The sequence below is a fragment of the Aliivibrio sp. A6 genome (assembly GCF_028765505.1).
Lineage (GTDB): Bacteria > Pseudomonadota > Gammaproteobacteria > Enterobacterales > Vibrionaceae > Aliivibrio > Aliivibrio finisterrensis_A.
In genome coordinates this window covers 1-107,109 of the sequence record NZ_JARACR010000014.1, presented here as the reverse complement: position 1 = coordinate 107,109, position 107,109 = coordinate 1, and the positions used below count along the sequence as shown (strand labels likewise).

Here is a 107,109-nt window from a genome sequence, read left to right as displayed (position 1 = left end):
AGTTTTTAATAATCTAGAGTATATAAATAATCTGACTTGGGTATAATGCGTCCGTAGAAACCAATCACAATAATTAATTGGAGAACTCCATGACAACTCATTCACCAGTCGTTACTGTTGATGGTCCAAGTGGAGCAGGTAAAGGCACATTGTGTATGTTACTTGCAGAAAAGCTAGGTTATAACTTATTAGATTCCGGTGCAATTTATCGTGTGTTAGCACTAGCTGCGATTCATCACGGAGTAGATTTAAACTCAGAAGATGGCCTTGTTCCTTTAGCCGCTAATTTAGACGTGCAATTTAAAGCGGAAGGCGAACTTGTTAAAGTCATTCTTGAAGGTGAGGATGTTTCGGCTGAACTTCGTAAAGAAGAAACAGGAATGGCGGCTTCAAAAGTTGCAGCGTTGCCACAAGTACGTGAAGCATTATTACGTCGCCAACGTGCATTTTCTGCTCAGCCTGGCCTAATTGCTGATGGCCGTGATATGGGCACAGTGGTGTTCCCAAGCGCTGAAGTGAAGATATTTTTAGATGCAAGTGCAGAAGAACGTGCGAATCGCCGTATGAAGCAGTTGCAACAGAAGGGGTTAGATGTTAAATTTGACCGTCTTTTAAGCGAAATCCAAGAACGTGATGATCGAGACCGCAATAGAGCTGTCGCGCCATTACGTCCTGCAGAAGACGCTTTAGTATTAGATTCAACTTCAATGAATATTGACGAAGTTGTCGCGCAAGCCATTACTTTTATTGAATCTAAGCTATAATGAAAACTTAGTTAGTTGCAAGGATGATAACTAACCTTACTATCAACCCCATGCGGTAGGATACCCATGGACGTTTAATATTGAAGATCAAATTAATGACTGAATCTTTTGCTCAACTCTTTGAAGAGTTTCTGAATGAAACTGAATTCCAACAAGGCAGCATCGTTAAAGGTACTGTAGTAGCTATCGAGAACGGTTTCGTTCTTGTTGACGCTGGCCTTAAGTCTGAAGCAGCTATCCCAGCTGAACAATTCAAGAACGCTGCTGGCGAACTTGAAGTTGAAGTTGGTTCTGAAGTAGACGTTGCTCTTGACGCTGTTGAAGACGGTTTCGGCGAAACTCAACTTTCTCGTGAGAAAGCGAAGCGTCACGAAGCTTGGATCCAACTTGAAAAAGCATACGAAGATGCTGAAACAGTTATGGGTGTTATCAACGGTAAAGTTAAAGGCGGCTTCACAGTTGAACTTAACGGTATCCGTGCATTCCTACCTGGTTCTCTTGTTGATGTACGTCCAGTACGTGACACTCTGCACCTTGAAGGCAAAGAGCTAGAGTTCAAAGTAATCAAACTTGACCAAAAGCGTAACAACGTTGTTGTTTCACGTCGTGCTGTTATCGAATCTGAAAACAGTGTTGAGCGTGACGAGTTACTTGCTTCTCTACAAGAAGGCATGGAAGTTAAAGGTATCGTTAAGAACCTTACTGACTACGGTGCATTCGTTGATCTAGGTGGCGTTGACGGTCTACTACACATCACAGATATGGCTTGGAAGCGTGTTAAGCACCCATCTGAGATCGTAAATGTTGGTGACGAGATCAATGTTAAAGTTCTTAAGTTCGATCGTGAGCGCACTCGTGTTTCTCTAGGTCTTAAGCAACTTGGCGAAGATCCATGGGTAGCTATCGCTAAGCGTTACCCAGAAGGTCACAAACTTTCTGGTCGTGTTACTAACCTAACTGACTACGGCTGCTTCGTTGAAATCGAAGAAGGCGTTGAAGGTCTAGTACACGTTTCTGAAATGGATTGGACTAACAAGAACATCCACCCTTCTAAAGTTGTTAATGTAGGCGACGAAGTTGAGGTTATGGTTCTTGAGATTGACGAAGAACGTCGTCGTATCTCTCTAGGTCTTAAGCAATGTAAAGCTAACCCATGGCAGACATTCGCTGAAGCGCAAGCTAAAGGCGACCACGTTACTGGTAAGATCAAATCTATCACTGACTTTGGTATCTTCATCGGTCTTGACGGCGGCATCGACGGTCTAGTTCACCTATCTGACATTTCTTGGAATGCTACAGGTGAAGACGCGGTACGTGAGTACAAGAAAGGCGACGAAATCTCTGCTGTTGTTCTAGCAGTAGATGCAGAGCGTGAGCGTATTTCTCTAGGTGTTAAACAAATGGAAGAAGACCCATTTAACAACTACCTAGCAGACAACAAGAAAGGTACTCTAGTAAACGGTACTGTTTCAGCTGTTGACGCTAAAGGCGCTACAATCACTCTTGCAGACAGCGTAGAAGGTTACATCCGTACTTCTGAGCTATCTCGCGACCGTGTTGAAGATGCATCTCTAATCTTAAGCGTTGGCGATAGCGTTGAAGCGAAGTTCACTGGTGTAGACCGTAAGAACCGCGTAGTTAACCTATCTATCAAAGCTAAAGATGAAGCTGACGAGCAAGAAGCAATGGCTTCACTGAACACTAAGTCTGAAGACGGTGGTTTCGGTAACGCAATGGCTGACGCTTTCAAAGCAGCTAAAGGCGAATAAGTAAATTTAAAGGGAGCGTAATGCTCCCTTTTCTTTCGATAACGTAGGAGAGGTCATTTATGACAAAATCTGAACTGATTGAACAACTGTGTAGTAAAAAGCCTCAACTTTCTGCTAAGCAGGTTGAAGATACAGTCAAGGAAATCCTTGAACAGATGGCAACAACGCTAGAGGGCGGTGATCGTATAGAGATTCGTGGTTTTGGTAGTTTTTCTCTACACTATCGAGAGCCTCGTTTAGGTCGTAATCCAAAAACTGGTGATAAAGTAGAATTGGACGGTAAGTTCGTTCCTCATTTTAAACCAGGTAAAGAACTGCGTGAACGTGTGAATTTCAGCTAATGTAAATTGGCATATAAAAACGGCATACTTTTAGTATGCCGTTTTTTTATGTTCATTTTCAGTGCGTTTAGGTGTATCTTTAGAGCCGTAAAATAAGATATTGTTAGATGTTCATTAACTGGAGGGAATACCAGTGAAAATTGTTGTAGCTATTTTATTATTATCTTTATTTCTGATCTCATTAGCGGTCGGTGCACAAAACCAGATTATTGTTAATTTTAACTATTTGTTGGCACAGGGTGATTTTCAATTATCAACCTTGCTAGGAATATTCTTTGCGACTGGTTTTGGTTTAGGCTGGCTGATTTGTGGCAGTATGTATTTAAAAGTGAGTATGACGCAGCGTCGTTTACGTAAGCGTCTCGATAAACAAACTGCAGAGTTGAATAAACTGCGTTTAGATTCAACCAAAGGGTAGTGACTAAATGTTAGAACTGCTATTCCTATTATTACCTATTGCAGCCGGTTATGGTTGGTATATGGGTAATAGGAGTGCGACACAACAACGTCAAAGAGATACAAATCACCTGTCACGTCAATACGTGGCGGGTCTGAATCTATTGCTGTCTGATCAGTCAGATAAAGCAGTAGATCACTTTATCGAGCTCCTTCAGGTCGATAGCGATACGATAGATACCCATCTTGCATTAGGTAACCTTTTCAGAAGCCGTGGTGAAGTGGACCGCGCCATCAAAATTCATCAAAACCTCATCGCTCGTCCAAACTTAACGTTAGATCAACGAAATATAGCACTTCAACAACTTGCAAAAGATTATATGGTTGCTGGTATTTTGGATCGTGCCGAAAAAATATTTGAGCAGTTAGTGGACGAGCCTGATCATAAAGAAGCCGCTTTACTTCAGTTAGTTGCTATTCATCAACAAACAAGAGAATGGGAACAAGCCATTACCTTTGCTAATAGTTTAGTGAAAATGGGTAAGAAAAAGCTAAAACCCGACATTGCTCATTATTATTGTGAATTAGCAATGCAAGAGCTTGCTGATAGTAACTTAAATAAAGCAAAACAGAATTTGAAAAAAGCCTTATCTATTGATAATAACTGCGTTCGAGCATCATTAATGATGGCGAAATTATTAATAGAAGAAGAAAACTATAAAGCGGCTGCAGCGCAATTAGAATCCGTTTTAGATCAAGATATTGATTTTATCAGTGAGGCATTGCCATTACTTGCAGAGTGTTATGAACACTTAGATAGAGAAGGTTCATTGCTTAACTTTTTAAAAGAAGCGATAGCAAAAGGCGCAGGGGCAAGTGCAGAGCTAATGCTGTCTAATTTAATAGCAAAGCATGAAGGTACAGCATTAGCTCAAGGTTATATGACTAAGCAACTGCTAAAAAATCCGACAATGAAAGGCTTCTACCGTCTTATGGGCTATCATGTTGATGAAGCTGAAGATGGTAGAGCAAAAGCCAGTTTATCGAGTTTACAAAACCTAGTTGGTGAGCAATTAAAAATGAAACCGAATTATCGTTGTTGTAAATGCGGTTTCTCTGCCCATCGATTATTTTGGCAATGTCCATCCTGTAAAGGGTGGGGAGCAATTAAGCCTATAAAGGGTTTAGATGGTGAATAATGAAGAGGCGCTCTTAGTGCCTCTTTTTTTAAGTAAAACAAAATGAGCAATTCCAAAGGAGAGAAAATGAAAGACCAAAAGGTGATCGTTGCATTGGATTATGATAATCAAGCAGATGCATTAGCGTTTGTTGATAAAATTGATCCTAGCTCTTGCCGCTTGAAAGTGGGTAAAGAGATGTTTACTTTATTTGGCCCTGAGTTTGTAAAGGAACTTCATAAACGTGGTTTTTCTGTTTTTCTAGATTTAAAGTTTCATGATATCCCTAATACTTGTTCAAAAGCAGTGCGTGCAGCAGCTGAAATGGGTGTGTGGATGGTGAATGTTCATGCTAGTGGCGGTGAACGTATGATGACGGCATCACGTGAAATTTTAGAACCATATGGAAAAGATCGTCCATTGCTTATTGGTGTAACAGTACTAACAAGTATGGAGCAACAAGATTTAGCGGGTATTGGTTTAGATATCACACCACAAGAACAAGTAAAACGTTTAGCGGCATTAACTAAAAATAGTGGTTTAGATGGCGTTGTATGTTCTGCACAAGAAGCTTCAATGTTGAAAGCTGACCTAGGTAAAGACTTTCAGTTAGTGACTCCTGGCATTCGTCCAGCAGGTGCTGATATCGGTGACCAAAAACGCATTATGACACCGGTTGATGCAATTACCTCTGGTTCTGATTATTTAGTGATTGGTCGCCCAATTACACAGGCAGAGAATCCATCACAAGTATTAAGTGAGATTAACCTGTCTCTAGCGTCAGTTTTATAAGTGTGTAATCGCTTATAAATAGATAAAAAAATAGAGACCATTTGGTCTCTATTTTTGTTTGTAAGTTGTACCAATCACAGTAAGTAAGTTATTTACTACGATTGGTATTATCTTTTAGAAAAAGAATTACATTACACGCATACCAGGTTGAGCACCTTCGTGTGGTTCAAGAATCCAAAGATCTTTACCACCAGGGCCTGCAGCTAGGATCATGCCTTCAGACATACCAAACTTCATCTTACGAGGTTTAAGGTTAGCAACCATCACGGTTAACTTGCCTTCCAGCTCTTCAGGTTTGTATGCTGATTTGATTCCAGAGAACACTTGACGAGTCTCACCGCCAATGTCCAGTTGGAATTTAAGTAGCTTGTTTGCTTTTGGCACTTCTTCACAAGAGATAATACGTGCAATGCGCATATCAACTGCTTCAAACGCATCAAACTCAATCTCATCTGCGATTGGGTCTTTGTCTAGTTCAGTTTGACTTGCTTTTTCTTTTTCCGCTTCAGCTTTCTCTTTTGCGGCCATTTCTACAGCAGCATCTTCTTTTGACTCTTCAACCATAGCTTCAACTTTCTTAGGGTCGATTCGAGCAAATAGCGCTTTAAACGTAGTGATTTCGTGAGACGTTAATGGTTGTGTAACGCCTTCCCACGTTAACGTTTCGTTTAAGAAAGCTTCAGTACGTGCAGCAAGCTCTGGCATTACAGGTTTTAGGTAAGCCATTAGGACACGGAACAAGTTAATACCTACAGAAGAAACTTCTTGTAGCTCTTGCTCTTTGCCTTCTTCTTTTGCTAATACCCAAGGTGCTTTTTCATCAATGTACTGATTTGCTTTGTCTGCAAGCGCGGTAATCTCACGAATAGCACGGCTAAATTCACGAGTTTCGTATAGCTCAGCAATACGATCAGCTGCTGCAATAAATTCATTGTAAAGCTCAGGCTCTGCAAAGTTATCTGCTAGTTTGCCATCAAAGCGTTTAGTAATGAAGCCAGCGTTACGAGAAGCTAGGTTAACAATCTTATTTACTACATCAGAGTTTACACGTTGAGTGAAGTCTTCAAGGTTTAAATCAAGATCATCAATACGGCTATTTAGTTTAGCGGCATAGTAGTAACGTAGACACTCAGGATCTAAGTGATTTAAGTAAGTACCCGCTTTAATGAAAGTGCCTTTAGATTTAGACATTTTCGCGCCATTCACCGTAACATAACCATGGACAAATACATTGTTTGGCTTACGGAAACCTGCGCCATCAAGCATTGCAGGCCAGAATAGGCTGTGGAAATATACGATGTCTTTACCGATGAAGTGGTAAAGCTCAGTCGTGCTGTCTTTTTTCCAGTATTCATCAAAGTTTAGATCGTCACGTTTGTTACAAAGGTTTTTGAAAGAACCCATGTAGCCAATAGGAGCGTCTAACCAAACGTAGAAGAATTTATTTGTTTCACCAGGAATTTCAAAGCCAAAGTAAGGTGCATCACGAGAGATGTCCCACTGTTGTAAACCTGATTCAAACCATTCTTGCATCTTATTTGCTGTTTCTGATTGTAAAGAACCAGAGCGAGTCCATTCTTTCAGCATGCTTTCAAACTGAGGTAAGTCAAAGAAGAAATGCTCAGAATCTTTCATCACTGGAGTTGCACCAGACACTGCAGACTTAGGATTAATCAGATCAGTAGGGCTATATGTTTCGCCACAGTTATCACAGTTATCACCGTATTGTTCTTCTGCTTTACATTTCGGGCAAGTGCCTTTTACGAAGCGGTCAGGTAAGAACATTTCTTTTTCAGGATCGAATAACTGAGAAATAGTGCGGCTAGTAATAAAGCCGTTTTTCTTTAGCTCTAAATAGATATGAGAGGCTAACTCACGGTTTTCATCACTGTGTGTGCTGTGATAGTTATCAAAGCTAATGTCGAAGCCTGCGAAATCTTTCTGATGCTCTTCGCTTACTGCTGCAATCATTTCTTCAGGAGTGATACCCATCTGTTGAGCTTTAAGCATGATTGGTGTGCCGTGAGCGTCATCTGCACAAATAAAGTTAACGTCGTTGCCGCGTAAACGTTGGTAACGAACCCAGATATCCGCTTGGATATGCTCAAGCATATGACCTAGGTGGATTGAACCGTTTGCATACGGTAGAGCACATGTAACCAGAATTTTTCTCGGATCTGTAGCCATATCTTCTCTTTCGCTTAATGTGATGGGTGAAAATTTTAAGAGATAAATAGTACCTGAAGCGAGCTAGAAAGCATAGAGGATCAAAGACTCAATTAGTGCTAGGATGAGTAAAAATAATCAAGGAATAGGTAAGATGGCATTTACAACGATGGCTGAGATTAAAAATTGGTTAAATGAATTTACGCATTCGCAACTTTGTGAGGGATGGGCTGATATACCAAACTTGGTATCACTGACAGCTAATGGCACTGTTACTGTAACCCTCCCTTTTGTCTCTATCTCCTTAAAGCAAGAGTTATTGGCTTGGGCTGAGCAACAAAAACAGAGTTTACAACTGGATTCACTCTCTTTTGATGTGGTGACTAAACCAGCAACCTTAAAAACAGATAAACCTGCAGTTAAAGGGGTGAAAAATATCATTGCTGTTAGTTCCGGCAAAGGTGGGGTTGGTAAATCAACAACTGCGGTGAATTTGGCATTAGCGTTACATCATTTAGGCGCTCGAGTTGGCATATTAGATGCGGATATTTATGGGCCATCTGTTCCTTTAATGTTAGGCGTAGAAGATAAAAAACCAAACATTGTAGACAATAACCGCATGATGCCAGTAGAGGCTCATGGTATTTACAGTAATTCAATTGGTTATTTAGTAGATAAAGCAGAAGCGGCGGTGTGGCGTGGTCCAATGGCGTCAAAGGCATTATCTCAATTACTTAATGAAACATGGTGGCCAGAGCTGGATTATCTTGTTATTGATATGCCACCAGGAACAGGAGATATTCAACTAACGCTATCTCAGCAGATACCAACGACTGGAGCAGTAATAGTTACTACACCACAGGATCTTGCATTAACTGATGCGATTAAAGGAGTGAACATGTTTACGAAAGTAGATGTTCCTGTTATTGGCATCGTTGAGAATATGAGTGTGCATATTTGCTCACAATGCGGTTATGAAGAAGCCATTTTTGGAACCGGTGGTGCAGAGTTAATGGCGAAGAAGTATTCAATTCCATTACTTGGTAAGTTGCCATTGCATATAGATATTCGCAGTGAGACTGATTCAGGCACGCCAAGTGTTGCCGAAAACCTAGCGAGTGCCCATAGTCAGCTCTATATTCAGCTCGCAGAACAAGTATCTAGTCGATTATATTGGCAAGGAGAGGTTATTGCTGACCAAATAATGTTCAAGTCTTTATAGTGTCGGTGTTTAGCGTAATTATCGGTGGAAAGTATCGTTCGTAATCCCTATAATTAGGCGGTTTTATTTTAATAACCGCATCTCGCACACTTTTAGGTATCTTTTATGTCAGAGAACAGTAATCAAAACTGTATTATCGTAGGTATTGCAGGAGCATCAGCTTCAGGTAAGAGTCTGATCGCTTCTACTATTTATAACGAACTACGAGCAAAAGTTGGCGATCATCAAATTGGTGTAATAACTGAAGACAGTTACTACAAGGACCAAAGCCACCTGACCATGGAAGAAAGAGTCAAAACAAATTACGATCACCCAAGTGCTCTTGATCACGAATTACTTTGTGAACATCTTGAACAGCTTATGCGTGGTGAAGCGGTTGATATTCCAACCTATAGCTATACTGAGCACACACGTACTTCTGAAGTTGATGTGATGACTCCTAAAAAAGTGATCATTCTTGAAGGTATTCTGCTTTTAACTGATCCTCGTTTACGTAATTTAATGCACGCAAGTGTGTTCATGGATACGCCTTTAGATATTTGTTTATTACGTCGTGCTAGACGTGATGTAGAAGAGCGTGGTCGCACAATGGAATCTGTATTTGAGCAATATCAGAAAACAGTACGTCCAATGTTCATGCAGTTTATTGATCCATCTAAACAGCATGCTGATATCATTGTTCCACGTGGCGGTAAAAACCGTATTGCGATCGATGTATTGAAAGCGCATATTTCGCGATTACTTAAAGCGTAATATTATGATTTTGAAAAAGGCCAGCATAATTGTTGGCCTTTTTTTTTGCTTCGTTTCTGTCACTTTGAAATATTTAGGTATATAACTATGGATAAGCTTATGTTTTTTATGTCTTACTGATGGCATAATTAACACTCATGTAACCCTTTAAATACAATAGATGGATTTTGGTCGTGAAAAAAATAGCCTTATTGATTAGCATACCGTTCATCGCAGTTATTATTACATTTTTAGTGCTAGTACTGCTTGTGAATCCAAATGATTTTAAACCACTGATAAAAGAGCAGGTAGAAGCGCAGACTGGTCGCCAGTTAACCATTAATGGTGATATTGAATGGCGTTTCTTCCCATCAATTGGTTTTTCTATTGGTGAAGTTGCTTTAAGTAATCCAAAGGGGTTTTCAACTCCTGATCTTGTGAAATTTAATAATGCGGTATTAGACCTTAATGTTCGTCCATTATTTCAACATGAAATTAATATTGGTTTAGTTACTTTGGATGGCGCTTCTTTTACGCTACATACACTAAAAAATGGTACGACGAACTTAGACAATATTGGTCCAACTAAAGAACAGATTGAGACGATTGAAACAACATCAGAAGAGCCAGTAGCAAAAATAACGGATAATACTCAACCAAGTACTCAACTTAATGATTGGAAAGTAACATTAGAAGGCATTGCACTAACGAATGCAGAAGTACTTATTCAGGATGATAAAGCGGGCACTAAAATGTATTTTAGTGATATGAATTTATCACTGTCTCAATTTAGTCCTGGTCAATGGGCTCATTTAGAGTTTGATTTAAAAGGGGATTTAGGCCAACAGAACGTAGCTTTAAAAGGTGAGACTGATTTAAATATTGCAGTGACATTAGATGATGCATCATTAAAGCAGACAGAGTTTAATGTCTCTTATTCAGATGCATCAAATAAATTTAATGATATCTCTTTTACCATTGATCAGTTTTCTTTTGATACATGGGCCAATATCAGCCTAAAGGCGATAGGTAAGGCGAATGCGCTTAATGTTAACTCTATCTCTACCTTTGCTCTATATGTACCAAAAGCATTAGATGTTATTCAAGTTAAAGACTTTTCAAGCACTAACAACATAAAAGGTAAAGGAATACCAAACGAAGATGTTACGGCCATTATTGGTTTTAACAGTACATTTGATTTAAATAAATCGTATTTAAAGATTGAAAAACTGGCACTGTCAGCAGTAGATACTGATTTTAATGGCAAGATGAGCGTTCAGTTAAATGATATACCTAAGGTACGCTTTGAGTTACGTAGTCCGAATATTGATGTTGATGCTTTATTAGCGACCTTGCCTCAAAGTGAAGTAACAGCAACGGAAAAAACAGCAAGTAATAATAAAGAGCTACCAGCGAGTAAGGCAACAGAAGTGGAGCCTGATTTAAGTGCATTAAAAACGCTTGATGTCGCAGGAACTATTATTATAGATAAGTTCAAAGCAAGTAATGCCAAGATGCAAAATGTAACCTCTGTATTTTCAGTTAATCGTGGGGTGTTAAAACTGACGAAATTCCACTCTGATCTATACGATGGTGCTATTGATATGACTGCGACCTTGGATGCTCGTAAAACCACGCCTACGTATAGTATTAAGCAATCAATCAAAGGGGTACAAGTTGCTCCTTTATTGACAGATGTTATGGGTGAAAGCCTGATTGAAGGCAATGGTAATATGGCGCTGAATGTTTCAGGTAAGAGCTTAAAACCAAGTGCTTTAAAAGAAAACCTTAAAGGTAAAGCCTCTATTAATTTTGCCGATGGTGCGGTTAACGGCGTTAATATCCCATTATTGATCCGTACAACTTATGCAAAAATTAAAGGTGAAAAAGTTAAAGGCAGCGAAGAAGCTGAGAAAACAGACTTCAGTGCATTAACTGCCGACTTTTATTTATCAAAAGGAAATGCGACAACCAAAAATATTAAAATGGTATCGCCATTACTTCGTATTCATGGCGAAGGTTCTGCTCATTATGTAAATGAAACGGCAAACATGCTAATTAAAACATCAATCGTTGGCTCATTAAAAGGCCAGGGTGGTAAAGGTATTGATGATCTTAAAGATGTTACGATCCCAATTCGAATTACAGGTCCATGGGCTAAGCCAAAGTATAAGCTTGAATTTGATGATGTGATGCAGCAAAAAGCAAAGAAAGAAATTGATCGCGGTATCGAAAAACTTGAAGAAAAATATGGCGATAAGATTAAAGATGAAAAAGTAAAAGACGCAGCAAATAAATTGCTGAAAGGACTTTTCAATTAATTTACTGTGATAATAACAGTTTAAAAAGTGGCCTGTTATCGTTATTGATACAGGCCATTTTTATTTGTTATGTAAGATAGATAATTTACCAATCTACGCCTTTCAGTGCTTTAATGCCTGAATCGAAAGCGTGTTTTACATTTCGAACTTCAGATACCGTATCAGCCATTTCGATCAACTCACGGTGCGCAGCTCGACCAGTAATAACTACCGATTGCATTTTGGGACGGTTTTGCAATGCTGTTTTTAACTCATCAAGTCCGATATAACCATAAGTGACCATATAAGTCATTTCATCAAGCAAAACAAGATCGACAGATTCATCGGATAAGCTTTTTTTGCATTCTTGCCATACACGTTGTGCTGCTTCGGTATCCGCTGCTTTATCTTGAGTATTCCAAGTAAATCCTGTTTTCATAACATAGAAAGGGACACCATGACCTTCTAGTAAATTTCTTTCCCCACAGTCCCATGTCCCTTTAATAAATTGAGCTACAACACAATTCAAGCCATGTCCAACCGCTCTTGCTACTGTGCCAAAGCCAGAAGTAGTTTTTCCTTTCCCATTACCGGTAACAACAATTAACAAGCCTTTTTCTGTCTGCGCATCTTCAACACGCTTGTCGACATTTTCTTTGATCTTTGACTGGCGTTGCTTATAGCGTTCATCTTTTTTATCTTGTTCTATCATGATTTCTATTCCATTAAAAATAGGGGGGAGTTCATTTATTGAAGTTATACCATTCTGGATAAGTAGTTGTTCAGATAATTGCGTAGGAAAAATCGATTAGAGCAAGGCATAAATTACAGTAACTAGTGGATCTAATTACAAAATTTATAACGCAGATATAATCGATTTTAACAAGCAAGAATGATCAAATACTTATGTAGATTGGTATTATTTGAGATATAAAAAATCCCGATAGGAGAACCATATCGGGATTTATATTATCTATCAATGATAAAAGTGAATGTCTCTTTACTGACTAACCACTTTATAGATTGGATCTTCTTGTACATTTATTTCAACCAAGCTACCCGCTTTGTTTAGAAGGGCATGGCAATCTTGGCTTAGGTGACGAAGATGTACTTTTTTGCCTGCTTTAGAGTAACGCTCAGCAATAGTATCAACGGCTTCGATAGCTGAATGGTCAACAACACGTGAGGCCGCAAAATCAATAACGATGTCTTGAGGATCATTTTCTACATCGAATAACTCTAAGAAATTAGCTGCAGAGCCAAAGAAGATTGGGCCATTAATTTCATATACTTTAGAGCCTTCATCATTCACAGAGTTTGTTGAGTAAATATGTTTTGCGTGTTGCCATGCAAACATAAGTGCCGATGCAATAACACCTACACCAACAGCCACAGCAAGGTCAGTTAGAACCGTTACAACAGTTACCAATACAATGACAAAGAAATCTTGTTTTGGTACACGACGAGCCAATTTAAACGTTGCCCATTCAAACGTACCAATAACAACCATGAACATTACACCAACTAATGCCGCTAGAGGGATCATCTCAATTAAGCCAGAAGCAAATAAGATAAAGCCAAGCAACGCAAGTGCCGCAGTAATGCCTGATAAACGACCACGACCGCCAGAGTTAACATTGATCATTGATTGACCAATCATCGCACAACCGCCCATTGCTCCAAATACAGAACAAGTAACGTTTGCTACGCCTTGACCAACACATTCACGGTTAGATTGACCACGAGTACCTGTCATCTCATCAATAACCGTTAAAGTTAGTAATGATTCAATTAAACCGATAGCTGCTAAAATAAGCGCGTAAGGAAAGATGATGTACAGTGTTTCTAAAGATAATGGGACATTAGGCACAGAGAAAGTAGGAAGAGAGCCTGCTAATGTTGCAGCTTCATCGCCACTCATTGTACGTAGGAAGTCTACAACAGTACGAGTATCTAAATCTAAACCTTGAACTAACCCTGTTACAACAATAATAGCCACTAAGGAAGAAGGCACAGCTGTTGTTAATTTAGGTAAGAAGTGAATGATAGCCATAGTCACAGCAACTAAGGCAAGCATTAGCATCATTTGGTCGCCTTGTAACCAATCTAAATTACCTAGTGCGTCAGGGGCTTTAAATTGACCAAGTTGAGCAAGGAAAATAACAATAGCTAAGCCGTTTACAAATCCGATCATTACAGGATGTGGAACGATACGAATGAACTTACCTAGTTTAAATAAACCTGCGGTAATTTGCAGAATACCAGCGAGTAAGATGGCTGCAAAAAGGTACTGTACGCCGTGAACTGCAACTAAGCTAACCATTACAACAGCCATCGCGCCAGTTGCGCCTGAAATCATTCCAGGGCGACCACCAATAACTGATGTAATTAAGCCGACAATGAAAGCAGCATATAGGCCAACCATAGGGTCAACACCAGCAACAAAGGCGAAAGCAACAGCTTCAGGGACTAGAGCTAACGCAACGGTTAACCCTGATAGAACATCATTCTTCACTGAATGATTAGAAAACTTTGGAAATTCAAACATTATTTTTAGATATCTTCTTGGTTGTTTTTCAAGCATAGTATGCGGCGAATCGTACAGAAAAGCGTGATGAACTTCAATGTATATTCGGAATTAGATATAAAAAAAGCAAGTTACATCGAAATGTAACTTGCTTAATTTTATTGGTTATTTATTTTAAAGGCGTTTGCCTAAAAAATTATAAACCCGCTGTTTTCGCCATTGCTGCACTTGCTTGAGAAGTGGCTGTTTGACTACCAGCTTGTTTTGGCTCAAAGCGCTCAGTTCTAAATGCAGCAGCCGTAACAGTGATCTCTTTAATCTCTGTTGGACCTGTTGCTTTAGTCATTCCAGAAGAAGCGTGACCTTTGTATTGAGGTTTTTCAGCAACAACAGTCGTCGTTGGTGCTGATGTCTCTACTCCTGCAACTTCAGCAGGAGTTACAGGAGCTTCTGTTACTTCAACCTTCTGCTCCGCTACTGGTGCTTCTGCAATTGCTGGTACATCATTAATTACTGGAGCCTCAGCTTGAGTTGTTGCTACAGGCGCTTCAGAAATAACATGTTCAACTACCGGTGTTTCTACTATTGCTTCTGCTTTATTAGCAGGAACATAAGGCAGTAACACTTTGCCCATAGCCATTTCAGGGAATGCAACACCACCGATTTGAGCTTTTACTGTAGTGGTTTGACTTGCTTGGTCTTGTGCATTTTGAGTTTCATTATCAATGAACTTCTCTTGTTGGCGTTTTGCTTGTTTCATCTCTAAGATGCGAGCATAGTCAGGGTAAGCTTTACCCATCGCCATTTCAGGAGACGCAACACCAGCAAATAGACGAGCAGGATTCACAGGACGACGATCACGACGACGACGACGTTGACCACTTGCACGTAAGTGGCGAGGTGAACGACGGTTACGACGTTGGCCTTCTTTACGTTCTGTATTCTTCTCAGTATTTGCTTCTGCAGGCGTAGTTACTTGTGCTTGGGTTTCTGTTGTTGTTGCTACTTCAACAGGAACTTCTACTTCCGCTTCTACTGCTTTACCTGTACGTACTTTCTTTTGCAACTGACGGCGTTGACGGCGTTGTTTAACTTGAACCGTTTTTTCGCGTTTTTCAGCTGGTTTATCAGAAGGTTGCGCAGGTACTTGTTGTGCTTCTGCTGCTAATTGAAGCCCTTGCTCTGCAATTTCTTTACGAGCTTTAGGTTGTTTCGTTGGTTTGCTTTCAGCCGCTACTTTAACTGGCTTAGTTACATTATCTTCAACTTTTTTACCACGACGATTATCAGTGCGATTTTCGTTGTTGTTGCGGTTATCATTACCGTTACGACGATTGTTGCGGTTATTACGACCATTTTCGTTACGACGACGATCATTATTACGGTTTTGATTACGACGCTGAGTTGGTTTTTCTTCTTCTACTTTTTTCTCAGTTTCAGCAGGTGCTGCTTCTGGTGCAGAGAAGAAGTTTGCAATCGCAGTGAAGAAACGACTAATAATACCCGGTTTTTCTTCAGCAGTTGCTTTTACTTCTGGTGCTTTTGTTTCTTGTACTTTCGCAATTGGAGCTGCTTGAGCTGGAGCACTGAAGCCTTGAAGAACAGGTTCTTCGCGTTTTCTAGGAGCAATATTAACCGCAGGGGCTTCTTTTGCTTCTGCTTCACGTAACGCTTCTAGTTTCTTAGGTAGAAGGTATGAAAGCATTTCTTGTTCTTCACCATCACGGATACGAATCACTTCAAAGTGAGGCGTTTCCATATCAGAGTTCGGAACAATGATTACACGAACATTGTGGAATTTTTCAATGTGCTGAACTGAACGACGTTTTTCATTGAGCAGGTAAGAAGCAATAGAGACAGGAACAACTGCAAGAACTTGAGTTGTATTGTCTTTTAGAGACTCTTCCTCAATTAAACGTAAAACAGACAGTGCTAGTGATTCATTATCACGAACAACACCAGTACCCGTACAACGAGGGCAAATATGGTGACTTGCTTCAGCTAAAGACGGGCTTAAGCGTTGGCGAGACATTTCTAGAAGACCGAAACGAGAAATACGACCGATTTGAACACGAGCACGATCCATTCGAACCGCTTCACGCATACGGTTTTCTACTTCACGTTGGTGACGAACTGGCGTCATATCAATGAAGTCGATAACCACAAGGCCACCTAGATCACGTAGACGTAATTGACGTGCAATTTCATCAGCTGCTTCTAAGTTTGTATTTAATGCTGTTTCTTCGATATCACCGCCTTTCGTTGCGCGAGCAGAGTTGATATCAATTGATGTCAGTGCTTCTGTTGGGTCAATAACAATAGAACCACCAGATGGTAAGCGCACTTCACGTTCAAAAGCAGATTCAATCTGGCTTTCGATTTGATAGTGGCTAAATAGTGGGATTTCGCCTTCATACAGCTTAACGCGAGATAAGAAATCTGGGCGAATAAGTTGAATGTGTTGACGAGCACGGTCAAAGATTTTTGGGCTATCAATCAAGATTTCGCCAATATCACGACGTAAGTAATCGCGGATTGCACGAACAATAACGTTACTTTCTTGGTGAATTAGGAAAGGTGCTTGATTTGATTCTGATGCGTGCTTAACCGCTTCCCAATGATTTAGGAGTACGTTTAAGTCCCACTCAAGTTCTTCTGCAGATTTACCAACACCAGCAGTACGAACAATTAGACCCATACCTTGAGGTAGTTCTAATGTGCTTAATGCTGCTTTCAGTTGAGTACGTTCTTCACCTTCGATACGACGAGAAATACCGCCAGCTCGAGGGTTATTTGGCATAAGAACAAGGTAGCTACCAGCAAGAGAAATGAAAGTTGTTAAAGCCGCGCCTTTGTTGCCACGCTCTTCTTTTTCAACTTGAACAATTACTTCTTGGCCTTCTTTCAAAACGTCCTTGATATTTGGACGGCCTTGATAAGTGTAACCTTGAGGGAAATATTCTTTTGCAATTTCCTTAAGGGGAAGGAAACCGTGGCGATCAGCACCGTAATCAACAAAAGCTGCTTCCAAGCTTGGTTCGATACGTGTGATTTTGCCTTTATAAATATTTGCTTTCTTAGATTCGTGACCAGGGCTTTCGATATCTAGATCAAAAAGGCGTTGGCCATCAACTAATGCGACGCGCAACTCTTCCTTTTGGGTTGCGTTAATCAACATTCTTTTCATTAGGGAATACTCATTACAAATTGTCGAGCTTGTTTGTCCACTTCCATTTCAAATGGTGCCAGATCCCAAGGCTGATTACATGTGCAGCCTCACGGCTGGAACTCAGGGATGCTCTAGGGCACAATCCACATCAACACTATCGATAAAATAGTGCTGATCCGCAATTATTCGCGGTCGTTAAAACATAAAAAATGGTTTAGGCATAACAAGCAAAAAAACTCAAAGCAGTATAGATGTCTTACGCCAATTGCCGCATCACCGCATTCGAGCAGTATATTTTTAGTTCTTTTGGTGCTTTTATGCTCACCAAGGTGAAGAAATAGCCATCTGGGCTAATTTCAGGGGCTAACTATAACAGTCAGATTAAACCGCAGCAATCTTCATTATTTGAAAGTGAGCTAAAAAAGGTTCATCAATTAGAATTAAGACAGTAGAATGTAGAAATGACTGATGATAAACCTAAAGTGCAATTCGTCGATATTGATGACGATTTTGCAGGGCAACGAATCGATAATTTTCTTCTTGCCCGCTTAAAAAATGTCCCTAAAAGCATGATTTATCGAATTGTGCGTAAAGGTGAAGTTCGCGTAAATAAAAAACGCATTAAACCAGAGTATAAATTACAAGAGGGCGATATGGTTCGTATTCCTCCTGTAAAAGTACCAGAATCTACAGCGCCTGATTTACCAAGTGTTAAATTAGCTAAAGTGTCTGAGCTTGAAAGTTGTATTATTTATGAAGATGATCACCTTCTAATATTGAATAAACCTTCAGGCACAGCGGTTCATGGTGGTAGTGGTCTTAAATTCGGTGCAATTGAAGCATTAAGAGCTTTACGCCCTGATGCGCGTTTTTTAGAGCTTGTTCACCGAATTGATAGAGATACTTCTGGCATTCTACTTGTTGCTAAAAAGCGTTCAGCATTACGACGACTACAAGAGCAGTTCCGCAATAAGACAGTACAAAAATACTATTTTGCATTAGTGATGGGACAGTGGAAAAGCACATGTAAGGTCGTGAATGCACCTTTGCTAAAAAATGAAGTGAACAGTATTGTTCGAGTTAATCCGAATGGTAAGCCTTCTGAGACGCGCTTTAAAATTTTAGAAAAATTTGAACAAGCGACCTTAATCCAAGCAAGCCCAATTACTGGTCGAACGCATCAAATCCGTGTGCACGCCCAATATACTGGCCATCCTATTGGTTGGGATGATCGTTATGGTGACAGACGATTTGATGCTTATTCTGGACAGTTTGGTTTGGATCGATTGTTCTTGCATGCGGCAAATATCAAATTTACTCACCCAAGTACGGAAGAGTTAATGGATATTAGCGCACCAATGGAAAACAAATTAGAACGAGTACTAAAAGGCTTACGAGCTAAAAAATAGTTACGCACTAATGCAATGGTAGCGATAAGTGTTATAGGCACTTATCGCATTTTGTACTTGTTATATAAAAACTAAAGCACTGAAAATCCTTGACGATCTAGCATATCAATCAATGTGATCAAAGGAAGACCAATTAATGTATTGGGATCTTTTCCTTCCAATTTATTGAATAACGCAATTCCTAGTCCTTCACACTTAAAGCTTCCTGCACAATGAAGTGGCATCTCTTTATCTACGTAGCTTTCTATTTGTTGTGTATCTAATGATCGAAAGTGTACGTGAAACTCTTCACAAAGGGTTTCAGCAACCATTGTGGTGGTGTTTAATAAAGATAACCCTGTATAGAAGGTAATGATTTGGCCGCTGGCTTTTTGAAGTTGGGAAATGGCTTTTTCGCGAGTCAGTGGTTTTCCAATAATATCGCCATTAATAACGCACACTTGATCGGATCCAATGATCAAATGGTGTGGATCTTCTATTCCACAAGAGCGTGCTTTTTGTTCCGCTAATCGAGTGACTAGTTCTTTAGGTGATTCATTATTAAGCGGAGTTTCGTCACAAACGGGTGAAATTGCATCAAAAGGACACTGGATCTTCTCTAAGATCGAACGTCGAAAAGGCGATGTTGAGGCTAGAATGAGTTTTGATTGCATAAGTAGGTTCTTCTTCTTAAATTTTTCGTTTATTATTAGTGATACCAATTCCAGTAATTATCTGCTCATTATTACTGGTTAAATCACTTAATAGCTGCGTTAAAAAATAGGCTTGTAGAATAACTACTTATCATATTTTTTGTCTTACTCTTAAGTGATTTTCCTACGTAATAAATAGATCACTTAATTAATTACATTGGTATAACTCTGCTGAAATAGCAACTGGGAAGAAAAAAAGCATAATTTTTGCCATTTTTCTTTGACTCGAAGGCTTTAGAAAGATAAGATGCGCGCCCTATGCAAAAGGTAAAATTACCACGAACAGTTGATGCATTCCAAACCGCTCAACGAAGATTAGACTACGATGGAATCATCCAATCTAATATTTTAAAGCGTTTGGCTGAATCTACTGTAGATGTGAAAAGTGATGCTGAAGTCACTATGTCATTTAAAGTTGACGAACAACGACTAGCCGTTATCTCTGGTAAAGCTAACGTCACTGTGTTGTTGGAATGTCAACGCTGTAATGAAAATTTTGAACATCACCTAAATGTATCATTTAAGTGTACGCCTTTTTTAAGCGAAGAAAAGGCAGCTCTAATTCCTGAGGAATATGAGCTTGTAGATTTAAATGAAATGGGTGAAGTTGATCTCGTTGAGTTGGTAACTGATGAGTTCATTCTAGCGTTGCCGCAAGTCGCTATGCATGACATAAAAGACTGTCAGGTCAAATCTAACAATTTGGTATTTGGTGAAATTCCTGAAGAGGAAGAGAAACCGAATCCGTTTGATGTTTTAAAATCTTTAAAACAACAGTAATTGAGGAGTAGGGTCCATGGCCGTACAAAAGAGCAAGAAATCACGTTCAATGCGTGGCATGCGTCGTTCACACGATGCACTAACTACAAGTGCATTATCTGTAGACGCAACTAGTGGCGAAACTCACCTTCGTCACAACGTTACAGCTGACGGTTACTACCGTGGCCGCAAGGTAATCAACAAGTAAGGTTGACGCTTTGCAGCAGCTAACCATTGCAATTGATGCGATGGGTGGGGACTTCGGTCCCCAAGTTACAGTGCCTGCCGCCGTGCAGGCATTGTCACAATTCCCAGAGCTAAAAATCACTATTGTTGGAGATCGTCATGCGATTTCTACACAATTAGCACATCTAAATTATACCCCCAGCTCTAGATTTTCAATTGTCCATAGCGATAGTGTTATTGGCAATAATACACCACCTTCAAAAGCGCTTCGACACAGTCGTGGTAGCTCAATGAGAGTCGCCCTTGATTTAGTTTCCAGTAAAGATGCCCAAGCGTGTATTAGCGCAGGTAATACTGGGGCACTAATGGGATTATCTCGTTTTACTCTAAAACTTCTTCCTGGTGTAGAACGCCCAGCATTGATCAGTCCATTACCAACGAAAAATAATCAACGTACTTGGATGTTAGATCTTGGCGCTAATGTGTCATGTGATGCTGAAACCCTGTTTCAATTTGCCGTAATGGGTTCTGAATTAGCAGAACAATCCTTAGGGCGTAAAGCGAAAGTCGCATTATTGAATATTGGTGAAGAAGAAATAAAAGGTAATGATCAAATAAAACGTTGTGCTGAGATGCTGCATCAATGCCAAGATATTCAATTTATTGGTTATATCGAAGGTGATAAGCTTTATCAAGGCATTGCAGATGTAGTAGTCTGTGACGGGTTTGTCGGCAATGTTTGTCTGAAAACCAGTGAAGGCGTTGCACATTTATTTTTAGATCAACTAAAATCACACCTAGTTACATCAAAATTCAAACAAATTTTAGCGAAATGGCTCTTTGGTGATGTCATTTCTAGCTTAAAAGAGCTGAACCCCGACCAGTATAACGGCGCAAGTCTGATAGGATTGCGCGGCATTGTTGTGAAAAGTCATGGAAGTGCAGATATTTCTGCCTTTAACAATGCCATCAAGGAAGCGGTTCATGAGGTCAAGCGACAAATACCTAACCGTATTAGTGATCGCTTGGAGGCAGTTTTACTCGAGAGGCATTATTAGTCTTCATGTATAGCAAAATTTTAGGTACTGGTAGCTATTTACCAGCACAAATTCGCACAAACGCGGATTTAGAAAAAATGGTCGATACTAGTGATGAGTGGATCTTAGCTCGAACTGGTATTAGTGAGCGTCGCATTGCCGGTGAAAATGAATCTGTAGCGACTATGGGTCATATTGCGTCTGTAAATGCAATTGAAATGGCCGGTATAGATAAGAACGATATTGATCTTATTATCTTAGCGACAAGCACACCAACATATTCATTCCCCTCTGCGGCTTGTGAAGTTCAAGGGTTATTAGAAATTCAGGGCTGTCCAGCATTTGATTTATCGGCAGCTTGTTCAGGGTTTGTTTATGCATTGAGTGTTGCTGATCAACATATCAAAACGGGTATGGCAAAAAACGTACTTGTTATTGGCTCTGATGCAGTATCTCATACCTGTGATCCTGAAGACCGCTCTACGGTTATCTTATTTGGTGATGGTGCTGGTGCGGTTGTTATTGGCCAAAGTGAAGAACCTGGAATTATTTCAACTCACTTGCACGCTGATGGCAAGTTCGGTGAATTACTTTCTTTACCTGTCCCTTCTCGACAAAATGAAGAAGCAGACAAATGGCTACATATGGCTGGTAATGAAGTCTTTAAAGTTGCCGTTACACAGCTTTCTAATTTGGTGAAAGAAACACTTCAAGAAAACCAAATGGATAAGTCTGAGCTTGATTGGTTAGTTCCACATCAAGCCAATTTACGAATTATTAAAGCAACAGCGAAGAAGCTATCAATGTCGATGGATCAGGTTGTTGTTACTCTCGATCGTCACGGTAATACTTCGGCTGCAACAGTGCCAACGGCATTGGATGAAGCGGTACGTGATGGCAGAATTCAACGTGGCCAAACGTTATTGCTTGAAGCATTCGGTGGTGGTTTCACTTGGGGTTCTGCACTCGTTAAGTTTTAAGTGAAGAGCTAGACATCTGTTTGATGATCTAGCTTCTTTTATGTGCTTATTTAAAGGAAATAATATTCATGAGCAATTTTGCTATCGTTTTTCCAGGTCAAGGCTCTCAAGCTGTTGGCATGCTTGCTGAACTAGGTGAGCAACACGAAGTGGTAACTAAAACTTTTGCTGAAGCATCAGAAGCATTAGGTTATGACTTATGGTCACTTGTTCAAAATGGTCCAGCAGAAGATCTAAATCAGACTTTTCGTACTCAGCCTGCATTATTAGCGACCTCTGTTGCTTTATGGCGTGTATGGCAAGAACAAGGGTTAGCACAACCTTCTGTTTTAGCAGGTCATAGCCTTGGTGAATATTCAGCACTTGTATGTGCCGGCGTTATTAACTTTAAAGATGCAATAAAATTAGTTGAGCTTCGTGGTCAACTGATGCAAGAAGCAGTACCTGCTGGTGTTGGTGCAATGTATGCGATTATTGGTTTAGATAATGAATCAATTGCAAAAGCATGTGATGAAGCAGCACAAGGGGAAGTGGTTTCACCAGTTAACTTTAACTCTCCTGGTCAAGTTGTTATCGCTGGTAACAAAGATGCAGTAGAGCGTGCTGGCGTATTATGTAAAGAAGCGGGCGCAAAACGTGCACTACCTTTACCTGTATCAGTACCTTCTCACTGTGCACTAATGAAACCAGCGGCTGATAAACTAGCGGTAGCGCTAGAAAGCATTGAATTTTCAGCACCAGTACTGCCTGTTATCAACAATGTTGATGTTGCTGCCGAATCAGATCCTGCAAAAATTAAAGACGCACTTGTTCGTCAACTATACTGCCCTGTACGTTGGACAGAAGTAGTAGAAACAATGGCTGAGCAAGGCGTAGAAACCTTATATGAAGTTGGTCCAGGTAAAGTTCTTACTGGTTTAACTAAACGAATCGTTAAATCACTTAGCGCTGCAGCGGTAAATGATGCCGCTTCTCTTGAAGCTGCTAAGTAATTAAAGGGAATAGTAAATGATGAATTTAGAAGGCAAAATTGCCTTAGTTACTGGCGCTAGCCGCGGTATTGGTCGCGCTATTGCTGAGCAATTAGTCTCTCGCGGTGCAACGGTTATTGGTACTGCAACTTCTGAAAATGGCGCAGTTGCTATCAGTGAATATCTAGGTGAGAACGGTAAAGGTCTTGCTTTGAATGTAACAGATGCAGAATCTGTAACTGAAGTACTAAAAACCATCAATGATGAGTTTGGTGCGATTGATATCTTAGTGAATAATGCGGGTATTACTCGTGATAACCTACTTATGCGCATGAAAGATGACGAGTGGATGGATATTATTGATACCAACCTAACGTCTATTTTCCGTTTATCTAAAGCCGTACTTCGTGGCATGATGAAAAAACGTAATGGTCGCATTATCAACGTAGGTTCTGTTGTTGGTACTATGGGTAACGCAGGTCAAACTAACTATGCTGCTGCAAAAGCAGGCGTAATTGGCTTTACTAAATCGATGGCTCGTGAAGTCGCTTCACGTGGCGTAACGGTGAATACTGTCGCTCCAGGTTTTATCGAAACAGACATGACAAAAGCCTTGAATGATGACCAACGAGCTGCAACACTATCATCAGTACCTGCTGGTCGTTTAGGTGATCCTAAAGAAATCGCAGCTGCAGTTGTATTTTTAGCATCTCCAGAAGCGGCTTATATCACAGGTGAGACATTGCATGTGAATGGCGGCATGTACATGGTTTAATCACTAAAATTGATTTAAGGGTGACTTAGGTCAATTTTGGGTCAAAATTGCACTAAAAATCACGAATTTCGTGGTTTGACCAGCAATCTTAGCCTTGCAACTTTCTTATTAATGAATAGAATACAGCAAGTATCGCAAATCAGCGAAGTCTGTAATTAGGAAAATTAAAATGAGCAATCTTGAAGAACGCGTAAAGAAAATCATCATTGAGCAACTGGGTGTGGATGAAGCTGAAGTTAAAAACGAAGCATCATTTGTTGATGACCTAGGTGCAGATTCACTAGATACAGTTGAACTAGTTATGGCTCTAGAAGAAGAGTTTGACACTGAGATTCCAGATGAAGAAGCTGAGAAAATCACTACTGTTCAAGCTGCTATCGACTACGTAACTAGCGCACAGTAAGAAATACCCTCCAGGCGGTCATCTTGACCGCCTGAGTTTTTAATACGCTACAATCCCTATCTAAATTTCAAATAATTCCGGAGAAATATATCGTGTCCAAACGTCGTGTAGTTGTTACAGGCATGGGTATGCTAACACCGGTGGGTAACACTGTTGAAGCATCTTGGAAAGCGCTGTTAGCAGGCCAAAGTGGTATCGTTAATATCGAGCACTTTGACACCACTGAGTTTACTACTCGTTTTGCAGGTCTAGTTCAAGACTTTAATGCTGAAGAGTACATGTCTAAGAAAGACGCTCGTAAGATGGATTTATTTATCCAGTACGGCGTGGCTGCTGGCATTCAGGCATTAGATGACTCGGGTTTTAAAGTTACTGAAGAAAATGCTCACCGTATTGGTGCTGCAATTGGTTCAGGCATTGGTGGTCTTGGCTTAATTGAAGCTGGTTACAAAGCATTTAGTGAAAAAGGTCCTCGTAAGATCAGTCCGTTTTTCGTGCCTTCAACCATCGTTAATATGATCGCAGGTCATATGTCGATCATGCGCGGTCTACGTGGTCCAAATATCGCAATTTCAACTGCTTGTACTACAGGTCTTCATAATATTGGTCATGCGGCTCGTATGATCGCTTATGGTGATGCTGATGCAATGCTAGCGGGTGGTGCGGAAAAAGCATCTACTGAGCTAGGTATGGGCGGTTTTGGTGCTGCAAAAGCACTATCAACAAATAATGAAAACCCTCAAGGCGCATCTCGTCCTTGGGACAAAAACCGCGATGGTTTTGTTCTAGGTGATGGCGCTGGCATGATGGTTCTTGAAGAATACGAACACGCAAAAGCTCGTGGTGCGAAAATCTACTGTGAATTAGTTGGTTTTGGCATGAGTGGTGATGCTTACCATATGACTTCACCAACGCCTGATGGTTCTGGTGGTGCACTAGCAATGGAAGCAGCGATGCGTGACGCAGGCGTAACGGGTGAGCAAATCGGTTATGTAAATGCACACGGCACATCGACACCTGCAGGTGATGTTGCGGAAGTTAAGGGCATTAAGCGTGCTCTTGGTGAAGCGGGTACTAAACAAGTATTAGTATCGTCAACAAAATCAATGACAGGTCACTTACTAGGTGCAGCTGGTTCTGTTGAAGCAATCATTACAGCGATGTCTTTGGTTGATCAAATCGTTCCACCAACGATCAACCTTGACGATCCAGAAGAAGGTTTAGATATTGACCTTGTTCCGCATACGGCTCGTAAAGTTACTGATATGGAATATGCTATCTGTAACTCATTTGGCTTTGGTGGTACAAACGGTTCACTGATCTTCAAGAAAATGTAATAACTTGTTTGTGAGACTTAATTAGTTTCTAAGAGTCAGTTACACTTTAAAGGCGGTTTGATATTATATCAAACCGCCTTTTTATTTATCAGTGGTTAGGAGCTGTCATGTTTTGGGTTAATGGAATGGAATCTGAATCACTTCCCATAAGTGACCGAGCAACTCAGTATGGTGATGGTTTTTTTACCACCATGAAGGTATTAAATAAGAAAGTTTGTTTGTGGGAGCTGCATCTAAACCGACTTAAAACCTCCGCAATACGCTTAAATATTACAGAGCCTGATTGGAATGCACTTGATAAACAAATCACTGAGCTTGCAACGAAAGTAATTAGTGGTGGCATTAAAGTGTTAATTACTAGAGGAAGCGGGGGGCGAGGCTATTCCCCTCAAGATTGCGATGATACTCAAGTTATTATATCCACTTTTTCTCTTCCTATTTATTACAAAGAATGGAAGCAGAAAGGGATAGATTTAGGTGTATCAGATATTCAGTTGGGACTAAATCCATTATTAGCTGGAATGAAGCACCTAAACCGCCTAGAGCAGGTACTAATAAAGCAATCAATATCTAAAACAGATTATCTCGATGCTATTGTTCTCGATATTAGTAACAATATCGTTGAGACATCTATAGGTAATCTTTTTTGGGTTAAGAATGATAAACTATTCACTCCAGATTTATCATTAGCAGGTGTTGAAGGTGTGATGAAAGCGCATATTAAGAAGATTGCGAGCATTCATCATATCGGGATTGAATCAGTACATTGTGATTTTGATACATTAGCTGTTGCTGATGAAGTGTTTATCACTAACTCTTTATTTGAAATTGTACCTATTAATAAAATCAAAGACATTCATTTTACCAAGCATACATTAACTTATTGGTTTCAGGAGAAACTGTACTCGTGTTGAAAAAACTTATTATCATTATTTTATTTTTGGCGGTCGCTGCACTTGGTGCTGGCTTTTGGGCTTATCAGCAGGCAATTAATTTTACCCAACAACCTGTAATGCTAGAGAAAGCTCAACTTGTTGAAGTTAAATCAGGAACAAGTTACCGAAAACTCATTCGTCAGTTTGAAGAAAAGCAATGGATATCAGACACTCAATGGGCTCGATTTACCCATAAATTAACCCCTCAGTTAACTAATATAAAAGCCGGTACGTACTGGGTTGAACCAAATCAAACGCTAGCAGAAGTACTGACTCAATTAAAAACGGGTAAAGAGCATCAATTCTCAATTACTTTTGTTGAAGGTAGTCGTTTTTCTGAGTGGCAACAACAACTAGAACAAGCGCCTTACCTAGAACATGAACTTGAAGGTATGTCAGAAGAAGACATTGCGAGTAAATTAGGCATTGAACGGTCTAAATTAGAAGGTCTTTTCTTAGCAGAAACGTACCATTATACGGCAGGCATGAGTGACTTTGATATTTTAGAGCGTTCTCATAATGCGCTAGTGACATTATTAGATGCTGAGTGGAAAACAAAATCAGCCAATTTACCTTTAAAATCATCTTATGAAGCGTTGATCTTAGCCTCTATCATTGAAAAGGAAACCGCTATCGATTCTGAAAGAGAGCGAGTTTCATCTGTGTTTGTTAATCGCCTAAGGCGTGGAATGCGTTTACAAACTGATCCAACGGTTATCTATGGTATGGGTGATAAATACGACGGTAATATTCGCAAGAAAGATCTCCGAACACCAACGGCATACAATACTTATACCATTAATGGCTTACCCCCAACACCGATTGCAATGGCGGGTCCTGCATCGATAAAAGCAGCATTACATCCAGAAACAAGTCGTTATCTTTATTTTGTTGCTGATGGTACAGGTGGTCATAAATTCACTAAATCATTAGTAGAGCATAACAAAGCAGTTAGAGCTTACTTAAGAACGTTAAGAAATTAATCATGTCTAAATTTATTGTAATCGAAGGCCTAGAAGGCGCAGGTAAAAGTACAGCTATTAAAAATGTATTAGCCACATTAGCTAAGCATGGTATTGAAAACCCTGTAACAACAAGAGAGCCAGGCGGAACACCTCTTGCTGAAAAAATGAGAGAGCTGGTAAAGCAAGGGCACCCAGATGAACCGTTAACAGACATGGCTGAATTGCTATTGTTGTATGCTGCTCGCGCACAGTTAGTTGGAAATGTGATTAAACCTGCTCTTGCAAAAGGTGAGTGGGTCGTCGGTGATCGTCATGATTTATCGTCGCAGGCATACCAAGGCGGTGGTCGTGGGTTTGATCGTAATTTAATGAAAACGATGAGAGACACGGTTCTAGGTGACTTCAAACCAGATTTAACCATTTACATGGATATTGACCCTAAGCTTGGATTACAAAGAGCTTCTGCTCGTGGAGAGCTTGATAGAATTGAACAAATGAAATTAGATTTTTTTGAACGAAGCCGTGAACGTTACTTAGAGTTCGCAAACAGCGATGAAAGTATTATTACTATTGATGCGGGACAAGATTTAGATACGGTAACTCGCTCTATTGTGAATGCGCTAGAAGCGTGGTTAGTGACTAATGGCAACTAAACTCTACCCTTGGCAGGAAGATATTTGGCATCAATGGCAGCAGCTTATTGCAAATGATAGGCTGCCTCACGCTATCTTATGTGCAATGCCAGAAGGGACTGGGCGAGATAAATTAGTTCAGTATTTTTCTGATACTCTACTTTGTTTAACTCAAGGCACTGAACCTTGTGGTTTCTGCCATAGTTGTGATTTGATTCAATCTGGTAATCATCCTGATTTGCACTGGATTAAACCAGAAGTGGAAGGTAAATCGATTTCTGTAGAACAGATCCGTCAATGTAATTCATGGGCACTAGAGTCATCGCAATTTAACGCTAAGCGAATGATTATTATCGAACCAGCAGAAAAAATGACAGAGTCTGCTGCAAACGCATTACTAAAAACATTAGAAGCCCCACCGAAAAACTGCCAATTTGTCTTACTTGCTAGCTCTTTGCATCATTTATTACCAACAATACGCAGTCGCTGCCAAACTTGGCAACAGCCAGTGATCAGTGCTGAAGTGATTACTCAATGGTTACTCGAAACTGAAGAACTAACGGTAAATACGCAGTCAATTATTTTGAATCGATATTTACCGCTAGCGGTAAAGAGCTTTTATCAAGATAAGAAACAAGTAAGCCATCAGCAGCTTCTTTCACACTTTAGTGTTTGTGTTCAATCCTCTTTTTGTAATACAGCCGATGTGGTTAAAACCTTGCTAAAATTAGAGGATGAAGGCTTATGTTGGTTAAGTTACTTGTTGTCTGATATACAGAAACGACAGTTAGGAATTGTAACTGATTGGATTCATTGTGATGAAAAAGAGACGGTAGAGAGACTAGCAAAAAGCATCTCTTCTAACCTTATCTATAAGCAATATTTGAGTCTAAATACGCTAAGGCAACAACTCAATGATCATCCGGGCTTAAACAAAGAACTATTATTAACTCAGTGGTTATTTGAGTTTATTGGAGAATAATGTGTTAGTTGATACACACTGTCACCTAGACAAGTTAAATTATAATGATCTGCATACTAATGTGGGTGATGTACTTGAAAAAGCAAAATTACGTGGAGTAGAGCAGTTTCTAACCGTAGGTGTTACTTTAGATGCTTTTCCCAATATGATGGAAATGATCAAAGATCACCCTGAAGTTCATGCGTCTTGTGGTATTCATCCATTAGATGTGGAATCGGAATTTGATTTATCTATTTTCCGTCAATATGCGGCCAATGATCGTGTTATTGCTATTGGTGAAACGGGGTTAGATTATTTTTATCAACCTGAAAGCGCGTCTCGTCAACGCGACTTGTTTGAACAACAAGTTGAGGTGGCTGTTGAGTACAATAAACCACTAATTATTCATACAAGACAAGCTAGAGAAGATACCTTAGCAATTCTAAAAAATGGTCAAGCAAACAAATGTGGTGGTGTTATTCACTGCTTTACTGAAGACTGGGCGTTTGCTGAAGCAGCAATGGATTTAGGTTTTTATATTTCAATTTCAGGTATTGTTACATTTAACAAAGCCACTGAGTTGAAAGATGTTGTTCGTCGCTTGCCATTAAATCGTATTTTAGTTGAAACAGACTCCCCATATTTAGCCCCTGTTCCCTATCGAGGAAAAGAGAATCAGCCAGCGTATGTCAGAGAAGTTGCTGAGTATATTGGCTTACTAAAAGGGAAATCCTTTGAGGAAGTTGCTCAAATAACGACGAATAATTTTAAAAATCTTTTTTTGAACAAATAAATTAAATAAGTTCACAAAGTAACCAAAAAAGAGAATTATACTTCTCTTTTTTTTATGGATTTGATTTTTAGCAAGTTTTCGTTAATAAAATTCTAAGTAATCGGTTGCGGTAGCTATTTATTTATACTATCTATTTTTGTTGCTAAAAATAACATTTATCACCCTGCTTATTTTTATTTTTATTAATTGTAATCAGTGACTTATAGTAAAGTTGCATTTTTTTTGTTATTTTTGCTACGCCTTGCTTTTGTGATCACTGCAGGGTTTTAAAACAATAAATGAAAACATGCTAGAAACTGTTTTTACATAGGTCTATATTTAGCGACAGTTTGATTAGAGACACGATTACTTACAATTATGTTAGTTACATTAGGCGAGGGGGATATTGCCGTAACGAGCTAGTTAGTAATTGAATGTTTCAATTGTATTTATAATGATTAGGAGCAAAACATGTTTAAAAACCTTTTTGCCAACCTGCAGAAAGTTGGTAAGGCGCTTATGCTGCCTGTATCAGTACTTCCTGTAGCTGGTATTCTTTTAGGGGTTGGTGCTGCCAACTTTAGTTTCCTTCCAGAAGTGGTTTCTCACTTAATGGAACAAGCAGGTGGTTCTGTATTTGGCCAAATGGCTTTGCTATTTGCTGTGGGTACTGCACTTGGTTTTACAAACAATGATGGTGTAGCTGGTCTAGCTGCTGTTGTTGGTTACGGCATCATGGTTGCTACACTTAAAGTGATGGCGACAGTAATGGGTGTTGATGGTATCGAGACTGGTGTTCTTGGTGGTATCCTTGCTGGTGGTGTTGCTGGTTGGGCTTTTAACAAGTTCTACCGTATCCAACTTCCTGAGTACCTTGGCTTCTTCGCTGGTAAGCGTGCAGTGCCAATCGTGACAGGTTTTGTATCTATCGCTCTAGGTTTGGTTCTTTCTGTAATTTGGCCACCAATTGGCGGCGCAATTGCAGCGTTCTCTGATTGGGCTGCAAACCAAAACCCAGTAATGGCATTTGGTATCTACGGTGTAATCGAACGTTCTCTAATTCCTTTTGGTCTTCACCATATTTGGAACGTACCATTCTTCTACGAAGCCGGTTCTTGTGTGAACAGCGCTGGTGAGCAAGTAAATGGTATCATGACTTGTTTCCTAACTGCTGATGATGCATCTCGTGCTGCGGGCAATGGTTTTGGTCAATTAGCGGGTGGTTACCTATTCAAAATGTTCGGTCTTCCTGCTGCTGCAATCGCAATTGCACATTCAGCGAAACCTGAAAACCGTGCAAAAGTAATGGGTATCATGGCATCTGCTGCGTTAACTTCATTCCTTACTGGTATCACAGAACCAATTGAATTTGCATTCCTATTTGTTGCTCCTGTTCTTTATGCTATCCACGCTGTACTTGCTGGTGTTGCATACATGCTAACTAACGCATTAGGTGTTGTACACGGTCACACGTTCTCAAATGGTTTCATTGACTTTGTAGTTCAATCTCCACGTGCAGAGAATCTTCTACTTCTAGTCGGTCTTGGTCTTGTTTACGCTGTTGTTTACTACATCGTATTCCGCTTTGTAATTAAAGCAATGAACCTGAAAACGCCAGGTCGTGAAGACGAAGAAGAAGCTGGTGTAACAGTAACTGGTTCTGAGCTTGCTGGTGAGTTAGTTGCTGCATTTGGTGGTAAAGAAAACATCACAAACCTTGATGCTTGTATCACTCGTCTACGTGTATCGGTAGCAAACGTTGAAGCCGTTGACCAAGATAAACTGAAAAAACTTGGTGCAGCTGGTGTTGTTGTTGCGGGTTCAGGTGTTCAAGCTATCTTTGGTACTAAGTCTGATAACTTGAAAACAGATATGAATGAGTGGATTAGTCATAACTAATTTGCGATTCTATCGATGAATAATAAAAGGAGACTTTCGAGTCTCCTTTTTCTGTTTCTGGCTTGAAGAAAATCGAAGATAAGCAAAGGTATTATCTTTCAGGAAATGAGATGTCTTGATTTGAGTCTAGCCAAGTAGGGTATTTTTTCATAATGGAGAGAAACAGCTCTGAATCAATGAAAGTCGTAAGCCAGTGCTTTACGTGTTGATACTTACTTTGGTTAAACCATTCAATATTAACGAACGCAAATTGTCGAATAAAAGGAAGGATAGCTAAATCAGCTAAGCTGTATTCATCACTAAATAACATTCTCGAAGTAGAGAGTTGTTGCTCCAGTCTTTCTAAAAATAGCTCCCCTTGTTCACGATAATAGAGTTCTGTGTTCTCAGGGTAACGATCTGCATATTTGTATTTATCCAACCATCCTTTAAACACATGATCGTTTTCTTCTATTAATAAATACATGGACGCTGTTGTTGATAATAGTAATTCTGAATCCTCTAAAGCCCATTTCATGACATCTAAGCTCTCATCTATCACGTGTCCATCTTTTTCAATTAAGACAGGAACAGTGCCTTTAGGGGATACCTGTATCATTGCTTCAGGTTTATGTTTCAATATGATTTCACGAAGGTGAACTGATTTATTGGAAAGGGCGATACTAAGTCGTGCTCGCATCGCGTAAGGGCAACGTCGAAATGAATAGAGAATGGTCATTTTTACCTTCTAAATTAATTTAAAATGAAACGGCGAAAAAAAACAGATCCGAAGATCTGCTTTAAGTAATTGTATTGTTATAGGCTAAGTTCTAGTTACTGTTCATCGCTTTACGGATACAGAAGGCCGCGCCTCCCCACGTGATACCTAAGCCAATAACCATCATAATGATTGCACCAGTTGTCATATTAAGCCTCCTTGCTTGATTTATTAATAACGATACCAACAACCAACATTGCAGCAATTAATCCCCAACCAAGTAATAGTAAGTCTGATTGAGCGTAACCACCATATCCGTCGGTTAATGTATTAACAATATTAGTTCCTAAGATAACCACTAGAAATGCAGGACTAATAAAGCGTAAGCAGATCTCAAACCATTTACCAACGGTAAATTCAGAGATTTTATTTACGTGTGAACGTATGTCTGCAAGTTTTACCAACCAACCCATAATAAATAATTCAATTAAGCAGCTTGCTAGTAGAGCTATGTTATTAATGAAATAATCAACTAAATCAAGCAGCAATAGTCCGCCATTAGTCGCAAAGGCCATAGAAACAACCAGCCCTGTACCACAAACAACAGAAGCGGCTTTTTTACGAGACCATTTTAGTTTGTCGATAAATGCAGAGGTAACGGCTTCAATAATTGAGATATGAGAACTTAACCCTGCAACAACTAAAGCAAAGAAGAACAGAGGACCAAGAATATAAGGAGCAGGTAATAAATTGATGGCTGCTGGAATAGTAACAAATGCAAGACCAACACCAGCACTAACGACTTCAGTTAATGGTTTGCTTTGTTCATGCGCCATATTTCCTAGGATAGAGAAAATAAGAATACCAGCGATAATAGAGAAACCACAGTTAATCAATACTGTCATAAAAGCATTGTTATTTACGTCAGACTTTTCAGGTAGGTAACTTGAATAAGCCAGCATGATTGCGAAACCGACACTTAACGTAAAGAAGATTTGACCATAAGCGGCTGACCATACTTTTGGGTCTGTTATTTTACTGAAATCTGGTTGGAACAGGTAATTAAGACCATCTAATGCGCCTGGTAAGAAAATCATACGGCCGATAAGCGCAATAACCATAATAAATAGTAATGGCATCATAACCTTACTAGCACGCTCGATACCACTTTTTACACCACCAAAAATAGCAGCAAAAGTTATGCTCCATGCAATAATCATAGGAATGGCAATATGCCATTGAATACCACCCAGTTTTGTTGGTGAGTTATCGCCTAGCTTTAAATATTCACTAAAGAAGTAGGCATTTGTATCTTGGCCCCAGCTTTGAGAAAAAGACATGCTGAAATAAGAGATTGCCCAGCCAATAACGGCAACGTAATAAACTGCGATAACAGCGGCTATTAATACTTGAAACCAACCAAGCCATTCGTATTTTTGATTTATTTTTGCAAAAGTTCGCGGTGCTGAGCCTCTGAATTTATGGCCCATACCAAATTCCATGATCATAAATGGAATACCAGCAGTTAACATGGCAAATAAATAAGGAATAAAGAAAGCACCGCCACCATTTTCATACGCCATGTATGGAAAGCGCCAAATATTACCTAGACCGATAGCAGATCCTACTGCAGCAAGAATAAATCCTGCACGAGAACCCCATTGTTCACGCTTCATAAAATACTCCTTTTAAAAACTTTTCCCTGAGAAATGAAGCTAACTTAGTATCATTCTCTATTAAATTTGAAATCAATTTGCTCAAACTAGAGGTATTAGCTAAGCATTACAGGCAGATTACCCATTAATACTTGTTAAGGCAATATGATAAAAAGGTAGCTTAATGTAATCTATCTAGTCAATTATGCTGAAGTTGTAACTTTTTTTAGAGAATGGGTTTGTTTGGGGTGGGATGTTTAGAGTGTATTATTGTTAAATAAAGGTTAAGTAAATGATTGTGTTTTTGTAAATAAATTCCAATTGATGGGAAAGTAACCGCATTAATTGGAATTTATAAAATAATAGGTGGTGTGAGAAAGTTAAAAACTGAATCGTAAGCCAAGATTCCCTTGTACTTGATTCATCCAACTGCCTTCATAACGAATAACACATCTACTTTGTGTTGAATCAGAAACGCAAGCGCTGTCAAAACTACTATCAACAGAAGTGCCTAACCAACGGGCTTCTAACTGTAAGGCAAAATTGTCAGTAAAGTGATATTGCAACCCAGTAAAAGCACCGGCAGAGAAGCGTAAATTTTCATCACTCCAGTCGACATCGGTATAAGTTGCGCCAAGGCTTAATCCTAAAAATGAACTTAGTTTAGGGGTAAGGGAATAATCTAAAGCACTTTGGAAATGTAAATAATCAAACCGTGTTTTATTGCCCAGTGATTTTACCTCACTGCTTTGAGTACTATAAAATAACCCAATACGGCCTGTATCAAAATCCGTTTCTATAGCAAAAGATAAAGCGTTATCTCCATTGATTTTATAAGTATCTCCTGCACTGTTTGTCACCTCACCACCAGAAGAAAACCCAATAGAGGGTGTAAGATATACCTGAGCAAATATTTGTAAAGGCAGGATGGCTAGCAGCCCCAGTAATGACGTCCGTTTCATTTTTCCTCCTAAAATAGGTTTTAATTTTGATAATTTGTATTTAGCCACATAGCGACTAATCTTATCCCTAAGTTTGATTTATTATGCTGACATTGTGATGCTAATACCAACTTGGCAGTCAATTTTCTTTGATTCCTTGAAGATACCTCAAACTAGTGTTAATTTTTTGTTACTACACAATAACAAGGAGTCGTTATGGATAGTGATTTCAAATTTGCACTCATTACAACTATAGCCGTATTTTCTGGCTTAGCTTTTTTCGGAAGCTTGGTTTTAATGGCATAAATTAGTTTTGATGACATAAAAATAAACGCTATTAAATAAAAAGAGCAACCAATACGCAGTGGTTGCTCTTTTTTGTTTGCTGGCATGTTAATAGTGAAACATTACGCGAGTGCTTGAAGTGGTAAGTAGGTTTGCCATGCATTTGTATATAGTGATTGAGATAGAGCTCTCAATTTAGTCACTCGAGCATCTTCAAACTGAGTGAATTCTCGCTTTTCCAGAAGAGCTAAACGTTCAATGTTTTGAATTTCTTCATACAATTTATGCTCTGCACCATTTTTTACTGTCGCAATGTCTTTTAAATGCAGCTGTATTTCTGCGACCAGTTTTGTTTTTGGTAATTCGACGAGTAATTTTATGTCTCGGTAGCCTGATTTTGCTGGCTGTGCAAAACGGTTAGTGACACTCAGGACGGTTGTTTCTCTATTTATTGATTCATACGCCGTCACCAAATCAGGTATTGAATCGGCAACGATGGTCGCTCTTGCCATGTCAGTTAACTGGTTAACTTGACCATTTAACTCTTGTTCAATTTTTAATAAGGCACGTTCTGCGCTCTTCACTCCAGCAAATTGAGGCTGAGAATTAGAGATCAAAGCGGTTTCTTTACACAGATTTTCTAGCTCTCTTTGAGCTTGATGTGCTTTTGAATTTAAAATATCAAAATCATCGTAAGGCTGATGTGAGAAATAGTTCCAATTTTGAATCGAAAGTAGACCATTTAGGCTGTGAAGGACATGTTGATGATCGATCTCTGATTGGTTTGCTTCTTGATAATCAGGTTCAATAAACTCAATTAATGAGGAAGCTTGTGCTTGAGGACGTCCAAATACTAAAACCATTAGGACTGCGGCACGGGCAAACTTTTTCATTCTTTTTCCTTAGCAAGACAGAAAGAAATAGCAACTAAGTAGACTGCATCTTAGCAACACCTACTAAATAAATATGGGCACACTTAGCAGATTCAAGAGGTGAAAATTATCATTGTTTTGGTTTGAGTTAAGTATCACAGAATTACAATTCTTGGCGTTAAATTAAGGTCAATTTTTGAACTTTTTCTTCTTGAAATTGAAAGCAATTGTAACTAGGAATTTGTTAATCAAATGGGGAGATAAAATAGATATGAGTTCAAAGTGGCTTTTTACTCACAAAGTCTGTTATTTAGCGGCTAAATGTGTAAAATCGAGTCTTCTTTTTTATACCTAAATTTAGAGTACAAGTAGGTTATCTATGACAGCAACAAATGAATTATTGCAGGATTTAAAAGCTCGTGGGCTTATTGCACAGTGCACAGCAGACGAAGAATTAGCTGAGCACCTTTCTACTGACTGTCGTACTCTTTATTGTGGTTTCGATCCGACAGCAGACAGCCTACATATTGGTAGCCTAGTACCTTTGTTAGTTCTTAAGCGTTTTCAACAAGCGGGCCATAAGCCATTAGCACTTGTTGGTGGCGCAACAGGTCTAATTGGTGATCCAAGCTTTAAAGCGGCAGAGCGTCAATTGAACACGTCTGACGTTGTTGGTGATTGGGTTAATAAAATCCGTGCTCAAGTTTCTGCTTTTGTTGAGTTTACAGAAGAGAAAAATGGCGCAGAAGTGGTGAATAACCTAGATTGGATTGGTGAAATCAATGTAATCGAATTCATGCGTGATATCGGTAAGCATTTCAGCGTAAATGCAATGATTCAAAAAGAATCAGTAAAACAACGTATCGACCGTGAAGGTTCTGGTATCTCATTTACTGAGTTCAGCTACATGCTACTTCAATCGTATGACTTTGCTGCGCTAAACAAAGCAAAAGAATGTACGCTGCAAATTGGTGGTTCTGATCAGTGGGGTAACATCACTGGTGGTATCGATCTAACTCGTCGTATGAACCGCAATAAAGTATTTGGTTTAACGCTACCGCTAGTAACTAAATCAGATGGTACTAAATTTGGTAAGACTGAATCAGGTACAATTTGGTTAGACCCAAGCAAAACATCACCATACGCTTTCTACCAATTCTGGTTGGGTACTGCGGATGCTGACGTATATAACTTCCTACGTTTCTTCACTTTCCTATCTGTAGACGAAATTGCTGCAATTGAAGAAAGTGACAAGAGTGTTCAAGGTCGTCCTGCTGGTCAAGGCGTCCTTGCTAAAGAAGTAACTCGTTTGGTTCACGGTGAGGAAGGTTTAGCTTCTTCTATCCGTATTACAGAAGCGCTGTTCTCTGGTGACCTAGCATCACTAACTGAAACTGATTTAGCACAACTAGCGCAAGATGGTCTGCCAACGACTGAGCTTGACGCTTCTGAGCAAACTATCGTTGAAATTCTGACTCAATCTGAACTAGCAAAATCGAATAAGATGGCGCGTGAATTTATTGGTAATGGTGCAGTTTCAGTAAACGGTGAGAAAGTTGCTGATTCTGAAGTTGTTCTTAAGAAAGAAGACGCATTATTCGGTAAATACAGCGTAATTAAGCGTGGTAAAAAACTGTTTAATTTATACGTTTGGAAATAAGAATAAATTAGTAATGGGGTGGAGTATATAATTCTGTTTCATTACTTTATATTCAGACAATAAAAAAAGCGAACCGCATTGGTTCGCTTTTTTTATACTTGTTAATTTTTTCTATTTAATTAACGGTGTTTAGGCTTGCGTTTAGGCCCTGTACCATTTGGTTTATTACCAGTGGTTTTAGGTTTACCATTGCCACTTGGTTTATTATTTGAATAACCATTACGAACGCCATTTTTTTGTCCGCTTGATGCTGGCTTATCTGAACCTGTATTTCCACTAGGTTTTCCACCATTCCCATTGCGGTTTTGACCTTGAGAGCTAGGCTTACCGTTACGGTTATTCTTATTTTGACCACCGCGACTATTACTATTACGAGGATCACCATCAAACTGTGCTTGAGTATGCTTAGTTGCAAAACGTTTCGCGCCGTGACGTCCTGTTTGACGACGTTCAGCAGGTGTTTGTGTATCGATATCGTCTTCAGGCACTAAACAATGTGGCTTGTCACCAATAAGGTGCTTTTTACCCATCTCTGTTAGTGCTTCACGGATCATTTTCCAGTTTTTAGGATCGTGATAACGTAATAAGCCTTTATGCAGTCGACGTTGGCGTTCACCTTTAGCCACTGTTACATCTTCACGTTTTTTATATTTCACGCGTTTCAGTGGGTTTGTTTCTGAGTAATACATTGACGTTGCATTACACATTGGTGATGGATAGAAGTTCTGAACCTGATCACACTCAAGGTTGTTTTTCTTCAGCCACATCGCTAGGTTCAGCATGTCTTCATCTTCTGTACCCGGATGAGCAGAGATAAAATAAGGGATAAGATATTGCTTCTTACCGGCCTCTTGGCTGTATTTTTCAAACATAGACTTAAAGCGATCGTACGTACCCATACCTGGCTTCATCATTAAATCTAATGGGCCTTTTTCGGTATGCTCTGGTGCAATCTTCAAATAACCGCCAACGTGATGGGTCACTAACTCACGCACGTATTCTGGAGATTCAATGGCTAAGTCGTAACGAACACCAGAAGCAATTAATACTTTATTAATGCCTTTGACTTTACGTGCTTCACGGTACAAATCAATTGTATGTACGTGATCAGTATTTAACTTGTCACAGATCTTAGGGAAAACACATGAAGGGCGACGACAGGTTGCTTCTGCTTTAGGAATAGAACAACCTAAACGATACATGTTCGCGGTTGGGCCACCAAGATCTGAAATTGTGCCGGTAAATCCTGGAACTTTATCTCTAATTTCTTCTAATTCATTGATAATAGATTCTTTAGAGCGGTTTTGAATAATACGACCTTCGTGTTCAGTAATACTACAGAATGAACAACCACCAAAACAACCACGCATAATGTTGACTGATGTTTTAATCATGTCATACGCAGGGATCTTAGCTTTGCCATACATAGGGTGTGGGACACGCGCATAAGGCAAGTCAAAAACAAAATCCATCTCTTCGGTTGTCAGAGGGATTGGTGCTTGGTTTACCCATAATTCACGATCACCATGACGCTGAATTAATGCTCGGCCAGAGTATGGGTTAGTTTCTAAATGCATAATACGACTAGCGTGAGCATAAAGAATACGGTCACCGTTTAGTTTTTCATACGGTGGGATACGAATCGCTGTTGTTTTTGAATCATGGCTTGAAGCACGAACCGTAATAACTTGCGGTTGTTCTTCTTTTACTTCCGATTTGTTGGTTTCGCACTGCTCTTCTGTTGCGTATGGATTGATTGGAACAAAGACAGCTTTGCTTGGTTTTTCAATACGAGAAGAATCAATGATTTTAAAACCTTCAGGCTCTGCTGGTAAGTTTACTGCAGTACCACGAATGTCAGTCATTGTTTTTACGTCTTCGCCATTGGCAAGGCGATGAGCCACTTCAACCAATGCACGTTCAGCATTACCAAACAGAAGAATGTCACCTTTCGCATCAAACAGTACTGAGCGACGAACTTTATCAGACCAGTAATCGTAATGTGCTAAACGACGTAGGCTTGCCTCAATACCACCTAAAACAATAGGCGTATCTTTAAAGGCTTCACGACAGCGTTGAGAATATACCAGTACAGCACGGTCAGGACGCTTACCACCTTCATTATTTGGGGTATAAGCATCATCATGGCGAAGTTTTTTATCTGAGGTATAACGGTTGATCATTGAATCCATGTTACCCGCAGTAATACCAAAAAATAGATTTGGTTGACCAAGAGCCATAAATTCGTCTTTATTGTCCCATTTTGGTTGGGCAATGATACCAACGCGAAAGCCTTGTGATTCTAGCAAACGTCCGATGATCGCCATACCAAAACTTGGGTGATCCACGTACGCATCCCCAGTTACAATGATAATGTCGCAGCTATCCCAACCAAGTTGGTCCATTTCTTTACGAGAAGTAGGAAAGAAAGGGGCTGTTCCATAGCATTCTGCCCAGAATTTAGGGTATTCGTTTATTGGAGTTACGTTATGCATTAGTTCACCTCAGAATTTGGAGGCCGAATTATACCGATTTGAGGTGAGTTTAACCAGAAAAGAAAGCCCTCAATATTAGTAAGGGAGTTTCATTGGGTATTAAAGTTATAGATATAAACGACATAGGTAGGTGATAGAAATCGCCAGAAAGGATAGGGTAAAAATAATAGTCGTATCTTTGATCATGATGGTTGTGCCTGTTTTTGTCGTATGTATTGATAAGCTAAATTTAGCTTTATTTCATAAGATTTACGTGAGCATTAGGTAAATTGTTTGTAAGGAAAGTGCCTATTGGCTAAAGCATCACAGAATAAAACGAATAAAATCAAAAAAAACGCCAGTAGTATTAACCACTGGCGTTTAAGAATCGTTATCTATCTAACTTAATTATGCATACATTGGAACAAGTACCATGGTTCCTGCAATTACAGTGATTAAACCACAAATAACAGGGACAGAAGTACGTTTCACAACTTCAAATGGGCTGATTTTCGCCATACCAGATGTCGCTACAATAACGCCAGATACTGGAGAGATTGTGCGACCAAGGTTAGATGCTTGAAGCATTGGGATGATAAGGAATGCAGGGCTAAGACCCATTTTGCCAGCCAATTGTGGTGCAAGTTCTACGAATGCATAGAACGGCGCGTTACCAGAACCTGTTGCAATAGCCGCTGCTACTGTTAGACCAGTAAGAAGAAGCATCAGTGCAACACCACCAGCACCCGCAGAATCAGCAAGGTGAAGTAAGTTATCAATCGCACCAACAGACATTAGGCCTTGTGCAAATACACCTGCCGCAACTAATAGCATTACCACGCCTTTAAAGGCATCAGCCATACCCGCATAACAAGACTCTAGATCTTCTAGCGTTGCTTTGCCATCTAGCTTATTAGTGATAAAGTTAATGACTGCACCAATGAAGATTGAACCCACAACGATAGTATAAATATCTAAAGATAAACCAGGGATAGTTTTGCCATTGAAGACAAAGACACCAACGATTGGCAAGAAAGGTAAAATCGCATAGTAAGAAGGAGCGTTTACTTCCATTGCAGAAATATCTACTTTTTCCATTGGCGTATTTTCTTTCTTATCTAGGTATTTATTCCAGAAGAAAGCCGCCGCTGCCATTACAATGATTGCACAGATTGAAACAGGTAATACCGTCTCAACTGCAAATGTATGTAGAGGAAGGCCAGATTTTTCTGCTGCAACAATAACGTCACCAGAAGTAGGAGAAAGAATGATTGCCGCTGGAGAGGCACAAACGGCTACTGCTGCTGGGCGAGAAATACCCATTGCTGTCATCATTGGGAATAGTGTTGCCATTAATAGCACACCAAGACCCGTTGCTGAACTCACTGCAAGAGACATTAAACATGCCACGATATAAGCAGCAACCAGCAAAACATAAGGTGATTTAATAAATGCTAATGGTTTAGAAAACTGTTTTACAACCACATTGTTTGCGCCAATGTGAGTCATGTAAGAAGCAAAACCACAAAGTAGCATGATCTGCATACCTAGGCCGCCCCCACGATATTGCAGCATATATTTCACGTACTCTAACGCATCAGTTAGTAAGTTACCTGTCGCGGTTACTTTTGCTGGTAGAACGGTATGACCTAATAAGCCAGCAATAATAAGTAGTGCCAAACCAGCAGTGAGTAGTACGCCAGCGGCTTTATATCCTTTTACGATAAAGTAACCGACCAAAACGGTAATTACTAAACCAATCATTAACTCCAACATGGAATTTCCCTCTAATTAAAATATTAAAATACAAAAATTGTGTAACTTATCTACATATTCTTACACATTTCGTAATAGAAACTTACCTAATTTTCACCTGTAGCACATCTGCTACTTAGCACCATCATGATCTAAAACAAATAAAAAATAATTCTGTTAATAAGATGATACTTAACTGTTGTTCTTGTTGCGAGGAAAGGATAACGAGTTGAAAATTAATAAGCTGAAATTTGAGAACTTAACATAAGTTGGTTCTTTTTTGAGCACTACTAGACGAAGTGAAAATAGCGTTTATACTATCGTCATTCTACTATTTAGCATTCTAAAATCCGGCCATAATTATGTTCTTTCAAACCTTACAATATATTCTTATTCCAGCTCTTTTAGGGGCGCAAATATTATTAACGATCATTTTGCATAAAGGGGATATTTGCCCAGGTCAACGAGGTCGTATACATAAATGGTTGCCAGTGTTGATTCTAGGCTGGTGTGTTATTGCCGGTGTAGGTATGACTTACGCTTCAATTTTTGCGATTAATTTTGTTCCTGCCATCGCCATTGCTGGTTTTTACTTAAGTGTTAAAACGGGTAAAACGCGTGATAAAGGCCCCTTAATAGTTATGGCGCTTGCGAATGGTTTTGCTGCGGCAAGTTTTGTTAATTTAGCTTTGGGTTCAGGTTCATTTACGCAATTATTTTTTGCTGTTACTGGTCCATTCTTATTTGGGGCATTATTAGCGCATCTTCTATTAACTCTAGCGAGAACTCGCTTGCAGGCGTTTCATAAATTATTACCTATTAGTGGAATAGTGAGTGGGATAGTTATGTCGGTTATCTTGTTATGTCAGACATTAAGTATTCATGAGATCTTTTTGGACCGAATGGCCGTTAAGCTCGGTATTGCGTTAAGTTTGATGTTAGTAAGTATTGGTTTTTGGAGCTTTCACTTATTCAAACAGCAAGCCGTGAAGTGGCAAAATCTAGCGTTAGCAAGCGTAATTATGGCTATTTCTGGTTATTATCAATTTCAGTTGTTTTTTGTGATGTAGTCCACGCATTCATTCTTAAAACTGGTCTACTCTAAGTGTGTCTCTTAAGCAACATGGAGGGTGAAGATTGGATTTAAGTAATGCTCACGGACTAGAAAGTGGAATTCTACTCGGCATAATTAATGAAAAATTGCGATTGGAATGTCACAGTCTAGAAGAATTATCTAGTATGTATGAGCTTGATACACAAGGAGTTCAAGACAAGCTCAGTGGCTTGGGTTATCAATATGACCCATTAACGAATCAATTTAAAAATAAATAGGTTTTTTAATACACGCAATAGAAAACACACTTCGTTTAAGTCATTTTAATTCCATCTAAATGACTCTGGCTCTGCTGTTTCGCAGTAGAGAAAAATGCTTGTAAATATTTTTTATCATGTTCGCTGTCTCTAACGGCAGCGAACAATCTTCGCCATAAACCTTTCCCTAGCGGTTTACTCTCAATTAAGCCTTGTCTTGAAAACTCACTGATAGCCCAATTAGGTAATGCTGCAACCCCCAAACCTGCTGACACCATTTGTATTAACATGAGTGTGTTCTCTGCTTGTTTCCATTTTGCTGGTTCTGCATTGTTTGGCGATAGGAAATGTTTTACTACATCTAAACGCTGTTTTTGTACAGGGTAAGTCAGCATAGTTTGATCGAGTAAGTCCTCTGGTTCTATATATTCTTTATTGGCAAGCGGGTGGTTAGTTGCCATTACTAGGCGCATTTCAAAATCAAACAATGGTTCGTAATGTACCTCGCCACGGGGCTGGATATCAGAGGTAATGACGAGATCTAAATCGCCATTAACCAAAGCAGGTAACGGCTCAAACCCAAAACCCGATGAAAAATCCAATTCTACTTCTGGCCAACCCACTTGATATTCTTTAATCGCAGGCATTAACCATTGAAAGCAAGAATGGCATTCAATCGCCATGTGCAGTCGTCCGTGTAAGTCTTCTTTCAAGCTTGCAATATCGTATTCAGCTCTGGCCATTTTAGGCAAAATATCATCCGCTAGTTTTAACAGTATTTCACCTTCTGATGTGAATTTTACAGGACGAGTTTTGCGTAAAAAAACATGGTTACCAAGTCGAGCTTCAAAATCTTTCAGTTGATGAGAAAGCGCTGATTGAGTTAAATGGAGTGCATTGGCTGTTGCGGTTAATGAGCCAGTGTCACGTAATGTAGTTAAGGTTTTTAGGTGTTTTAATTCAATCATTACTGTACCTCAAGGTCCGTTTGAGTAAGTTCAACAATCTTCACAGTAAAGTGAAAAGGCCATAAAGTAAACATCTAGACGGCTAAATAAAATTAGTGCATTTAAATAAAATCTAGCTTAGTTGAAATAAATTCATAATCAAAATGAAGTATTCGACGTTGTAGATAGTTCGAAAAAAGGTCATTGTTTAGCCATCCAAACGGCTAAGGGAATTGGACAAATGACAACAAAATTAAACAATACAGTAGGAAAAACAGTCACTCATATTTTAGGTTATCCACGAGTCGGTGCTCAACGAGAATTAAAATTTGCTCAGGAAAAATATTGGCGTGGCGAGATAGAACAGAAAGAACTATTGGCCGTGGGCAGTGAGCTACGTCAGCGCCATTGGCAAGATCAATCCACATCAGGGTTAGATTTTGTTACTGCGGGTGATTTTGCTTGGTACGATCATGTATTAACCACAAGTTTACTTTTAGGTCACGTGCCTGCTCGTCACAATAACGGATTTCCTGATTTAGATACCTTATTTAAAGTGGGGCGTGGTCAATCTCAAAACAGCTGTGGTTGTGGTGAAGCAGCGTCGGATATGACTAAGTGGTTCAATACTAATTACCATTACATCGTGCCAGAATTTTCTAAAAACGATAAATTTAATGTCAGTTGGTCACAACTTTTTGATGAAATTGCTGAAGCACAAAAGCAAGGCCATAAAGTGAAGCCTGTGTTGCTAGGGCCGCTTAGCTACCTTTGGTTAGGTAAAGAAGTGAATGACGAGGAAGTAGAACAAGGGTTTGATCGTCTGTCTCTTCTGCCTCGCTTGTTGACGGCTTATCAAGCTATTTTCTCTAAATTAAATGCATTAGGTGTTGAATGGGTTCAAATTGATGAGCCAATTCTGGCACTAGAGCTACCAAAAGCATGGGCTGATTCATTCAAATTGGCTTATCAAGTGATTCAAAGTGATGTGAAATTACTCTTAACAACGTATTTTGATGGCATTGAGCATCATTTAGATAAAATCACAAAACTTGCGGTAAATGGTTTACATATTGATATTTCTGCCGATCCACACCAGTTAGATGCAATAGTGAGTGCATTGCCAAAAGAGTGGGTACTATCCGTAGGTGCGGTTAATGGGCGCAATGTATGGCGTGCAGATTTAGAACGTTTGCATGAAAAGCTTCAACCAATAAAAGAAGCCTTGGGTGATAAGTTATGGATCGCAAGTTCATGTTCATTGCTGCATAGTCCGGTTGATTTAGAACAAGAAACAGAATTATCGGAAGAGACGGTTCAATGGTTTGCGTTTGCAAAACAAAAGCTAAAAGAAGTGACATTGTTAGGTGATGCTTTAGATGGTAACCAAAATGCAATTCTAGCTTGCCATCAATACAGTCAGCCACTGCGTGAGCGTGAGAGTGCAGAACACATTAATAAGCCTGCGGTACAGCAACGCTTATCCGCTATCACTCCTGCATTAGCAGAGCGAGCAGAAGCATATGCAATCCGTGCGCAGCACCAAGCTGAAAAGTTAGGTTTGCCATTATTACCAACCACGACAATTGGATCATTTCCACAAACCTCTGATATTCGTCAACAGCGCAGTGCTTACCGTACTGGTAAGTTGAACGAGCAAGATTATGTTACTGCAATGAAAGGGCATATAGCCGATGCAGTTGAGCGTCAAGAACGTTTAGATTTGGATGTGCTCGTGCATGGTGAGGCTGAGCGTAATGACATGGTTGAATATTTTGCGGAGAATTTAAACGGCTTTCAAGCAACGCGATTTGGCTGGGTGCAAAGTTATGGATCTCGTTGTGTAAAACCAGCAATCGTGGTGGCAGATATTGAACGTGAAGCACCAATCACGGTTGATTGGACGCAATATGCTCAATCGTTAACGACTAAACAAATGAAAGGGATGCTAACCGGACCAGTAACGATTCTTGGTTGGACGTTCCCACGTGAAGACATTACTCGTAAAGAAATTGCACAGCAGTTAGCATTAGTATTGCGTGATGAAGTTTCTGATCTTCAACAAGCAGGCATTAATATTATTCAAATTGATGAACCTGCGATTCGTGAAGGGTTGCCAATTAAAAAGAGCGATCAAAAAGCGTATTTAGATTGGGCAGTAGAAGCGTTTAAGATTTCAGCAGCAAGTGCGAAATCAGAAACACAAATTCATACTCACATGTGTTACAGCGAGTTTAATGAGATTATTGAATCAGTAGCGGCGTTAGATGCGGATGTGATTACTATTGAAACCTCTCGCTCAAATATGGAACTCCTAAAAGCGTTTGAAGATTTTAACTATCCAAATGAAATTGGACCGGGTGTGTATGATATTCACTCACCAAATATTCCAAGCGAAGAGTGGATTGTTGATTTGATTGAAACCGCAGCAGCAAAAGTGCCTGTTGAGCGTTTATGGGTAAATCCAGATTGTGGCTTGAAAACACGTAACTGGAAAGAAACAGAAGCGGCGCTAGAGAATATGGTGAAAGCGGCAAAGACACTGCGTAAGAAATGGCACTCAAACGCAGCTTAATAGTAAAGTAAAGAGCGAAGCCTGTGATAGGCTTCGCTTGTGTTACTCTGATGCTACGTTATCTATTTTACTACCAGTAATTGATCGATTGACTGTGCCGTGACAGGCTTTGAAAAATAGTAACCTTGATATTTATCGCATGACTCCACTTTCAATATGTTCAATTGATCCTTATCTTCAATGCCCTCAGCGGTGACCGTGATACCTAAGTTATGCCCCAGTTGTATAATCGTACGAACAATCATGTGATCTTTTTCATTTGTGACAGAATCATCAATAAATGATTTGTCTATTTTGATAATATCAATAGGCAGTTGTTTTAAATAACGCAAAGAGGAGTAGTCAATACCAAAATCATCAATTGCAATTTTGACCCCCAACCCTCGAAGCTGATTGCATTTCGCAATGACTTGTTCGGGTTGATCCATCAGCGCCGTTTCTGTTATTTCTAATTGCAAATACTGGGCATCAAGGCCTGATGTTTCAAGAGCAAGGCGAACGGTATTGAAAATATCATCGTGAGATAACTGAACAACGGAAACGTTAACAGAAACCGAGATAGCAGAACCGTTATCACTCCATTCTTTTCCCTGTCGACACGCTTCATTGAGTATCCATTTTCCTAGATCAATAATGAGATGATTCTTTTCTGCAATTGAAATAAATTCAACGGGAGAGATAAGCCCTAAAGTAGGGTGCTCCCATCGAACAAGGGCTTCAACACCAACAATGCTATTTGTCGATACCGCAACATTAGGCTGATAAAGCAGATAAAATTGTTCTTCTTTTAGTGCAGTAAGAAGATCTTTTTCAAGTTGATAGTACCTGAGTGTTTCTTGCATTAACGTTTGATTAAACCATTGAGCGTTATTTTTGCCTCGTTGCTTGGCTTCATACATAGCAATATCGGCATTACGACACCATAATTCGGTTAATTCAGAGCAATCATCATACAGTGAAACACCAATGCTTGCGGTCAGGCTATAATGAGATTTGATGTTTTTATACGGTGTTTTCGCAAAATCCAAAACAGAGGTAATGAGTGTATTTGTGATGGGTTCAATATCCTGATGTTGTATAAGGACCGTAAACTCATCGCCACCGACACGATAAATAGAAACATCATGACCCTCTAATTCTCTTAAACGGTCGGCAAATTCAATCAGCACCAAATCCCCAACTTGATGACCTAGATTATCATTGATTTTTTTGAATCCATCTAAATCAATTTGTACTAATGCGTATTGATATTCTTCCTTAATATCCGGGTTATTTTTTATGTATTTTATTTTTTTTAAATCCGCATAAAATCGCTTCCGGTTATGCAGTTTGGTTAAAAAATCGGTCAAACTGTCTTTTTTATATTCCACCATTTTATTCTTGAGCTTTTGTTGATAAAAAGCCATTGCGGATGCAAACCCTGAAATGGCCAGCAGTTCTAGAGAATCCTCAATAAACTCTTCTAATATGACCATGTCTGAGAGTTGCAGATTGAAAGAATAAGAAAAAAGCAAGGCTCCTGCAGAGGCGACAGGCCATAATGAACCCGGAAAAAGAATAATATAAGCAAGAGGAATGGTGATAAACGGCTCCTCTACTGCATCCATGGTGATCGGTTCAATGATGTTGCCAGTAAAAATGATAAGGAAAGAAAAAATGGCAGCAAAACGAGCAATAGAATCACTTGAGTGGAAGCGAGCGATCAGCATCAGTATAGGATAGCTTAAGTATAAATAAGTACCAGTATTGTATTCGGTTAAAAGGGTGTCGGTAATCAGGTAAAGAGAGAAAAAATAAAAGACGTTTTTCAAAAAATGAAAATCGCTGAGTTTATTCAAAAGTTGAGGCATGGTTTATTTCGTTCTGTGGTTATATGTGAAAGATGGTGTATCGCTTATGATTGATTTTTTGTTCTATTTAAAGGGTGAAGCGAATCTTTTCGGGTGTGCTATGGGGATATTTGTTCGTGGTAGTGATGGTTTAGGAAGAGGGAGCGCATGGGTAAAATCTCAGTATTAAATTAAAGTCTAATAAGGACAAAAAAAGAGCATAAAAGACGGGTTGGTCTCCATCATACCACCGAGTGATTTATATTGAAAATGATGGCGCAATATTCATAGTTAATTGGGTATGTTATAGTCAACGCATCTCTATTTTATGAAAAGTGAAAGGATGACAACTTCTTTATTATACCATCGAACGTATGAGCATAAATCAAGCTCGAAATGGGTGGTGTTTGTTCATGGTGCCGGTGGCAGTTCGACCACATGGTTTAAGCAAATTTCAGCGTTTAGAAAGAATTTTAATGTGTTGCTTATTGATTTACGTGGTCATGGACGTTCGAATCATTTCTCTCAACTCAAAGAATTCATTAACAAGCAATATTCTTTTAAAGTAGTGAGTCAGGATATTTTAGATGTGCTTGACCATCTTAATATCAAATCTGCACATTTTGTTGGTATGTCACTAGGAACCATTATTATTCGAAATTTGGCAGAAATAGCCCAAGATCGAGTCAGTTCTATGGTGCTAGCTGGTGCGATAACACGTTTTAATTTTCGATCTCAATTTCTGATTAAAATGGGAGATATGACGAAAAATATCATGCCTTATATGTGGTTATATAAATTGTTTTCTTATGTTGTTATGCCACAGAAGAGTCAAAAAGAATCTCGTCACATTTTTACTCGTGAAGCCAAAAAATTATGTCAAAAAGAGTTTAAACGTTGGTTCAAATTAGCGGCCGATGTAAACCCATTGATGCGTTACTTTAAAGATAAAGAACTGGCTATACCTACACTGTATGTGATGGGGGCAAATGACTATTTGTTTATGAAGCCTGTTGAAGAGATGGTAGCAGTACATGAACACAGTCAATTATTACAGATCCCTGAATGTGGACATGTGTGTAATATAGATAAACCAAAAGAATTTAATAAACACGCAATAGAATTTATAGCAGCTCAATAAGTGCTTATAGCAATAGTCTAAAATAAAAATGGCGATCATTATGATCGCCATTTTTGTTTTTATTCGTTATAAAATTAAAGAATAACGGTTTTGTTACCATACACAAAAACGTGATCATTTAAGACTTTAGTCAGCGCTTTACTGAGCACGGATTTTTCAACATCACGCCCTGCCATTGCCATATCTTCAGCACTAAAGTTGTGATCTACAGGGATAACATCTTGCTTAATAATTGGTCCCTCATCTAAATCATTTGTTACAAAGTGTGCCGTTGCACCAATGATTTTTACGCCGCGATCGTACGCTTGTTGATAGGGTTTAGCACCAATAAATGCAGGCAAGAAGCTGTGGTGAATATTAATGATTTTTTTAGGGAATTGAGCCACAAAGTTTGGCGTTAATACACGCATATATTTTGCTAGAACCACGTATTCAGGCTCATAAGAATTAATGACCTCAAGCATTTTTTCTTCGTGCTCTTCGCGCGACAGATCTTCATGAGAGACATGGTGGAATGGGATATCAAATTTTTCGATTAATCCACCTAAAGTATCGTGGTTTCCAACAACTGCGGCAATATCAATATTCATTGCACCAGAATAGGCTTTGATAAGAATATCACCAATACAATGTGCTTCTTTTGTTACCAGAATGACCACTTTCTTTCGCGGTTCTGTCACTAACTTACGATGGCTCCCTGGTGGAAGTGCTTCATCAATATCAGTTAAAAAAGTGACATCATTAAAAATGCCTTCTAGCTCGGTTCTCATAAAGAACTGGCCTGTGACATTATCAACATATTCATTATTATGAATAATATTTAACTGATGTTTGTAACAAATGTTGGTTATTTTCGCTATTAGCCCACGAGAATCAGGGCAATCCGTTAGTAGTATTTTCTTTTCCATTTTATCTCTCGTGTTTGCAATGGTTTTATCTAAATTGGTAAGTATACCAATCTACATAAGTATTTGATCATTCTTGCTTGTTAAAATCGATTTTTCCTGCGCAATTATTTGAACAACTACTTATCCAGAATGGTATTATAAATAGTATTCTCTCTATTCTTTTACCGATAAATGAAGAGGGCGTAAAGGGGTTTTTACTAAATCAAATCAAAATACTAGCGGAAGTCGTTATCTAGAAGTCGCCGTTTTAGACCGTAACTCTCAAAACTTAGCGTTTAGTTTTTTCGAAAATCTTGGCATAATCTCAACCTTATTTTTTAAACTCACAATGAATGCAGGTTGATATGATAGCCAAGATATTTTCTTCTTCAGGCGCGTTAGGTAAAGCCATCCCAGGTTTCCAACCTCGTCAACCTCAGCTTGATATGGCTCATGCCGTTCATGATGCAATTAAAAATGGCACACAGCTTGTTGTAGAAGCGGGTACGGGTACCGGAAAAACCTTTGCCTATTTGGCTCCTGCATTAGTGAGTGGAAAAAAAACCATCATCAGTACTGGCTCTAAAAACTTACAAGAGCAACTATTTCATCGTGACCTACCTTTAATGACGTCATCCTTGGGTTTTTATGGCCAAGTCGCCTTATTAAAAGGGCGCTCAAATTATTTATGTCCTGAACGCTTGAATCAACAATTGGTAGAAAGCCACACGCCTCAAGCAGATCCTGAATTATTAACACAATTAGTAAAGGTACGTTCTTGGTCTTCTGAAACTAAAACCGGCGATTTAGGTGATTGCACTGCAATTGCAGAAGACAGCCCAATTATCCCAAGCATTACATCAACAAATGATAATTGTTTAGGGAAAGAATGCCCAAGCTTTGAAGAGTGTTTTGTAGTTAAAGCGCGTAAAAAAGCGATGGATGCGGATGTCGTGGTGGTAAACCATCATCTATTTTTAGCCGATTTAGCAATTAAAGAAACTGGATTTGGTGAGCTAATTCCAGAAGCAGATATTTTTATCTTTGATGAAGCCCATCAGCTTCCAGATATTGCCAGCCAGTACTTTGGACAGAATTTATCAAGCCGACAATTAACGGAATTAGCCAAAGATATCGAAATTGGTTATCGCACCGAAGCAAAAGACATGCGGCAACTGCAAAAAGTAGCGGAGCGTTTAGCTGGCTCAGCAATGGATTTGCGTATCATTTTAGGCGATACCAATTTTAGAGGTAACTGGCGAGAAGCGATTAAGTCTCAAGCGGTTCAGCGCGAAATTGTAAGAATCAACGATGCCTTCGAGTTAGCACATGACGTATTAAAATTGGCATTAGGTCGTAGTCAATTATTGGATGCCGCCTTTGAACGTTGCACCTTACTAAAAAATCGACTCGAGCGTGTTTGTGATACCACGATTGGTGGTTATTCATATTGGTATGAATGTACTCCTCGTCATTTTAGTTTAAATATTACCCCTCTTTCTGTTGCTGATAAATTTAAAGAGCATCTCGCCGATAAAGAGGGTGCGTGGATTTTTACGTCAGCAACGTTAGCGGTAAATGACGACTTTTCGCATTTTACTCAGCGTTTAGGATTAGAGCCGAAGAAACAATTTACCTTACCGAGTCCGTTTGATTATCAGACACAAGCGCTATTGTGCGTGCCTCGTTTTTTGCCTGAACCGAACAGTTACGGTATTGCTGAAAAACTAGTCGAGTTATTGCAGCCAGTGATTAAGCAAAATAATGGTCGTTGTTTTTTCTTATGCACTTCACATCAAATGATGCGTGACTTAGCTGAGAAATTTAGAGAAACACTGGATCTGCCAGTCTTAGTACAAGGTGAAACCACTAAGCAGCAATTACTGTCTGAGTTTATGGAACTAGGGAATGCTTTATTGGTTGCTACGGGCGCTTTTTGGGAAGGGATTGATGTTAGAGGTGATGCGCTAAGCTGTGTTATCATTGATAAACTTCCTTTTACAGCACCCGATGATCCATTGTTAAAAGCTCGAATTGAAGATTGTCAATTGAGTGGTGGTGATGCATTCTCGCAAGTACAAATTCCAGATGCTGTCATTACGTTGAAGCAGGGTGTTGGTCGTCTTATTCGAGACACAAAAGATAAAGGAGTATTGGTGATTTGTGATAACCGTTTAGTCACACGACCTTATGGTTCAACATTTTTACAGAGTTTACCACCAATACCAAGAACACGAGATTTACGCAATGTGTCTGAATTTTTGGCAAAAGCCAATCAGAGCAGTGAAAATGAATCAGAAAAACAAGAAGCTATTTTAGAAAATTGAGGCATTAATGAGCGCAAAAATTTTAGCGGTAGATACCGCCACTGAAAACTGTTCTGTCGCACTAATTGTTGATGGGAAAGTCTATTCTCGACGTGCAGTGGCACCGCGTGAGCACACGATTAAAGTATTGCCATTTGTTGATGAAGTATTAAAAGAAGCGGGTGTGCGCTTACAAGACTTAGACGCATTAGCTTTTGGTCAAGGCCCAGGTAGTTTTACTGGTGTTCGTATTGGTATTGGTATTGCTCAAGGTTTGGCGTTTGGTGCCGATTTACCTATGATAGGTATTTCAACGTTAGAAGCGATGGCTCAAGCTGGTTATAGAGAACATGGTGCAACGCAAGTCGCTGCAGCTATCGACGCTCGAATGGGTGAAGTGTACTTTGGTATGTATCAACGTAATGACGATGCAACATGGACTTATAATGTGGCAGAAACCGTCTTTAAGCCAGAAGCGTTATTAACTTATTTGCCAGAGCAGTCTGGTGAGTGGTTAACAGTAGGCACCGGATGGGATGCCTATGCAGAAGCGTTAGCAGAGTTACCATTAGAGCGTAAAGCTTCTGAGGTATTGTACCCTGATGCTGAAGACATGGCGTTTTTAGCACAGCAAAAATTTGAACAAGGATTGGCGTTACCAGCAGAAGAGTCTGCCCCTGTTTATGTTCGTGATACGGTGACATGGAAGAAATTACCGGGTCGAGAATAGTTTTTATAATTAAAGCGAGGAGTTTATACCTCGCTTAGTTGTTTCTTTAAAAGGTCATTATGGTATCGATTCAAGGCTTACCGCCCGCGCTGATACAAAAACAGCAAGCGGTTGGAAAAAAGAACCAAGTCAAGAAGGCGACGGGAAGTAAATCTTTAGTTGCACAACCATCAAAAGTGGCGACAGCGGTAACAACACAAGTAAAACAGCTGAATGCATCAGAATACGCAAACTCTCGCATTCAATACGATTTGCCTGAAGGGGGAAACCGTAAAGCAATGGAAGAGTATATGGACATCATGTTACAAAAGCGTAGAGAGGAACTTGCTCAACTCGTCGGTGTCGATCTCTATGTATAACCCGATATGTAAGGATTAATATGAAACAGACAGTGTGCTTTTTTTTAGTATTATTACTTGCTGGTTGTAGTTCATTACCTCAAGAATTGACTTCTTCTCAAGCTGTCGTTATCACTGAGTACAGTGCTTTTTCTACAGTAGCAGAAAGTAATCGAGAGAGTGACGTGCGCTTAGGTGGTGTGATTGCTCGAATTGATAATTTAACAACAACTACTCGAATTGAAGTGGTTAACCTGCCTATTTCTTCTTCTGGGAAGCCAGACATTGCTCAAGAACCAAACGGTCGATTCGTGGTTTATTTTGATGGGTTTATCGATCCGGTTACTTATGCCAAAGGACGATTAATTACTGTCTTAGGGCAATCAAATGGAATTGAAAAAGCCACTGTGGGTGATTATCTTTACTCTTTCCCTATCATTACCGGTGTTGGTATTCATTTATGGCAAGTTCAAGAATACGTTGTGACTAACGATTTCAATATGAATTATATGCCATGTACTGGTAGTCGGTGTTTACATCAGCGTAGCCGCCTTGAAACCCGTCGTGGAAAAGTGGTACAAGAAGTACAATAATCAGCATGAGCCCATTTCAAGAATCAAGTATTGAACTTCATCATGGCACCATTGCAATGATGGAAATAAAACCCAAAAATACGCACCAAACATTGCTGTTTTTGCATGGCTGGCAAGATAATGCAGCGACGTTTAAAACGACGATGGAAGCATACGCACAAGAAAACCCACATCATCATTTAATTGCTATTGATTGGTTTGGTCATGGACGCTCAAGCCATAAAGGCGGTGATAATTTTTATCACTTCTTTGATTATATCGATGATCTTCACCAAATAGTTCTTCATTTAAAATTAGAGCCTATAGTTATTATTGGTCATTCTTTAGGTGCTTTAGTCGCCAGTGCTTATAGTGCCGTGTTTCCTGAAAAAGTAGCAGCATTGGTGATGATAGAGGCACTTGGCCCTTTAAGTGAGGAAGAAGAGGCAATTTCAGATAGGATCCGACAAGGTATTTTAAGCCGTCAGCGATATAGAAATAAGCCTCAGAGAACCTTAAAAAATACTCAAACCGCCATTGAATTAAGAGCTAGCGTGAATCAACTTCCAGAACGGTTAGTTGAACCAATGGTAATGCGATCATTGAGTATCAATTCAAACTCGCTTCAATGGACAACCGATGCAAAAGTAAAATGCGATGCTCTGTATCGTATGAGTGAAGTTCACGCTTTGGCATTACTTTCAAAAATAGAGTGCCCAGTGGTTGCAGTTATTGGCGCTGAGGGCTACGGACATTTGAAGCAAAAAATGCATCGATATGCTTATATTTCACACTTTGATTGTTATCAAATTGAAGGTGGTCACCATTGCCATTTAGAAAATCCTATTCAGGTAAGTAGTTACATTAGCGCGTTAGTTAACAAAATAAACACATAACTGCTTCACATATTTAAAAAAACGCCCCGTTTATGGTCAAATATTCATCGAATATACAATTGATAATAAAATAAGTTGACTATAATTGTGGAGTAAATAGTCTACACATAAAAAGTGATAGTGATCACTGTTTGAATTATTGTGAAATAAGCAATAAATCGTATATAAAATAGGAGAAAAGCGTGGATAAAGTTTGGCTTTCACGTTACCCAGAAGACGTACCAGCAGAAATTAACCCTGACCAATATAGCTCATTGGTTGATATGTTTGAAAAATCGGTTCATAAATACGCCGATCAGCCTGCATTTATCAATATGGGTTCAGTAATGACATTTCGTAAGTTGGAAGAGCGCAGTCGTGCTTTTGCTGCTTATTTACAAAATGAACTGAAGCTTAAAAAAGGTGATCGTGTTGCGTTAATGATGCCAAACTTACTGCAATACCCAATTGCATTATTTGGTGTGTTGCGTGCGGGTATGGTAGCGGTAAATGTGAATCCACTATATACGCCACGTGAGTTAGAGCATCAGTTGAATGATTCAGGTGCGGCTGCAATCGTTATTGTTTCAAACTTTGCGAGTACGCTAGAAGAAGTTGTTGAGAACACACCAGTAAAACACGTTATTTTAACGAACTTAGGTGAGCAACTGCCGCGTGCCAAAGGTACAATTGTAAACTTCGTGGTTAAGTACGTGAAGAAAATGGTACCAAAGTACGATCTTCCTCATGCTACCTCTATGCGTAATGCATTACGTAAAGGCCGTAGAATGCAGTACATCAAGCCATTCATTGATAGTGAAGACTTAGCCTTCCTGCAATACACGGGTGGTACTACAGGCGTAGCAAAAGGCGCAATGCTTACTCATCGCAATATGATTGCAAACGTAATGCAAGCAAAAGGCGCTTATGGCCCTGTGTTGACTGAAGGGCGTGAGCTTATTGTTACTGCGCTTCCTCTTTACCATGTATTTGCGTTAACGGTTAACTGTTTACTGTTTATTGAAATGGGTGGTCGTAACCTGCTTATCACTAACCCTCGTGATATCCCAGGTTTTATTAAAGAACTACAAAAATACCCATTTACTGCAATTACTGGTGTAAATACGCTGTTTAATGCTCTAGTGAACAACGAAGATTTTCATGAGTTAGATTTCAGTAACCTTCGCCTATCTGTAGGTGGTGGTATGGCTGTGCAACGTGCTGTTGCTGAAAAATGGCAGCAACATACAGGTTGTTACCTACTAGAAGGCTACGGCTTAACTGAGTGTTCTCCATTGGTTGCAGCTTATCCGCATAACCTAACGTCATACAATGGCTCGATTGGTTTACCTGTACCGTCAACTGAAGTTCGAATGGTTGATGAAGAAGGTAATGTTGTTGCTAACGATCAAATCGGCGAGCTTCAAGTTCGTGGCCCTCAAGTGATGAAAGGCTATTGGAACCGTGCGGAAGCGACCAAAGAAATGATCACTGAAGATGGTTGGGTAAGCACGGGTGATATCGTTAAATTTGATGATGAAGGCTTCCTGCATATCGTTGACCGTAAAAAAGACATGATTTTAGTATCAGGTTTTAACGTATACCCAAATGAAATTGAAGATGTTGTTGCGCTTCATGGCAAAGTACTAGAAGTCGCAGCTGTGGGTAAACCACACCCAACATCAGGTGAAGTGGTTCGAATTTGTGTTGTTAAACGTGATCCAAGCCTAACGAAAGATGAGTTAATTGCTCATTGTCGTAAGCATCTAACGGGTTATAAAATCCCACGTATTGTTGAGTTTAGAGACGATCTTCCAAAAACAAACGTAGGTAAAATTCTGCGTCGTGAACTGCGTGATGAATATAAAGCAGAAGAAAACGCATAATTTGGTTACAATGTAAAAACACGATAATGCCAGCTTACTCGCTGGCATTATTTTTATTTGTTATGAAATTTTAGAGACAAGATAGCTTAGTTTTTATTGAGGTTAAGCTATCTTGCCTTATCGATCTTTTAAGGAAGAATAGTGAAATTTGAAATCGTCACTCAGAGTCAGCGTTTGGCTGAGATCTGTCAGCAAGCAAGTAGTAAACCATTTTTAATGTTAGATACTGAGTTTGTAAGAACACGAACGTTATATGCTCGCTTAGGTTTAATTCAAATGTTTGATGGCGAGACATTAGCACTTGTCGACCCCGTTGAAATTGATGATTTAACACCGCTTTGGGATTTATTAAAAAATGAATCGGTAACTAAAGTGCTTCATGCGTGTGGTGAAGATTTAGAAGTATTCCAGCATTACGCGGGTTGCATGCCAACGCCTATGATTGATACACAGATCATGGCGGCATTTTTAGGCTATGGACTATCAACGGGCTTTGCTAAGCTTGTTTCTGATTATTTAGGTATTGATTTAGATAAAGGTGAAGCTCGAACTGATTGGATGGCACGCCCTTTATCTGAAAAGCAACTAAACTATGCAGCAGCAGATGTACATTATTTACTGCCATTGTTTGAAAAACTTCAAGCCGAATTAGCACAAACTCAATGGGAATCGGCAGCGTATCAAGAATCTGCTCTTGCGGTTAAAAAGCGTGAAAAACAGCCTGATGCAGAAAAAGCGTTTTTAGATATTAAAAATGCGTGGCAGTTAAATCCTAAGCAGTTAGCTGTGCTAAAAATGGCAGCGAAATGGCGTCTAGAAGAAGCAAGAAAGCGTGATCTTGCGGTTAACTTTGTTGTTCATGAATTAAGTTTATGGAAATTGGCACGTTTTAACATTCGCAGTAAAGAGCAAATGTTAAAAGAAGGTTTTGATCCAAGAGAGGTGCAGCGTCATGGTGGAAAATTATTGCGTTTCTCTTATCTAGCAGATGATTTAAACCCGGCTGAATACCCAAAAGAGATCACTCGTTTAATGGACTACCCTGGTTATAAGCAGATCTTCAAATTATTGAAAGATGAAGTGAAGCTAGCATCAGATAAATCAGGATTGATGCCGGAGTTCTTAGCCTCTAAAAAGCAGTTAAATCAGTTATTATCTTGGAAGTGGAAAAAGAACAGCGCACCAGAGTTAAAACCTGACGCATTGAATGGTTGGCGCGGTGATTTACTTGAAACGGGTTTCATGGCGGTACTTGAAAAATAGTAGCAATACGACCTAATTCCACTTAAGAAAAAAGGTGACTATTAATAGTCACCTTTTTTTATCAATATCGAATTTTTTTAGACGTTAATGATCATCTTCAGGAAGAGTAACGTTTAACTCTAATACTGATAAATCTTCCTCTTTTTGTTCAAGAGAAACCGTTACCATATCAGGGCTAACATTAACGTACTTACTAATAACCCTAAGAATATCTTCTTTAAGTTCAGGTAAATAAGATGGAGCAGGGCCGCCATTACGACGTTCTGCAACGATGATTTGTAGCCTTTCCTTAGCTATGTTAGCAGTGTCTTTCTTTGGTGTTCTAAAAAACTCAAGCAATGCCATGCTTACCCTCCAAATAGTCGTTTAAAGATGCCTTTTTTCTCTTCTTCTAAGAAACGGAATGAAACTTCTTTGCCTAATAGACGGTCAACCGCATCTTGGTATGCAGCGCCAGCATTAGACTCTTCATCAAAAATTACAGGAACACCCTTATTCGATGCGTTTAGTACCGATTGGCTCTCAGGAATTACTCCTAATAACGGGATATTCAGGATTTCTTCAACATCACCAACACTTAACATTTCGCCTTGGTTTACACGAGCAGGGCAGTAACGAGTTAACAGTAAATGTTGTTTTACTGGCTCTAATGATTCTTCTGAACGGCGAGACTTAGAATCTAAAATACCAAGAATACGGTCTGAATCTCGAACAGAAGAAACTTCAGGGTTAGTTGTGATGATCGCTTCATCTGCAAAGTAAAGTGCCATTAAAGCACCCGCTTCGATACCCGCTGGAGAATCACAAATAATGAAATCAAAATTCATTTCGATAAGCTCATCAAGAACTCGACGAACCCCTTCTTTTGTTAGTGCGTCTTTATCACGAGTCTGAGAAGCGGGTAGGATAAATAAATTACCTACACGCTTATCTTTAATTAATGCTTGGTTCAGAGTTGCTTCGCCATTGATTACGTTTACAAAATCGTAAACAACGCGACGTTCGCAGCCCATGATTAAGTCAAGGTTACGCAAACCAATATCAAAATCGATTACCGCGGTTTTTTTGCCAGCTAGAGCAAGTCCGGATGCAATAGCAGAGCTAGAAGTAGTTTTACCTACACCGCCTTTGCCTGAAGTCACAACGACAATACGTGCCATTTTTATTATTCCTTTTCAGTTGTGCTATAACGTTAGGGTATCGATCTGAATACGGTCTTCAACCATAGTGATCATGACATTTTGATGCCAATACTCTTTGTCAATTTGGTCGCTTAACCAATAATTACCCGCAATGGAAATCAGTTCAGCTTGTAAGTTTTTACAGAAGACTTTTGCCTCTGTTTGACCACTCGCGCCAGCAATTGCTCTGCCACGTAATGTGCCGTGAATATGTATACTGCCATCTGCAATCACTTCTGCACCTGGACTTACGTGATTTAAAATTACAAGGTCTGCATCTTTTGCATACACTTGCTGGCCTGAACGAATAGGCGTTTTTACCACTTTCGTTGGCTGCATACTGGCTTTTTGTGTTACTTGTTGAGGTGTAAATGAAGTCATAACAGCAAACCCTGCTGCTGTTGCCTGAGCCTGCTTTTCTTTATCTTTACAGCCAGTGATCCCAACAGGGATCATCCCAGTGCGTTCGACACCAGATTTTAGCTCAAAAAAGTTAATTTCATTCGATACATTCTCAATATTGACCACGACAGGCGCTGAAGCAAAAAAAGAGGGAGCTTGAGCTACTTTCTGCTCAAGCATACTTAATGCCAAAGCAACGTCATCATTAGGTAAATGTAATACTGAAAGGGTGAAATTACTGCCCTTTAAATCGGCTGTTTTTGTCATACTATTCTGTATCTTGATAAATTTAATACCACAAATCTGATACCATGTTATAGTCAGTTTAAGCGTACAGCAAGTTATCTTATTGTCTTAAGTGTACTTTTTAGTAAGGCTCTCATCAAATAGACATTAAATGTATGTTTGAAGTTGAGAGTAAGATCAATTCTATCAAAAATAGGTTATAAAATGTTCTGTTCAGTTTATAAAAGTACCAAGAAACAAGGTGCTTATCTTTATATTGCAAAAAAAGATGACTTTACACCCGTTCCGAAAGAATTAATGACAATGTTTGGTACGCCAACCATGGTAATGGTCGTAAATTTGGCAGGCAGAACATTAGCTTCAGTTGACGTAGAAAAAGTAAAAGCATCAATTCAAAATGAAGGCTTCTTTTTACAGTTACCACCGCCTCCAGAGAACCTGCTTGAGAAATACAAGCAAGAGAAAGCACAAAGAAATGAGAAATAACCTATGAAGAAAAAATTACTGCTAGGGATAGTCAGTTTATTAGTGGCAACATCAGTAACTGCGGGCACACCTGAAGGAGACTTTCAGGACTATATTGTCGAATTAAAAAATGAAGCGAGAGAAATAGGCATTTCAGAACCGATTCTTGAGCGTGCATTTAAAGATATCGCTTTTAAAGAAAAAGCGGTTAAATCAGATCGTAATCAACCAGAAAAAAAATTAACGCTAGATGAGTATATTCCACGAGCTGTGCCAAAATGGAAAATCAAACAAGCGAATGATTTATACCAAAAGCACTATAAAGAATTGACCCGAATTGGTAATGAATATGGGGTTCAACCTCGTTTTATTGTTGCGTTATGGGGTGTTGAAAGTAACTTTGGTAAGCTGACCGGTGGTTATAATGTGATTGAAGCATTGACGACGTTAGCTTATGACGGCCGTCGTGAAGAATTCTTCAAAAAACAAACCATGGCAGCCTTAACGATTTTACAGCAAGGGCATATTACTCCAGAAAATATGAAAGGGTCGTGGGCTGGTGCTATGGGCCAGTGTCAGTTTATGCCAACGTCATTCTTAGCGTATGCGGTTGATGGTAATGATGATGGTCGTAAAGATATTTGGACTACCGAAGCCGATGTATTTGCTTCAGCTGCAAATTATTTAAAACAAGTAGGCTGGGATGATACTTATACTTGGGGTCGTCAAGTTCAGTTACCTGAATCATTAGATGCAGAAAGCTTAAAAGGGTTGTCGGAAGAAAAAGGTAAGACGTTAGCTCAATGGCAAGAATTGGGTGTTCGTCGTTTAACGGGCAAAGCATTACCTGATGTAGATATCGAAGCATGGTTAGTGCAACCCGACGACAAAGATGGCCGTGCGTACCTTGTTTACAATAACTACCAAGTATTAATGGATTGGAACCGTTCGCATTATTTTGCGCTGGCGGTGAGTCACTTGGCTGATTCTATTAAGTAAAAGCGAGACGCAGCGAGCTGCTTGAGGGCGCAAACTGCGTTTACTTAAGACGCTTCGCTAGAGAATTTCTCCAGCGAAGCGTCTCAAGGAATTTATTCCGTCTTCAAGGGAGCTTGCGACCGCTCTGATCTTGAGGGTTTAAATATCCAACGGCTTCCCTTTCAATAACCTTCTCACCCATAATCTCCCTGGGTGCAATCCTTCAAGTACTGAGTTTGGCAGTGGAATTGGGTCACCCATTATTTGCGATGCTAATGTTTCTGCCAATAGTGGAGCAGAGCTTAATCCTCTAGAGCCCAATGTCAGCATGCAGAATAAACCGTCATAAACAGGGATATCTTTGGCTTCACGTAACCAATGGCGTTTCTTATAGATATTTTTGTATTCTTCTTGCATATCCACAAAACGAACCACATTACCAAGAAATGGCAGGTGATCACGACTGGCGCAGCGAATTCCGACACGAGCTAAATTATCAGACGTATCAGCTTCTTTCACCCAATCTTCGTTAGGGATGCATTTATGTAAGCGTTCGCCATTCTCTATTTGATCTGATCCTTTAAACGCTAAGTCTAAATCACGACGATCATAACTAGCACCAATACAATGGCTTTGATGCTTGGTATTTTCAGGCGTTAAGTAACCGTCATAACACAACACCGTTTTCAGCTTTTTCAAGGATTCCGTTGTAGGAATATGACTCACTTGCCCTCGAACTGGTGTCGCTGGAATATCTTTAGTTTGCTCAAAATCAGTAAATCTGTGCCCATTAGCAACCACAACGGCTTGATGTTTATTGGTTTTTTCACCAAGAACAAGGTTCCATTGTTTATCGTCCGTTTGAGTTAATTGCGTCACTTCAGCGTTATTATGCAGAGTAAATAGTGGGTTTTCTGATAAATGTTCAAATAATCCACGAGTTAATTGTTTTGGACATAACCAGCCACCTAATGGGTAGTGGACGCTTTCCATATTAATCGGTAAGCCAACCATTTGATTGGTTTTGTCGATATCAAAAGCAGAGACAAGTTCATTAGGGAAATTTCCCTCAAGCATTTTATTCAGCTTGTTGGCGGATTTTTCATCCCATTTTAACTGAGTAACGCCACACCAATCGTGATCAAATTCTACGTGTTTAGCGGCTTGGTCGATAAACTGACGAGCAAAAATAAATCCTGGAGCAAAGAAGCGAGAAAGGGAGTTGAATTTCTCATTAAGCAGTGGGTATACCGCGCCTTGTTTATTACCTGACGCCCCTTGTGCTGCTTTATCATCTTTACAGTAAACAGTGACACTCACACCGCGACGAAGCAATGTTGTCGCCAATGCTGCACTGGCTACACCACCTCCTATAATCGCAACGTCAGTGATGTTTTCGGGTGTCGTGCGTGCATACCAAACCTCATGATTAGCCTTGGCTTTACGTTCCGATAATGTTCCTGCAATCATTTCGCGTTTATGTCCAAAGCCTTTGACTTTTTTCATATCAAAGCCAGCTTCAATTAAGCCTCTGCGAACAAAACCAGCTGCTGTAAAAGTGGCGCAAGTACAGCCTTCTTTAGCAAGACTTGCCATATTATTAAATAGATTTTGATTCCACATTTCAGGATTTTTACTTGGTGCAAAACCATCTAAAAACCAAGCGTCGATAACACCAGAATCGTCCATCCAAATCTGAGGCATGCAATCTTTTATATCGCCAAACCACAGATCAAGCGTGATCATGCCATCTTCTAATACTAAACGGTGGCAATCAGGTACAGCAGCAGGATAATGTTCTTGCAGTTGCTCTGCGAGTTCAGCCAGTTCAGGCCATGCTTGATGTGCTTTAACTAAATCAGCTTTGGTTACAGGGAATTTTTCAAAGCTAACAAAGTGAAGTTCTTTTAAAGGGGCGTCAGGGTATTGTGAACGGAATGCTTTGAACCACTGCCATACAGCAAGAAAGTTTAATCCAGTCCCAAATCCGGTTTCACCAATTACAAAACGGCGTTGATCAAATTCTTTCCATCGTTGCGGAAGATTATTTTGTTGTAGGAAGACATAACGTGTTTCTTCTAAGCCATTATCATTAGAAAAATACACATCATCAAAATCATTTGAGATAGGTGTCCCAGATTCATTCCAATCAAGAATTGCATTTGTGATGCTGTTTTGTGGTAAAATGTGATTTCGTGACATAAATTTGCACCATTAAAGATAATCTACGTCGGATTTTAACGACTTATAGGAAAGCTGACCACTTTGTTGTGCTATCTTCGCTATTATCTACCAAGATTTATGACTTATTAGGAAAGAATCATGAAAAGAGCCGTAATTACAGGCATGGGCATTGTATCGAGTATCGGTAACAATGCAGAAGAAGTATTAGAGTCTCTGAAAGCTGGTAAATCAGGCATTAACTTCTCTGAGCAGTTCGCTGAAAAGGGTCTGCGCAGTAATGTTTGGGGCGATTTGAAAATGAACCCTGCTGATCACATTGATCGCAAAAAAATGCGTTTTATGGGTGATGCGGCTGCGTTTGCTTACATCTCAATGGAGCAAGCAGTAGCAGATTCTGGCTTAACAGAAGATCAAGTTTCAAATGAACGCACAGGTATTGTTGCAGGTTCTGGTGGTGCATCATCACTAAACCAAGTAAATGCGGTTGATATCTTGCGTGAGAAAGGCGTTAAGCGTGTTGGTCCTTACATGGTTCCACGTACAATGGCGTCAACGGTTTCTGCGTGTCTTGCAACACCGTTCAAAATTAAAGGCGTGAACTACTCAATGAGTTCAGCTTGTGCAACTTCTGCACACTGTATCGGCCACGCTGTAGAGCTTATCCAACTTGGTAAACAAGACGTAATGTTTGCTGGTGGTGGTGAAGAACTAGATTGGTCATTAACGATGATGTTTGATGCGATGGGCGCACTATCATCAAAATACAATGACACACCAGAAAAAGCATCTCGTACGTACGATGCAGACCGTGACGGTTTCGTTATCTCTGGTGGCGGCGGTATGGTTGTTATCGAAGAACTTGAACACGCTCTTGCTCGTGGCGCTAAAATCTACGGTGAAATCGTAGGTTACGGTGCAACATCTGATGGCTACGACATGGTAGCACCATCAGGCGAAGGCGCAGTTCGTTGTATGAAAATGGCAATGCAAAACGTAGACAGTGTTGATTACGTGAATACTCACGGTACATCTACCCCTGTTGGTGATGCAAAAGAACTAGGCGCTATCCAAGAAGTATTTGGTGCGAATAGCCCTGCTATCTCTGCAACTAAAGCAATGACTGGTCACGCGCTAGGTGCAGCCGGTGTTCATGAGGCTATTTACTCAACGCTAATGCTAGAGCACGGTTTTATCGCGCCGAGCATCAACGTTGAAACATTAGACCCAGCAGCTGAAGGTCTTGATATCGTAACTGAAAAACGTGATCAAGCACTAACAACCGTTATGTCTAACAGCTTCGGTTTTGGTGGTACAAACGCAACGCTAGTCATTAAGAAATACGAAGCGTAATCGCGTAATCACTAAAAAAAGATAGTAAAACCCAGTCACTTAAATTGGCTGGGTTTTTTTATACCTGTTTTTTGTTACGGAAGTGATAAACTGAATTCATGAATTGAAAGGATAACTGATTAAAAAATGAAAATATTGATTGATGAAAATATGCCTTATGCTGCTGAACTATTTAGTGAGCTAGGTGAGGTTGTTGCTAAATCAGGAAGAACACTAACAGCAGATGATTTAATTGATGTTGATGCATTAATGATTCGATCTGTAACTAAAGTGAATGCTGAGCTGATCTCAAAAGCCAATAAACTTAAATTTGTAGGCACAGCAACAGCAGGTATGGACCATGTTGATCAAACTTTGCTGAAAGAAAAAGGGATATTTTTCACAGCAGCTCCTGGTTGTAATAAAGTGGGTGTTGCAGAATACGTATTAAGTTGTGTCATGGTATTGGCTCAACAGCATGGCTTTTCTATCTTTGATAAAACGTTTGGTATTGTTGGTGCAGGTCAAGTAGGGTCTTATTTAGCTAAATGTCTTGATGCGTTAGGTATTCCATACTTACTTAATGACCCAATTAAAGAGCAAGAAGGCGACAAACGTTCATTTGTCGCGTTAGATGAGTTACTTGGAAAATCAGACGTTATTAGTTTCCATACGCCGATCACCCGCGATGGTGAATTTCCAACTCACCACCTGCTGAATGAAAAAAGACTCACGGCACTGCGTAATGACCAGATAGTGATCAATGCAGCGCGTGGCCCAGTGGTTGATAACCAAGCACTAAAACAGCGCTTATTAAAACAAGACGGCTTTAAAGCGGTATTAGATGTGTTTGAGTTTGAACCAGACGTTGATATGACGTTATTGCCATTACTTTCTTTTGCTACTCCGCATATTGCAGGGTATGGATTAGAAGGAAAGGCTCGTGGAACCACAATGATATTTAATTCTTATTGTGAGTTTTTAAATAGAGAAGAGCGCGCAGATCCACAAGCGTTATTACCTATAGCCCCAATCCCTAATGTGACACTAAATCAGCAATGGGATCATTCAACACTGCACAATTTGATTCAGTTAGTCTATGATGTGCGAAAAGATGATGCCATATTCAGAGCAGAAATCTCAACACCTGGTGCATTTGATAAAATGCGTAAAGAGTATTGGGATAGAAGAGAATACAGTGCCATCACAATCACAGGAACTAAACACTGTGGTTTAACCCCGTTAAAACAACTTGGATTTACAATCGAGGAAGTCTAATGACTCAAGAATTTGATGTTGCCATTCTTGGCGCAACTGGTGCCGTTGGCGAAGCTATTATGGATGTATTACAAGAGCGTAATTTTCCAGTTCGCAATTTATACCTTTTAGCGTCAGAGCGCAGTGAAGGCAAAACAGTTCGTTTTAATGGTAAAACATTAACCGTTGAAAACGTAGAAGAGTTCGATTGGAGCCAAGTACAAATTGGTCTATTTTCTGCAGGTAGTGAACTTTCTGCAAAATGGGCACCAATTGCAGCGGAATCAGGTGTTGTTGTTATCGATAACACATCACACTTCCGTTACGATCACGATATTCCATTAGTGATCCCTGAAGTAAACCCAGAAGCACTTGTTGATTTCCGTAACCGTAACATTATCGCGAACCCTAACTGTTCTACGATTCAAATGTTAGTTGCATTAAAACCAATTCATGATGCTGTGGGTATTGATCGTATCAACGTATCAACGTATCAATCAGTATCAGGTTCAGGTAAAGCGGGCATTGATGAACTAGCGGGCCAAACTGCGAAGCTATTAAACGGTTTACCAGCAGAGAACAAAGCTTACGATAAGCAAATTGCATTTAACTGCTTACCTCATATTGATGAGTTTATGGATAATGGCTACACCAAAGAAGAAATGAAAATGGTGTGGGAAACACAAAAAATCTTTGCAGATGATACGATTACTGTGAACCCAACCTGTGTACGTGTTCCAGTGTTCTATGGTCACGCTGAAGCCGTTCATATTGAAACTCGTGCACCTATCGATGCAGTAGAAGCAACACGTTTACTTGAAGAAACCGATGGTATTGAAGTATTCCACGGTAATGACTACCCAACACAAGTGAGTGATGCTACAGGTAAAGACCACGTAATGGTTGCTCGTATCCGTGAAGATATTAGTCATTCAATGGGGCTTAATATGTGGGTTGTTGCAGATAACGTACGTAAAGGTGCAGCAACAAACGCGGTTCAAATTGCAGAAGTATTAATTCGCGATTACTACTGATTAATATGACGGTTCTTTTATAAATAAAGAGCATGGTTTGCTTTGAATTATAGCCTTAGTGAAAACTAAGGCTTTTTTCTCCCATAAACCACACAGTTTTTGCTTAAAAGCTACAGTTTTTTTATTATTATCCGATATAGTTATACAGATATTAATTTTTTCATTTTACTAAGAGGCATCTCTAGTGTCTGACGCATCCAAAAAAATGTTTAAAACGCTGACTCCTTTAGCGTTATTCGTTGCATCACAGTGTTCGGTTGCGAACGCTGCGGGTACAATTCAAATTGTAGGTCCGGAAGGAAAGGATCAAACCGTCAGTTCACAGGTAGTGACGCCATCACAATCAACAAGAACCGCTACTGTTGCATCACAAAACTTAGCATTAGAAAAACAATCGGCAGCGGCCCCGACAAAAGTGTATGGGCCAACAAGAGAAGATGAAACTTTGTGGTCGATTGCAAGTCGAGTAAATCCATCGAATACCACATCAGTTCAGCAAACCTTATTAGCTATCTATCGTTTAAATCCCCATGCTTTTGAAAATAACAACATTCATGGATTAGAGCCAAATAGCCGATTACGTTTACCGACATTAGAACAAGTTCGTCGTGAAAATACAGATGATGCGAAACAATTATTGCTTGCGCATAGTAAAAAATCAGTAGTTAAAAAAGCGCCTGAAGCTAAAGTTGAACATATTGCTAAAGTTGAAAAAACAGAACCAAAATCAACAGTAGCACCAATTAAAACAGAAACGAAAATTCAAGAGTCAAAAACCGTCAATAACACGGTTAAATCAATTGAGCCAGTTGTTGAATCAGCTCCTTCAGTGGTTGCTCTAAAATCTGAACTAGAGACAACAGAGCAAGAGTTCACCGCACTTCAAGAAAATAATCATCAGTTACGTGTACGATTAGCTGAAGTACAGCATGAAGTTGATAACTTAAAAAATGAATTAAGTGATGAAGATCGTATTCGAAATGAAGTCGAAAAATTCATTAATGAACAAAAACAGTTAGCGGTAGCAGAGAAAAAAGCAGAACCAAGCGCAATGGATAATTTAGCGTCGAGCCCGGGTTTAATTGCATTGCTTGCACTTATTCCAGGAGCGCTTATTGCTGGCTTAATTGCTTTCTTCTTCTCTCGACGTAAGAAAGAAGAAGACGAAGAAACGACAGAAAGTTCGTCAGACACACCATTGCCGTCTGCATTAGCAATGCCAGAAGATAATTTTAATATGGATGATGATATTCCAGAAATTAGCTTAGATGATGATGACGATATCTTGGGTGATCTCAACGATGATGAATTCTTATTTGGAAACGATGACTCAGACTCTAATGATGATTTGTTTGCTGAATTTGAAACAGAAAAAACAGATTCAGATGATGATGACCCATTTGCTTCATTAGATGAGGATGATGATTTAGAGTCAATGCTATCTGATGATCTTGACCTTGATAGTTTAGATGATCTTGACGATGACCTTGATATGTCTTCAAGTGCATTAACCGTTGATGCGGAAGAAAAAGCATTAGGCCTTGAAGAGATGGAAAAAGCGCTTAATGATTTTGACAGTGATTTATTCTCAGAAAGCGATCTTGAAACGGAAGATGATGATTTTGACTTATCATTAATTGATGATTCTGATCTTTCAGCACTTGATAAATCAACCCCTGAACTAGAAGAAAATGAAGATCTAGAGGGCGGAGAATTAGATCAATCAATGCTTGATGATTTGTTCTCATCAATGGATGAGGATGAAGAAGAGTCGGAACTAGATCAAGGCTGGGACCTTGATGAAAAAGAAGAAACAAAACTAGTTGATGAGCCAAGCCGTGATTCGCTTGAAGATGAGTTAGATTTCGATACATTGCTTTCAGGCATTGAAGATAAACCAGAAGAAAACTCTGAAAGTATCGATTTGGATAGCGATACAGAAATGTTTAATGAGTTATTGGATGACTCAAATGATAAAGATAACACTAGCTTAAATATTGAAGATGATCTTGATTTAGATGTTAATGAAGACAGTACCGCATTATTGGATGATCTGTTAGATGAATCAGATAATGAAGACGATCTTGATTTAGATGTTGATGAAGACAGTACCGCATTATTAGATGACCTGTTAGATGAATCAGATGATGAAGATGACCTTGATTTAGAGATTGATGAAGACAGCACATCATTGTTGGATGAGTTACTGGGTGACGATGATGAACTAACTGATGAAGATGATATTGAAATTGATGAAGATAGCACTTCATTACTTGATGAGTACTTATCAGAAGGTGACGACGACGATGATATTAAGATTGATGAAGACAGCACTGCTCTATTAGATGAGCTAATTGGCGATGATTCTGAAGAGGATGATGAAGCGCTGGGAAAGACTGGCGATGATGTTGACGTTGAAGGTGTAGCAGCATCAGAATCGCTTTCAGAAGACACGCCTAGAGATGAAGATTGGCTAGTTGAAGCTGAAGATGATGAAATCGATGATATCCCATTGTTTGAGTCAGAGTTAGTCTCAGAACCAGAATCATCATTGGATCTTGATAACTCATTAGAAAAGGCAGAAGAAGACGTATTTGCTAATTTAGAAGATGACTTGGAAGCCGATGAAGTAACAACGCTTTCACCAGAAACTGAAGAAGTAGAAACCGAAGAGAGTGCAGAGTCTGAGTTAGATGAAGATACTGATTTCTCGTTTGATCTTGATGTGTCTTTAGAAGCAACAGAGCTGAATGAACTTCAAGCTGAAGAGCCAATTGAGCTAGAAGACGATCTGTTAACAGAAGAAGTACTTACTGAAGAAGCGCCGTTAGTCGTAGAGACAGAGACAGAGGCAGAAGAAGACGTATTTGCTCATTTAGAAGATGACTTGGAAGCCGATGAAGTAACAACGCTTTCACCAGAAACTGAAGAAGCAGACATCGAAGAGAATACAGAGTCTGAGTTAGATGAAGATACTGATTTCTCGTTTGACCTTGATGAGTCTTTAGAAGCAACAGAGTTGAATGAACTTCAAGCTGAAGAGCAAATTGAGCTAGAAGACGATCTGTTAACAGAAGAAGTAGTTACTGAAGAAGCGCCGTTAGTCGTAGAGACAGAGGCGGAAGAAGACGTATTTGCTCATTTAGAAGATGACTTGGAAGCCGATGAAGTAACAACGCTTTCACTAGAAACTGAAGAAGCAGACATCGAAGAGAATACAGAGTCTGAGTTAGATGAAGATACTGATTTCTCGTTTGATCTTGATGAGTCTTTAGAAGCAACAGAGTTGAATGAACTTCAGACTGAAGAGCAAATTGAGTTAGAAGACGATCTGTTAGCAGAAGATGCGATAACAGAAAATGCCCTTGAGGAAGAAACTCTAGCTGTAGATAGTGCGTCAGAAATTGAAGATGATCTTGATGAAAATGATTTCTCATTAGATGATTTTTTAGAAAGTAGTGCGGTTGATTTTTCACAGCCTAATGATGATTTAGATGAAGAAGCAGATGAAGATCATCTGGAAGGATTATCGATTGAAGATGCGTTAGCTGCTTTAGAAGACGATATTGATACCACCGAAGACGACAAATCAGAAGAGTCATTAACTGTTGAAGATGAGAAAGATGTCGCGCCCTTTGATTTTCATTCACGAGTGTCAGATGAAGAAAAAGAAGCGTTAACTCACTTAGATAGTGCTGGTTTAGACATTGATAGCATGATTGATGATGGTGCTAGCGATTGGAGTGGATTCAATCTTGATAATACATCAAGCATGGACTCTGAGGTGGAAGATGAAGATTGGGCAGAACAACCAAACTTCGCTAATGATCCCCATGGTGATGATCGCTTTTTAAGTATTGAAGCATTAATTGCAGAAACTGAAAACGGAGATAAATCAACCTTCGAAGAAGAAGACCTTAATTTAGATGTTGGGTTAGATGACTTTCCCGATATGCTAGGTAACGTAGGCTCTCATGATGTTGATGTAAATAGTGACGTTCAAAGTAAGCTTGATTTAGCAAGAGCCTATATTGAAATGTCTGATGATAAAGGTGCTTTAGAGTTACTTGAAGAGGTTCTTCGCAGTGATGATGCGCAACTAAAAGTTGAAGCTGAAAAATTAATGAAACAACTAGGCTAACTTTAAGAAAACAATCTTAAAAAAGGCGGTGGCAGTGAGCCCCGCCTTTTTTTATAATGACGTATAATTGAATAAAAAGAATCAAATCTCATGCGAATAGCTTTATGTATTGAATACGATGGTGCCGATTACTATGGTTGGCAGCGTCAGAAAGACGTTAATAGCGTCCAGGCGGAATTAGAAAAAGCCTTAACAATTGTTGCAAATGAACCAATTGAAGTGATGTGTGCAGGTAGAACGGATGCTGGTGTGCATGGCACCGGACAAGTTGTTCATTTTGATACAACAAGCACTCGCAAACTCGCAGCATGGATGATGGGAGCGAACGCTAATTTGCCAAAGAACATCGCCGTTCGTTGGGCAAAGGAAGTGAACGAAGATTTCCATGCTCGTTTTACAGCAACAGCGCGACGTTACCGATATATTATTTACAACAACCGTCTTCGTCCAGCAATCTTAGGGCACGGTGTTAGTCATTATCACGAACCGTTAAATGCAGACCTAATGCATCAAGCTGGGCAGTATTTACTCGGTGAGAATGACTTTACTTCTTTTAGAGCAATACACTGCCAATCTCGTAGTCCTTGGCGTAATTTAATGCACCTTAAAGTCACTCGTCATGGTGATTTTATTGTTATTGATATTAAAGCAAATGCCTTTGTTCATCACATGGTTCGTAACATTACTGGCAGTTTAATTCAGGTTGGTAAAGGCAAACAAAAACCAGAATGGATACAGTGGCTACTAGAAGCGAAAGACCGTAAATTAGCCGGAGCAACAGCAAAAGCAGAAGGACTATATCTCATTGATGTTGATTATCCGCAGGAGTGGGAACTACCGCGAGTACCACTAGGCCCATTATTTTTAGCTGATAACTGATATTACATCTATATTAAATACGTCTATTTAATAAACAAAAAGTTGATGTAGGTTCAATATTGAAAATAGGTACAACCAGTTTTTTATCTACACTGGCTGTTATTTATGGTTTAATCTAATTAATTGAATTTATTTCTCTTGCGATGGTGCGAGAGATCACTAATAGAAAGGTCGTCCATGAGTTGGCTTGAAAAGATTTTTAATACAAGCAATATTGTTAGTTCACGTAAAGCATCGATCCCTGAAGGGGTTTGGACGAAATGTACGTCATGTGAACAGGTTCTATATTCTGCAGAGTTAGAGCGTAACCTAGAAGTGTGTCCTAAGTGTGACCACCATATGCGCATGAAAGCACGTAAACGTTTAGAAACATTTTTAGATGTTGAAGGTCGTGTGGAAATTGGCCAAGAGCTAGAACCAAAAGATGTTTTGAAGTTTAAAGACTCAAAGCGTTATAAAGATCGTATTTCTGCTGCGCAAAAATCAAGTAATGAAACTGATGCGTTAGTGGTAATGAAAGGGACTCTATTAGAGCTTCCAGTTGTTGCTTGTGCATTTGAATTCTCATTTATGGGTGGTTCAATGGGCTCTGTTGTTGGTGCTCGCTTTGTTAAAGCGGTAGATGCTGCAATTGAAAATAACTGTCCTCTTGTATGTTTCTCAGCAAGTGGTGGCGCACGTATGCAAGAGGCACTTATGTCTCTAATGCAAATGGCAAAAACAAGTGCTGCTCTTGCACGTTTGTCTCGTAAAGGCCTACCATTTTTCTCAGTATTAACCGACCCAACAATGGGTGGTGTATCTGCAAGTTTAGCAATGCTAGGTGATATTAATATCGGTGAACCAAAAGCCCTAATCGGTTTTGCTGGTCGTCGTGTTATCGAGCAAACGGTACGTGAAGATCTACCGGAAGGCTTCCAACGTAGTGAATTCCTACTTGAGCATGGTGCGATAGACATGATTGTTGATCGTCGTGAAATGCGTCAACGTATTGGTGGCTTAATGGCTAAAATGACAAACCAGTCATCGCCATTAGTTGTTCCTGTTGACGGTGCAAAGTAAAAATTAAATCAAATGCGAGCAAGGTTGCTAGTTCTTACTTAAAACAGCACCCTAAGTCATATATACTGTCACTCTATTCCGTCAGTGAAGTAGTTGAATTATGACATCATTTGATTCTCCGAAAGCCACATCTGATTTATCGGTGTGGCTTCGTTATTTAGAAAGCATTCATACAAGTGCAATTGATTTAGGCCTTGAGCGCGTTCAGCGTGTTGCACAACGAGCAAAATTAACAAAACCAGCATCAACGGTAATTACAGTTGCAGGAACGAACGGTAAAGGTTCAACCTGTGCATTAATGGAATCTATTTTAATTAATGCGGGCTATCGTGTTGGTGTTTATAGCTCCCCTCACCTTATTCGTTATAACGAACGTATTCGTATTAATGGTAACGATTTATCTGATTCTCTTATCTCTCAATCTTTTGCTGCTATTGAAGCATGGCGTAAAGAAACATCATTAAGTCTTTTTGAGTTCGGAACGCTATCTGCTTTGTGGGCGTTTAAAGCACATCAAGTGGATGTTGTCCTTTTAGAAGTTGGCTTAGGCGGGCGTTTAGATGCGACAAATGTGGTGGATCATGACGTTTCTATTATCACGAGTCTCGCGGTTGATCATGTTGATTGGCTTGGTGATGACATTGAAGTGATTGGTTTTGAAAAAGCAGGGATCTACCGCTCTGAAAAGCCAGCGATCTGTGGCCAACCAAATCCTCCATCAAGTGTCGCAGCTCATGCTGATGACATCGGAGCGGATTTATATCAAGTAGGCTACCAGTTTGATTATAGCGTGAATCCTGAGACACAAACATGGACATGGAAAAGTGGGGCGTTTGATCTAGATAACTTACCGTTACCAAATTTACCTTTAGCGAATGCAGCAACAGCGATAATGGCGTTAGGTACGTCTGGATTAGAACTGAGTGATGTGAATATTGTCGAAGGTTTGAAACTGGCTAGTTTACCGGGCCGAATGCAGCGTTTAAGTCGTGGTAACGGAGAAGCTGAGCCAACAATTATTCTTGATGTTGCGCACAACCCACATTCAGCAAATTATCTCGTACAACAAATAAGACAGCGTTTCCCAAATAAGAAAGTACATGCAGTAGTCGGCATGTTGCATGATAAAGACATTAAATCGACCTTGAGTGAGTTCACGGGAGTGATTGATGTTTGGTATCCTGCATCTTTATCTGGCCCACGAGCAGCGAATGCAAGTGAGTTAACTGCGGTTTTATCAGAAGAAATAACAGAATATTCATCACCAGTTGATGCTTTTAAAGTAGCCTTACAACAGGCTGAAAATGATGATTTAATTTTAGTCTTCGGTTCTTTCCATACGGTTGGTGAGGTATGGGATTACTGGAAACAAGAAGCATAAGGAACATAAGTGTCTAGTCCATTTCAGCGACGTCTAGTCGGAACTATTATATTGGTTGCTATTGGGGTAATTGTTTTACCTGATGTATTTGATGGTAAGAAAAAACACTACCAAGAAGAATTTGCAAGCATTCCAATTAAACCAGAGCTCTCTAAAGATGTAGAGCAATTTGAGATACAAGAGCCAGTAGATTTTGATGCTGAACTTCCAGGGGAGCCTGTAGAGGTGACCATTGAGTCGACAGAAGCAGAGCCGGAAAAAGAAGTACTTCACATTGTAGAGAAAAAACCAGCAGTTGAAGCACCGAAAATTGATTACGCAAAAAGCGCATGGATAATCCAGCTTGGCGTGTTTAGAAATGCAGATAATGCTCAAAATCTAGCGCTTAAATTACGTAAGCAAGGTTTCCAGGCGCATACTTTCCCTAAAGAACCTCAGAAAGGAGATTTAGTGAGAGTTGCTGTTGGCCCAGATATTTCAAAATCGGATCTTGAAAAACAACTACCGAAATTAAAAGAAATAACTGGCTTAAATGGTCAATTGCTTAAATTTACACCACTAAACCCATAAGAAAACGTTTGCGTAGCGGATTTTTCTGTTAAAATGCGCAGCAACAGAGAAAAGATAAATTATGATTTGGATCGATTTTGTCATTTTAGGTGTTATTAGCCTATCAGCTTTAATCAGTTTGGTTAGAGGATTTGTAAAAGAAGCATTGTCATTAGTGATATGGTTTGGTGCCTTTTTTGTTGCCAGTAACTTCTATCCTAAATTAGCAGCGTATTTTACAAATATACATGATGAAATGATAAGAAATGGCAGTGCGATAGCTGCCTTGTTTGTGGCAACCTTAATTGTTGGTGCTGTTGTTAACTATGTTGTTGGTCAATTAGTACAAAAAACAGGGTTGTCAGGAACAGATAGGATTTTAGGGATTGTCTTTGGTGGATTAAGGGGCGTGCTAATTATTGCAGCGGTTCTATTCTTCAGTGATGCCTTTACATCATTATCAGATTCAGAGTGGTGGAAGCAATCGCAATTAATACCTCAGTTTAAGGTTGTAATTGCGTGGTTCTTTGATTACTTAAAGGATACATCAAGTTTTCTTCCTGGCGCTAAATAGCGCCAGTTTTTTAGTAAATTGAGGACTCTAGGACATGTGCGGTATTGTTGGAATCGTGGGCGCAACACCAGTAAACCAGTCAATCTATGACGCTTTAACAGTGCTACAACATCGTGGCCAAGATGCTGCTGGTATTATTACCATAGAAAGCAATCGTTTCCGTCTGAGAAAGGCGAACGGTTTGGTGAAGGATGTGTTTGAAACAAAACACATGCAACGCCTACAAGGTAACGTTGGTATTGGACATGTTCGATACCCTACAGCAGGTAGTTCTAGTGCCTCAGAAGCACAGCCTTTCTATGTAAACTCTCCTTTTGGGATCACATTAGCGCACAATGGTAACTTAACCAATGCGAATGAAATCCGTGAGACTTTATTTGAACAAGAGCGTCGCCATGTTAATACGACTTCTGATTCAGAAGTATTATTAAACATCTTTGCTCACCATCTTGATGAATCTAAGAATTACCCACTCACTCAAGACGATATCTTTAAAACAGTAGCTAAAGTACATGAACAAATTCGTGGTGCTTATGCGGTAACGGCAATGGTGATTGGTCATGGAATGGTTGCTTTCCGTGATCCAAATGGCATTCGTCCATTATGCCTAGGTAAACGTGAAGTAGAAGGCCGTACAGAGTATATGGTGGCGTCTGAATCCGTCGCTCTTGATGCTGTCGGTTTTGATTTTGTACGTGACGTAGCACCAGGTGAAGCTATATATGCACCATTTGAAGGTGGTCTATATACACAACAATGTGCGCATGATCCAAAGTTAAATCCATGTATCTTTGAATTCGTTTACTTTGCTCGTCCAGATTCATTTATTGATAAAATTTCGGTATACAGTGCACGAGTTGAAATGGGTAAGCGTTTGGGTGAAAAAATCAAACGTGAATGGGAAGATCTAGAGATAGATGTAGTTTTACCTATCCCTGAAACTTCATGCGATATTGCCCTTGAGATTGCTCAAATTATTAATAAGCCTTACCGCCAAGGGTTTGTGAAAAACCGTTATGTTGGCCGTACGTTTATTATGCCAGGTCAGCAAGAGCGTAAAAAATCGGTACGTCGTAAATTAAACGCTATTCGTTCAGAATTTAAAGATAAGAATGTACTGCTGGTTGATGACTCAATTGTTCGTGGTACTACTTCTGAGCAGATTATTGAAATGGCACGAGATTCAGGTGCTAAAAATGTTTACATGGTATCAGCTGCGCCAGAGATTCGTTTCCCGAACGTATACGGTATTGATATGCCAAGTGCAAATGAGTTAATTGCTCATGGCCGTGAAGTGGATGAAATCTGTAAGCAAATTGGTGCTGACGCATTAATATTCCAAGATCTGTCAGATTTAGTTGATGCTGTCGGTTGTGGTAACCGTGAAATTGAACGCTTTGAAACCTCAGTTTTTAATGCGCACTATGTAACTGGTGATGTAGACCAAAATTACTTAGAGTATTTAGAAAGTTTACGTGGTGACGATGCAAAAAAAGATCATGAAGCTCAAAATGTAGCAAGCTTAGATATTTATAACGAAGAAATTTAAATTTCGTCTAAAGAAAAGCCTGTGATATCTGTTATCACAGGCTTTTTTTGTATGTGTGTCTTGTCCTGAAATGTGTTGTCGTATTAACTTGGTACGTGGCTACTTACGAAATCAATAAAAAGACGGACTTTTTCAGGTTGATGATCTTTATGGTTATAAATCATATAAATATCTCTAGGATTCGCTGACCAGTCTTTAAGAACGCGTACTAGTGAGCCATCAGCAAGGTATTGGCGGATCATGATATCTGGCATTAGCGTTATCCCTAAACCATCAGAACAAGCCATTCGAATTACATTAAGTTCACTCGCCTCAAAACGCCCAGCATCAGTAATTGTGACAGATTCACCATCATTATTCGTTAAACGCCAACGCATTAAAGGGTTGCCTTTTAGTAAATGGTGTTCATGTAACTCTTGTGCGTGTGTTGGCTCTGAATTTGCTTCTAAATAAGCAGGGCTAGCGACTAAAATATCTTCTAAAGATCCAATTTGACGAGCAATAAGTGACGAGTCTCTTTGCTTTCCAACACGGAAAACAATATCCCAATCAGTTGGGTCAAGCTGTTCTGGTTGGTTGCTCATAGTTAAGTTAATACTGATATTAGGATAGATCAGCATAAACTTATTTAAGATAGGTTGAATCATGCGTTTGGTCAGGTTTGAGGGAGCTGCGATTTTTAATTTACCAGCAGCGCCACGGCACTCTTCACCTAGGCATTCACTGGTATTAACTAAGGTCGCTAAAATTGGGGCGCATTCATCATAAAACTTTTGTCCCGCTTCTGTTAGTGATAACTTGCGAGCGTGGCGATTAAGTAAGCGAATATCTAAAGAATCTTCTAAGGCTTGAATCCGACGAGTAATTGTCGCAACAGGGATTAGGGTTTTTCTTGAGGCGGCAGTATAGCTGCCATTATCAACAACCTGTCGAAACAAATTTAAATCATCTAACTTCATTATATTAAGATACTCTCTGTTTTTTCGAGCGCTAAAGTGTAACTAAAACAGTAAGGGACGTGTTGTTATAAGTCAACTAAAGTGAAATTCTATAAATAAAAGAGCATTTTCGCCAATTTCTTAGCAGTTATTAATAATCTTATCTAAAAATATTTGTGCTCCACCCAATATAGAACTAAATTTATTCTGAGTAATAACAAAAATAAAGGAAGTATCCATTATTTGCTAAGGAACGTGCAGAGGGTTGTCGTATGTCGATAGAGCAGTGCGAAAAAAATGTAGATGAAGTTAAAGCACCAGTAGAAGATTTACTTTTTAATAAAGATGTATTGATTGTTGATGACGATCCTGTTTTTCGATCTATGGTAAAAGCGGTTTTAGAAAGTTATTCATGCAATGTTAAAGAAGCTTGTAATGGCTTAGAAGGGTTGAAAATATTACAAAACGCATTACCAGATGTGTTGTTGTGTGATTTAGCGATGCCAATCTTAAATGGCATCGAGTTTGTTGAGGAAGCCGTTTTAGAATACCCAATGTTGCCAATCATTGTCATTTCAGGCAGTGGAGATATGCAAGATGTGGCAAAAGTGTTGCGTTTAGGAGCAAAAGATTTTTTAGTTAAGCCTATCAATGATATTTCTATTTTGATTAAATCATTGGTATCGGCGTTAAAGTTAAGTGAAGAGAGTTCTCAGCGGATGCAGGACTTTTCTAGCCAATGGTTCAGAACATCAGAACTTGATAAAAGTTGTAATGATGAGCTGCATTGGCACTTAGACCATTTACAAAATGAACCTAATATAGGCAGAGAGCTTTTATTTGAGTTGTTGCCAGAAAATGATGCGCAGCAAGGTAATTGGAAATTAAGTTATCGATTATTACAACCAGCAGATGGAATGCCACTGATTTTTGATTATGAGTGGTTGTTAGATGGCCGTTTATTCTTTTATCTTGTCGACTCAAAATCAGATGAGGAGAGTGGTGTTGTTTCTTGTCTGTTGATCAGAGCATTTTTTAATGATTTGATCCGAGATCAAAACATTACATTAAATACAATACCAAAAATGGTTGCTTCGATTGAAAAAGGAATGGCAACGATGGCACATTCTTACCCCATGTCAGGTATGTTTGGGTATGTCGATTTTTCTGATGAGGCCATCTTTATTTTATCTGCAGGACTTGATGCCGTATGGGATAATCAGAAAGAGCGCAGTGTGGTACGAGGAAGCGAACAATTAACTCAGGGAGCCGAAAATAACAAGGTACATCGTTTCCCTATTACACAGGAAAATAGCTTACTTTTAAACAGTTTAGGGTGTAGCAGTTTTAAGCTTGAATTAAGTTCTTCATAGATTGATTGTTTAGTGATAGCCTCACGTTAGAGTATAGTTTTGGTTTAGAGAGACAGATTTGCATTTTACCCATAAGGCGTTTTGGTTTTTTATTGGCGTTATCGCATTAGTTCTAGGTCTTATTGGTGTATTTTTACCTCTCCTACCAACGACGCCATTTTTGATCTTTGCTAGCGCATGTTTTATGCGAGCTTCACCTCGAATCCATGCTTGGCTTATTAAGCACCCTTATTTAGGCCCTCCTATTGTTGAGTGGCAGGCGTGTAAAACTATCAAGGCCTCCATTAAAAAGAAGGCGTTTGTAATGATAGTGCTTAGCTTTCTTCTCTCTATCATAATAGCGCCAGTTTTGTGGGTGAAATTTTTATTGTTAGTATTAGCAATTACACTTCTATATTGGTTTTCAACCATCCCAAGTTCTTAATTTTTAAAATAATCGACTAGCGCAATAGGCATTAGAACAACTGCTCATCTCGACGGGTAATACTTGCTCACAACACAGAAAGTGAATAACATAAGTCGGTTAATTTTTTTTAATGCCGGATTTAGGCAGAATAGGACAAAATCATGTCGACAGAAACACTTGAACTGATTAAAAGCAGCATCAAATCTATTCCTGATTACCCAAAAGCAGGCATCATGTTCCGTGATGTAACTAGCTTGATGGAAGACCCAAAAGCATATCAAGCGACAATTCAGCTACTTGTAGAGAAATATAAACAAGGTGGCTTTACTAAGATTGTTGGTACTGAAGCTCGTGGTTTCTTATTTGGTGCACCATTAGCGCTAGAGTTAGGTGTTGGTTTTGTTCCTGTACGTAAGCCTGGAAAACTTCCACGTCCGACAATCGCACAAACGTATGATCTTGAATACGGTACAGATACGCTAGAAATTCATACTGATGCAATTGTTGAAGGTGATAAAGTATTAGTGGTTGATGACCTACTAGCTACTGGCGGTACGATTGAAGCAACAGTAAAACTGATCCGTCAACTTGGTGGTGAAGTTGAGCACGCAGCATTTGTTATTAACCTACCAGAAATTGGTGGTGAAACTCGTTTAGAAGGTTTAGGCCTAAACGTATACAGCATCTGTGAGTTTGCTGGTCACTAATTCCTCATATACACAATAAATTGAGTGAGATCTCTCTATCAAGGGAGATCTCATTTTTTTGCTGTGCTACGATTTAGATCTATTTTATTTTGGGCTGTATTCTATGAGCTATCAAGTTCTGGCACGTAAGTGGCGTCCGCATCATTTTAAAGATGTGGTTGGCCAGCCTCACGTGCTTACGGCGTTGGAAAACGCACTTGACCATAATCGACTTCATCACGCTTACTTATTTAGCGGAACTCGTGGTGTGGGTAAAACCACCATTGCACGTTTGTTCGCGAAAGGGTTGAACTGTGAAGAAGGGATCACATCAACCCCTTGCGGTGTGTGTTCTACTTGTAAGGAAATCGACGAAGGACGTTTTGTTGATTTACTTGAGATCGATGCCGCTTCTAGAACCAAAGTAGAAGATACTCGTGAACTGCTTGATAATGTTCAATATAAACCTGCGCGTGGTCGTTTTAAGGTTTATTTGATCGATGAAGTTCATATGCTGTCGCGCCATAGTTTCAATGCGTTATTAAAAACATTGGAAGAGCCGCCAGAGTACGTCAAATTTTTATTAGCAACGACCGATCCACAGAAACTGCCTGTAACGATATTGTCTCGTTGTTTGCAATTCCATCTAAAGCACATCAGTGTTGATCAAATTCATGAGCAGCTAGATTTTGTTTTAGATAAAGAAGAAGTAACAAAAGACGCAAGAGCATTAGGCCTGATTGCTCATGCTGCTGACGGCAGTATGCGTGATGCACTGAGCTTGACAGATCAAGCGATAGCATTGGGTAATGGCTCTGTTACCACTGATATTGTTTCAGCGATGCTAGGCACTTTAGACACGGATCAAGCGGTTCGGATTTTAGAGGCTATAAGCACGAAAAACATGCAGACATTAATGAGCTGTGTGAATGATCTTGCTGATATGGGGATTGAATGGGATGGATTAGCAAAAGAAATCGCTAATCAATTGCATAAATTAGCCATGTATCAAGCACTGCCGGCTACTTTGGATAAAACACAGCCAGATGCAGAGCGTATTGAACTGTTAAGTGGCCAATTATCTCCACAAGAAGTGCAGCTTTTTTATCAAATTGCCTTACAAAGCCGTAAAGATTTACCGTTAGCGCCAACGGAAAAAACGGGCGTTGAAATGATGCTGCTAAGAATGGTTGCGTTTCGTCCCGTTCATGCACAACAGTTAGATGCTCAGCCGATTGCTGTACCATCAACAGAGCCTCAAGTTGTTCAACCTATGGCGATGCCAAGGCAGCAGTCAGCACCGCTTGTAGACTCAAATCCAGCAACGATGAGACCTCAAACGCCAGTTCAGCGTCAGGCATCTCAAATCGCTCAACCACAACAAGCGAATACTCAGAATCAATACGTACCACCAGTAGAGTCAGAGCAACCACCTATGTATGATGCGCCTCCTATGGGGGATTCGCATCAATCAATGCAGCAAACGTCATCTTCTGTACCTCCTGTACAGCAAGAGCCTGCTGTTGCACCAAAAACGGGTTTGCTTGGCGTTCGTAACCAGTTACGCAGTGCAAAAAATAATTTAGCTAACACAAACAATGGTACTGGCTCAAAAAAGTCTAGTGCGGCATCCGATAAGAAAAAAACGAGTTCAGTGCTAGAACGCATTGCTGAAAAACAGCATTTAGCCCCTCGTGCTCAGGTGTCGCAAATTGGAAGTTCAGCAGCACAAGAGAAAAAACCAGAAGAGCCTTATCGTTGGAAATCAACACAACCTGAACAGAAAAAGGTCGTGAGTGATATTACTCCAACCAAGTTAAAGCAAGCACTAGAGCATGAAAAAACACCAGAGATGGTAAAATTACTGGTGGAAGAATCATCAAAGCAAGATGAATGGTCAGCACTGGCCATGTCATTAACCCTGCCAAAATTGGTTCAACAGTTAGTGTTAAATTCGTCGTTTGTTGAGAAAGACAACCAAGTAACATTACATTTGAGAGCAGCTCAGTCTCATTTGAATGGCGATAAAGCCAATGAATTGGTAGCTCAGGCATTGAGTCAGGCGCTTAATAAAGACATCACAGTATTGATTGATATTAGTACTGAGGGTACGACACCTTTAGAATTACGTGAGCAAATGTATCAAACCAAATTACAAACGGCGTACCAAAGTTTACAACAAGATCCACACGTGAATTTCTTTATACAGAGGTTTGGTGCAGAAATGGATCAAGAAAGTGTAAGGCCGATTTAATTCGTTCTTATACAAATAAAGTAAAATATACATATGGGTTGAAATTGTAATATTCATCCCCATTTTCTTAGTAACAAAGAAGTAAATTTAAGAGAGAATAATTATGTTCGGTGGAAAAGGCGGCATGGGCAACTTGATGAAGCAAGCCCAGCAAATGCAAGATCGCATGCAAAAAATGCAAGAAGAAATCGCAAACATGGAAGTAACTGGTGAATCAGGTGCTGGCCTTGTTAAGGTTACTATCACAGGTTCTCACAGTGTTCGTCGTGTTGAAATCGATCCAAGCTTAATGGAAGAAGACGAAAAAGAGATGCTAGAAGATTTGATCGCAGCCGCGTTCAATGATGCTTCTCGTCGCATTGAAGAAACACAAAAAGAAAAAATGGCTGGTGTTACTGGTGGAATGCAAATGCCACCAGGCTTTAAAATGCCATTCTAATTTATCTTAAATGATAAAAATCAAGACAGATTATTCATATTTATCTTGGTAAAATTAGGCGGCTAAGTGGCTGCCTTTTTCTTTTCTGGAATATAAAAAAACTATGCGAACAAGTGGTTTATTAGAACAATTAATGGAATCATTACGATGCCTACCTGGCGTTGGTCCAAAATCAGCTCAACGAATGGCGTTTCATCTTTTACAACGTAACCGTCAAGGGGGAATGCAACTGGCGGACTCTTTGTCTCGTGCGATGTCTGAGATTGGACATTGCTCAGAATGTAGAACATTTACTGAAGAAGATACGTGTGCAATTTGTTTAAACCCAAAACGTCAAGCCAGCGGTGAGTTGTGTATCGTAGAAAGTCCTGCCGATATCGTTGCGGTAGAAGCAACAGGGCAATTCTCTGGGCGTTATTTTGTTTTAATGGGGCATCTCTCTCCTCTTGATGGTATCGGTCCAAGTGATATCGGTTTAGATTTATTTGACCACCGTTTAGGCCGTGGCGATATTACCGAAGTGATTTTAGCAACGAACCCGACGGTAGAAGGCGAAGCGACAGCTCACTATATTGCTGAAGTGTGTCAGGAGCACCAAGTCCCTGCAAGTCGAATTGCGCACGGTGTCCCTATGGGCGGAGAGCTAGAATTAGTGGACGGTACAACGCTATCTCATTCTATTTTGGGGCGTCAGAGGCTGTACTAAGTGTATAGAAATAGTAGAGTAATTGGAGTATTGCACCACAACATGCTCCAATTAGGTGAGCCTCTATAGCAACGTTAGCATTTATTAAAGATATGGTTGAAGCGCTTGCTCCAAAGTATTGTTCCCAAGCAATTTTAGCGACGACACCGACGAGTAATAACCACCCTGTACTTCGTTGCTGTTTGATGTCTTCAATCGCAGCCCAGATAAATAAGCCATGTAATACACCAGATAAGCCTACATAAGATTGGATAGGAGATAATAAGAGAAGCCCTCCAGTCATTAAACTGATAGAAAGCAGTAGGCCCCACAATTTTTTTGGATTTAATATGTCCTTAAAAATAAAACAAAATACCATTAGTGCGGCAGCATTCATTATTAGGTGAGCAAGGTTAGTATGGGTAAAGTTACCCGTAATTAATCGCCAAACCTCGCCTTGTAGAATTAAGTTTCTGTCCCAAGTAAAAAAATCAGATACTGGTGTTAGTTGTGCAAACCCAAGCATAACTAAAATGGGAAAAAGTAATTTCAACAAAACAAAGGTTCCTTGTGATTCGATTTTGTCTTCAATGTTTAAAAACAAAAAAAGCCTGCATTTGTAAATGGATAACCCCGATCTCTACTGAGATTGAACTCATCATACTACAGCATCCAACAGAAGCTAAGCGACCATTAGGGACAGCGAAGATCCTATCGCTAAGTTTGGCAAACTGTCGCACTTTTATTGGTGAGAATTTTACTGAGCATTCTGAATTAAACCAATTATTAAGTGATGATAATTATCAGCATCAAGTGCTTTTTTTAGACAACACAAGCCAGGTGATTTCATCGGCCTCGAATACATCAGAGAAAAAACAGCGTGTAATTTTATTGGATGGGACGTGGAAGAAAGCCTACAAGATGTGGCAGCTCTCGACGAATCTGCATTCATTACCCAAGGTGCATCTTGATACTGAGTTATCGGGCAATTATCGTGTTCGAAAAGCGCCAAAAGACAACGCTCTATCAACAGCAGAAGCGGGTTACCATGTACTCAGTCAATTAGATAATGAATCGACAGCATCAGAAACTGCCGATAAATTTGGTTCGATTCTAACGGCTTTTGACAACATGATAGAATTTCATATTAGCCAAATGCCGGAAGGGGTGTATCAAAAGAACTACCGTTCAGAGTAGTTCTTTTATTGTTCGGTATTCGATCAAATAGGAACAAAAAGCTGATTATATAAACGCTGAGCATAACCATCGGTCATGCCGGCAATATAGTCAGCAATCACTCGATGCGCATTACCACCTGACATCATTGCTTCTTGCCATTCTCGTTTATCATTTTCAGGCAATAAACGTTCAGGATCAGAATTTAACGCATCAAATATTTCCATCACAATTTGCTGACCTTTGTACTCAATCCGTTGCATTTCAGAGTGGTGAATTACGTATTTACCTACAAACTTTTTAAGCACTTCTAAGGCATAAGTCATGGACGGGCTTAAATATGCATTCCAACGCAGTAATTCTGAATCGAACTCAGGCTCTTCCTCGAACGTCGTTTTTTTAATACTAATAGAGGTTAATAATGCATTTACAATACTACCAATCCCATCTTTACGTTGATATTGAAGACCTGAAAACAGCTTGTCACTGATGGTTTCAATATTAGCTTCAAACCATTCATCACCACACTCGGCAAGCTTACTTGCTACAGATTCTTGCCATTGGTTACGAGTGACAATCCCCATCACAATCGCGTCTTCTAAATCATGAACACCATAAGCAATATCATCAGCTAGCTCCATGATTGAGCAATCAATGGATTTAAAGCGTGTTTTTCTATGGCTATTATCGCCTTCTTTTTGGAACCGAAGTGTAGATAGCAGGGCTTTATCGTGATCAGATAGTGGGGTCAAAACCCAATTTAGGATCTGTTCATCATCACGGTAAATTCCTTTCGGTGGATGCCATTCAATGGATTTTAAGTGACGTAAGTTAGCGACCGGTTCAGGGTGGAAGCTAGAGTGAACTTGGTCTAAAAATGCAGGGTATTTAAGAACACCAAGTAGAGTTCTTCTTGCTAAGTTCATACCGAAATGTTCAGTATAAGGCTCTAGTTTACTTAAAATTCGTAACGTCTGCCCATTGCCTTCAAACCCGCCATGATCACGCATCATATAATTAAGCGCAATCTCACCACCATGACCAAAAGGAGGGTGGCCTATATCATGAGCTAAACAGATACTTTCCATTAAACTGGTAGAGGTTAATAGGTTACGAAACTCGGGCTGCCTTAATTTAAGTTGTGCAACTACACCAGTGCCAATTTGTGAAACCTCTAAAGAATGTGTTAAGCGCGTGCGATAAAAATCATTGGCACTGCCTGGACCGTGAACTTGAGTTTTTGCTTGAAGGCGACGAAAAGCAGCAGAATGGAGAATACGAGCACGATCTCGTTGAAAAACGCTGCGCTGATCATTACGACGTAACTTTTGTTCGTTACTTATGCGATCTTCCCATTGTGGGGACAGAGTAATATTGGTTGGTTTATTCATTATTATTGTTCTCACAGTTATTACTATCTCTATATCATTACAGCCTTGTTACAAAAAGATCAATGAGTTATTTAAAAAAGAGAAGAAGAGCACAGGCCTAAAGTAGAATGATTTCGCGAATTAAATGGCATTGCTATAATGATTTTTTGGCCAATAAATGGACTTAGACCATGAACAGTGTCGTTAATTTATCGTATGAATTTGAGCAGCTTCAACAGGCATATCAAGCGTCTCCTTACCCTGCAAAAGAAGATCGGCTATCACTACTTATCAAATTAAAAGCGGCGCTTTTAACTGAAAAAGGGGCTTTAGTCTCAGCACTTGAACAAGATTATGGGTTTAGAAGTCATTTTGATTCAAGTATTTGTGATTTGATGCCTTCCATTCAACACATCAATTATACGCTTAAGCGTTTGCCTAAATGGCTTAACGTTAAAAAGCGCCATGCAGGACTATTGCTCTCTCCTTCAAAGGTGTCAGTGTGTTATCAGCCGCTTGGCGTTGTTGGTGTTATTGTCCCTTGGAATTTTCCTATCTATTTAAGTATTGCGCCTATTGTAACTGCAATTGCTGCGGGCAACCGTGTCATGGTCAAGTTAAGTGAATACACGCCTCAAACAAATCAAGTGCTTCGCCGTGTGTTCGCTGAGCTTTCTCAGCACGTTTGTATTATTGAAGGAGAGGGGGATGTCGCGGCAGAGTTCTCACAATTGCCTTTTAACCATCTATTATTCACAGGCTCAACTCAAGTCGGTAAGCTAGTCGCCAGTGCTGCGGCTAAAAATCTGACACCTGTGACTCTTGAGCTAGGTGGGAAATCACCAGTGATCATCGCAGAAGATGCCGATTTAACATCAGCGGTAGATGCTATTATGCTTGGCAAGTCTATGAATGCAGGCCAAATTTGTGTTGCGCCTGATTATGTCTTTGTTCCTAAAAATAAAGTGGATGACTTTATCTCGCTTTATTCTCGTCGATTTTTACAAGCTTTTCCTGAGAAAAAGGGACGACGAGAATACAGCCATATCATTAACCAAGCTCAATATAATCGTCTAAATAACTACCTTGAAGATGCCCAAGAGAAGGGAGCCATAATTACGGCGATTGGTGATGTTGAGAAAATAGACGGTCGTTCATTCTTACCTCGTTTACTGACGAACGTAACTGACGACATGCAAGTAATGAAAGAGGAGATTTTTGGACCGATATTGCCAATTATGGGTTATGACAAAATCGAAGAACCCTTGAATTATATTCAGGCGCGTCCGCGCCCATTAGCATTATATGTGATGTCATTAGATAAACAGCTGGTTAAAGACATCAGTCAGAAAACACACAGTGGTGGCTTAGCCGTTAATGACACTATGATGCATGTGGCTGCTGATGATGCTCCTTTTGGAGGCATTGGTGATTCAGGCGTAGGGAGTTACCATGGCATTGAAGGCTTTCAAACCTTCTCTCACGCTAAAACCATATTGAATACACCAAATTGGTTACCAAGAGCAAGGTTGCTGTTAAAACACAAAAAATGGATGCTAAAAATCTTAAGTCATAAATTTATGAGCTAATAAGCCCAGTTTATAGGGGTTTGTTAGGGGTTAACGGTTGGCAAATGAGGGGAACAGTCGTATGATTTGTTTCCCTTTTTTCAATGTGAATAATGACCTTTATGTCTCAGCATCAACCTGTCCAAGGTGCGTCTTGGATGTTAACTGCAGGCCTTGCCTTTGCGATAGTTAACAGTATTGCTCAATACGTCAGTATGAACTTTGGCTTACCATCAACCATGGTAGCACTGGTTCAATACGCGATAGCACTTGTTGTTATTTTGCCGTATTTACGCACATTAGGGCTTCGTAATTCACTTCGTACTGAGCATTTTGGTATGCATGCGCTGCGTGTATTCTTGTCGGTAATTGGTATTCAACTGTGGTTGTGGGCATTAGCTTACCCAGTTCCGATTTGGCAAGGCATCGCCCTTTTAATGACCTCTCCTTTATTTGCGACTATTGGCTCTGGCTTATTCTTAAAAGAGAAAGTCGGTGCGGCTCGTTGGTGTGCAACATTAGCTGGTTTTGTTGGGGCGATGATTATTCTTGAGCCATGGGCAGATAGCTTTACATGGGCAACACTATTACCTGTTGGCGCTGCTTTCTTCTGGGCTTGTTATTCGTTAATGGTTAAGAAGATGTCGTCAAACGATTCACCATCGACTATGGTAGTGTATCTTTTGGTTCTTATTACCCCATTTAATATCTTATTGGCGTTACCCGATTGGCAAACACCAAGCGGTATGAATGTGTGGCTATTACTATTTGGCGCTGGTGTAATGACGGCATTGGCGCAATGGGCTATCGTAAAAGCCTATGCTGTTGCTGATGCGTCGTTTGTGCAGCCGTTTGATCACGCTAAATTGCCATTAAATGTGTTAGCTGGGTGGGTAGTATTTGGTTGGGCACCTCCAGGACGCTTATGGTTAGGTGCGGCAATAATCATAGCTTCTGTTGCTTTCATTACTCAATGGGAGCGTAGAAAGAAGCCTGTGATTAAGTGATCTATTCATTATTTTAATTTATTAAGAATAAGAAAAGCCGATTTAGCATTACAGTGTGCTAAATCGGCTTTTTATTTTGTATCTAGAACGATGGAGATGCGATATTACTTCACAGCGTCTTCTAGAATCTCACGTGACACTTCAAGGGTAATCGCTTGATGTTCACCTAATGCAACCATTCCGTGAGCTTCAAGTTGCTTGATGATGGCATCAATCGCTGTTGCTTTATCATCGCCATGTTCCGTTAACTCTGTTGGCGAGTTTAAGCTATGGTAGAAGGTTTCGATTTCAACAATAGTGCGCTCTGCTAAATCATCTGACATCTCTAAACCAAATACGTTTTTACCCATTTGCTCTAGTTTAGCGCGTTTTGCTTCGATTTGGTTACGAAGTAAAGATGGCTGAATGATAGATAAAGAACGAGCGTGATCAACATGATAAAGCGCAGTCAGTTCGTGACCAATCATGTGCGTAGCCCAATCATGAGGAACACCAGTACCAATAAGGCCATTTAAAGCTTGGTTTGCTGTCCACATTAGGTTTGAGCGCCATTCATTGTTGTTACGGTTGTCGTATTGAGCGCCAAGCGTTAGTAAATTACGTAACAGCGTTTCTGCGTACCCATCTTGAACCATTGCACCTGTTGGCATTGTTAAGTATTGCTCACAGGTATGAACCCAAGCATCGACTAGACCATTAATCAGTTGGCGCTCAGGTAATGTTTTCATTGAATCAGGATCAAGAACCGCAAATTTAGGTTGTACTGCTGCCGCCATGAAAGGCAGTTTAGTTTGTGTCGATTTTTGAGTGATTACTGCACCAGAGTTAGATTCAGAGCCTGTTGCCGGTAGCGTTAAAATTGCGCCCAGTGGCACAGCTTCTGTCACGGTATGCTGACCAATTAGGATATCCCAACCATTACCGTCATATTTCGCTGCAGCAGCAACGTACTTAGAACCATCAATAACAGATCCGCCACCAACAGCAAGAATATAATCTACGTTTTCTGCTTTAACGATAGCAACCGCTTTGTCTAGTGTCTCAACTGTTGGGTTTGGCTCAACGCCTGAAAACTCGATCCAAGAATGGTTAGCCAGTGCTGTAACAACTTGGTCATAAACCCCATTTGTTTTAATTGAACCACCGCCATAAATGACTAATACTTTTTGGTCTTGTGGGATTGATGTAGCAATTGCTGCGATTTGACCTTGGCCAAAATGAATTTGTGTCGGGTTAACGTAAGAGAATTTCATTGCTGTACCTCATTTCTTCCAAAAGGTGATGTTCTATTTTCTAGAACTTATTATTTCAATAAGTGCATATTAGTATTCAATTGTGACATTAGAAAGGTAGGTTTCTGCTTTTTTATTGCCTATTTCTACAATTGCATGTATTTTCAAAAAAGAAAGTCATAGATGTGATCTTGATTAGATAAAGGAAATAGGATGAGCTCTCTTGGTGAATTAATGCAAAGCTATGCTGATCATTATGGTTTTAATGATCTTGAAGGGATTAGAGAGACGGCTATTCCTGGTGTATGGTTTTATCGCAGCAGTAAAGGTAACCAGCGTCAGCCTTTTGTTTATCAATCAGGCATCATAGTGATGGGAAAAGGCCATAAACACATACATATTGGCAATCAGCCTGTCAGTTATGGACCTGATGATTATCTGGTTGTTGGTGTACCTATGCCATTAGAGTGTGAAGCATTTCCTGAAAATGGAGAGCCGCTATTAGGGCTCAGTATTGATGTTGATTCGTCGTTGCTTCATCGCTTAGTTAATGAATTAGAAGAGGCTGATTTTCAGCCAAGTAGACAGTCGCAACAAGATGGTTTTGGTTTAACGTCAGTTAAAATGGCAGACGAGATGCTTGAAAGCTGTAAGCGATTAATGATTGCATTGCATTCTGAATTAGATACAAAAATGCTAGGTGAGTCATTACTTACAGAAATTGTGTATCGAGCACTTACAGGTCCTGAAGGGCACGTTTTATTTAATTTGGCTCATCATGACAGCCAATATGCACGAGTTGCTAAAGCGATGAATAAGATGCATCAATCTTATGCGGATGGGTTAACCGTGCAACATTTAGCGGAAGAGGCGAACATGAGTGTTTCTGCCTTTCATTCTGCTTTTCGTAAAGTAACATTTGAATCCCCATTGCAGTATTTAAAAAAAGTACGCTTGAATAAAGCCAAAGAATTAATTCAACTAGAAGGGCGACGAGTAACTGATGCCGCGCATTTAGTTGGATATACCAGTACTTCACAATTTAGTCGCGAGTTTAAGCGTCATTTTAATATGACGCCTAAGGGCAGTATTGCGTAATAATTATTACCAAAGAATAGAGTAAATTTAGATATATCGGAGCTTTTAATGTCAAACAGTGTATTTATAGCAACAAGCCTAGATGGATATATCGCGGATAAAAATGGAGGCCTTGATTGGCTACATGCCATTCCAAACCCAGAACAAGATTCGATGGGGTTTGTTGAACATTTTGATCGTATTGATGCGATGGTCATGGGGCGTAACACGCTTGATATGGTATTAAGTTTTGGTGTTGATTGGCCGTATTCCAAACCCGTTTTTGTTCTGAGTAATACCATGGCATCAGTACCTGAAGGGTATGAAGATAAAGTCTTTTTAGTTAAGGGTGAGTTAAAAGAAGTTCTTAACGATATTCATGCGAAAGGTTTTAAAGATCTGTATATCGATGGTGGTGTGACGATCCAAAATTTCTTAAAAGAAGATTTGATTGATGAGCTTATTATTACCACTATTCCTGTACTTTTAGGTGGAGGTTCACCATTATTTGGTGATTTAGAGCAGCCGTTAAACTTTAAGTTTGTGAAGAGCGAAACCTTCCTTGGTGCGATTATTCAAAACCATTTTGTGCGTGAGCGTTAGTCATTAAAATTTAGTGCTACGAATAGTAAAAAGCCTGCAAGTGAAGTGAGCAGGCTTTTGAATTTTTATAACCAGAAAGACTATTGCTTGTAAGTATGTAAGAAGCGCTCTAAACGACCAATGGCTGTTTCTAGATCGTCAATACGAGGTAGCGTTACAATACGGAAGTGATCAGGTTTTGGCCAGTTAAAGCCAGTTCCTTGAACTAGTAGAACCTTCTCTTTGATTAAAAAATCCAGTACAAACTTCTGATCATCTTTGATTTTATATATTTTAGGATCCAGTTTAGGGAACATATACATCGCCCCTTTTGGCTTAACACAACTGATGCCTGGAATTTGTGTAATAAGATCATACGCTTTATCACGTTGCTCTAATAAACGGCCACCCGGAAGCAGAAGTTCATTAATGCTTTGGTAACCACCTAGTGCTGTTTGAATCGCATGTTGCATTGGTACGTTTGCACATAAACGCATTGAAGCGAGCATATCCAAGCCAGCAATGTAGCCTTGAGCGTGATCTTTCGGACCATTCAAGAACATCCAACCACCACGGAAGCCACACACTCGATACGCTTTTGATAGACCGTTAAACGTCACAGTTAAAAGATCTGGTGCCAATGTTGCTAAGGTAGTATGAACCGCACCGTCATAAAGTACTTTGTCATAAATTTCATCAGCAAAGATGATTAGGTTGTTTTGACGTGCAATTTCGACAACTTGTAGTAAGAAATCACGACTGTATACCGCACCAGTTGGGTTATTCGGGTTAATTAACACGATGCCTTTTGTGTTTGGTGTGATTTTCTTTTTAATGTCGTCTAGATCTGGATACCAATCTGCCCCTTCATCACAGATGTAATGCACAGGTTTACCACCTGAAAGTGACACTGCAGCCGTCCATAATGGGTAATCAGGAGCAGGAACTAGCATTTCATCGCCATTATTTAATAGCGCTTGCATTGCCATTACGATTAGCTCAGATGCACCATTACCGATGTAAACATCTTCTACATCTAAATCTAATAAACCACGACGTTGATAATGTTGAACCACCGCTTTACGAGCAGAGTAGATACCCTTTGAGTCACAGTAACCTTGCGACGTTGGTAGGTTTTTAATCACATCAACTAGGATTTCATCAGGGGCGTCAAAACCAAATGGGGCGGGATTCCCAATGTTTAATTTAAGAATCTTGTGGCCTTCCTCTTCCATTCTTTTAGCATGTTTAAGAACTGGACCACGGATGTCGTAGCATACACTGCTAAGTTTTGATGACATTCCAATATTTTGCATGGTGAAACCCTGATGAAAAAAATACGTTATAGGTTCAAATTACACTATTTCTATAGGAGTGAGAAACAATTTTTAGAAAATAATCACGCCAAATTTGTGTCTGCAATATTTCCTACTGGGATTAGACGTATTCTCTTTTCTTATGGCTTTTGTGAGTGTTGATTAATATGTGGGCAATAAAGGGAATTTTACATTGTTTTAGATTTACATAAATCAACAAAATTTGATAAGAGTTTTATTTTTTATACATACAATTGATGTGAATTATTTTTTATTTTCAAACCTTTTGCTAGAATCACTGGTTCATACAAGGAAATAGCAAGCAATTCCGCTTGTGCAATACGGTTGCCATGATGGCTGAAAACGATCAAGAGAGGTTAATTTGTCCACTTTTCAAAATGCCATTGAATCGATTCGTCATCAAATTACGCAGGCAACGTCACGTCATACTATTTGTCTTGAATTAGATTGGTCGATTGGCGATCAACTGATTGATTGGCTAGAAGCTCAACCCGTATTCCCTAAATTTTATTGGCAGTCTCGTGATGGCCAAGAAGAAGTCGCGGTTATCGGGCAAGTGAAGACATTTACAGACCCAAGCGCCGCGCAGAAAGTATTAGCACCAAAGCAACGAATTTGGGGTGGGCGTTCTTTTGATGGGCGTACCGAGCGTAATCGACGTTGTATGTCGTCTTTTTTCTTTTTACCACAAGTTGAAATCAGCCGTTTAGTCTCATCTTGGCAGATCATGGTTAATCTATCTGACGATAATTCACGTCTGCTATCGACGTTGGATAAACTGGTAGAGCATTTTTCATCACTGTCTGAATTGCATTGTCGCGTAACACAACGAATTAATACGCCAGAAAAATCTGATTGGACTAACATGGTCAATAAAGCGTTGACGGCAATTTCAAACCAACAATTTGAGAAAGTAGTGCTTGCGCGTAAAACGACCTTAACACTTGATCAGACCTTATCTTCAGCTCAATTTTTAAAAGCAAGCCGTAAAGCAAACAGCCATAGCTTTCATTTTATGATGGCGCTAGATAGCGAACATTGTTTTATTGGCTCTACACCAGAGCGCTTATATGTTCGTAACGGTTATGCTTTAAAAACAGAGGCTTTAGCGGGAACCATTGGTCGTGGTCACGATGAAGAAGAGGATAACCAGCTTGCCTCTTGGCTTATTGCGGATAAGAAAAATCAATATGAAAACCGTCTTGTGGTCGATGATATTATCAATCGCTTATCTAAATTTAGCTTATCAATGACGGTAGCGGAAAGCTCTGAACTCGTGAAGTTACGTAAAGTTCAGCACTTGAAACGCCCAATTTCTGCAGAGATCAACGCTGAGTGTTGTGATTCACAATTATTAGATAATTTACAGCCAACCGCAGCAATTGCTGGCTTGCCTCGCATGTCCGCATTGGATTTCATTATTGATAACGAACCGTTTGCCCGTGGTTGGTACAGTGGTGCCGTTGGTTTTTTAAGCCAACAACGCAGTGAGTTTTGTGTCGCGATTCGTAGCGCATTAGTCATGGGAAATAAATTGCATTTATTCGCAGGGGCAGGGATTGTACCTGGCTCTGAACCGAGCAGTGAATGGGAAGAGTTAGATAAGAAAACCTCAACCCTATGTACCTTATTAGAATCTGATCCTGCCGTGAGCGCAGAGATCAAGGAGTCGCAAGTCGCATGATGCAACCAGAGCAGCAGGTAATGCTAAATCAAGTTTGGGCTGAGTTGATTATTGAAGAGTTAGTTCGAAATGGAGTGAAGCATGTTTGTATTGCTCCGGGATCTCGTTCAACACCGTTAACGCTTGCCGCTTCAGAACATCAACATTTATCGATTCATACGCATTTTGATGAGCGAGGCTTAGGGTTTTTAGCTCTGGGTATTGCCAAAGCGTCAAATGAAGCGGTTGCTGTAATTGTTACTTCTGGCACTGCAGTAGCAAACTTATTGCCCTCAGTTGCAGAGTCAGGATTAACCAAAGAGAAGTTAATCCTACTTACGGCAGATCGCCCAGTAGAGTTGATTAATTGTGGTGCAAACCAAGCGATTAATCAGCAGGGAATATTTTCTTCACATGTCTGCCATTCTCTCCAATTGCCATCACCAACTATTAACGTTCCCGCACAATGGCTATTGAGTCGATTGGATCAAGCCTGCTTTATTCAGCAAGAACAAGGTGGCGCTATTCATATTAATTGTCCTTTTCCTGAACCCTTTTATGGCAAGAAAGATAATACATTTGTACGAGAGTATCTTGCGCCAATTCAAGAATGGAAAGAGGCCTTCTCAGCCTATATTCAACAACCTCGTTACTCTTCAATAATGACCGTTTCTCCTCAATGGATGAAAACAGCCCAAAAGAAAGGCATTGTCATCATTGGTAAAGTCTCATTGGAAGAGGCACAAGCCGCTGCGGAATTAGCGAAAGAGTTAGGGTGGCCTGTATTGGCGGATCCACAATCAGGTTATTACTCAGAGTGGGCGCACTACGATTTATGGTTGCAAAATAGTGGCTGTATAGAGTTACTGTCTGATGTTGAATGCGTACTCCAGTTTGGTGCTCGCTTAGTGTCTAAACGTTTAGCTGCATGGTTAGATAACTATCATAACGATTATTATTTGATCGATCCTCACTCGGAATTATTGGATGTAAGCAGCCACTCTCATGTCCGTTACCGTGCCAATATCAGACCATGGTGTCAGGCGCATATTGATAGCCTAGTCGAGCGTGATTGTTACTTCGATCATGCTCCTTCATTGTTATGGAGCGAGTCGTTAAAAGTGGCTTCCCTTAATGCGTTGGCGTTGGCTCGCTCAATGGCATGCAACAGTGAAACCTTATCTGAATTAAGCTTTGCGCTCACGATAGGCCAAAAGGTCGAATCGTGTGATTGGTTTATCGGCAATAGTTTAATTGTTCGTTTATTAGATATGGTTGGCGAGCTTAATCAACAACATACTTATACTAATCGTGGTGCTTCAGGTATTGACGGACTTGTTGCTACGGCAGTAGGGGTTCAAAAAGCAAATCAAAAGCCGTTATTAGCATTAGTTGGCGATACGTCATTACTTTATGATTTGAATTCATTGGCATTATTAAAGCAAGCAACAGCTCCAGTTGTTCTTGTTGTGATGAACAATGATGGCGGTGGTATCTTTGATTTATTGCCTGTCGATGAAAAGAAAAAAGACGATTATTACCGTATGCCTCATAAATTAGAATTTAGTCATGCCGCAGCGATGTTTGGTTTGGCCTACCATAGGCCAGAAACACTAAGCTGTGCGATATCAATGATTAATGAAGGATTAGAGTCTGGGGTGCATTTAGTCGAAATTAACACTCCATCTGGCCAAGCGGGTGAAGAATTAACGCGTTTATTCCAAACGATTCAGCATGCCACTTTATTCTAAATTAAGTGTACCCAAAGAAAATCCAACGCGCCCTTGTGTGGTCTTTTTACATGGCTTATTAGGGACAATAGCGGATTGGGATAAGATCTCACAGGAAGTCACAAATACTTATCCTGCGTTACTAATCGATCTTCCTGGGCATGGTAAGAGCAGCGCAATTCATGTTTTAGAAAACGATGGATTTGAAGAAACTTGCCGCTTGATAGTCGAACAACTTGAAAATAGCCCTTATCGAGAGTTTATTTTTGTGGGTTACTCTTTAGGTGGTCGAATTGCCATGTACCTAAATGCCTGCTTTAAATTACCAGAAAATATTGTTTTACGTGGTTTATGTATTGAAGGTGGTAATTTTGGATTACTTAACGCAGAAGAGAAACACGCTCGACTAAAAAACGATATCGCTTGGGCTGAGCGATTTGAACAACAACCGATTGTTGATGTTTTAGACGATTGGTATCAACAACCGGTGTTTTCTTCACTAAACCCTGAGCAAAGACAAGATTTAGTAGTAAAAAGAAGTGATAATCTTGGTAAGTCAATTGGGATGATGTTGAGATCTACATCACTGGCTAAGCAACCGCATTTGCTTGAAGCCTTACATCGTAGCACCATCCCCATGTTATATATTTGCGGAGAAGCAGATAAAAAATTTCAACACCTGGCTGAGCAAAGTCAATTAACATATCAAATCATTGCTCAGGCGGGGCATAACGCTCATGTGGAACAGCCCGAACGCTTTACACATGTACTTAATACATTCTTACAACAATGGAAATAAAACCCATGGCAAGAACTGTTGGCATTTCAGAAGAAGAACTTTACGCTCCAGTAAATTGGACAGATTGCACAGCGCAATACGAAGACATTCAGTACCATAAATCAGCAGATGGCATTGCGAAAATCACTATCGCACGCCCGCAAGTACGTAACGCTTTCCGCCCTGGTACGGTTAAAGAGATGATCGATGCACTAGCTGATGCTCGTTATGACGAGAAAGTGGGTGTTATCATTCTTACAGGTTTAGGCGAAGATGCGTTCTGTTCAGGTGGTGATCAGAAGATCCGTGGCGATTACGGCGGTTACCGTGATGATAGCGGCACACACCACTTAAATGTGTTGGATTTCCAACGTCAGATCCGTACTTGTCCAAAACCAGTTATCGCAGCAGTAGCAGGCTACGCTGTTGGTGGTGGTCATGTTTTACATATGATGTGTGACTTAACCATTGCCGCTGAAAATGCACAATTTGGTCAAACAGGCCCTAAAGTGGGTTCTTTTGATGGCGGATGGGGTGCTTCTTACATGGCTCGTATCGTTGGTCAAAAGAAAGCGCGTGAAATCTGGTTCCTTTGTCGTTTCTACGATGCTCAAGAAGCATTGGATATGGGGCTAGTAAACACGGTTGTTCCTGTTGCTGACTTAGAAAAAGAGACGGTTCGTTGGTGTCGTGAAACATTACAACACAGCCCAATGGCACTACGTTGTCTAAAAGCGGCATTAAATGCAGACTGTGATGGTCAAGCTGGTCTTCAAGAGTTAGCGGGTAACGCAACTATGATGTTCTACATGACAGAAGAAGGTCAAGAAGGTCGCAACGCGTTTAATGAAAAACGTCGTCCTGATTTCGATAAATTCCCTCGTAATCCATAAGCACCTATCACTGATTCAATTAAGTATTAGAGGCTCTTTATGAGTCTCTTTTTTCTTTTTATTGGTTGGAGTAACAAATGAAAACAGCCAAGATATATCAATACCAACTCCCTATGGACAGTGGAGTTATTCTTCGTGAACAACGTCTTCAACAACGAGATGGATTGGTCATTGAATTAAGTGATGGAACACATTGTGGTAAAGGTGAAATTTCTCCTCTTCCTGAGTTTAGCCAAGAGACGTTAGAGCAGGCACGTGAAGATTTATTGTCTTTAACGCAAGCGTGGCTCAATGATGAAGAGCTGGATCTTGATGCTAATTGCCCATCGGTAGCCTTTGGTTTTAGTATGGCACTATTAGAGCTAGAGAATGGTTTACCACAAGAAGGTAATTATCAAGCTGCGCCATTATGCTCAGGTGACCCAGACGATTTAGTCGTTAAGCTGAACGAGATGAGTGGCAAAAAAATTGCGAAAATCAAAGTTGGCTTATATGAACCGATTCGTGATGGCATGGTTGTAAATATGTTCTTAGAGCTTATTCCCGATCTGTCTTTACGCCTTGACGCTAACCGTAATTGGACATCAAAGAAAGCCGAACAATTTGCTAATTATGTTAATCCAGAATTTCGTTCTCGTATTGAGTTTTTAGAAGAGCCTTGCCACACGCCAGAAGAAAGTTTGGCATTCTCTCAAGCTACAGGCATCGCCATTGCTTGGGATGAAACGGTGCGTGATGATGGCTTTGAAATTACGGCTCAAGATGGCGTAAAAGCGATTGTCATTAAACCAACCATGATTGGTTCAGTTGATAAGTGCCTTTCTCTTGTTGAAGATGCGCATAAGTTAGGTATGCAGGCCGTGATTAGCTCAAGCCTAGAATCTAGCCTTGCTTTAACCCAACTAGCACGATTGGCAGCCTGGAAAACACCAGAGACGATCCCAGGTTTAGATACGATTGATCTGTTTAAAATGCAATTAGACACACCTTGGCCTAATTGTGAGTTACCAATGAATGAGTTATCAGAGCTGACACTTATATGGGAAAATTAATCTCACCGCTTTTTACTACTTGGCCTTGGGCAAAATGGAGTGAAGAGCGAGAAGTGGAAATAGCGCTTCGTGATGGCAACAAAGTGTGGACTTGGACTGAAGTATCAATTCAAGTGAATCGCTACGCCAATGGTCTTATTCAACAAGGCGTCAAACGTGATGATGTAGTTGTTGGGGTCGCAAAGAGTGGTGTTGATCTCATTTGGCTGCAATTAGCCAGTATTCGTATTGGTGCTCGCTTTTCAGCAATTAATCCTAAAACACCGAAAGCTCAACTTCATCAGTTAGTGACGAGTATTTCTGCTCAACATATGTGGTTTGGTGAAGGGCAAGAGAGCATTTCAGGCACTTGGCATCATCTGCAATTAATCAACGCTGAATACAGTGCTATTGCTGCGACATGGCAACCAAATCGATTAGCGACCTTAACCTTTACCTCTGGCTCAACAGGGTTACCAAAGGCGGTTGCACACAGCATAAATAACCATTTGTACTCAGCTGCTGGCTTACTTAGCACGATGGAGTTTGATAATTGTGATTCGTGGCTATTATCTTTGCCTTTATTCCATGTTTCGGGACTCGCGATTGTATGGCGTTGGTTATTAACGGGCGCAACCATTGTGATGCCAACCGAAGATGGTTTGTTAAATGACTTATGTGGTGTTACTCATGCCTCATTGGTTCCAACTCAATTGCAGCGAATTTTAGACAGTGGTGATGTCTCTCGTCTGGCGTTAAAACGCGTGTTACTTGGCGGTGCCGTTATACCGACTGAATTAACTGATGCCGCAAGAGAAAATGGCATTGAGTGTTGGTTAGGTTATGGCATGACAGAAATGGCTTCTACGGTAACCGCAAAACTGGCAGATGGAGAGCCGGGTGTGGGTAATGTACTTCATTATCGTGAATTACGTATTGAAAAAGGTGAAGTTCTTGTTCGTGGTGAGTGCTTAGCGCTAGGTTATTATCGTTCATCTGGCATTATGAATATCACTAACGAAGAGGGTTGGTATCAAACTAGCGATCTTGGTTATGTGATGGGCGCAGAGCTGCATATTCAAGGCCGAGCTGACAATATGTTTATCTCTGGCGGCGAGAATATTCATCCAGAAAAGATAGAGCTCGCTTTGCTAACGCATAACGAAATAGAGCAAGCGATTGTTGTTGATGTGGAAGATGAAGAGTTTGGACAACGTCCTGTTGCCGTTATTAAAATGACACAACCGATTAGCCATGACGAGCTGCATTCTTTCTTAAAAGATAAGTTAACTCAGTTTGAATGTCCAATTCGCTATGAAACTATGCCTGAGCACTTACTTGGAACCGGCATTAAGATCTCTCGTCCACAAGTAAAAGAGTGGGTCAACTCACTGCCAATCACCGCGTAATTGAATTACTTTTTCACGCATTACGCTTGATGTTGCTAGATGTGGTGGTACGGGCTCTCCGGCTACCACTTCTATTTTTGACCAACAGCGGCTTGGGCGTTTTAATATTGCCTTCCCGCCATGACGACTAAAGAAACTTTGCCATAAACCACGCAGCGCCATTGGTACAACGGGCACAGGTGAGCGTTTCAAAATAATATCTATTCCTCGCAAAAATGACCCCACTTCACCATCGTGAGTTAATACCCCTTCAGGGAAAATTAAGACTATTTCTCCTTCAGATAGTGCTGCTTCAACCTCTAAAAAAGCACGACGAATAGAGCTGCTCTTTGTGGCATTAATGGGAATGACCTTGGTTAAGCGAAAGAAATATTTAACTAAAGGCAATTCAGCGTACTCTTCTTCCATAACAAAGCGAATGGGACGTGGACATGCACCACTTAGAATAAAGGCATCCATATAAGTAATATGATTACAAACCAGTAAAGCGCCACCTTCTTCAGGAAGATGATGTAAGTTTTTATGTTTAACGCGGTATAAAGTGTGAGTTATTATCCACAATAAAAATCGGATCACAAAAACAGGAACTTTACAGAGTAAAAATAAGGCAACAACGCCATTCATAATAGCGAGAAGGGCAAAGAACTGAGGAATAGATAATTCAAGAACAGATAAACACACAATGCCTAAAATGGCACTAGCGACCATAAATAGCGCATTGTAGATGTTATTGGCTGCAATGATTTGAGAGCGGTGTTCTGGCTTTGGTCGTTGTTGGATTAAAGTATACAAAGGAACGATATAAAGTCCGCCACAAATGCCTAAAAATAACAGATTAATAAAAACAGGCAGTAATTCTGGGCTTAAAAGTGTAGCGATAAAGCCAGTGGCATCAATAGATGAGCTTGGTGTTGAAAGATAAAAATTCATCCCAAATAGAGAGATGCCTAAGCAGCCTAATGGGATAATTCCAATTTCAACTCTGTGTTTAGACAACATATCACAAGCCAGAGAGCCTATTGCGATACCAATAGAAAATAAAGCTAATAATACCGTTACAGTAATGGCATTATCGTTAAGGTGTAGATGACTATAATTTGGGAACTGAGTTAAATAACTTGCGCCTAAAAACCAGAACCAACTGATCCCCATGATAGCTAAAAATACCGAGGGATCTTCTTTGGCAATATTAAGCGTCTGTTTTGTTTGTTGGATAGGCTGCCATTTAAAAACCAAATTAGGAGCAATGGCTTTTGTGTGAGGAATATGGCGGCTTGAAAGATAACCAAGCACGGCAAAAAGAACAACCGCACCCGCTGCAATGTACTCCGCATTATCTTGTGAAGCAATGAAACCTGCACCAATGGTTCCGAATAAAATAGCAAGGAAAGTTCCTGTCTCAACCAAGGCATTACCCGTTACTAACTCTTCTTTTTTTAATTGCTGAGGAAGCAGAGCGTATTTGACCGGCCCAAAAAAAGCCGATTGTGTACCCATCAAAAAAAGAAGAATTAATAATAAGGTGTAATTTTGGAGGATAAACGCCATCGCGCCAAAGAGCATGATCACGATTTCAGCGAGTTTAACCTTGCGAATAAAGGCCGATTTCTCATACTTATCGGCGAGGACACCGGCAAAAGCAGAAAAAAGAAAGAAAGGAAGAATAAATAAACCAGCAGCAAGGTTAATAAATAAATTTGATGAAATAGGCAAGCTATCCACACTGGCAAAGGCAACAAAAAGTAGCAGTGTGTTTTTATAAATGTTGTCGTTAAATGCACCTAAAGATTGAGTTAAAAAGTAAGGCAGAAAACGACGTTGGGTTAATAGCTTGGCTTGCTTTGCCATGAATAATCCTTTAATTACAAAGCTAGTGCTGCTTCCATTGGTTGATATAGTTCAATAGTAGATTATCAATGAGGAGATGACCATCAATAGGTGTTGATGAAAATAACAAATCATCCAGACTTAATAACGTAATACCATGGACACTAGCCCAAATAACACGACTGCTTTTTTCTACGTCAGAGTCGCTTTTATGTGAGTTAATGGTTTTAATTATTTCTTCAAGCACACCCATCATTTGACTAATGCGGTTCTCTTGCCAATCAGGTAAGGCCTCACCATTCATGTTGTGTTGGAACACTAATTTCCAGCGATTAGGATGCCGTTGCGCGAAGTCATAATAGCAATAGGCGATGGCTTTAAGTGCTTCTTCTGGTGTCGTGCTATTGTCCAACCCTTGATTTACTTGCTGCATTAGTTCATCTAACGTTTGAGCGATAGAGCGCAGTAACAACAAATTATAGCTACCAAAAATATTGACCAATGTACTGGGTACATAGCCAATGCTTTTTGCTAGCTTTCTTAAGCTGAGTTCGTGATGACTATGCTCGTTGAGAAATACCTTCACATTATCTAATGCCATATCGCGTATTTCTTGATGAGTATGGTCGTTTCTGCGCGCCATATAAACCTGATTTAAAAAATTGTGAACATTGTTCTTAATTTTAATTGCATCTCATTATTCTTCAAGTAAGAGTTTTATCAATTAGGGCGTAAAGCACAATGTTGAGAATAAAAGAGGCGTTTTTTAACACTCTGAAACACAGTCGTGCGTTTTAATGCTCCCAATATGAAGCGATGCAGGCTATTATCAGTTCAAATTATTTTAATACAGTAAAGGAACAGACAATGAAACGTCTTTTATCTATTGCTGCCCTAATGTTTGTTTTTGTTCTTTCTGCCCCTCATGCAGAAGCAAAGAAATTTGGTGGTGGTAAATCATTTGGCAAAAGCTTTAAAACAGCGCCTGCGCCAAAACAGAAGCAACAAAACACGAATACGATTGGTAAGCAAGACACAGCCAAAGGCGCATCAAGCAAGAAAGGCTTAATGGGCGGATTACTTGGTGGTCTTCTTATGGGTGGTCTTTTAGCATCAATCTTTGCTGGCGGCGGCTTTGAAGGTATCCAGTTTATGGATATTCTAATTATGGCTGGTGTGGCATTTGTTCTGTTTAAGCTTTTCCGTATGTTTATGGCATCAAAGGCAAGCAGTATAAATCAGAGGCAAGGGGCGGCATACGCAGGCCCACAAGCGTCGAATAACGAACAACCAAGCTTCCGTGATAACCAGCAGTACTTCCAAGGCGAGCAAGCGCAATCACAACCAACTGGTGGTTTTGGTGCACCTGCTGCTGATGACGTACCGCATAATTACCCACCGGGTTTTGATGTGGCAGCATTCATTAATGGTTCACGCGAGCATTACCGTATTCTACAAGGTGCTTGGAACCACAACCAACTAGAAACGATTCAAGAGTACGTATCAATCAGCCTATATAATGATTTAGTGCAAGAGCGTGCAAATCTAGAAGGTGAGCAACATACAGATGTAATGTTTGTTGATGCTGAAGTCGTTCGTGCTGATCATGATGCAAACCGCGCACAACTTAGTTTGCAGTTTTCTGGTCGCTACCGTGATTCGGTTGAAGGTGTTGAAGAAGACATTACTGATATTTGGCACTTGGAGCGTGATCTTACGCAACCAAATGCACCGTGGTTAATTATTGGTATTCAAGCTTAACTGCCTAAATACATAATAATCTGATTAAAAAACATCCTCATAGAGAGTAATCCTATGGGGATTTTTTATAGGTGTGATCTAGCTCTGTTTTAATATTTCAAAGACAGTCTATGCTGAATTCAGTTAATAAATAAGAGAGAAAAATTATGCCATTTAATAAAGACATCATTGAAGAAATGAACCTTCTCAAGCAATTCCCACTAGAAAGCACTCAATCGGGTTTAAAAGTACATTCTGACGCTGCACCTGAAGCAATCGAAGCAATGAAGCGTCTTTTCAGTAAAGGATTGGTAACACAAGAAGATGGTGGTTATTTAACAAACCACGGCATTGAAACAGCAGAGCACATTCAAAACGTAATTCGCGTATTATCGTAATCGAATTCCGTTAAAAAATTATAGCGTCATTGACTCTAGCTCAGTGATGGTTTGAATAGCTTGCTCTGGGGTTGACCCACATACATCAGGGCAAGCTTTAAATTGATGACACACCTTCGGGCGTTCTGCCTTACCAAACAACTTACACAAGTTCTCATCGTTTAATTGTACGCAGCGTACTCCTGCAGGTTTTCCATCAGGCATTCCCGGAATAAATGACGTAATACTTGGGGCTATACAGCAAGCACCGCAATATAATCTACATTCCATAACACTATCTCATTGCATCAATTAAAGGATGCGCAAAATAGCACTCTTCCCCTTTCAGGTCAAAGTAACTCCGGATTCTTATTATGTGATCTGTAAACCACTTGCACTTTTAGCTCAAGATGGGTATAAAACCGCCTCTTCCCATAACGAGTGTAAAGCAATGACAGAGCAATTTTGGCAACAAAAAAAATTAGAAGAAATGACAGAGCAAGAGTGGGAATCTCTTTGTGACGGCTGTGGTAAGTGCTGTCTACATAAGTTAATGGATGAAGATACAGATGAGGTTTACTACACTAACGTGGCATGTAGCTGGTTAAACAGCAAAACGTGTGCGTGCAAAGATTACGCTAAGCGTTTTACTTCAGGTGAAAACTGCCTAAAACTAAGCCGTGAAAATATCGCTGAATTTAACTGGTTACCAGTGACGTGTGCATACCGTCTATTGGCTGAAGGAAATACACTTCCTGAGTGGCACCCATTGATCACTGGGTCTAAATCTGCAATGCATGCTGCTGGGGAAAGCGTAAGAAACAAGGTTGTTTATGCGATTGATGTGAAAAATTGGGAAGACCATATCACCAATCACCCTCATAGAAGCTAATGACCAATAAACCTAAAACACAAAAGCCTGATCTAAAAACGGCAATGCGTAACATCATTGAGTTGGTAAAAGCTGACTTTCCATTTGATGCGCCTGAAGCTCAGATATGCGGAGATACTTGTGTTGGTTGCCCACGTAAATTGATAGAGCTAGTTGAAAGTGAATTATTGTACTGGGAATCTTATATTGAGCGCGGTGAAACGCCCAATTTCTCTGAGATCGACAAGTTCGCTAAACTGTGCAAAAACGTTCGCCGTGGCTTAGTTAGAAATGGAATTTTAGAGCCACTACCAAGGTAACCCAGCGCTAACGAAATTTAAAAATTACCCGCTATTGTTAAATCGATAGCTGGGTAATATC

The 107,109-nt window shown here is 39.8% G+C and carries 97 protein-coding genes; 70 read left to right on the top strand and 27 right to left on the bottom strand.

All coding sequences use genetic code 11. The annotated features are described in order from the left end of the window. The first annotated feature begins 89 nt into the window (after positions 1–89). The 6 genes from cmk (at position 90) to pyrF (ending at position 5,240) form a co-directional block, all read left to right on the top strand. A complete protein-coding gene (gene cmk / locus PVK70_RS10290; RefSeq protein ID WP_130044224.1) occupies positions 90–764 on the top strand; it encodes a (d)CMP kinase in 675 nt (224 codons plus the stop codon). A 95-nt stretch (positions 765–859) separates the two neighbouring features. Further along, positions 860–2,533, top strand: a complete 1,674-nt coding sequence (gene rpsA, locus PVK70_RS10285; protein WP_130048233.1) for a 30S ribosomal protein S1 — start codon at positions 860–862, stop codon at positions 2,531–2,533. A gap of 59 nt (positions 2,534–2,592) precedes the next feature. After that, entirely contained in the window at positions 2,593–2,874 is a 282-nt protein-coding gene (gene ihfB / locus PVK70_RS10280; RefSeq protein WP_045102545.1) for an integration host factor subunit beta, read from the top strand. 133 nt (positions 2,875–3,007) lie between these two features. Continuing rightward, positions 3,008–3,292: a LapA family protein gene (locus PVK70_RS10275; protein WP_130044226.1), complete on the top strand. Its 285-nt coding sequence runs from the start codon at positions 3,008–3,010 to the stop codon at positions 3,290–3,292. A gap of 7 nt (positions 3,293–3,299) precedes the next feature. Next, positions 3,300–4,469, top strand: a complete 1,170-nt coding sequence (gene lapB / locus PVK70_RS10270; RefSeq protein WP_130048232.1) for a lipopolysaccharide assembly protein LapB — start codon at positions 3,300–3,302, stop codon at positions 4,467–4,469. Positions 4,470–4,535: 66 nt separating this feature from the next. Then, positions 4,536–5,240, top strand: coding sequence for an orotidine-5'-phosphate decarboxylase (gene pyrF, locus PVK70_RS10265; protein WP_130048231.1), 705 nt, complete (start codon positions 4,536–4,538; stop codon positions 5,238–5,240). Positions 5,241–5,366: 126 nt separating this feature from the next. On the opposite strand, the gene metG is transcribed toward pyrF, so the two are convergent. Continuing rightward, positions 5,367–7,427, bottom strand: a complete 2,061-nt coding sequence (gene metG / locus PVK70_RS10260; protein ID WP_130048230.1) for a methionine--tRNA ligase — start codon at positions 7,425–7,427, stop codon at positions 5,367–5,369. A 133-nt stretch (positions 7,428–7,560) separates the two neighbouring features. Here metG and apbC point away from each other — a divergent pair, with 133 nt between their 5' ends. From apbC to PVK70_RS10245, 3 genes are all read left to right on the top strand, one after another. Beyond that, positions 7,561–8,628 (top strand): iron-sulfur cluster carrier protein ApbC, encoded by a 1,068-nt coding sequence (apbC, locus tag PVK70_RS10255; RefSeq protein WP_130048229.1) that lies wholly within the window; start codon positions 7,561–7,563, stop codon positions 8,626–8,628. 105 nt (positions 8,629–8,733) lie between these two features. After that, positions 8,734–9,381 carry a uridine kinase gene (udk, locus tag PVK70_RS10250; RefSeq protein WP_130044231.1) on the top strand — a complete coding sequence of 216 codons (648 nt, stop codon included), beginning with the start codon at positions 8,734–8,736 and terminating at the stop codon, positions 9,379–9,381. Between the two features lie 173 nt (positions 9,382–9,554). Beyond that, on the top strand, positions 9,555–11,681 hold the full coding sequence (locus tag PVK70_RS10245; RefSeq protein ID WP_130048228.1) for an AsmA family protein: 2,127 nt from the start codon (positions 9,555–9,557) through the stop codon (positions 11,679–11,681). 85 nt (positions 11,682–11,766) lie between these two features. Here the strand turns inward: PVK70_RS10245 and cobO are convergent, their stop codons facing one another. The 3 genes from cobO to rne all read right to left on the bottom strand — a co-directional run bounded on the left by cobO (position 11,767) and on the right by rne (position 17,374). After that, a complete protein-coding gene (gene cobO, locus PVK70_RS10240) occupies positions 11,767–12,372 on the bottom strand; it encodes a cob(I)yrinic acid a,c-diamide adenosyltransferase (protein WP_130045545.1) in 606 nt (201 codons plus the stop codon). A gap of 288 nt (positions 12,373–12,660) precedes the next feature. Next, the gene (locus PVK70_RS10235) at positions 12,661–14,208 is read right to left on the bottom strand and encodes a SulP family inorganic anion transporter (RefSeq protein ID WP_130048227.1); all 1,548 of its coding nucleotides are present in this window, start codon (positions 14,206–14,208) and stop codon (positions 12,661–12,663) included. Positions 14,209–14,383: 175 nt separating this feature from the next. Then, entirely contained in the window at positions 14,384–17,374 is a 2,991-nt protein-coding gene (gene rne / locus PVK70_RS10230; protein ID WP_130048226.1) for a ribonuclease E, read from the bottom strand. Positions 17,375–17,817: 443 nt separating this feature from the next. Between rne and rluC the strand changes: the two genes are divergently transcribed. Further along, the gene (gene rluC / locus PVK70_RS10225) at positions 17,818–18,765 is read left to right on the top strand and encodes a 23S rRNA pseudouridine(955/2504/2580) synthase RluC (RefSeq protein WP_130048225.1); all 948 of its coding nucleotides are present in this window, start codon (positions 17,818–17,820) and stop codon (positions 18,763–18,765) included. 71 nt (positions 18,766–18,836) lie between these two features. Here rluC and PVK70_RS10220 read toward each other — a convergent pair whose 3' ends face one another. Next, on the bottom strand, positions 18,837–19,418 hold the full coding sequence (locus tag PVK70_RS10220) for a Maf family protein (protein ID WP_130048224.1): 582 nt from the start codon (positions 19,416–19,418) through the stop codon (positions 18,837–18,839). Between the two features lie 297 nt (positions 19,419–19,715). Here PVK70_RS10220 and yceD point away from each other — a divergent pair, with 297 nt between their 5' ends. The 14 genes from yceD to ptsG all read left to right on the top strand — a co-directional run bounded on the left by yceD (position 19,716) and on the right by ptsG (position 32,069). Then, a complete protein-coding gene (gene yceD / locus PVK70_RS10215; RefSeq protein ID WP_130045541.1) occupies positions 19,716–20,237 on the top strand; it encodes a 23S rRNA accumulation protein YceD in 522 nt (173 codons plus the stop codon). A gap of 16 nt (positions 20,238–20,253) precedes the next feature. Next, positions 20,254–20,424, top strand: a complete 171-nt coding sequence (rpmF, locus tag PVK70_RS10210) for a 50S ribosomal protein L32 (protein ID WP_060991458.1) — start codon at positions 20,254–20,256, stop codon at positions 20,422–20,424. A 10-nt stretch (positions 20,425–20,434) separates the two neighbouring features. Continuing rightward, entirely contained in the window at positions 20,435–21,460 is a 1,026-nt protein-coding gene (plsX, locus tag PVK70_RS10205; protein WP_130048223.1) for a phosphate acyltransferase PlsX, read from the top strand. Positions 21,461–21,465: 5 nt separating this feature from the next. Then, entirely contained in the window at positions 21,466–22,419 is a 954-nt protein-coding gene (locus PVK70_RS10200) for a beta-ketoacyl-ACP synthase III (protein ID WP_130045539.1), read from the top strand. Between the two features lie 68 nt (positions 22,420–22,487). After that, positions 22,488–23,411 (top strand): ACP S-malonyltransferase, encoded by a 924-nt coding sequence (gene fabD / locus PVK70_RS10195; protein ID WP_130045538.1) that lies wholly within the window; start codon positions 22,488–22,490, stop codon positions 23,409–23,411. Between the two features lie 19 nt (positions 23,412–23,430). Further along, positions 23,431–24,165, top strand: a complete 735-nt coding sequence (gene fabG, locus PVK70_RS10190) for a 3-oxoacyl-ACP reductase FabG (RefSeq protein ID WP_165367164.1) — start codon at positions 23,431–23,433, stop codon at positions 24,163–24,165. A 169-nt stretch (positions 24,166–24,334) separates the two neighbouring features. After that, entirely contained in the window at positions 24,335–24,568 is a 234-nt protein-coding gene (gene acpP / locus PVK70_RS10185) for an acyl carrier protein (RefSeq protein ID WP_017051317.1), read from the top strand. Positions 24,569–24,660: 92 nt separating this feature from the next. Then, positions 24,661–25,905: a beta-ketoacyl-ACP synthase II gene (gene fabF / locus PVK70_RS10180; protein WP_130045536.1), complete on the top strand. Its 1,245-nt coding sequence runs from the start codon at positions 24,661–24,663 to the stop codon at positions 25,903–25,905. Between the two features lie 107 nt (positions 25,906–26,012). Further along, positions 26,013–26,819: an aminodeoxychorismate lyase gene (gene pabC, locus PVK70_RS10175; protein WP_130048221.1), complete on the top strand. Its 807-nt coding sequence runs from the start codon at positions 26,013–26,015 to the stop codon at positions 26,817–26,819. Beyond that, positions 26,813–27,823: an endolytic transglycosylase MltG gene (gene mltG, locus PVK70_RS10170; protein ID WP_130048220.1), complete on the top strand. Its 1,011-nt coding sequence runs from the start codon at positions 26,813–26,815 to the stop codon at positions 27,821–27,823. Before pabC ends, mltG begins: the two co-directional genes overlap by 7 nt. 2 nt (positions 27,824–27,825) lie before the next feature. After that, a complete protein-coding gene (gene tmk, locus PVK70_RS10165) occupies positions 27,826–28,458 on the top strand; it encodes a dTMP kinase (protein WP_130048219.1) in 633 nt (210 codons plus the stop codon). Further along, a complete protein-coding gene (gene holB / locus PVK70_RS10160) occupies positions 28,448–29,419 on the top strand; it encodes a DNA polymerase III subunit delta' (RefSeq protein ID WP_130045532.1) in 972 nt (323 codons plus the stop codon). Before tmk ends, holB begins: the two co-directional genes overlap by 11 nt. 1 nt (position 29,420) lies before the next feature. Beyond that, positions 29,421–30,191 (top strand): TatD family hydrolase, encoded by a 771-nt coding sequence (locus tag PVK70_RS10155; RefSeq protein WP_130048218.1) that lies wholly within the window; start codon positions 29,421–29,423, stop codon positions 30,189–30,191. Between the two features lie 450 nt (positions 30,192–30,641). Beyond that, positions 30,642–32,069 (top strand): PTS glucose transporter subunit IIBC, encoded by a 1,428-nt coding sequence (gene ptsG, locus PVK70_RS10150; RefSeq protein ID WP_130048217.1) that lies wholly within the window; start codon positions 30,642–30,644, stop codon positions 32,067–32,069. Positions 32,070–32,160: 91 nt separating this feature from the next. On the opposite strand, the gene PVK70_RS10145 is transcribed toward ptsG, so the two are convergent. The 4 genes from PVK70_RS10145 to PVK70_RS10130 all read right to left on the bottom strand — a co-directional run bounded on the left by PVK70_RS10145 (position 32,161) and on the right by PVK70_RS10130 (position 35,431). Next, complete coding sequence (locus PVK70_RS10145; RefSeq protein WP_130048216.1) at positions 32,161–32,787, bottom strand: glutathione S-transferase; 627 nt, start codon at positions 32,785–32,787, stop codon at positions 32,161–32,163. 91 nt (positions 32,788–32,878) lie between these two features. After that, on the bottom strand, positions 32,879–32,974 hold the full coding sequence (locus PVK70_RS10140) for a MetS family NSS transporter small subunit (RefSeq protein WP_130045528.1): 96 nt from the start codon (positions 32,972–32,974) through the stop codon (positions 32,879–32,881). Position 32,975: 1 nt separating this feature from the next. Continuing rightward, positions 32,976–34,442, bottom strand: a complete 1,467-nt coding sequence (locus tag PVK70_RS10135; RefSeq protein WP_130045527.1) for a sodium-dependent transporter — start codon at positions 34,440–34,442, stop codon at positions 32,976–32,978. Positions 34,443–34,801: 359 nt separating this feature from the next. Beyond that, the gene (locus PVK70_RS10130; protein WP_242504786.1) at positions 34,802–35,431 is read right to left on the bottom strand and encodes a porin family protein; all 630 of its coding nucleotides are present in this window, start codon (positions 35,429–35,431) and stop codon (positions 34,802–34,804) included. A gap of 147 nt (positions 35,432–35,578) precedes the next feature. Here PVK70_RS10130 and cydH point away from each other — a divergent pair, with 147 nt between their 5' ends. Continuing rightward, positions 35,579–35,668, top strand: a complete 90-nt coding sequence (gene cydH, locus PVK70_RS10125; RefSeq protein ID WP_130045525.1) for a cytochrome bd-I oxidase subunit CydH — start codon at positions 35,579–35,581, stop codon at positions 35,666–35,668. Positions 35,669–35,769: 101 nt separating this feature from the next. Here the strand turns inward: cydH and PVK70_RS10120 are convergent, their stop codons facing one another. Further along, positions 35,770–36,540: a phosphoribosylglycinamide formyltransferase gene (locus PVK70_RS10120; RefSeq protein WP_130048215.1), complete on the bottom strand. Its 771-nt coding sequence runs from the start codon at positions 36,538–36,540 to the stop codon at positions 35,770–35,772. Positions 36,541–36,898: 358 nt separating this feature from the next. Between PVK70_RS10120 and tyrS the strand changes: the two genes are divergently transcribed. Continuing rightward, on the top strand, positions 36,899–38,179 hold the full coding sequence (gene tyrS / locus PVK70_RS10115; protein ID WP_130048214.1) for a tyrosine--tRNA ligase: 1,281 nt from the start codon (positions 36,899–36,901) through the stop codon (positions 38,177–38,179). A 119-nt stretch (positions 38,180–38,298) separates the two neighbouring features. Here tyrS and PVK70_RS10110 read toward each other — a convergent pair whose 3' ends face one another. Together PVK70_RS10110 and dcuC are read right to left on the bottom strand one after the other, a co-directional pair. Then, the gene (locus PVK70_RS10110) at positions 38,299–40,674 is read right to left on the bottom strand and encodes a YgiQ family radical SAM protein (RefSeq protein ID WP_130048213.1); all 2,376 of its coding nucleotides are present in this window, start codon (positions 40,672–40,674) and stop codon (positions 38,299–38,301) included. 387 nt (positions 40,675–41,061) lie between these two features. Further along, positions 41,062–42,429 (bottom strand): anaerobic C4-dicarboxylate transporter DcuC, encoded by a 1,368-nt coding sequence (dcuC, locus tag PVK70_RS10105; RefSeq protein WP_130048212.1) that lies wholly within the window; start codon positions 42,427–42,429, stop codon positions 41,062–41,064. Positions 42,430–42,770: 341 nt separating this feature from the next. On the opposite strand from dcuC, the gene PVK70_RS10100 reads away from it, so the two are divergent. Both PVK70_RS10100 and PVK70_RS10095 read left to right on the top strand, forming a co-directional pair. Then, entirely contained in the window at positions 42,771–43,478 is a 708-nt protein-coding gene (locus tag PVK70_RS10100) for a hypothetical protein (RefSeq protein WP_130045520.1), read from the top strand. A 67-nt stretch (positions 43,479–43,545) separates the two neighbouring features. Continuing rightward, a complete protein-coding gene (locus tag PVK70_RS10095; protein ID WP_130045519.1) occupies positions 43,546–43,740 on the top strand; it encodes a DUF4250 domain-containing protein in 195 nt (64 codons plus the stop codon). A gap of 35 nt (positions 43,741–43,775) precedes the next feature. On the opposite strand, the gene PVK70_RS10090 is transcribed toward PVK70_RS10095, so the two are convergent. Beyond that, positions 43,776–44,687, bottom strand: coding sequence for a LysR substrate-binding domain-containing protein (locus PVK70_RS10090; RefSeq protein WP_130048211.1), 912 nt, complete (start codon positions 44,685–44,687; stop codon positions 43,776–43,778). A gap of 220 nt (positions 44,688–44,907) precedes the next feature. Between PVK70_RS10090 and metE the strand changes: the two genes are divergently transcribed. Beyond that, positions 44,908–47,241, top strand: a complete 2,334-nt coding sequence (gene metE / locus PVK70_RS10085; RefSeq protein ID WP_130048210.1) for a 5-methyltetrahydropteroyltriglutamate--homocysteine S-methyltransferase — start codon at positions 44,908–44,910, stop codon at positions 47,239–47,241. 62 nt (positions 47,242–47,303) lie between these two features. Here metE and PVK70_RS10080 read toward each other — a convergent pair whose 3' ends face one another. Continuing rightward, positions 47,304–48,950 (bottom strand): putative bifunctional diguanylate cyclase/phosphodiesterase, encoded by a 1,647-nt coding sequence (locus PVK70_RS10080; protein ID WP_242504785.1) that lies wholly within the window; start codon positions 48,948–48,950, stop codon positions 47,304–47,306. Positions 48,951–49,413: 463 nt separating this feature from the next. On the opposite strand from PVK70_RS10080, the gene PVK70_RS10075 reads away from it, so the two are divergent. Further along, positions 49,414–50,211: an alpha/beta fold hydrolase gene (locus tag PVK70_RS10075; RefSeq protein ID WP_130048208.1), complete on the top strand. Its 798-nt coding sequence runs from the start codon at positions 49,414–49,416 to the stop codon at positions 50,209–50,211. 74 nt (positions 50,212–50,285) lie between these two features. Here the strand turns inward: PVK70_RS10075 and purU are convergent, their stop codons facing one another. After that, on the bottom strand, positions 50,286–51,119 hold the full coding sequence (gene purU / locus PVK70_RS10070) for a formyltetrahydrofolate deformylase (protein WP_130048207.1): 834 nt from the start codon (positions 51,117–51,119) through the stop codon (positions 50,286–50,288). Positions 51,120–51,463: 344 nt separating this feature from the next. On the opposite strand from purU, the gene PVK70_RS10065 reads away from it, so the two are divergent. The 7 genes from PVK70_RS10065 to rnd all read left to right on the top strand — a co-directional run bounded on the left by PVK70_RS10065 (position 51,464) and on the right by rnd (position 59,068). Next, positions 51,464–53,425, top strand: coding sequence for an ATP-dependent DNA helicase (locus tag PVK70_RS10065; RefSeq protein ID WP_130048206.1), 1,962 nt, complete (start codon positions 51,464–51,466; stop codon positions 53,423–53,425). 7 nt (positions 53,426–53,432) lie between these two features. Further along, positions 53,433–54,134 (top strand): tRNA (adenosine(37)-N6)-threonylcarbamoyltransferase complex dimerization subunit type 1 TsaB, encoded by a 702-nt coding sequence (gene tsaB, locus PVK70_RS10060; RefSeq protein ID WP_130045505.1) that lies wholly within the window; start codon positions 53,433–53,435, stop codon positions 54,132–54,134. 59 nt (positions 54,135–54,193) lie between these two features. After that, positions 54,194–54,493 (top strand): chromosome partitioning protein ParA, encoded by a 300-nt coding sequence (locus PVK70_RS10055; protein WP_130048205.1) that lies wholly within the window; start codon positions 54,194–54,196, stop codon positions 54,491–54,493. 20 nt (positions 54,494–54,513) lie between these two features. Continuing rightward, on the top strand, positions 54,514–55,065 hold the full coding sequence (locus PVK70_RS10050; RefSeq protein ID WP_130048204.1) for a Slp family lipoprotein: 552 nt from the start codon (positions 54,514–54,516) through the stop codon (positions 55,063–55,065). 5 nt (positions 55,066–55,070) lie between these two features. Then, on the top strand, positions 55,071–55,940 hold the full coding sequence (locus PVK70_RS10045) for an alpha/beta fold hydrolase (RefSeq protein WP_130048203.1): 870 nt from the start codon (positions 55,071–55,073) through the stop codon (positions 55,938–55,940). Positions 55,941–56,122: 182 nt separating this feature from the next. After that, entirely contained in the window at positions 56,123–57,805 is a 1,683-nt protein-coding gene (gene fadD, locus PVK70_RS10040) for a long-chain-fatty-acid--CoA ligase FadD (protein ID WP_130045501.1), read from the top strand. Between the two features lie 141 nt (positions 57,806–57,946). Then, positions 57,947–59,068 (top strand): ribonuclease D, encoded by a 1,122-nt coding sequence (gene rnd / locus PVK70_RS10035; RefSeq protein WP_130048202.1) that lies wholly within the window; start codon positions 57,947–57,949, stop codon positions 59,066–59,068. A gap of 84 nt (positions 59,069–59,152) precedes the next feature. Here rnd and minE read toward each other — a convergent pair whose 3' ends face one another. From minE to minC, 3 genes are read right to left on the bottom strand one after another with little or no spacing between them, the layout of a single operon-like run. Continuing rightward, a complete protein-coding gene (gene minE / locus PVK70_RS10030) occupies positions 59,153–59,413 on the bottom strand; it encodes a cell division topological specificity factor MinE (RefSeq protein WP_130045499.1) in 261 nt (86 codons plus the stop codon). A gap of 2 nt (positions 59,414–59,415) precedes the next feature. Then, positions 59,416–60,228 (bottom strand): septum site-determining protein MinD, encoded by an 813-nt coding sequence (gene minD / locus PVK70_RS10025; RefSeq protein WP_130048201.1) that lies wholly within the window; start codon positions 60,226–60,228, stop codon positions 59,416–59,418. Positions 60,229–60,252: 24 nt separating this feature from the next. Further along, on the bottom strand, positions 60,253–60,918 hold the full coding sequence (minC, locus tag PVK70_RS10020) for a septum site-determining protein MinC (RefSeq protein ID WP_130048200.1): 666 nt from the start codon (positions 60,916–60,918) through the stop codon (positions 60,253–60,255). Positions 60,919–61,101: 183 nt separating this feature from the next. On the opposite strand from minC, the gene PVK70_RS10015 reads away from it, so the two are divergent. Both PVK70_RS10015 and PVK70_RS10010 read left to right on the top strand, forming a co-directional pair. Continuing rightward, complete coding sequence (locus PVK70_RS10015; RefSeq protein ID WP_130045496.1) at positions 61,102–61,383, top strand: YcgL domain-containing protein; 282 nt, start codon at positions 61,102–61,104, stop codon at positions 61,381–61,383. Between the two features lie 3 nt (positions 61,384–61,386). Further along, positions 61,387–62,361 carry a lytic murein transglycosylase gene (locus tag PVK70_RS10010; RefSeq protein WP_130048199.1) on the top strand — a complete coding sequence of 325 codons (975 nt, stop codon included), beginning with the start codon at positions 61,387–61,389 and terminating at the stop codon, positions 62,359–62,361. 138 nt (positions 62,362–62,499) lie between these two features. Here the strand turns inward: PVK70_RS10010 and mnmC are convergent, their stop codons facing one another. Then, positions 62,500–64,542: a bifunctional tRNA (5-methylaminomethyl-2-thiouridine)(34)-methyltransferase MnmD/FAD-dependent 5-carboxymethylaminomethyl-2-thiouridine(34) oxidoreductase MnmC gene (gene mnmC, locus PVK70_RS10005; RefSeq protein WP_130048198.1), complete on the bottom strand. Its 2,043-nt coding sequence runs from the start codon at positions 64,540–64,542 to the stop codon at positions 62,500–62,502. A 120-nt stretch (positions 64,543–64,662) separates the two neighbouring features. Between mnmC and fabB the strand changes: the two genes are divergently transcribed. The 10 genes from fabB (at position 64,663) to purF (ending at position 78,279) form a co-directional block, all read left to right on the top strand. Further along, positions 64,663–65,874: a beta-ketoacyl-ACP synthase I gene (fabB, locus tag PVK70_RS10000; protein WP_069593894.1), complete on the top strand. Its 1,212-nt coding sequence runs from the start codon at positions 64,663–64,665 to the stop codon at positions 65,872–65,874. A 126-nt stretch (positions 65,875–66,000) separates the two neighbouring features. After that, on the top strand, positions 66,001–67,131 hold the full coding sequence (locus tag PVK70_RS09995; protein WP_130048197.1) for a 4-phosphoerythronate dehydrogenase: 1,131 nt from the start codon (positions 66,001–66,003) through the stop codon (positions 67,129–67,131). Continuing rightward, positions 67,131–68,144 (top strand): aspartate-semialdehyde dehydrogenase, encoded by a 1,014-nt coding sequence (locus PVK70_RS09990; protein WP_130048196.1) that lies wholly within the window; start codon positions 67,131–67,133, stop codon positions 68,142–68,144. The genes PVK70_RS09995 and PVK70_RS09990 overlap by 1 nt, the downstream gene beginning before the upstream one ends. A gap of 184 nt (positions 68,145–68,328) precedes the next feature. Next, positions 68,329–72,285, top strand: coding sequence for a FimV/HubP family polar landmark protein (locus tag PVK70_RS09985; protein ID WP_130048195.1), 3,957 nt, complete (start codon positions 68,329–68,331; stop codon positions 72,283–72,285). Between the two features lie 90 nt (positions 72,286–72,375). Then, on the top strand, positions 72,376–73,164 hold the full coding sequence (truA, locus tag PVK70_RS09980) for a tRNA pseudouridine(38-40) synthase TruA (protein ID WP_130048194.1): 789 nt from the start codon (positions 72,376–72,378) through the stop codon (positions 73,162–73,164). Positions 73,165–73,341: 177 nt separating this feature from the next. Then, positions 73,342–74,226, top strand: coding sequence for an acetyl-CoA carboxylase, carboxyltransferase subunit beta (gene accD / locus PVK70_RS09975; RefSeq protein ID WP_130045489.1), 885 nt, complete (start codon positions 73,342–73,344; stop codon positions 74,224–74,226). Positions 74,227–74,326: 100 nt separating this feature from the next. Next, positions 74,327–75,607 (top strand): bifunctional tetrahydrofolate synthase/dihydrofolate synthase, encoded by a 1,281-nt coding sequence (gene folC / locus PVK70_RS09970; RefSeq protein ID WP_130048193.1) that lies wholly within the window; start codon positions 74,327–74,329, stop codon positions 75,605–75,607. Positions 75,608–75,616: 9 nt separating this feature from the next. Continuing rightward, a complete protein-coding gene (locus tag PVK70_RS09965; RefSeq protein WP_130048192.1) occupies positions 75,617–76,177 on the top strand; it encodes an SPOR domain-containing protein in 561 nt (186 codons plus the stop codon). A gap of 61 nt (positions 76,178–76,238) precedes the next feature. Further along, complete coding sequence (locus tag PVK70_RS09960) at positions 76,239–76,730, top strand: CvpA family protein (RefSeq protein ID WP_130048191.1); 492 nt, start codon at positions 76,239–76,241, stop codon at positions 76,728–76,730. Between the two features lie 34 nt (positions 76,731–76,764). Beyond that, positions 76,765–78,279 (top strand): amidophosphoribosyltransferase, encoded by a 1,515-nt coding sequence (purF, locus tag PVK70_RS09955; protein ID WP_130048190.1) that lies wholly within the window; start codon positions 76,765–76,767, stop codon positions 78,277–78,279. Positions 78,280–78,362: 83 nt separating this feature from the next. On the opposite strand, the gene PVK70_RS09950 is transcribed toward purF, so the two are convergent. Next, positions 78,363–79,238, bottom strand: a complete 876-nt coding sequence (locus tag PVK70_RS09950) for a LysR family transcriptional regulator (RefSeq protein ID WP_130048189.1) — start codon at positions 79,236–79,238, stop codon at positions 78,363–78,365. 251 nt (positions 79,239–79,489) lie between these two features. Between PVK70_RS09950 and PVK70_RS09945 the strand changes: the two genes are divergently transcribed. From PVK70_RS09945 to recR, 6 genes are all read left to right on the top strand, one after another. Beyond that, positions 79,490–80,590, top strand: a complete 1,101-nt coding sequence (locus PVK70_RS09945; protein WP_130048188.1) for a response regulator — start codon at positions 79,490–79,492, stop codon at positions 80,588–80,590. Positions 80,591–80,648: 58 nt separating this feature from the next. After that, entirely contained in the window at positions 80,649–81,014 is a 366-nt protein-coding gene (locus PVK70_RS09940) for a YbaN family protein (RefSeq protein ID WP_130048187.1), read from the top strand. 143 nt (positions 81,015–81,157) lie between these two features. Then, positions 81,158–81,703 (top strand): adenine phosphoribosyltransferase, encoded by a 546-nt coding sequence (apt, locus tag PVK70_RS09935; protein ID WP_130045481.1) that lies wholly within the window; start codon positions 81,158–81,160, stop codon positions 81,701–81,703. 103 nt (positions 81,704–81,806) lie between these two features. After that, positions 81,807–83,936, top strand: coding sequence for a DNA polymerase III subunit gamma/tau (gene dnaX, locus PVK70_RS09930; protein WP_130048186.1), 2,130 nt, complete (start codon positions 81,807–81,809; stop codon positions 83,934–83,936). Positions 83,937–84,039: 103 nt separating this feature from the next. Continuing rightward, the gene (locus tag PVK70_RS09925; RefSeq protein WP_130045479.1) at positions 84,040–84,375 is read left to right on the top strand and encodes a YbaB/EbfC family nucleoid-associated protein; all 336 of its coding nucleotides are present in this window, start codon (positions 84,040–84,042) and stop codon (positions 84,373–84,375) included. Positions 84,376–84,478: 103 nt separating this feature from the next. After that, entirely contained in the window at positions 84,479–85,081 is a 603-nt protein-coding gene (gene recR, locus PVK70_RS09920) for a recombination mediator RecR (RefSeq protein WP_130045478.1), read from the top strand. On the opposite strand, the gene rrtA is transcribed toward recR, so the two are convergent. Further along, positions 85,053–85,616 (bottom strand): rhombosortase, encoded by a 564-nt coding sequence (gene rrtA / locus PVK70_RS09915; RefSeq protein ID WP_130048185.1) that lies wholly within the window; start codon positions 85,614–85,616, stop codon positions 85,053–85,055. The genes recR and rrtA overlap by 29 nt on opposite strands. Positions 85,617–85,630: 14 nt before the next feature. Between rrtA and PVK70_RS09910 the strand changes: the two genes are divergently transcribed. Then, positions 85,631–86,257, top strand: coding sequence for a tRNA-uridine aminocarboxypropyltransferase (locus PVK70_RS09910; RefSeq protein ID WP_130048184.1), 627 nt, complete (start codon positions 85,631–85,633; stop codon positions 86,255–86,257). A gap of 23 nt (positions 86,258–86,280) precedes the next feature. Here the strand turns inward: PVK70_RS09910 and PVK70_RS09905 are convergent, their stop codons facing one another. Further along, entirely contained in the window at positions 86,281–87,627 is a 1,347-nt protein-coding gene (locus PVK70_RS09905; protein ID WP_130048183.1) for an anti-phage deoxyguanosine triphosphatase, read from the bottom strand. A 170-nt stretch (positions 87,628–87,797) separates the two neighbouring features. Between PVK70_RS09905 and PVK70_RS09900 the strand changes: the two genes are divergently transcribed. Together PVK70_RS09900 and PVK70_RS09895 are read left to right on the top strand one after the other, a co-directional pair. Then, positions 87,798–89,195, top strand: a complete 1,398-nt coding sequence (locus PVK70_RS09900; protein WP_130048182.1) for a coniferyl aldehyde dehydrogenase — start codon at positions 87,798–87,800, stop codon at positions 89,193–89,195. Between the two features lie 101 nt (positions 89,196–89,296). Next, positions 89,297–90,181 (top strand): DMT family transporter, encoded by an 885-nt coding sequence (locus PVK70_RS09895; protein ID WP_130048181.1) that lies wholly within the window; start codon positions 89,297–89,299, stop codon positions 90,179–90,181. A 104-nt stretch (positions 90,182–90,285) separates the two neighbouring features. Here the strand turns inward: PVK70_RS09895 and PVK70_RS09890 are convergent, their stop codons facing one another. Continuing rightward, entirely contained in the window at positions 90,286–91,434 is a 1,149-nt protein-coding gene (locus tag PVK70_RS09890; protein ID WP_130048180.1) for an iron-containing alcohol dehydrogenase, read from the bottom strand. A 192-nt stretch (positions 91,435–91,626) separates the two neighbouring features. Here PVK70_RS09890 and PVK70_RS09885 point away from each other — a divergent pair, with 192 nt between their 5' ends. Beyond that, positions 91,627–92,511, top strand: coding sequence for an AraC family transcriptional regulator (locus PVK70_RS09885; protein ID WP_130048179.1), 885 nt, complete (start codon positions 91,627–91,629; stop codon positions 92,509–92,511). Positions 92,512–92,559: 48 nt separating this feature from the next. Further along, positions 92,560–93,093: a dihydrofolate reductase family protein gene (locus PVK70_RS09880; protein ID WP_130048178.1), complete on the top strand. Its 534-nt coding sequence runs from the start codon at positions 92,560–92,562 to the stop codon at positions 93,091–93,093. 80 nt (positions 93,094–93,173) lie between these two features. On the opposite strand, the gene PVK70_RS09875 is transcribed toward PVK70_RS09880, so the two are convergent. Continuing rightward, positions 93,174–94,388: a pyridoxal phosphate-dependent aminotransferase gene (locus PVK70_RS09875; RefSeq protein WP_130048177.1), complete on the bottom strand. Its 1,215-nt coding sequence runs from the start codon at positions 94,386–94,388 to the stop codon at positions 93,174–93,176. A gap of 382 nt (positions 94,389–94,770) precedes the next feature. Here PVK70_RS09875 and PVK70_RS09870 point away from each other — a divergent pair, with 382 nt between their 5' ends. From PVK70_RS09870 to menE, 6 genes are all read left to right on the top strand, one after another. Beyond that, a complete protein-coding gene (locus PVK70_RS09870) occupies positions 94,771–96,093 on the top strand; it encodes an isochorismate synthase (protein ID WP_130048176.1) in 1,323 nt (440 codons plus the stop codon). Then, a complete protein-coding gene (menD, locus tag PVK70_RS09865) occupies positions 96,090–97,823 on the top strand; it encodes a 2-succinyl-5-enolpyruvyl-6-hydroxy-3-cyclohexene-1-carboxylic-acid synthase (RefSeq protein ID WP_130048175.1) in 1,734 nt (577 codons plus the stop codon). The genes PVK70_RS09870 and menD overlap by 4 nt, the downstream gene beginning before the upstream one ends. Continuing rightward, complete coding sequence (gene menH, locus PVK70_RS09860; protein WP_130048174.1) at positions 97,807–98,601, top strand: 2-succinyl-6-hydroxy-2,4-cyclohexadiene-1-carboxylate synthase; 795 nt, start codon at positions 97,807–97,809, stop codon at positions 98,599–98,601. Before menD ends, menH begins: the two co-directional genes overlap by 17 nt. 5 nt (positions 98,602–98,606) lie before the next feature. Continuing rightward, on the top strand, positions 98,607–99,473 hold the full coding sequence (menB, locus tag PVK70_RS09855) for a 1,4-dihydroxy-2-naphthoyl-CoA synthase (RefSeq protein ID WP_012533733.1): 867 nt from the start codon (positions 98,607–98,609) through the stop codon (positions 99,471–99,473). A 77-nt stretch (positions 99,474–99,550) separates the two neighbouring features. Continuing rightward, positions 99,551–100,525, top strand: coding sequence for an o-succinylbenzoate synthase (gene menC / locus PVK70_RS09850; protein WP_130045465.1), 975 nt, complete (start codon positions 99,551–99,553; stop codon positions 100,523–100,525). Next, on the top strand, positions 100,513–101,913 hold the full coding sequence (gene menE / locus PVK70_RS09845) for an o-succinylbenzoate--CoA ligase (RefSeq protein ID WP_130048173.1): 1,401 nt from the start codon (positions 100,513–100,515) through the stop codon (positions 101,911–101,913). Before menC ends, menE begins: the two co-directional genes overlap by 13 nt. Here menE and PVK70_RS09840 read toward each other — a convergent pair. Further along, on the bottom strand, positions 101,893–103,761 hold the full coding sequence (locus PVK70_RS09840) for an MFS transporter (RefSeq protein ID WP_130048172.1): 1,869 nt from the start codon (positions 103,759–103,761) through the stop codon (positions 101,893–101,895). The genes menE and PVK70_RS09840 overlap by 21 nt on opposite strands. A gap of 22 nt (positions 103,762–103,783) precedes the next feature. Then, entirely contained in the window at positions 103,784–104,383 is a 600-nt protein-coding gene (locus PVK70_RS09835; RefSeq protein ID WP_130048171.1) for a TetR/AcrR family transcriptional regulator, read from the bottom strand. Positions 104,384–104,607: 224 nt separating this feature from the next. On the opposite strand from PVK70_RS09835, the gene PVK70_RS09830 reads away from it, so the two are divergent. Further along, positions 104,608–105,501 carry a Tim44 domain-containing protein gene (locus PVK70_RS09830; protein ID WP_130048170.1) on the top strand — a complete coding sequence of 298 codons (894 nt, stop codon included), beginning with the start codon at positions 104,608–104,610 and terminating at the stop codon, positions 105,499–105,501. Positions 105,502–105,647: 146 nt separating this feature from the next. Then, a complete protein-coding gene (locus PVK70_RS09825; RefSeq protein WP_130045460.1) occupies positions 105,648–105,878 on the top strand; it encodes a TIGR02647 family protein in 231 nt (76 codons plus the stop codon). 18 nt (positions 105,879–105,896) lie between these two features. Here the strand turns inward: PVK70_RS09825 and PVK70_RS09820 are convergent, their stop codons facing one another. After that, positions 105,897–106,148, bottom strand: a complete 252-nt coding sequence (locus tag PVK70_RS09820) for a YkgJ family cysteine cluster protein (RefSeq protein WP_045102448.1) — start codon at positions 106,146–106,148, stop codon at positions 105,897–105,899. Between the two features lie 160 nt (positions 106,149–106,308). On the opposite strand from PVK70_RS09820, the gene PVK70_RS09815 reads away from it, so the two are divergent. Continuing rightward, complete coding sequence (locus PVK70_RS09815; RefSeq protein WP_130048234.1) at positions 106,309–106,749, top strand: YcgN family cysteine cluster protein; 441 nt, start codon at positions 106,309–106,311, stop codon at positions 106,747–106,749. Further along, positions 106,749–107,048 carry a hypothetical protein gene (locus tag PVK70_RS09810; RefSeq protein WP_130048169.1) on the top strand — a complete coding sequence of 100 codons (300 nt, stop codon included), beginning with the start codon at positions 106,749–106,751 and terminating at the stop codon, positions 107,046–107,048. The genes PVK70_RS09815 and PVK70_RS09810 overlap by 1 nt, the downstream gene beginning before the upstream one ends. Positions 107,049–107,109: the final 61 nt, after the last annotated feature.

Excerpts from the sequence above, each read along its gene's own strand:
- purU (WP_130048207.1), bottom strand. The coding sequence starts at position 51,119 with ATGGAAAAGAAAATACTACTAACGGATTGCCCTGATTCTCGTGGGCTA.
- PVK70_RS09840 (WP_130048172.1), bottom strand. The coding sequence starts at position 103,761 with ATGGCAAAGCAAGCCAAGCTATTAACCCAACGTCGTTTTCTGCCTTAC.
- PVK70_RS09835 (WP_130048171.1), bottom strand. The coding sequence starts at position 104,383 with ATGGCGCGCAGAAACGACCATACTCATCAAGAAATACGCGATATGGCA.
- PVK70_RS10055 (WP_130048205.1), top strand. The coding sequence starts at position 54,194 with ATGGTATCGATTCAAGGCTTACCGCCCGCGCTGATACAAAAACAGCAA.
- recR (WP_130045478.1), top strand. The coding sequence starts at position 84,479 with ATGCGAACAAGTGGTTTATTAGAACAATTAATGGAATCATTACGATGC.
- tmk (WP_130048219.1), top strand. The coding sequence starts at position 27,826 with ATGTCTAAATTTATTGTAATCGAAGGCCTAGAAGGCGCAGGTAAAAGT.
- PVK70_RS09895 (WP_130048181.1), top strand. The coding sequence starts at position 89,297 with ATGTCTCAGCATCAACCTGTCCAAGGTGCGTCTTGGATGTTAACTGCA.
- udk (WP_130044231.1), top strand. The coding sequence starts at position 8,734 with ATGTCAGAGAACAGTAATCAAAACTGTATTATCGTAGGTATTGCAGGA.
- PVK70_RS10120 (WP_130048215.1), bottom strand. The coding sequence starts at position 36,540 with ATGAAAAAGTTTGCCCGTGCCGCAGTCCTAATGGTTTTAGTATTTGGA.
- PVK70_RS09905 (WP_130048183.1), bottom strand. The coding sequence starts at position 87,627 with ATGAATAAACCAACCAATATTACTCTGTCCCCACAATGGGAAGATCGC.
- PVK70_RS10145 (WP_130048216.1), bottom strand. The coding sequence starts at position 32,787 with ATGACCATTCTCTATTCATTTCGACGTTGCCCTTACGCGATGCGAGCA.
- rne (WP_130048226.1), bottom strand. The coding sequence starts at position 17,374 with ATGAAAAGAATGTTGATTAACGCAACCCAAAAGGAAGAGTTGCGCGTC.
- PVK70_RS09820 (WP_045102448.1), bottom strand. The coding sequence starts at position 106,148 with ATGGAATGTAGATTATATTGCGGTGCTTGCTGTATAGCCCCAAGTATT.
- PVK70_RS09880 (WP_130048178.1), top strand. The coding sequence starts at position 92,560 with ATGTCAAACAGTGTATTTATAGCAACAAGCCTAGATGGATATATCGCG.
- rluC (WP_130048225.1), top strand. The coding sequence starts at position 17,818 with ATGACTGATGATAAACCTAAAGTGCAATTCGTCGATATTGATGACGAT.
- PVK70_RS10080 (WP_242504785.1), bottom strand. The coding sequence starts at position 48,950 with ATGCTGATCGCTCGCTTCCACTCAAGTGATTCTATTGCTCGTTTTGCT.
- PVK70_RS10235 (WP_130048227.1), bottom strand. The coding sequence starts at position 14,208 with ATGTTTGAATTTCCAAAGTTTTCTAATCATTCAGTGAAGAATGATGTT.
- PVK70_RS09875 (WP_130048177.1), bottom strand. The coding sequence starts at position 94,388 with ATGCAAAATATTGGAATGTCATCAAAACTTAGCAGTGTATGCTACGAC.
- PVK70_RS10140 (WP_130045528.1), bottom strand. The coding sequence starts at position 32,974 with ATGACAACTGGTGCAATCATTATGATGGTTATTGGCTTAGGTATCACG.
- acpP (WP_017051317.1), top strand. The coding sequence starts at position 24,335 with ATGAGCAATCTTGAAGAACGCGTAAAGAAAATCATCATTGAGCAACTG.
- PVK70_RS09885 (WP_130048179.1), top strand. The coding sequence starts at position 91,627 with ATGAGCTCTCTTGGTGAATTAATGCAAAGCTATGCTGATCATTATGGT.
- cmk (WP_130044224.1), top strand. The coding sequence starts at position 90 with ATGACAACTCATTCACCAGTCGTTACTGTTGATGGTCCAAGTGGAGCA.
- minE (WP_130045499.1), bottom strand. The coding sequence starts at position 59,413 with ATGGCATTGCTTGAGTTTTTTAGAACACCAAAGAAAGACACTGCTAAC.
- PVK70_RS10065 (WP_130048206.1), top strand. The coding sequence starts at position 51,464 with ATGATAGCCAAGATATTTTCTTCTTCAGGCGCGTTAGGTAAAGCCATC.
- PVK70_RS09890 (WP_130048180.1), bottom strand. The coding sequence starts at position 91,434 with ATGAAATTCTCTTACGTTAACCCGACACAAATTCATTTTGGCCAAGGT.
- tyrS (WP_130048214.1), top strand. The coding sequence starts at position 36,899 with ATGACAGCAACAAATGAATTATTGCAGGATTTAAAAGCTCGTGGGCTT.
- PVK70_RS09810 (WP_130048169.1), top strand. The coding sequence starts at position 106,749 with ATGACCAATAAACCTAAAACACAAAAGCCTGATCTAAAAACGGCAATG.
- apt (WP_130045481.1), top strand. The coding sequence starts at position 81,158 with ATGTCGACAGAAACACTTGAACTGATTAAAAGCAGCATCAAATCTATT.
- PVK70_RS09925 (WP_130045479.1), top strand. The coding sequence starts at position 84,040 with ATGTTCGGTGGAAAAGGCGGCATGGGCAACTTGATGAAGCAAGCCCAG.
- fabD (WP_130045538.1), top strand. The coding sequence starts at position 22,488 with ATGAGCAATTTTGCTATCGTTTTTCCAGGTCAAGGCTCTCAAGCTGTT.
- PVK70_RS09825 (WP_130045460.1), top strand. The coding sequence starts at position 105,648 with ATGCCATTTAATAAAGACATCATTGAAGAAATGAACCTTCTCAAGCAA.
- accD (WP_130045489.1), top strand. The coding sequence starts at position 73,342 with ATGAGTTGGCTTGAAAAGATTTTTAATACAAGCAATATTGTTAGTTCA.
- folC (WP_130048193.1), top strand. The coding sequence starts at position 74,327 with ATGACATCATTTGATTCTCCGAAAGCCACATCTGATTTATCGGTGTGG.
- PVK70_RS09990 (WP_130048196.1), top strand. The coding sequence starts at position 67,131 with ATGACTCAAGAATTTGATGTTGCCATTCTTGGCGCAACTGGTGCCGTT.
- PVK70_RS10100 (WP_130045520.1), top strand. The coding sequence starts at position 42,771 with ATGTTCTTTCAAACCTTACAATATATTCTTATTCCAGCTCTTTTAGGG.
- PVK70_RS09950 (WP_130048189.1), bottom strand. The coding sequence starts at position 79,238 with ATGAAGTTAGATGATTTAAATTTGTTTCGACAGGTTGTTGATAATGGC.
- ptsG (WP_130048217.1), top strand. The coding sequence starts at position 30,642 with ATGTTTAAAAACCTTTTTGCCAACCTGCAGAAAGTTGGTAAGGCGCTT.
- menC (WP_130045465.1), top strand. The coding sequence starts at position 99,551 with ATGAAAACAGCCAAGATATATCAATACCAACTCCCTATGGACAGTGGA.
- minD (WP_130048201.1), bottom strand. The coding sequence starts at position 60,228 with ATGGCACGTATTGTCGTTGTGACTTCAGGCAAAGGCGGTGTAGGTAAA.
- PVK70_RS09830 (WP_130048170.1), top strand. The coding sequence starts at position 104,608 with ATGAAACGTCTTTTATCTATTGCTGCCCTAATGTTTGTTTTTGTTCTT.
- rpsA (WP_130048233.1), top strand. The coding sequence starts at position 860 with ATGACTGAATCTTTTGCTCAACTCTTTGAAGAGTTTCTGAATGAAACT.
- truA (WP_130048194.1), top strand. The coding sequence starts at position 72,376 with ATGCGAATAGCTTTATGTATTGAATACGATGGTGCCGATTACTATGGT.
- dcuC (WP_130048212.1), bottom strand. The coding sequence starts at position 42,429 with ATGTTGGAGTTAATGATTGGTTTAGTAATTACCGTTTTGGTCGGTTAC.
- yceD (WP_130045541.1), top strand. The coding sequence starts at position 19,716 with ATGCAAAAGGTAAAATTACCACGAACAGTTGATGCATTCCAAACCGCT.
- PVK70_RS10110 (WP_130048213.1), bottom strand. The coding sequence starts at position 40,674 with ATGCATAACGTAACTCCAATAAACGAATACCCTAAATTCTGGGCAGAA.
- lapB (WP_130048232.1), top strand. The coding sequence starts at position 3,300 with ATGTTAGAACTGCTATTCCTATTATTACCTATTGCAGCCGGTTATGGT.
- PVK70_RS10200 (WP_130045539.1), top strand. The coding sequence starts at position 21,466 with ATGTATAGCAAAATTTTAGGTACTGGTAGCTATTTACCAGCACAAATT.
- PVK70_RS10075 (WP_130048208.1), top strand. The coding sequence starts at position 49,414 with ATGACAACTTCTTTATTATACCATCGAACGTATGAGCATAAATCAAGC.
- metG (WP_130048230.1), bottom strand. The coding sequence starts at position 7,427 with ATGGCTACAGATCCGAGAAAAATTCTGGTTACATGTGCTCTACCGTAT.
- PVK70_RS10010 (WP_130048199.1), top strand. The coding sequence starts at position 61,387 with ATGAAGAAAAAATTACTGCTAGGGATAGTCAGTTTATTAGTGGCAACA.
- minC (WP_130048200.1), bottom strand. The coding sequence starts at position 60,918 with ATGACAAAAACAGCCGATTTAAAGGGCAGTAATTTCACCCTTTCAGTA.
- PVK70_RS10045 (WP_130048203.1), top strand. The coding sequence starts at position 55,071 with ATGAGCCCATTTCAAGAATCAAGTATTGAACTTCATCATGGCACCATT.
- PVK70_RS09960 (WP_130048191.1), top strand. The coding sequence starts at position 76,239 with ATGATTTGGATCGATTTTGTCATTTTAGGTGTTATTAGCCTATCAGCT.
- PVK70_RS10050 (WP_130048204.1), top strand. The coding sequence starts at position 54,514 with ATGAAACAGACAGTGTGCTTTTTTTTAGTATTATTACTTGCTGGTTGT.
- PVK70_RS10015 (WP_130045496.1), top strand. The coding sequence starts at position 61,102 with ATGTTCTGTTCAGTTTATAAAAGTACCAAGAAACAAGGTGCTTATCTT.
- pabC (WP_130048221.1), top strand. The coding sequence starts at position 26,013 with ATGTTTTGGGTTAATGGAATGGAATCTGAATCACTTCCCATAAGTGAC.
- cydH (WP_130045525.1), top strand. The coding sequence starts at position 35,579 with ATGGATAGTGATTTCAAATTTGCACTCATTACAACTATAGCCGTATTT.
- PVK70_RS09815 (WP_130048234.1), top strand. The coding sequence starts at position 106,309 with ATGACAGAGCAATTTTGGCAACAAAAAAAATTAGAAGAAATGACAGAG.
- apbC (WP_130048229.1), top strand. The coding sequence starts at position 7,561 with ATGGCATTTACAACGATGGCTGAGATTAAAAATTGGTTAAATGAATTT.
- PVK70_RS10135 (WP_130045527.1), bottom strand. The coding sequence starts at position 34,442 with ATGAAGCGTGAACAATGGGGTTCTCGTGCAGGATTTATTCTTGCTGCA.
- ihfB (WP_045102545.1), top strand. The coding sequence starts at position 2,593 with ATGACAAAATCTGAACTGATTGAACAACTGTGTAGTAAAAAGCCTCAA.
- holB (WP_130045532.1), top strand. The coding sequence starts at position 28,448 with ATGGCAACTAAACTCTACCCTTGGCAGGAAGATATTTGGCATCAATGG.
- PVK70_RS10090 (WP_130048211.1), bottom strand. The coding sequence starts at position 44,687 with ATGATTGAATTAAAACACCTAAAAACCTTAACTACATTACGTGACACT.
- fabB (WP_069593894.1), top strand. The coding sequence starts at position 64,663 with ATGAAAAGAGCCGTAATTACAGGCATGGGCATTGTATCGAGTATCGGT.
- pyrF (WP_130048231.1), top strand. The coding sequence starts at position 4,536 with ATGAAAGACCAAAAGGTGATCGTTGCATTGGATTATGATAATCAAGCA.
- dnaX (WP_130048186.1), top strand. The coding sequence starts at position 81,807 with ATGAGCTATCAAGTTCTGGCACGTAAGTGGCGTCCGCATCATTTTAAA.
- menH (WP_130048174.1), top strand. The coding sequence starts at position 97,807 with ATGCCACTTTATTCTAAATTAAGTGTACCCAAAGAAAATCCAACGCGC.
- cobO (WP_130045545.1), bottom strand. The coding sequence starts at position 12,372 with ATGATAGAACAAGATAAAAAAGATGAACGCTATAAGCAACGCCAGTCA.
- PVK70_RS09995 (WP_130048197.1), top strand. The coding sequence starts at position 66,001 with ATGAAAATATTGATTGATGAAAATATGCCTTATGCTGCTGAACTATTT.
- tsaB (WP_130045505.1), top strand. The coding sequence starts at position 53,433 with ATGAGCGCAAAAATTTTAGCGGTAGATACCGCCACTGAAAACTGTTCT.
- PVK70_RS09945 (WP_130048188.1), top strand. The coding sequence starts at position 79,490 with ATGTCGATAGAGCAGTGCGAAAAAAATGTAGATGAAGTTAAAGCACCA.
- metE (WP_130048210.1), top strand. The coding sequence starts at position 44,908 with ATGACAACAAAATTAAACAATACAGTAGGAAAAACAGTCACTCATATT.
- PVK70_RS09900 (WP_130048182.1), top strand. The coding sequence starts at position 87,798 with ATGAACAGTGTCGTTAATTTATCGTATGAATTTGAGCAGCTTCAACAG.
- fabG (WP_165367164.1), top strand. The coding sequence starts at position 23,431 with ATGAATTTAGAAGGCAAAATTGCCTTAGTTACTGGCGCTAGCCGCGGT.
- PVK70_RS10220 (WP_130048224.1), bottom strand. The coding sequence starts at position 19,418 with ATGCAATCAAAACTCATTCTAGCCTCAACATCGCCTTTTCGACGTTCG.
- menE (WP_130048173.1), top strand. The coding sequence starts at position 100,513 with ATGGGAAAATTAATCTCACCGCTTTTTACTACTTGGCCTTGGGCAAAA.
- purF (WP_130048190.1), top strand. The coding sequence starts at position 76,765 with ATGTGCGGTATTGTTGGAATCGTGGGCGCAACACCAGTAAACCAGTCA.
- menD (WP_130048175.1), top strand. The coding sequence starts at position 96,090 with ATGATGCAACCAGAGCAGCAGGTAATGCTAAATCAAGTTTGGGCTGAG.
- rpmF (WP_060991458.1), top strand. The coding sequence starts at position 20,254 with ATGGCCGTACAAAAGAGCAAGAAATCACGTTCAATGCGTGGCATGCGT.
- menB (WP_012533733.1), top strand. The coding sequence starts at position 98,607 with ATGGCAAGAACTGTTGGCATTTCAGAAGAAGAACTTTACGCTCCAGTA.
- mnmC (WP_130048198.1), bottom strand. The coding sequence starts at position 64,542 with ATGTCACGAAATCACATTTTACCACAAAACAGCATCACAAATGCAATT.